The sequence below is a fragment of the Dysgonomonas sp. Marseille-Q5470 genome (assembly GCF_951230145.1).
In the GTDB taxonomy this organism is placed as follows: domain Bacteria; phylum Bacteroidota; class Bacteroidia; order Bacteroidales; family Dysgonomonadaceae; genus Dysgonomonas.
Genome location: NZ_CATNVE010000012.1, coordinates 1 through 90,431, shown reverse-complemented (window position 1 = coordinate 90,431; position 90,431 = coordinate 1). Strand labels below are relative to the sequence as shown.

The 90,431-nt window shown below is 35.7% G+C and carries 78 protein-coding genes, 1 tRNA gene and 1 pseudogene; 52 read left to right on the top strand and 28 right to left on the bottom strand.

All coding sequences use genetic code 11. From position 1 onward, the window contains the following. Positions 1-184: 184 nt before the first annotated feature. Complete coding sequence (locus tag QOX35_RS15755; RefSeq protein ID WP_283687752.1) at positions 185-1,591, bottom strand: prealbumin-like fold domain-containing protein; 1,407 nt, start codon at positions 1,589-1,591, stop codon at positions 185-187. 261 nt (positions 1,592-1,852) lie between these two features. Here QOX35_RS15755 and QOX35_RS15750 point away from each other — a divergent pair, with 261 nt between their 5' ends. After that, positions 1,853-2,611 carry a glycosyltransferase family 2 protein gene (locus tag QOX35_RS15750; protein ID WP_283687751.1) on the top strand — a complete coding sequence of 253 codons (759 nt, stop codon included), beginning with the start codon at positions 1,853-1,855 and terminating at the stop codon, positions 2,609-2,611. Between the two features lie 203 nt (positions 2,612-2,814). On the opposite strand, the gene QOX35_RS15745 is transcribed toward QOX35_RS15750, so the two are convergent. Next, a complete protein-coding gene (locus QOX35_RS15745; protein ID WP_283687750.1) occupies positions 2,815-4,230 on the bottom strand; it encodes a CotH kinase family protein in 1,416 nt (471 codons plus the stop codon). A gap of 253 nt (positions 4,231-4,483) precedes the next feature. On the opposite strand from QOX35_RS15745, the gene gyrB reads away from it, so the two are divergent. The 6 genes from gyrB to QOX35_RS15715 all read left to right on the top strand — a co-directional run bounded on the left by gyrB (position 4,484) and on the right by QOX35_RS15715 (position 11,963). Next, positions 4,484-6,439, top strand: coding sequence for a DNA topoisomerase (ATP-hydrolyzing) subunit B (gene gyrB, locus QOX35_RS15740; protein WP_283687749.1), 1,956 nt, complete (start codon positions 4,484-4,486; stop codon positions 6,437-6,439). A 374-nt stretch (positions 6,440-6,813) separates the two neighbouring features. Next, entirely contained in the window at positions 6,814-7,839 is a 1,026-nt protein-coding gene (locus tag QOX35_RS15735) for a hypothetical protein (protein WP_283687748.1), read from the top strand. 698 nt (positions 7,840-8,537) lie between these two features. Beyond that, a complete protein-coding gene (locus tag QOX35_RS15730; RefSeq protein ID WP_283687747.1) occupies positions 8,538-9,584 on the top strand; it encodes an EFR1 family ferrodoxin in 1,047 nt (348 codons plus the stop codon). A gap of 74 nt (positions 9,585-9,658) precedes the next feature. Continuing rightward, positions 9,659-10,336 (top strand): bacteriophage terminase small subunit, encoded by a 678-nt coding sequence (locus QOX35_RS15725; RefSeq protein WP_283687746.1) that lies wholly within the window; start codon positions 9,659-9,661, stop codon positions 10,334-10,336. Positions 10,337-10,507: 171 nt separating this feature from the next. Continuing rightward, positions 10,508-11,509, top strand: a complete 1,002-nt coding sequence (locus QOX35_RS15720; RefSeq protein ID WP_283687745.1) for a M28 family peptidase — start codon at positions 10,508-10,510, stop codon at positions 11,507-11,509. A 13-nt stretch (positions 11,510-11,522) separates the two neighbouring features. Next, positions 11,523-11,963: a SufE family protein gene (locus tag QOX35_RS15715; RefSeq protein WP_006844157.1), complete on the top strand. Its 441-nt coding sequence runs from the start codon at positions 11,523-11,525 to the stop codon at positions 11,961-11,963. Positions 11,964-11,975: 12 nt separating this feature from the next. On the opposite strand, the gene QOX35_RS15710 is transcribed toward QOX35_RS15715, so the two are convergent. Further along, a complete protein-coding gene (locus QOX35_RS15710; RefSeq protein ID WP_283687744.1) occupies positions 11,976-12,617 on the bottom strand; it encodes a thiamine diphosphokinase in 642 nt (213 codons plus the stop codon). A 220-nt stretch (positions 12,618-12,837) separates the two neighbouring features. Here QOX35_RS15710 and nspC point away from each other — a divergent pair, with 220 nt between their 5' ends. The 12 genes from nspC (at position 12,838) to uvrA (ending at position 26,843) form a co-directional block, all read left to right on the top strand. Beyond that, positions 12,838-13,980 (top strand): carboxynorspermidine decarboxylase, encoded by a 1,143-nt coding sequence (gene nspC, locus QOX35_RS15705; RefSeq protein ID WP_283687743.1) that lies wholly within the window; start codon positions 12,838-12,840, stop codon positions 13,978-13,980. An 83-nt stretch (positions 13,981-14,063) separates the two neighbouring features. Further along, positions 14,064-14,225 (top strand): hypothetical protein, encoded by a 162-nt coding sequence (locus QOX35_RS15700; RefSeq protein ID WP_006844154.1) that lies wholly within the window; start codon positions 14,064-14,066, stop codon positions 14,223-14,225. A gap of 135 nt (positions 14,226-14,360) precedes the next feature. Beyond that, positions 14,361-15,011 carry a ribulose-phosphate 3-epimerase gene (gene rpe / locus QOX35_RS15695; RefSeq protein WP_252639096.1) on the top strand — a complete coding sequence of 217 codons (651 nt, stop codon included), beginning with the start codon at positions 14,361-14,363 and terminating at the stop codon, positions 15,009-15,011. A gap of 33 nt (positions 15,012-15,044) precedes the next feature. Next, on the top strand, positions 15,045-17,018 hold the full coding sequence (locus QOX35_RS15690) for a ComEC/Rec2 family competence protein (RefSeq protein ID WP_283687742.1): 1,974 nt from the start codon (positions 15,045-15,047) through the stop codon (positions 17,016-17,018). Between the two features lie 45 nt (positions 17,019-17,063). Then, entirely contained in the window at positions 17,064-18,110 is a 1,047-nt protein-coding gene (locus QOX35_RS15685) for a DHH family phosphoesterase (RefSeq protein WP_252639098.1), read from the top strand. Between the two features lie 11 nt (positions 18,111-18,121). Further along, complete coding sequence (gene bamK, locus QOX35_RS15680; protein ID WP_283687741.1) at positions 18,122-18,739, top strand: BamK family beta-barrel-assembly machinery protein; 618 nt, start codon at positions 18,122-18,124, stop codon at positions 18,737-18,739. Positions 18,740-18,772: 33 nt separating this feature from the next. Beyond that, positions 18,773-20,158 carry a phosphoglucosamine mutase gene (gene glmM, locus QOX35_RS15675; RefSeq protein WP_283687740.1) on the top strand — a complete coding sequence of 462 codons (1,386 nt, stop codon included), beginning with the start codon at positions 18,773-18,775 and terminating at the stop codon, positions 20,156-20,158. 102 nt (positions 20,159-20,260) lie between these two features. Next, positions 20,261-20,947 carry a DUF2461 domain-containing protein gene (locus tag QOX35_RS15670; protein WP_283687739.1) on the top strand — a complete coding sequence of 229 codons (687 nt, stop codon included), beginning with the start codon at positions 20,261-20,263 and terminating at the stop codon, positions 20,945-20,947. A 53-nt stretch (positions 20,948-21,000) separates the two neighbouring features. Further along, positions 21,001-21,897, top strand: coding sequence for a diaminopimelate dehydrogenase (locus tag QOX35_RS15665; RefSeq protein WP_283687738.1), 897 nt, complete (start codon positions 21,001-21,003; stop codon positions 21,895-21,897). A 120-nt stretch (positions 21,898-22,017) separates the two neighbouring features. Then, positions 22,018-22,842 carry a 4-(cytidine 5'-diphospho)-2-C-methyl-D-erythritol kinase gene (gene ispE, locus QOX35_RS15660; RefSeq protein WP_283687737.1) on the top strand — a complete coding sequence of 275 codons (825 nt, stop codon included), beginning with the start codon at positions 22,018-22,020 and terminating at the stop codon, positions 22,840-22,842. Positions 22,843-22,986: 144 nt separating this feature from the next. After that, on the top strand, positions 22,987-23,964 hold the full coding sequence (locus QOX35_RS15655) for a lytic transglycosylase domain-containing protein (RefSeq protein ID WP_283687736.1): 978 nt from the start codon (positions 22,987-22,989) through the stop codon (positions 23,962-23,964). Positions 23,965-24,005: 41 nt separating this feature from the next. After that, the gene (gene uvrA, locus QOX35_RS15650) at positions 24,006-26,843 is read left to right on the top strand and encodes an excinuclease ABC subunit UvrA (protein ID WP_135107335.1); all 2,838 of its coding nucleotides are present in this window, start codon (positions 24,006-24,008) and stop codon (positions 26,841-26,843) included. Positions 26,844-27,268: 425 nt separating this feature from the next. Here uvrA and QOX35_RS15645 read toward each other — a convergent pair whose 3' ends face one another. Next, entirely contained in the window at positions 27,269-28,060 is a 792-nt protein-coding gene (locus QOX35_RS15645; RefSeq protein WP_283687735.1) for a tetratricopeptide repeat protein, read from the bottom strand. Positions 28,061-28,219: 159 nt separating this feature from the next. Between QOX35_RS15645 and QOX35_RS15640 the strand changes: the two genes are divergently transcribed. The 6 genes from QOX35_RS15640 to QOX35_RS15615 all read left to right on the top strand — a co-directional run bounded on the left by QOX35_RS15640 (position 28,220) and on the right by QOX35_RS15615 (position 38,845). Continuing rightward, a complete protein-coding gene (locus QOX35_RS15640; RefSeq protein WP_283687734.1) occupies positions 28,220-28,819 on the top strand; it encodes an RNA polymerase sigma factor in 600 nt (199 codons plus the stop codon). 60 nt (positions 28,820-28,879) lie between these two features. Continuing rightward, on the top strand, positions 28,880-29,863 hold the full coding sequence (locus QOX35_RS15635) for a FecR family protein (RefSeq protein ID WP_283687733.1): 984 nt from the start codon (positions 28,880-28,882) through the stop codon (positions 29,861-29,863). A gap of 113 nt (positions 29,864-29,976) precedes the next feature. Continuing rightward, positions 29,977-33,282 carry a TonB-dependent receptor gene (locus tag QOX35_RS15630; protein WP_283687732.1) on the top strand — a complete coding sequence of 1,102 codons (3,306 nt, stop codon included), beginning with the start codon at positions 29,977-29,979 and terminating at the stop codon, positions 33,280-33,282. Positions 33,283-33,294: 12 nt separating this feature from the next. Further along, the gene (locus QOX35_RS15625) at positions 33,295-34,938 is read left to right on the top strand and encodes a RagB/SusD family nutrient uptake outer membrane protein (RefSeq protein ID WP_283687731.1); all 1,644 of its coding nucleotides are present in this window, start codon (positions 33,295-33,297) and stop codon (positions 34,936-34,938) included. 128 nt (positions 34,939-35,066) lie between these two features. After that, complete coding sequence (locus tag QOX35_RS15620; RefSeq protein WP_283687730.1) at positions 35,067-37,694, top strand: glycosyl hydrolase 2 galactose-binding domain-containing protein; 2,628 nt, start codon at positions 35,067-35,069, stop codon at positions 37,692-37,694. Positions 37,695-37,924: 230 nt separating this feature from the next. Next, on the top strand, positions 37,925-38,845 hold the full coding sequence (locus tag QOX35_RS15615; RefSeq protein ID WP_283687729.1) for an AraC family transcriptional regulator: 921 nt from the start codon (positions 37,925-37,927) through the stop codon (positions 38,843-38,845). A gap of 129 nt (positions 38,846-38,974) precedes the next feature. Here the strand turns inward: QOX35_RS15615 and rhaD are convergent, their stop codons facing one another. The 14 genes from rhaD to prfA all read right to left on the bottom strand — a co-directional run bounded on the left by rhaD (position 38,975) and on the right by prfA (position 59,147). Then, entirely contained in the window at positions 38,975-39,775 is an 801-nt protein-coding gene (rhaD, locus tag QOX35_RS15610) for a rhamnulose-1-phosphate aldolase (RefSeq protein ID WP_135107321.1), read from the bottom strand. A gap of 10 nt (positions 39,776-39,785) precedes the next feature. Continuing rightward, positions 39,786-40,814 carry an L-rhamnose/proton symporter RhaT gene (gene rhaT, locus QOX35_RS15605; RefSeq protein WP_283687728.1) on the bottom strand — a complete coding sequence of 343 codons (1,029 nt, stop codon included), beginning with the start codon at positions 40,812-40,814 and terminating at the stop codon, positions 39,786-39,788. 33 nt (positions 40,815-40,847) lie between these two features. After that, positions 40,848-42,107, bottom strand: coding sequence for an L-rhamnose isomerase (locus QOX35_RS15600; RefSeq protein ID WP_283687727.1), 1,260 nt, complete (start codon positions 42,105-42,107; stop codon positions 40,848-40,850). A 10-nt stretch (positions 42,108-42,117) separates the two neighbouring features. After that, positions 42,118-43,596, bottom strand: a complete 1,479-nt coding sequence (locus tag QOX35_RS15595) for a rhamnulokinase (protein ID WP_283687726.1) — start codon at positions 43,594-43,596, stop codon at positions 42,118-42,120. Between the two features lie 128 nt (positions 43,597-43,724). Further along, a complete protein-coding gene (locus tag QOX35_RS15590) occupies positions 43,725-44,405 on the bottom strand; it encodes a response regulator (protein WP_283687725.1) in 681 nt (226 codons plus the stop codon). Continuing rightward, on the bottom strand, positions 44,402-47,074 hold the full coding sequence (locus QOX35_RS15585) for a DUF4118 domain-containing protein (protein ID WP_283687724.1): 2,673 nt from the start codon (positions 47,072-47,074) through the stop codon (positions 44,402-44,404). The genes QOX35_RS15590 and QOX35_RS15585 overlap by 4 nt, the downstream gene beginning before the upstream one ends. A 2-nt stretch (positions 47,075-47,076) precedes the next feature. Beyond that, on the bottom strand, positions 47,077-47,652 hold the full coding sequence (gene kdpC / locus QOX35_RS15580) for a potassium-transporting ATPase subunit KdpC (RefSeq protein ID WP_283687723.1): 576 nt from the start codon (positions 47,650-47,652) through the stop codon (positions 47,077-47,079). 6 nt (positions 47,653-47,658) lie between these two features. After that, positions 47,659-49,734 (bottom strand): potassium-transporting ATPase subunit KdpB, encoded by a 2,076-nt coding sequence (gene kdpB / locus QOX35_RS15575; protein ID WP_283687722.1) that lies wholly within the window; start codon positions 49,732-49,734, stop codon positions 47,659-47,661. Between the two features lie 13 nt (positions 49,735-49,747). Beyond that, positions 49,748-51,439 carry a potassium-transporting ATPase subunit KdpA gene (gene kdpA, locus QOX35_RS15570; RefSeq protein ID WP_283687721.1) on the bottom strand — a complete coding sequence of 564 codons (1,692 nt, stop codon included), beginning with the start codon at positions 51,437-51,439 and terminating at the stop codon, positions 49,748-49,750. Between the two features lie 11 nt (positions 51,440-51,450). Next, positions 51,451-51,540, bottom strand: a complete 90-nt coding sequence (kdpF, locus tag QOX35_RS15565) for a K(+)-transporting ATPase subunit F (protein ID WP_283687720.1) — start codon at positions 51,538-51,540, stop codon at positions 51,451-51,453. A 280-nt stretch (positions 51,541-51,820) separates the two neighbouring features. After that, positions 51,821-53,461, bottom strand: coding sequence for a RagB/SusD family nutrient uptake outer membrane protein (locus QOX35_RS15560; protein ID WP_283687719.1), 1,641 nt, complete (start codon positions 53,459-53,461; stop codon positions 51,821-51,823). A gap of 73 nt (positions 53,462-53,534) precedes the next feature. Beyond that, on the bottom strand, positions 53,535-56,678 hold the full coding sequence (locus tag QOX35_RS15555; protein ID WP_502846775.1) for a SusC/RagA family TonB-linked outer membrane protein: 3,144 nt from the start codon (positions 56,676-56,678) through the stop codon (positions 53,535-53,537). 502 nt (positions 56,679-57,180) lie between these two features. After that, positions 57,181-58,005: an orotidine-5'-phosphate decarboxylase gene (pyrF, locus tag QOX35_RS15550; RefSeq protein ID WP_135107302.1), complete on the bottom strand. Its 825-nt coding sequence runs from the start codon at positions 58,003-58,005 to the stop codon at positions 57,181-57,183. Between the two features lie 56 nt (positions 58,006-58,061). Next, positions 58,062-59,147, bottom strand: a complete 1,086-nt coding sequence (prfA, locus tag QOX35_RS15545) for a peptide chain release factor 1 (RefSeq protein ID WP_283687717.1) — start codon at positions 59,145-59,147, stop codon at positions 58,062-58,064. A 238-nt stretch (positions 59,148-59,385) separates the two neighbouring features. On the opposite strand from prfA, the gene QOX35_RS15540 reads away from it, so the two are divergent. Continuing rightward, positions 59,386-59,727 (top strand): hypothetical protein, encoded by a 342-nt coding sequence (locus QOX35_RS15540; protein ID WP_283687716.1) that lies wholly within the window; start codon positions 59,386-59,388, stop codon positions 59,725-59,727. A gap of 152 nt (positions 59,728-59,879) precedes the next feature. Here the strand turns inward: QOX35_RS15540 and QOX35_RS15535 are convergent, their stop codons facing one another. Both QOX35_RS15535 and QOX35_RS15530 read right to left on the bottom strand, forming a co-directional pair. Further along, complete coding sequence (locus QOX35_RS15535) at positions 59,880-60,380, bottom strand: hypothetical protein (protein ID WP_283687715.1); 501 nt, start codon at positions 60,378-60,380, stop codon at positions 59,880-59,882. 186 nt (positions 60,381-60,566) lie between these two features. Continuing rightward, on the bottom strand, positions 60,567-61,514 hold the full coding sequence (locus tag QOX35_RS15530; RefSeq protein ID WP_283687714.1) for a M28 family peptidase: 948 nt from the start codon (positions 61,512-61,514) through the stop codon (positions 60,567-60,569). A gap of 400 nt (positions 61,515-61,914) precedes the next feature. On the opposite strand from QOX35_RS15530, the gene pheS reads away from it, so the two are divergent. The 4 genes from pheS (at position 61,915) to QOX35_RS15510 (ending at position 64,909) form a co-directional block, all read left to right on the top strand. After that, entirely contained in the window at positions 61,915-62,934 is a 1,020-nt protein-coding gene (pheS, locus tag QOX35_RS15525) for a phenylalanine--tRNA ligase subunit alpha (protein ID WP_283687713.1), read from the top strand. 185 nt (positions 62,935-63,119) lie between these two features. Further along, positions 63,120-63,193: transfer RNA gene (locus QOX35_RS15520), tRNA-Arg, on the top strand. A 415-nt stretch (positions 63,194-63,608) separates the two neighbouring features. Next, positions 63,609-63,839 carry a hypothetical protein gene (locus QOX35_RS15515; RefSeq protein WP_283687712.1) on the top strand — a complete coding sequence of 77 codons (231 nt, stop codon included), beginning with the start codon at positions 63,609-63,611 and terminating at the stop codon, positions 63,837-63,839. Positions 63,840-64,420: 581 nt separating this feature from the next. After that, positions 64,421-64,909 (top strand): Ivy family c-type lysozyme inhibitor, encoded by a 489-nt coding sequence (locus QOX35_RS15510; RefSeq protein ID WP_283687711.1) that lies wholly within the window; start codon positions 64,421-64,423, stop codon positions 64,907-64,909. A gap of 46 nt (positions 64,910-64,955) precedes the next feature. Here QOX35_RS15510 and QOX35_RS15505 read toward each other — a convergent pair whose 3' ends face one another. The 3 genes from QOX35_RS15505 to QOX35_RS15495 form a co-directional block, all read right to left on the bottom strand. Then, positions 64,956-65,357, bottom strand: a complete 402-nt coding sequence (locus tag QOX35_RS15505) for a hypothetical protein (protein WP_283687710.1) — start codon at positions 65,355-65,357, stop codon at positions 64,956-64,958. Positions 65,358-65,693: 336 nt separating this feature from the next. After that, on the bottom strand, positions 65,694-65,867 hold the full coding sequence (locus QOX35_RS15500; protein WP_167755472.1) for a hypothetical protein: 174 nt from the start codon (positions 65,865-65,867) through the stop codon (positions 65,694-65,696). A 65-nt stretch (positions 65,868-65,932) separates the two neighbouring features. Next, entirely contained in the window at positions 65,933-66,319 is a 387-nt protein-coding gene (locus QOX35_RS15495) for a group III truncated hemoglobin (RefSeq protein ID WP_283687708.1), read from the bottom strand. Between the two features lie 902 nt (positions 66,320-67,221). On the opposite strand from QOX35_RS15495, the gene QOX35_RS15490 reads away from it, so the two are divergent. The 20 genes from QOX35_RS15490 (at position 67,222) to QOX35_RS15395 (ending at position 87,041) form a co-directional block, all read left to right on the top strand. Then, a complete protein-coding gene (locus tag QOX35_RS15490; RefSeq protein WP_283687707.1) occupies positions 67,222-70,209 on the top strand; it encodes a SusC/RagA family TonB-linked outer membrane protein in 2,988 nt (995 codons plus the stop codon). A gap of 19 nt (positions 70,210-70,228) precedes the next feature. Further along, the gene (locus QOX35_RS15485; RefSeq protein ID WP_283687706.1) at positions 70,229-71,746 is read left to right on the top strand and encodes a RagB/SusD family nutrient uptake outer membrane protein; all 1,518 of its coding nucleotides are present in this window, start codon (positions 70,229-70,231) and stop codon (positions 71,744-71,746) included. 30 nt (positions 71,747-71,776) lie between these two features. Then, the gene (locus QOX35_RS15480) at positions 71,777-73,282 is read left to right on the top strand and encodes an endo-1,6-beta-glucanase (RefSeq protein WP_283687705.1); all 1,506 of its coding nucleotides are present in this window, start codon (positions 71,777-71,779) and stop codon (positions 73,280-73,282) included. A gap of 22 nt (positions 73,283-73,304) precedes the next feature. Then, on the top strand, positions 73,305-74,627 hold the full coding sequence (locus QOX35_RS15475) for a DUF5125 domain-containing protein (RefSeq protein ID WP_283687704.1): 1,323 nt from the start codon (positions 73,305-73,307) through the stop codon (positions 74,625-74,627). 318 nt (positions 74,628-74,945) lie between these two features. Then, positions 74,946-75,473 (top strand): RHS repeat domain-containing protein, encoded by a 528-nt coding sequence (locus tag QOX35_RS15470; protein WP_283687703.1) that lies wholly within the window; start codon positions 74,946-74,948, stop codon positions 75,471-75,473. 37 nt (positions 75,474-75,510) lie between these two features. After that, entirely contained in the window at positions 75,511-76,017 is a 507-nt protein-coding gene (locus QOX35_RS15465) for a JAB-like toxin 1 domain-containing protein (protein ID WP_324373582.1), read from the top strand. Positions 76,018-76,035: 18 nt separating this feature from the next. Then, positions 76,036-76,518, top strand: a complete 483-nt coding sequence (locus QOX35_RS15460) for a hypothetical protein (RefSeq protein ID WP_283687702.1) — start codon at positions 76,036-76,038, stop codon at positions 76,516-76,518. A 322-nt stretch (positions 76,519-76,840) separates the two neighbouring features. After that, on the top strand, positions 76,841-77,242 hold the full coding sequence (locus QOX35_RS15455) for a hypothetical protein (RefSeq protein WP_283687701.1): 402 nt from the start codon (positions 76,841-76,843) through the stop codon (positions 77,240-77,242). Between the two features lie 3 nt (positions 77,243-77,245). Beyond that, the gene (locus QOX35_RS15450; RefSeq protein ID WP_283687700.1) at positions 77,246-77,572 is read left to right on the top strand and encodes a hypothetical protein; all 327 of its coding nucleotides are present in this window, start codon (positions 77,246-77,248) and stop codon (positions 77,570-77,572) included. Between the two features lie 263 nt (positions 77,573-77,835). Next, complete coding sequence (locus QOX35_RS15445; RefSeq protein ID WP_283687699.1) at positions 77,836-78,033, top strand: hypothetical protein; 198 nt, start codon at positions 77,836-77,838, stop codon at positions 78,031-78,033. A gap of 108 nt (positions 78,034-78,141) precedes the next feature. Then, a complete protein-coding gene (locus QOX35_RS15440) occupies positions 78,142-78,471 on the top strand; it encodes a hypothetical protein (protein WP_283687698.1) in 330 nt (109 codons plus the stop codon). Between the two features lie 862 nt (positions 78,472-79,333). Continuing rightward, positions 79,334-80,077 carry an MlaE family ABC transporter permease gene (locus tag QOX35_RS15435; RefSeq protein ID WP_374043291.1) on the top strand — a complete coding sequence of 248 codons (744 nt, stop codon included), beginning with the start codon at positions 79,334-79,336 and terminating at the stop codon, positions 80,075-80,077. Then, positions 80,074-80,847: an ABC transporter ATP-binding protein gene (locus QOX35_RS15430; protein ID WP_135107193.1), complete on the top strand. Its 774-nt coding sequence runs from the start codon at positions 80,074-80,076 to the stop codon at positions 80,845-80,847. The genes QOX35_RS15435 and QOX35_RS15430 overlap by 4 nt, the downstream gene beginning before the upstream one ends. Before the next feature lie 14 nt (positions 80,848-80,861). Then, complete coding sequence (locus QOX35_RS15425; RefSeq protein WP_283687697.1) at positions 80,862-81,626, top strand: exodeoxyribonuclease III; 765 nt, start codon at positions 80,862-80,864, stop codon at positions 81,624-81,626. Positions 81,627-81,867: 241 nt separating this feature from the next. Further along, positions 81,868-82,629: a Fe-S cluster assembly ATPase SufC gene (gene sufC, locus QOX35_RS15420; protein WP_135107189.1), complete on the top strand. Its 762-nt coding sequence runs from the start codon at positions 81,868-81,870 to the stop codon at positions 82,627-82,629. After that, positions 82,626-83,966, top strand: a complete 1,341-nt coding sequence (gene sufD, locus QOX35_RS15415; RefSeq protein WP_283687695.1) for a Fe-S cluster assembly protein SufD — start codon at positions 82,626-82,628, stop codon at positions 83,964-83,966. Before sufC ends, sufD begins: the two co-directional genes overlap by 4 nt. A gap of 70 nt (positions 83,967-84,036) precedes the next feature. Further along, positions 84,037-85,251: an aminotransferase class V-fold PLP-dependent enzyme gene (locus QOX35_RS15410; protein WP_283687694.1), complete on the top strand. Its 1,215-nt coding sequence runs from the start codon at positions 84,037-84,039 to the stop codon at positions 85,249-85,251. A gap of 93 nt (positions 85,252-85,344) precedes the next feature. Next, positions 85,345-86,199, top strand: coding sequence for an outer membrane protein assembly factor BamD (locus tag QOX35_RS15405; RefSeq protein WP_135107178.1), 855 nt, complete (start codon positions 85,345-85,347; stop codon positions 86,197-86,199). A 41-nt stretch (positions 86,200-86,240) separates the two neighbouring features. Continuing rightward, positions 86,241-86,573 (top strand): DNA-directed RNA polymerase subunit omega, encoded by a 333-nt coding sequence (locus tag QOX35_RS15400; RefSeq protein WP_006844092.1) that lies wholly within the window; start codon positions 86,241-86,243, stop codon positions 86,571-86,573. A gap of 6 nt (positions 86,574-86,579) precedes the next feature. Next, the gene (locus QOX35_RS15395) at positions 86,580-87,041 is read left to right on the top strand and encodes a DUF4293 domain-containing protein (protein ID WP_283687693.1); all 462 of its coding nucleotides are present in this window, start codon (positions 86,580-86,582) and stop codon (positions 87,039-87,041) included. Positions 87,042-87,209: 168 nt separating this feature from the next. Here QOX35_RS15395 and QOX35_RS15390 read toward each other — a convergent pair whose 3' ends face one another. Next, positions 87,210-87,866: a carbonic anhydrase gene (locus tag QOX35_RS15390; protein WP_135107174.1), complete on the bottom strand. Its 657-nt coding sequence runs from the start codon at positions 87,864-87,866 to the stop codon at positions 87,210-87,212. Positions 87,867-88,274: 408 nt separating this feature from the next. Between QOX35_RS15390 and QOX35_RS15385 the strand changes: the two genes are divergently transcribed. After that, positions 88,275-88,412, top strand: coding sequence for a hypothetical protein (locus tag QOX35_RS15385; protein ID WP_283687692.1), 138 nt, complete (start codon positions 88,275-88,277; stop codon positions 88,410-88,412). On the opposite strand, the gene QOX35_RS15380 is transcribed toward QOX35_RS15385, so the two are convergent. The 3 genes from QOX35_RS15380 to QOX35_RS15370 form a co-directional block, all read right to left on the bottom strand. Next, the gene (locus tag QOX35_RS15380) at positions 88,394-88,774 is read right to left on the bottom strand and encodes a DDE-type integrase/transposase/recombinase (RefSeq protein WP_283687691.1); all 381 of its coding nucleotides are present in this window, start codon (positions 88,772-88,774) and stop codon (positions 88,394-88,396) included. The genes QOX35_RS15385 and QOX35_RS15380 overlap by 19 nt on opposite strands. 110 nt (positions 88,775-88,884) lie before the next feature. After that, a complete protein-coding gene (locus QOX35_RS15375) occupies positions 88,885-89,187 on the bottom strand; it encodes a hypothetical protein (protein WP_283687690.1) in 303 nt (100 codons plus the stop codon). 79 nt (positions 89,188-89,266) lie between these two features. Further along, complete coding sequence (locus tag QOX35_RS15370; protein ID WP_283687689.1) at positions 89,267-89,710, bottom strand: GNAT family N-acetyltransferase; 444 nt, start codon at positions 89,708-89,710, stop codon at positions 89,267-89,269. A 203-nt stretch (positions 89,711-89,913) separates the two neighbouring features. On the opposite strand from QOX35_RS15370, the pseudogene QOX35_RS16490 reads away from it, so the two are divergent. Then, a pseudogene (locus tag QOX35_RS16490) lies at positions 89,914-89,991 on the top strand (NigD1/NigD2 family lipoprotein); the annotation flags it as partial. A 198-nt stretch (positions 89,992-90,189) separates the two neighbouring features. Here QOX35_RS16490 and QOX35_RS15365 read toward each other — a convergent pair. Beyond that, positions 90,190-90,431 (bottom strand): hypothetical protein (locus QOX35_RS15365; RefSeq protein ID WP_283687688.1); only part of this gene is annotated, 242 nt, incomplete at its 5' end.

Sequence of the window (90,431 nt, the reverse complement as noted above, 5' to 3'; positions counted from 1 at the left end):
TTTAAATGCAAAGTCCGTATACATCTAATTGTATACGGACTTTTGCTATTTATACAATCCCAAGCATACAAAGTATAATAGAAAGATACAAATACATCTCAGACAGCATAAGAGAAGGAGAGCCTATTATAGGCTCTCCTTTTAGGTTTACAAAAGATAATATGATGTATACAATATGTCTTTTTTACAAAATCACATTCAGATTGTTACGGTTTTCGTAAATATAATTGTCCTGAACACTTTTTGCGTAGTTGATAATATCAGATACCGTTAATTTGGTATTAGGATCGTTCAATATATATTGTACATAAAATCCACGAGTATAACCGCGAGGTAATTCTATATATCCTTCCGGAGGCGAGTCTTTAAGCCCTAATTTTTTTATGTCTGTTTTGTCCTTATTGATATACAATTTATATCCTAGCTCTATATCTGTTAATGGCCTGCACCAACGTACATTGAGATAGTGATATGATTCATACTCTTTGCTAGTTATATAATCATGTATGCCTACATACCCAAGAGTATTATTTGTGTTTTGTACAGATAAATACACAGTATAGAATAGATGATAGATATCACCTCTTAGACCATCATCATAGCAGCCGCCATTAGGCCCCAAGCCATTACACCATCTACCATTTCCATTTAGACGGGCTCCTCCGGGCATCATATTAAAACCATATATATTTGTTGATTTTTCGAACCAATAAACTTTATATGGGCTATTATTCCCTTGATAGATATTAAAGGCTAATGGATTCTCTCCATTCATGCTACTTAATGCGAAGCGTACATCTCTTTCGTTAAGATTTGTATGAGTAGCATCATGCGATGTATTAAATGGCGACATAGCAAATAATTGCCTGTAATCGGCAGGAAAAGGTAATCTCCAACCTTCAATCTTATTGCCATTCTCGTCAGCCATAAAGCAGTACTTATTCATATATTCTATACTCGGATAGCTGTAATATCTTCCATAGTATTTTTCAAAATTGGTTATATTCGATAATTGATAATATTGGGGATCGATGCGCACACGTTCAAGATATCTATTTAAGATATTTTGAGTGATAGGTACGTCATTTTCGAAGCCATTCCCTTTTTTTATTGTATGAGTAAAATTCCTATCGATCCAGTAATATTCTCCAATACGCATAGCATTATATTCCCCTAAGTTTATAAGCCCTTGATAATTTATGAATTGCAAGGTCTGCTCTTCCGGTATTTCTTTCAATTTAGAATCTATATACGAGAATGTAGCTTCGATACAAGAGTACTTTAGAATAATTTCTATTCGTTTTTGGCTGGCATCATAGTTATCTGGAGAACTTATTTCTTCTATCACATATTTCCCTATAGCTAGATTTGTGATATTCATTGTTCCGGATGTAAGTATATATGTGCCTACAACTTGATTATTAACATTTAGAATCTGATATTGTCCACCACTTATAAGTGATTTATTGTTAATGTTTTTAGCAGATATTGTAAGGCAAGTACCTGTTCCATTTTGGTTCTCATTGCATGCTTTAGATATCAGGGCAATGAAGAGTAGTATACTGGTGTATACAAATAATTTGTTTTTCATTATTCATGTTTTAGCAAGTTTGCTAATTCTATTGAAACTTAAAATATAAATAGAGCATTTATTATCCACATGATGTATACAAACATATTCTTATTGTATACTTAAAACGTCTTTGTGACACAATTGTTTTTTTTGTAATGTTAAAAGAATAGGGGCTAAAGATTTTTTAAGAATTTCAAATTCTCTTTTTATATATAGAAAAATGAATGCACTTATAAAAAATGTATCTTTGCCCGTAGATTTAAATAAAATAATTTAGATATGCCAAGAATATCTATAATAACACCAACATACAATTCTGAAAATACATTACAAGGAACAATTGAAGCCTTGTTAAGACAAACCTTCTCTGACTTTGAATATATCATCATCGATGCGGTATCTAAAGACCAAACTCTGGATAAAATAGAGAGTTATATCCCAGCCTTCGGAAAGAAAGGAGTTACTGTACGCATCGTTAGTGAACCCGACAAAGGTGTTTATGATGCGATGAATAAAGGAATATCTCTTGCTACTGGAAAGTTGATAGGGATAACCAACTCTGATGATTGGTATGAGGATAATACCCTCGAAGTTATGTGGAACAAGTTTTCTGACGGAGTGGTAGATCAGAGCAATTCTATGATATACGGTATAGAGCGCGTGTGGAAAGACGATAAGATTTTTAATGTACAACGCCGTGGAGCTTCGTTTATATCGGAGAGTGTACTGCCTCACTCTACATTTTTTGTATCTAAAGAAGTTTACAATAAATACGGAGCATTTGATCTTTCTATAAAGGTCTTGGCTGATTATGACTTTATTTGTAGATGTGTAAGTAAAGGTGTAAAGCTCGAAGAAGTGGATGTCGTGATTTCTAACTTCAGATTAGGTGGGATATCGTCTTCTTATTTCGATTTTTATTCCGATTATTATATGATACAGCATAAATATGGCTTTATATCAGATAAAAAATACAAGGAATATAAATGCATCCTTAATTTGAAGAAAATCATAAACAGGTTTATGAAAAAATGGTAGACGCTTGCTAATCAATATCCAACTAAAAAGAGAAAAGGGATTCCCTCTTCTCTTTTTTAGTTTATAATATGCCGTATTAATTACTTTAACTGTGGATCCATCCAACTTAATCTGTTTTTTATCCATGTTTTAAGATAATTGACTTCACCTTGATAACTTCCAGTCACAATAGGGTTAGGCCAGACCTGCATATTAAGTATTGGTCATTTCTGAAAATTATAATATTGAGATACATTTATTTTTCCAGCCATGTTATCAATAAACGTATTTATATTTGCGTCACTTAATTCATTTCCGCGTAATTCGTTCCATCTGTCTTTTACCATATTTTCAAATTCGGGATGAGAGAAAAATTGTTGATACCAAGGAGCTCTTGTACGTGCGTGCCATTCTGATATCATATCACAGTTGTCATAATTTACATTCCCAAAAGCAATATCATAATCCCATACCGGTCCGAAATATAGCTTATCGTCGCCTCTGTTTTTATAGACGAATGTACTTAGGCGTAGGTTGCCATCAACGTTTTTCGATAATTCGTTTAGTAATAAATAATCAATGAATGATTGCATATCCAAATACTTCGGTAATTCTTCTACAGGGTTTACATCATCTTTTCCGTATATGATGTTTTCTATATTTTGGATATAGCTTGATATATATTCTTTTTGATCAGCGGGTATGTCTTCCGGCGTGTTTACACAGAATGTCATTTTTGCTTCTAGTGTTTCAAACCATACAGGTTCTCCTTTTCGCTCATCTATTTCGAGCAGATATCCTCCTGTAATATCTGTATCTGTTGCTTTCAATTCGGGGATATTAACCCTGTTTTTGTCTACGCGTATATGTTCTCCAAGCATGTAATTTCCAATATATTCTCCATTAAGCAAAACATCCACATACTGCATGCGTGGAGTCCAAGCAAATCCCATACGACGGCTGATTTCGAACGCCAGTTCGTTTCGCATCAATGTCTTATCCGAGTAATTGGCAAGCAGCACCCAATGTTTGTTTTTAGGCATGCCCAATACTTGCGCCGATTCTTTTAGTTTCAGTTTGTAAGGTTTCTTTTCCATTCCCCACGTACTGTTCCCACGACCTTTTATTTCGGTGTCAGCTTCCATTAGCTTCTCTTTTATAACCCCTTTATTATCCCTTGATTCTATCTTTATGGTTGCGTCCATATAGTCATCCTTCGATATAATTGGTGTACCGTTTTTAGTATTGATAGTCAGTAGCGGGAAATAGTACCCTTCGAGAGGTGCCGGCGGAGCAGCTTCTTGTTGTATACTTACTTTTTGTATTTTTGTTTTGGTTTTTATAAGTAACTGTGTTGTAAGCGTAACCTCTTGTGCATTTTCTTTGGCTTCTACAGTGATCGTTACATCTCCCTTTCCCGACATGGGGCTCACAGTACACCATAAGGGAATGTTCTTGTCAATTTCCCACTTGGTATTTGATTTTATCGTAATGCTTTGTTTTTCAGTTGAAACTTTAAAAAATAATTGACTTTTTGATAGACTGAGCGTCTCTTCTACTTCATTGTCTTTATCAGAACAACTTGTTATAGAAAAGAGGATGCTTAAAATAAAAAATAGAAATGCAAATTGTTTTTTCATCGTATTCGGTTAAATTTATTTATTGGACATATCGAAGAATACAAAGAAAACAAAAGCAATCAGAATTTTATTGGCTTTTACATGTTTTTATATAAATAAAATTGTTAATTTTTTCATTCTTTTCTTTATTTATAAGCAAGCAAAACGATGGCTTCTATTCTTGCTTATGTGGATAAAAATCTGTATATTTGTTAGATTTTTCAAACGCAAAACCTCAGGCGATTATTCGCCTATTTAATAGCAAAATATAAATATGACTGAGAACCAAAAAATTGCAAGCGAATCTTATTCCGCACAAAATATTCAAGTGCTGGAAGGCCTTGAAGCTGTAAGGAAAAGACCCGCGATGTATATCGGTGATATAAGCGAAAAAGGATTACACCATCTTGTGTATGAAGTTGTAGACAACTCTATTGACGAGGCTCTGGCCGGATATTGTGATGATATCAAAGTCACTATACACGAGGATAATTCGATAACAGTACAAGACAATGGTCGTGGTATCCCGGTGGATATAATGGCTAAAGAGAAAAAATCGGCTCTAGAGGTCGTTCTTACAGTCTTGCATGCCGGAGGTAAATTCGACAAAGGAACTTACAAAGTTTCGGGAGGTCTTCACGGTGTAGGGGTGTCGTGTGTCAACGCATTGTCTACATACCTAAAAGCCGAAGTACACAAACAAGGGAATGTATATGTACAGGAATATTCTTGTGGAAAACCCTTGACTGGTGTAGAAAAAATAGGAACTACAGATCATACAGGTACAATTATAACATTCAAGCCGGATGATTCTATATTTGTAGTAACAGAGTACAAATATGATACATTGGCGTCACGCCTTCGCGAACTGGCTTTTCTTAATGCCGGAGTTCGTTTATCGTTGGTCGATCATCGTCAGGTAAAACAAGATGGAACATTCAAAACAGATACTTTCTTCTCTGAAAAAGGGCTGGAAGAATTTGTACGATATATAGATGCGTCTAAAGAAGCATTAATAGAAGATGTAATACACATTGTTACCGAAAAACAAGGAGTACCTGTAGAAGTGGCGATGACATATAATACATCTTATAATGAGAATGTATATTCGTATGTAAATAATATACACACCATAGAAGGTGGTACACATCTTACCGGATTTCGCCGTGGGTTGTCTCGTACGCTGAAGAAGTATGCTGATGACTCGAAGATGCTTGAGAAAGTGAAAGTGGAAATTAATGGTGATGACTTCCGTGAAGGACTTACTGCTGTTGTTTCTATCAAAGTTGCTGAGCCTCAGTTTGAAGGACAGACAAAGACAAAGCTTGGTAACAATGAGGTTATTGGAGCTGTTGATCAGGCTGTGGGAGAGGCTTTGGGTATTTATCTTGAAGAGCATCCGAAAGAAGCAAAAATCATTGTAGAAAAAGTTATCCTTGCGGCAACAGCACGTGCAGCGGCTCGCAAAGCCCGTGAGTTGGTACAACGTAAATCTCCGCTTACAGGTGGTGGTTTACCGGGAAAACTGGCTGACTGTTCGAGTAAAGATGCTTCGATATGTGAGATTTTCCTTGTCGAAGGAGACTCTGCGGGTGGTACAGCAAAACAAGGTCGTGACCGTGGGTTCCAAGCAATTCTTCCTCTTAGGGGTAAGATTCTGAATGTGGAGAAAGCGATGCCTCACAAAGTTCTCGAAAGTGATGAGATAAAAAATATATATACAGCACTGGGCGTAACGATAGGAACGGACGAAGACTCTAAAGAGTTGAACCTCCAAAAGCTTCGTTATCAAAAAGTGGTGATCATGACCGATGCCGATGTGGACGGAAGCCACATTGCAACGCTGATTCTTACTTTCTTCTTTCGCCATATGAAAGCACTGTTGGAGAAAGGGTATATCTATATTGCAACGCCTCCGCTTTATCTTTGCCGCAAGGGTAAAAACGAAGAGTATTGCTGGGACGATCGCCAACGCCGTGCGTTTATAGAGAAATATGCCGATGGTGACGAAAATGCTATTCACACGCAGCGATATAAAGGTCTTGGAGAAATGAATGCCGAGCAGCTTTGGGATACTACCATGAATCCTGAGCACCGTACATTGCGTCAGGTGACGATTGAAAATGCTGCTGAAGCCGATCATGTTTTCTCTATGCTGATGGGTGAAGACGTAGCTCCACGTCGTGAGTTTATCGAAGAAAATGCAACTTATGCTAAGATTGATGCATAAGTAGGATATTACAAAATAGAAAAAGCCGCAATTGATTCAAATTGCGGCTTTTTTGTGTATAATTGCTTCGTTCTTTCGGATTTGCAATCCGAAAAGACGATAGAATGCTTTTCTTCATTCTTATAATAGATTTGCTCCTCAAATAAAATCTGATTATTACGTTCTCCCTTGACTATAATAGTAGCTTTTTTATTGCTATAGTCTTATACTTCAATTGAAATTATCGTTCTGTTTATATTTCAAAAATAATGATCATAAATAATATAAATTTGTTAAAATATATCTATGGATATTAATCAATTGTTAGTAAATTTGTTATTATTGAATTTTACAATGGAGACCTGAAATATGTCACCGCCTAAAGAATAATTAACATGGGATACACATTAAAACTTGACATCTATTATTTTACTTTGAAAAAAATAAAAGAAGGAACTACACGGAGGATTCGTGGAGAAGAAAGAGTAGCATATCTTACAGAAAAAGATGAGTGTGTACTTGGTGATTTTGTAAATACTTTATCTATTGATGAAATAGATGATATAAACTATATCAAAGTTTTTTTAGAAGATTTTATAAATGGCTTTAATGCTTCATTTAAACCAAATAAGAATAATACTCAGGCAATGAGTGTTACAACAGATCAGTTCAAAGGTTATGATTCTAATGACTATACGGTATGGGGCATATTTAAAGGTGGTGCTACAGGAATAGAATATGATGTATATCAATCTAACGATGCAACTATACCTACAAGTAAAGTTGCTGGAGATAGTGTAACGTCACTATATTATTTTTATAAAATCTGGATACCAATTGATTCTAGTGTAGGAATTTTGATGGTGCAAAGTTATACAAATACAGGTTGTTGTACTTTATTTAAGGAGCAATTAAGCAACTATTTCATTTCTAATGGATACAAAGCTGAATGGAGTAAATGTATTCCTAATGAATATATAGAAAAGTTTTTGAAAGATGGATATATTAGTGAGATACAAGTAATTCATTGCAAGAGAGATAAAAATAGACCATTAAATCCTGTGTTTAGTCCATTTACACATGCAAAAAGGAGATCTATTTTCAGCAGATTCAAAATACCTTTTAAAGATTTTATATCGGTAGTGAACTATAAAAATGTATTGAAATCGCAAATAAAAGCGATTGATATAGATTACGATGAAATTCAAGATAAAGTAAAACTTTTTTATATTGATGCTGAGGGTAAAAGGGCTAATGCAACATTAGCAAATATAGATAGTATATTACCAACAATTACATTGGATGATTCGCTGAAAGAGGATAATTCTCAATTACCAAAATGGGATGATCTTCATGAGTATACCAAAGGAATGTTGGATGATATTAAAAAACAAATATCATACACACCAAAATTAATATGACATTCATTTTTAAACAGATATATAGAATAATTAAAGACGGAATAAAATCACTATTATATGATATTGACGGAAATAGAAGGTCAAAGTTTCAGGTATATTTAGGATTTATTTTTGTTCCAATTGTAATATACATAATTACGGTTTGGAAGGAAATAAATTTGGAAGATATAATAGATACACTATTGACTGTATTAAGCATATTTACTGCATTAATATTTAGTGTATTATTTACAGTTCCCGATAAATTATCACAACGGATAGAAAGATTTAGAAACAAGACTGATAGTAGCACTAAAAATTATTTGATACGCTTTAGTAATTTTACTCGATGTTTCGTACAGCAAATTACGTTTATCATCGTTATCAGCATTGCTTTGATTATTTTACTTGTCTTTCAGAAAGTCGTTACTAATAATATCATAAAACTTACTCTGACAACTATAAGTTTGGTATTATTTTATGATTTGGTAATGTATATTTTAGTAACCTTATCAAATATTTATACTCTTCTAATGGATGATATTGATATGAGTAAAAAAGATTTGCCTAAATAATACAAATACCCTATAGTTAGTAAAAATCTAACTTTAGGGTATTGTCGTAAACAATCACGCTTTTTCCATTGATTTCCATCGAAAAATGAAGCGGAAATTATTTTTGTAACTATCTTTGAATTATAATCTTATCTGGTATACTGAATGCTTGTATATAAAAAAATAAGAATTTATTATTTTTCGGGAACAGGAAATGCGAAAAGGATTTCCTATTGGATTCGAGAATTTGCTACCGAAAAGAATATAATATGCAATTTAGAGAATATCGATACAGCAAGACATAACAGTATTGACATAGACCCTGACACTTTGGTAATTATTATTTCACCAATACATGGATTCAACTATCCCCCAATAACCCTAGGCTTTATTCGCCGATTTCCAAAAGGCTCTAACGATATTATATTGATGAATACAAGAGCCGGACTAAAGATTGGAAAAACGGTAACACCGGGTTTGACCGGAATCGCATTTTTTGTATCAACAATAATGCTAAAAATGAAAGGGTATAAGATTAAAGGACAAATACCTTTCGATATGCCCTCTAATTGGATGTCGATTCATCCGGCATTAAATAAGAACGCTGTAGCATTTTTGCATGAAGCTAATTTTTATAAAGTAAAGAAATATTGTGACAGGATATTTGAAGGAAATTCTGTTTTTGTAGCATACAGGGATATTGTTCAAGATATACTGATATCCCCTATATCTTTAGGATATTATATTGCAGGGCGTTTCGCCTTTGCAAAATCATTCTATGCTTCAACTGCTTGTGATGGATGCCAGCTGTGTGTGAAACAATGTCCTGTAAAAGCAATCAAAATATTAAACAAGCGTCCTTTTTGGCTCTTGAAGTGTGAAAGTTGTATGCGATGTATGTCTCTTTGTCCTAAAAGAGCAATAGAAAGTGCTCACGGACTCTTTGTTATTATAAGTATATTCTATTCTACACTTGCAACTTATCTGTTAAACAAATTATCTTCCGATTTTTTGCATTATCCTTTTGTCGAAAAAGTCTTTTCTTTTATCGTCTTTTTTATTCTTCTCATTGTTTTCTATCGGATTCAACATCTTTTTCTTTTGAATAAATACACCGGACGGCTAATTTCATTTTTCTCTCTTACTCATTATAAATTCTGGGGAAGATACAGATCTATTGCTGATGCTATATGGAGGCAAAAGAAAAATTGAAAAGATATCCATCTAAAACATATTTATCACTTTCCTAAATAATTATCTATTATAAACAACTTATTATAATAGATATGGCAAAGTACACAGAAAAACTAGTAGAGAAGATTGTTACACTGATAGAAGCAGACACTTATTCTATCTCGGAGATATGCAGCATATTAAAAATCAGCAGAAAGTCTTTTTATGAATGGAAAGATACAAAGCCCGAATTCAGAGAAGCAATAGAAAAAGCGATAGACCGTCGTGATGATAAACTACTGATGCTGGCTCGCAAGTCACTAAAAAGGAAACTGGAAGGTTATACCCTTACAGAGACAAAGACGATATACGTTCCCGATAAAAATAACCCGGATGAGTTGGTGCTAAAATCGCAGATCGTAAAACAAAAAGAATATGCCCCTGATACCCATGCGATAAAACTTACACTTTCTCGTCAAGATAGTAAAGCCAATAAAGAAGAGGAGAACTCCCAGTCTGCTTTAACCATTATTGTTCGTGATGCGAAAACAGCGGAGAATCTAAATCTCTTGCGTGAGAATTTAAGGAAAGGAAGCACCTCAAAAAAAGACAAGGATTTACATCCGCAAAAAGACGGTATATCCTCCAAGCCACAAGATATAGCAGATTGTTCTACAGTAGAGAGTGATGAAGCAAGTAATGAAAACTCGGAAGTTGAGCTCAAACCGAAATTCGTTAAGGTTGAGAGGAGTGGTGAAGTCTTACCTCCCGGATATCTTTACAGAGGGTGACAATATATAAACAGTATGATATGTGTTACTTTTGTCACTTTTCGGAGTTAGATGCCTTGCTTGTTTTAGTGTAGTGAGGGTACTAATCGAAAAAACTCTTAAATGAAACCTCTACCTCACAACAAATCTCTATATTTGTAGATTGTATTCTGTAAAATAAACTAGTATAAGATGGCAATTAAGAACATATACATTACATGCATGTCTTTGATTTTTATAGCATGCTCTTGTGGTAAAACAACTCAAAATGCGAATACGATGGCTGACTCGTATCAGAAAGTATCGCCGGACTTCAACGCCGATAGTGCATACGCTTATGTAGACAGACAAGTTGCATTCGGATACCGTGTGCCGAACACTAAAGAGCACGTTGCTTGCGGCGATTATCTGGTAGCTGAAATGAAGCGTTTCGGAGCACAAGTTCAGGAACAGAAGATGGTTGTAACGGCATACGATGGCACAAAGCTTAATGCCCGCAATATAATAGCCTCTTATGGCTTAGATAAGAAAAACAGGGTGCTACTTTTTGCCCATTGGGACACACGTCCGTACTCAGATCAGGATCCTGATCCGGCTAATCTTAAGAAACCGTTGCTGGGTGCTAATGACGGCGCCAGTGGAGTAGGAGTATTGATGGAGGTAGCAAGAGTACTTCAGTCGAAAACTCCTGAGGTGGGAGTAGACATCATCTTTTTTGATGCAGAAGATTATGGCATTCCTGCTTTTGCAGAAAAATCTTTGATTAAAGGAGAAACATGGTGTTTGGGCTCTCAGTACTGGGCAAATAATCCGCATGTGCCAAACTATAAAGCTAAATTCGGGATATTATTGGATATGGTTGGAGCAGAAGGTGCAACCTTTTATAGAGAAGCAATATCCAAAGAATATGCAGAAGATATACTTGAAAAAGTATGGAGAACAGCCGGACTGCTTAGTTATGGCAAGTTCTTTATTGGTAAAGATGTGGGTGGAGTAACAGACGATCATGTTCCTGTAAATCAGATTCGCAAGATACCGAGTATCGATATTGTCGATTACCGTCTGGATCAGGATACGGAACTCGGGTTCTTCCATTCATGGCATACACAAAAAGATGATATGCGTAATATCAGTAAAGAAACATTGAAGGCCGTAGGACAAACAGTGCTGGAGGTTGTATATAAGGAAAAATAAACAGAGGGAATAAATGGCTACAATAAACGAAGTTCAAGACGAGATTATAGAAGAATTTTCGATGTTTGACGATTGGATGGATCGTTACGCATTATTGATAGAATTGGGAAATTCATTGGATAAATTAGACGATAAGAATAAGACAGAAGACAATCTTATTGTTGGTTGCCAAAGCCGTGTATGGTTGCAGGCAGATTACATCGACGGTAAAATAGTGCTTAAAGCGGAGAGCGATGCCGTAATCGTAAAAGGTATTATCGCTCTACTGATAAAGGTGTTGTCGAACCGTACGCCGGATGAAATTATAAATACCGATCTTTACTTTATAGAGAAGATTGGGCTGAAAGAAAACCTTTCGCCTACACGCTCTAACGGGCTTGTGTCTATGATAAAGCAAATCCGTTTTTATGCGATGGCATATAAGGCGAAGGAAATCGGTGAGGTAGGAGCTTAACGCTTGGGGATATCAAAAAGCCCTGTAAACGATCATACGTCCGTTTGTTTCTATCGTAAACTCATCGCTTGTAGACTCGTTCAGGGTAGCTTGCCACCAGTTGGTAAATATCCGTTTTTCGATAGCATACAAAAGATTGTGTGATGTTACAATGCTCTGATCTATGCAGAACAAAGAGACTTGCTGCCCTTTATAGCTTTCGAAAAGAGAGGTGGAGCCTATTCCGTTAAATACACCGTAGTTGGTAATCATTTCCACGTCGGCATCATTCATATACTCGCATAGCAGGCTTATATTGGCAATGGTATGATCTTCCCGTTTGCCTGTTGCGCCGAGTATCGTCAACTCTTTTCTTCCTTGTTTCAAGCAGAATCGTACGGCTTTTGTAAGGTCGTTGGTCTCCTGTTCGGGTATTCTATGTATAATATCTGCAAACCGTATTTGGTTCTCTTCCGAGAGCGAATCACAATCGCCAACTATTGCATCTGGCAATCTGCTTGTGTTTGTCAGATTATTGGTTGCTCCGTCGCAACATACAAGGTACTTGCAGTTGTTGAGTATCGATAAAGCTAAAGGATTGGAAGGGAAATTGCCATTTGCCAGTATGGCAGTATCTGTCCGGCGGTTTATATCGGGGAGATTGTATTTTTTCATTCTGAAATTATCATATAATAAGAGGAGGTAAAATTAGTAAATAGTTTAGTATTAAGTTTTATTGATGTGAAGAAAGTAAAATAAAAGCTTATATGTTTTATTGGGAAGATTAATCATAGTAAAGAACGAGGTTAATTTTTTATAGTAAATTATTTAAACATCGAGAATAAAATCACGACCTTTGCAACTTGTAATTTTTTTGACGAAAAAATCAATAAAAATGATAGAAATAAATAAAGTACCGTCACCTTGCTTTGTGATGGAAGAAGAATTGCTTAGAAACAATCTCAGTCTTATCAAATCGGTAAAAGATAGGGCAGGAGTGAATATTATATTAGCTTTCAAGGCGTTTGCAATGTGGAAATCGTTCCCTATTATAAGAGAATACATACCATGTTCTACAGCAAGTTCTGTGTATGAAGCGCAATTGGCGTATGAAGAAATGGGAAGCTTGGCGCATACTTTTTCTCCTGCATATACACCCGAGAATTTTCCTCTTTTCATGCGTTATAGCAGTCATATTACGTTCAACTCTTTATCGCAGTTCGATCGGTTTTATCCTGAAACGTTGAAGCATTCTCATAAAGTATCTTGCGGTTTACGTATTAATCCCGAATATTCTACAGTAGAGACTGATTTATATAATCCGGCTACTCCGGGTTCACGTCTCGGTATCTCTTTGGATCAGTTGGGTGACAAGTTACCCGAAGGTGTAGAAGGACTGCATTTTCATACATTGTGCGAATCATCGTCATACGACTTAGAGAAAACCCTGGAAGTGATTGAGCAGAAGTTTGGGCATTTATTGTCGCAGGTGAAGTGGTTTAATATGGGAGGCGGACACCTTATGACTCGAAAAGATTATGACGTGGAACATCTCATCGGCTTACTCAAATCTTTTAAATCGAAGTATCCCAATCTTGAGATTATCATGGAGCCGGGAAGTGCTTTTGCTTGGCAAACAGGAGTTCTGGTTTCTACAGTGGTAGATATTGTAGAGAATAGGGGTATTAAGACAGCAATACTTGATGTGTCTTTTGCATGCCATATGCCCGATTGTTTGGAAATGCCTTATAAACCGCATATCAGAGGCGCATATCACGAACCGGTAGAAGGACTGCCAACTTATCGTATGGGAGGAAGTAGTTGCCTGAGTGGTGATTTTGTTGGAGAATGGTCTTTTGATGAACCTCTTCTTATAGGTGATAAGATTATATTCGAAGATATGATTCATTATACAATCGTGAAGACTACTATGTTTAATGGTATATCTCATCCGGCTATTGCTCTTTGGAATAAGTCTGACCAGTTGGAGATTTACAGGGAATTTAGTTACGAGGATTATAAAACTCGTATGAGCTAGAATGTTAAATATTAGATCATAAACAATATAGGTTTAAGGATGGCGTTTCATAGATAGAACTAACTTATTTAAGGAAATTGCCTATGAAAAAAAACTATACTCATAAGCTGTGCAAAAGTGTTGATAATGAAGGGGAGGTTGTCGCACCTGCCAAAAGTACGCTGGACTTTCTGAAACAGTTTGCACGAACATATTATGCTGAGAAATCTTTGCCAAGATCACTAAATGAGTTTTGTGTGAATTGATAAATCTCTCAGAAAAGAATAAAGGGTATAGACATTTGATGTTTGTACCTTTTTTCTTTTTGTCACTTGTGCTCTTTTTCGTATTTTTGCTTTGAAGGATGATAACATCAAATTTATAACTTATAATTCAATAGTATGCACCATAAAATAGCTCCGTCATTATTGTCAGCTGATTTTCTTAATTTGCAAGCCGATATAGAAATGGTAAACAATAGTGAAGCCGATTGGTTTCATTGTGATGTAATGGACGGAACATTTGTTCCCAATATCTCGTTCGGTTTTCCGATAATTAAGCAGATCAGTAAAATGGCAAAGAAACCATTGGATGTACATCTGATGATTGTAAACCCCGATCAGTATATTCCTGTTGTAAAGGATGCGGGTGCTTATATGATGAATGTGCATTACGAGGCTTGTGTACACTTGCATCGAACTATTGCTGCAATACACGATGCGGGAATGAAAGCTGCCGTTACTTTAAATCCTCATACTCCTGTTAGTTTACTCGAAGATATACTTCAGGATTTGGATATGGTATTGCTTATGTCTGTTAATCCGGGCTTTGGTGGTCAGAAGTTTATAGAGCGCACACTCGATAAAGTGTCTTGTCTTAAAGATATGATTGTAAGACGAGGGTTACATACACTTATCGAAGTAGATGGAGGTGTAAATTTGGAAACGGGAAAACGCTTGGTTGATGCCGGAGCAGATGTTCTGGTTGCCGGTAACGCTGTGTTTGCAGATGCCAACCCGACAGAAATGATTCATAAACTAAAAAGTCTGTAATAGACTTCATGTAGTATTAACAGGTGCTGTGGAATGAGAAATCCATTGTCGAAAATACCATTCCTTTTCCTCTTGCTCTCGCTGATTGTAGGTATTCTGTTTCAGTACTATTTTAAGAACGAATATATAAGCATAGTCTTTTTCCTGTCAGGAACTATGGCTATGCTTTTGTCATATCTTGTACCAAAAGATCGTCAATTCTCTTTACGCTGGCTCTTTGGTTTGGGGGTGGTTTTAGCAACGGTCGGAATAGGCTCTTTCTCTACAGCGCATCGTCAGTACTTATCTGAATATACTTTTTCGGGGACAAGAAACCTTTATAGAGGTATTGTAACAGACTCTCCTCAGGAGAAGGCCAAGACTGTTGCATATCGGGTGTTTTTACCCGATGAAGATAAGCAGGTAGTCTGTTATTTTCAAAGAGACTCGTTGATCTCCGAACGATTGAATCCGGGGGATGAGTTCCTTTTTTATGGTGAGGTTCAGCCCTTCCGAAATATGGGAAATCCGGATGATTTTGATTATGTCAGGTATATGTACAATCAGAACTTTATAGGTTCTGTTTATGTCTCATCAGATGCTTATAGAAGGACAAGAGAAGTCTCATCTAACCTTAAGTATCAAGCTTTACGTTGCAGGCAAGCTATTCTCGATTTCTATAAGGCTTTGGATCTGAAAGAGACAGAGTATGCTGTTCTGTCGGCGTTGACTCTTGGCTATCAGAACGAATTGAGTGATGATCTGAAACAAGGATTCAGGATGACGGGAACCGTACATGTTTTATCCGTGAGCGGGTTACATGTTGGTATTATTTATGTAATGATGACTTTCCTGCTCGGCTTTGTTCATCGAAATTCAAAGTACTATTGGATAAAGCCAGTCCTTATAATTCTTTTATTATGGGGGTATGCTTTTATTACGGGTTTGCCTCCTTCGGTAGTTAGGGCAAGCGCAATGTTAAGTGTGTTTTGTGTATCGGAGATCGTTGGGCGAAAAAGCTTTTCTATTCACGCCTTGTTCATCGCTGCATTCTTTATGCTTTTAGTCAACCCTTTCTCTTTGTTTGATATTGGGCTGCAATTAAGTTTCATGTCCGTACTCTCTATCTTATATCTTCACCCAAAGATGTCGGGTCTGATGAAGATAGAGAATAAGTATATAAGATATATTTGGCAGATGTTTGCTCTTTCAGTTGTTGCACAGTTGGCTACGTTTCCTATTTGCCTTTACTATTTCGGAACGTTCCCTACATATTTCTTTATTGCCAATCTGATTATAGTTCCTGTCGTTTCTTTGATTATGTATGCTGCGGGAGGAATTTTCTTTGCAAAGATGTTGAGTTTTGTATTCTCTGATTTTAGTTATTACTTATACTATCTTCCGGTGAAACTTTTACAGGCATTAATTAGTTTTATGACCTACGCAATTCATTTATTTGAACAATTACCCTTTGCTCTTTTGCAAAATGTAAAAGTTTCCTTTGTCGACTTGTTGTTGATCTTTACGATGATAATCGGGATATTGGTTTTCCTTATATATAAGAAATCGAAGGCTTTAATTGTATGCTTAACCGCCATATTGGTATTGCTTACGAGTCATATTCACAGCAAGGTCGTTGATAATACAGAAGTGATAACTGTTTATAATAGAAGTCAGGCTTCAGAGATAAAATGGAGTAAGTCTGGGGTTCAAACAGATATCCTACCGGGTGATACCACGAGTGGCTATATATACATTGGTTATCAAACAAACAATATGCTGATTTTGTCTTCTGATAACTGGAAAGAGCAGGCTACAGAAGAAAGATTTAAGGTTAACAATTTGGTGCTTACTCACAGTAACAGTTTCTCTTTATATTCTTTAACTCAGCTCTTTTGGATAGAAAATGTAGTTTTAGATGCTTCATTATCAAGATATACTAGGCACCGACTAGCTAAAGAATGTCAAAAACTAAATATTCCTTATCATGATGTAACTCAAAGTGGTGCATTTAGTTTGATTTTTTAGTACTTTTGTTGTTTGTATTTTAATTAGAATAAGGAGTTCTTGTAAATGATATCGAAAATAATAGCTAGTCAGAAGATAACAGCGGTAGAAGAGCTACTCGATCAATATGACAAAATTGTAATAGTTACCCATGTCTCTCCTGATGGAGATGCTATTGGATCTTCTCTTGGTTTGTACCATTATTTGAATGACTTGGGTAATGATGTAAATATTATAGTTCCTAATTCATTTCCTGATTTTTTGAAATGGATACCCGGAGCGAAGGATATTTTTGATTATGAAAAATATCCTGAATATGCTCAAAAGCTTATAGCAGAGGCTGAGCTTATCTTTTGTCTCGACTTTAATGTGCCAAAGCGGTCACATCATTTGGCTCCATTTATTGAGGCTGCTAAGGGAAAGAAAGTCTTGATAGATCATCACCCTGATCCAACAGAGTTCTGTGATGTGATGATTTCATACCCTGAAATATCATCTACTAGCGAACTCGTGTTTCGTTTGATCTGCCGTATGGGCGATTTTGAAGTGATGAGTTATAATACTGCTACTGCTATTTATACCGGTATGATGACCGATACAGGAGCATTTACTTACAACTCCAATAATATTGAAATATATTATATCATAGGAGAATTACTGAAAAAAGGAATAAATAAAGATCAGATATATTCGAATGTATATCACAACTATACCGAAGATCGTTATCGTATGTTAGGATATACATTAAGTGAGAAAATGAAGGTTTATCCTGAATATAACTCAGCTCTCATTTGGCTGACGAATGAGGAACAAAGTCGATATAATGTAAAAAAAGGTGATACTGAAGGTTTTGCAAATTTGCCGTTGAATATAAAAGGAATTATTTTTTCAGTTTTTATTCGTGAAGACAATGATTTTATAAAAATTTCGTTTCGTTCACAAGGAGACTTTCCTAGCAATCAATTTGCTTCTAAATGTTTTAACGGTGGTGGTCACCTGAATGCAGCGGGAGGAGAGTTTTACGGAACAATGGATGAGGCTATTGCAATATTTGAAAAGGCCTTACCCGAATTTGGTGACTTATTGAAAAAGAATAATATACTTACTAAATAACATAAATATAGATGAAAAAAATCATTGGTGCTATATTTGCTTTTATCGGATTTGCGATCATATTTGTTGCATGTGGAAGCGAGACTTATGCCGATAAGTTAAAGAAAGAAGAGAAAACAATCAATCGCTTTATCGATACATCGGGTATAAAGGTGATTAATAAATATCCCGAAACCAGAGTTTTTAAAGATAAAGAATATTTCAAAGACCCTAATACAGGTATTTACATTCATGTGATTGATTCGGGAACAAAAGACAAGATCAAATTAGGCGACTATGTGACCATGCGATTTTATGATACAAAAATGCTGCAAACAAACCCGGATACTTTAATTACGAATGATATTCAAGGGGTTACTGAATTTGCATATATGTACATGGATTACGGAAATACCAGTTCTTACTTATTTAGTAACACCAACTATATCTATAGCTTGTCTAGTGAATATTATATGTATTATTTCCTTTCACCGGGATGCGCTTTACCTCTAAGTTATAATCTGGGAAATCAGGCACAGGTAAGTTTAATTGTTCCTTTTTCAAATGGATCTTATTATCAGCAATCAGGATCGTACGAGCCGATATATTTTGGACGTCTGAAATATACAATTGTACCTGATGCAAAATAAGTTTTAGACAGTTACTACATTAATATAATAAAAATGACCTTAATTAAATCTATTTCAGGAATTAGAGGAACCATTGGCGGTAGAGTCGGTGATGGATTGAACCCTTTAGATACTGTGAAATTTGTATCAGCCTATGCAACTTTCATTAGAGAAAGTAAGAATAATGATTCGAACAAAATCGTTGTTGGACGCGATGCCCGTATGTCTGGTAAGATGATGGAACAGATTGTTACCGGAACTCTTATGGGTATGGGTTTTGATGTCGTAAATATTGGTTTGGCCACAACACCTACTACCGAGTTGGCCGTAACAATGGAAAAAGCATGTGGTGGAATTATACTCACAGCCAGCCATAATCCAAAACAATGGAATGCATTGAAGCTTCTGAATGAAAAAGGAGAATTCTTAAATGCAAAAGAAGGAGAAGAGGTTCTTCGTATAGCTGAGGCCGAAGATTTTGATTATGCACATATAGATCATGTTGGTACGCTTACGGAAAAAGACTATACAGATAAACATATACAGGCGGTTTTAGATTTAGAGCTTGTAGACGTAGATGCTATTAAAGCAGCAGACTTTGAAGTAGCTATCGATTGTGTAAACTCTGTGGGAGGAATTGTGCTACCTAAACTATTAAAAGCTTTGGGAGTAAATAGAGTCAATGAGCTTTATTGCACACCGAATGGTGATTTCCCGCATAATCCTGAGCCTCTGCCAGAGCATCTCAAAGATATATTTACAATGGTAAAGACCACTCCTTCTGATGTGGGCTTTGTTGTAGATCCGGATGTAGACCGTTTAGCTATTGTATGCGAGAACGGAGAGTTTTTTGGAGAAGAATATACGCTCGTTGCTGTTGCAGACTATGTATTGAAACATACTCCGGGAAATACTGTATCCAATCTGAGCTCTAGCCGTGCTTTGCGCGATGTAACCCGGAAATACGGTTGTGAATATAATGCTTCTGCAGTAGGAGAGGTGAATGTAACTACGCTGATGAAGGCTACCAATGCCGTGATTGGAGGAGAAGGAAATGGTGGTGTAATCTATCCTGCAAGCCACTATGGACGTGACTCTTTGGTAGGTATTGCATTGTTCCTTTCTCATTTGGCACACGAGAAGAAAAAAGTAAGTGAAATACGTGCATCATATCCCGAATATTTTATTGCAAAACAGAAGGTACAGCTAACACCAAGTATCGATGTAGATGCTATACTGAAAGCTGTTAAAGAAAAATATGTTCAATATGATGTAACAGATATAGATGGTGTGAAAATAGATTTCCCAGACAAATGGGTGCACCTTCGCAAGTCGAATACCGAACCTATTATCCGGGTGTATTCTGAAGCTCATTCGATGAAAGAGGCAGAGGATATCGGAGCTGAGGTAATGGCTGTTATAATGCAACTTGCAAAATAAAAATAGAATAAATAAAGAATAGCAGTTTTGTAAAAAGCTGCTATTTTTTTACCTTTATATTTAGGAATAAAAAATTATCATATATAAAGGATTAATATAGATATGAAAGAATTAACATTCAAAGGCTTTACTCCAAATACTTTTCAGTTTCTCAAAGACCTGAAAGAGAACAACTATAAAGAATGGTTTGATGAGAATAAACATGTATATGAGCAAGAGCTGTTGAATCCATTAAAGGCATTGGTTACGGCTTTGTCTCCCGCAATGCATAATATCGACCAGTCTTTTGAATTGCGCCCCCACCGATGCTTATCGAGGATATATAGAGATACACGTTTTTCGAAGAATAAAGATCCCTATAAAGATTTTATGTGGATGGCTTTTCAGATCCCCGTAACAAACGATATATGGAAAGACTATCCGGGATACTTTATGGAGATATCGGCTACCGGATATACGCTTGGCTTAGGGCTGTTTCAGCCAAAGAAAAAAGTAATGGATGCTTTCCGAGACGAGGTTACTTATGATGCTGAGGAGTTTCAGCGAGTAACTCAAGCTTCTGTATTAGATCGGGGATATGTAATAAATGGCGAGGAATATAAGCGACCTATACCTAATGATCTACCCGAGTATTTCCAACCATGGATACAACGCAAAGGGATATGGGTAAGTAAGACACGACCTGTAGGAGAGGAATTGTTTTCTCCTGATTTTGCCAATTTGATAAAAGACGATTTTCTTGCGATGGAATGGTTATACAACTTTATGAAGGAAGCCACTCAGATATAGTCTGATTAATAAGAATTTATAGTTATAAATCTAACAAATATAAATCAATATCAATGAATAAAATTAGAGCAGCTATTGTAGGTTACGGAAATATTGGACAGTATGTATTGGATGCAATTATTGCTTCACCCGATTTTGAGGTGGCCGGTATTGTCCGTCGTGATCCGTCGAATGTGCCTGATGAACTAAAAAAGTATCAGGTCGTAAAATCAATAAAAGAACTAAAAGACGTGAATGTGGCTGTGCTTTGCACTCCCACTCGCAGCGTTGAAGAATATGCTAAAGAGTGCCTGGCGTTGGGTATCAATACGGTAGATAGTTATGATATACACGGTGGTATTGTAAATTTACGCCGTGAGCTGGATGCTGTGGCCAAAGCGAATAATACGGTATCTATCATATCTGCAGGATGGGATCCGGGTACAGACTCTATGATCCGTTCCATGTTTGAGTTTATGGCACCCAAAGGCGTAACATATACTAATTTCGGTCCGGGTATGAGTATGGGACATACTGTTGCCGTAAAAGCTATTAAGGGAGTAAAGGCAGCATTGTCGATGACTATTCCACTGGGTACTAGTATTCATCGTCGTATGGTATATATTGAGGTCGAAGAAGGCTATAACTTTTCTGATGTAGCGGCAGCAATAAAAAGTGATGATTATTTCGCACATGATGAAACACATGTGATGCAGGTTGAAAATGTGGACAACTTGAAAGATATGGGGCATGGTGTGAATATGGTTCGTAAAGGAGTGTCGGGTGCAACTCAGAATCAGCTCTTAGACTTTAATATGAAGATCAACAATCCTGCTTTAACAGCTCAGGTACTAGTTGCTTCGGCTAGGGCTACAATGAAACAAGCACCGGGAGCTTATACAATGATAGAAGTTCCTGTTATCGACTATATATATGGAGATAAAGAGGCTTTAATAAAAAAACTGGTGTAATAATTATATCAAAAAAATCTGCCTCAAAAGTAAGGACTTCGTTTATTTTTATTATAAACAGAAGTTTTGCTTCTGAGGCAGACTATCAAAAATCATTAGACTTATACTCAAAACTGAAATATGATAACCTTTCCCAATGCCAAAATAAATTTAGGGTTGAATATAGTATCAAAGAGACCAGATGGATATCACAACCTTGAAACAGTTTTTTATCCTTTAGCGATAAAAGATGCTCTTGAAATCATTGTAAAAGATGGGCAAGGGAAGGATACTTTTTTCGAATCAGGAATTAAGGTTGATGCATCACCCGAAACAAATTTAGTAATGAGGGCATTGTCCTTAATGCGAAAACATTATGATTTTCCATTTGTGGAAGTTCATTTATTAAAGAAAATACCTTTTGGTGCAGGCTTAGGGGGAGGGTCTGCTGATGCATCGTTTATGCTTAAGCTGTTGAATCAAACTTTTCAGTTGAATGCGTCTGATGAGGAACTAATTAGATTGGCTGTCCAGCTTGGAGCCGACTGTCCCTTTTTTATATATAATCATCCCGTATTTGCCACAGGAATAGGTGAGGTTTTCGAAAAGATTGAATTGTCTCTTAAAAACTATTATTTTGTACTGATAAAGCCTGAGATACATGTTCCTACAAAAGATGCTTTCGCTTTGATTTCACCAAAACAACCAAAACAGTCTCTGAAGGAAATCGTAAAATTACCTGTTGCAGAATGGCGAGGTTTGATGGAGAATGATTTTGAGGAAAGTGTGTTTGCTAAATATCCGGCTATAGGCGATATAAAGAATAGTTTGTACCGACAGGGTGCGCTGTATGCTTCGATGTCGGGGTCAGGTTCATCCGTTTATGCTATTTTCACTGAACAAGTTGAGAACTTGGAATCTGTTTATAAGGACTGTTTTTGTCAACAAGGAAAATTCGAATACTAAAAACAGGAAGGGCTCTGATGCTCAAAAAATGCTGCTTTAAGATAAATTATAGATAAGCAATGTTTGTCGGACTTTTACTTCCAGAAATAAAATTGTACCTTTGATAGCTATTTTTTTAATGAAATATTACAAAACTAGCGATAAATGAAGAGAGTATTATTGTTCACTATTCCAGTTGTTTGTGTCTGTGTTTTAGCCTTTGTGTTATTGTCAAATAATAGCCATAGCGAAACAGAGTCTAAAGCTCCTTATGTCTTATCTATGACGAAATCTATAGACATTCCCGAGACGGTTGATTTTGCGGGGGAGGAGATAAAGCTTGACCGATACGATCTTCATGAGAGGTTCGATAGAGAGATAAACGGATTTACATATTTACATTCGACGACGTTATTACTTATAAAAAGAGCTAATCGATATTTTCCTATTATTGAGCCGATCTTAAAAGAAAATGGAATTCCTGAAGATTTTAAATATCTGGCGGTAATAGAAAGTAGTTTAGACCATAGAGCAGTATCTTCTGCCGGTGCTGCCGGACTATGGCAGTTTATGCCAAAAACCGCACCCGGATATGGATTGGAGGTTTCTTCTGAAGTGGATGAAAGATATTCGATAGAAAAATCAACTAAGGCTGCATGTAAATATCTGAAGGAAGCTTACAACAAATATGGCAGTTGGACAAGTGTGGCAATGTCATACAATGCCGGACAGGGACGTATCAGCGGAGAGCTGGATAAACAACAGGTTGACGAAAGTCTTGATCTGTGGCTCGTTTCTGAGACTTCACGCTACTATTTCCGGATGTTGGCTATAAAGTTGCTATTTGAAAATCCTTCTAAATATGGATTTATCCTCACAGAAAAAGATCTGTACAAACCGATTGAATTTACAAAAGTTGAAGTAACAGAATCGATTCCCGATCTCGCATCTTTTGCAAAAGAAAAAGGGTTGACATATGCACAATTGAAAGACTTTAATAGCTGGCTGAGAGATCGTAAATTAACAATTTCGGCTAAAAGCCAAAGTTCATATACAATTCTTATTCCTACACAGGAATCATTATACTACAAGAAAGGTAGTAAGGTAAGAGTCCATGATAAAGCATGGATTTCGCATGACTAATTAAAATATGCATAATTAGACAAGGAGCGTTTGGAAATTTGATGGAGACAACTATACCCGAAGAAAAAGACGTCATAAATGTATATGGCGCACGTGTTCATAATCTTAAAAATATTGATGTAGAAATTCCACGAGATTCACTTGTTGTGATTACAGGACTCAGTGGAAGTGGCAAATCATCATTAGCATTCGATACTATTTTTGCAGAAGGCCAAAGGCGTTATATAGAAACGTTTTCGGCTTATGCGCGTAACTTCTTGGGGGGTATGGAGAGACCTGATGTAGATAAAATTACAGGTCTGAGTCCGGTAATATCTATAGAACAGAAAACAACAAATCGTAACCCACGATCGACAGTAGGAACAACTACCGAAATATACGACTTTCTTCGCCTATTATATGCTCGTGCGGGAGAAGCCTATTCTTATCTTACCGGAGAGAAAATGGTTAAATATACCGAAGACCAAATCTTAGAGCTTATCCTTGAACGTTATATTGGGAAGAAAGTATATTTGCTTGCCCCTGTTGTTCGTAACAGAAAAGGTCACTACAAGGAGTTGTTTGAGCAAATAAACAAAAAAGGTTATCTGACAGTACGTGTGGATGGTGCAATTCGTGAAATTATACCTGGTATGCGTCTTGATAGATACAAGATGCATAGTGTAGAAATCCTGATTGATAAGTTGGTTGTTTCCAATAAATTTGCTGATAATCTCAAAACAAGCTTGCGCACAGCAATGAAGCAAGGCGATGGACTGATCATGATACAAGATGTGGATACAGGAGAGGTAAGGCATTTTAGCCGCCAATTGATGTGTCCGTCTACAGGGTTATCTTATAGTGATCCAGCTCCGCATTCATTCTCATTTAACTCACCACATGGCGCTTGTCCTCGTTGCAAGGGGTTGGGAGTAGTGAATAAAATAGATATGGAAAAGATTGTGCCGAAGCCACAATTGAGTATCTATGCCGGAGGTATAGCCCCATTAGGAAAATATAAAAACTCATTATTCTTCTGGCAGATAGAGGCTATCTGTGAGAAGCATGGTGTTACTATTAAGACACCAATAAAAGATGTTCCTGAGGAAGCAATAGATGAGATCATGTTTGGAACAGAAGAGCGTTTGCAAATTAAGAACGAGTCTTTAGGAAGTTCTAATTATGTAGTCGCTTTTGAGGGTGTTGCCAAATATATTGAAATGCAGCAGGATAGTGATTCTTCTGCTTCGGCACAAAAGTGGGCAGAACAGTTTATCAAAACAGATGTTTGTCCCGACTGTAATGGGCAACGATTGAGTAAAGAAGCTCTTCACTACAAAATAAATGATAAGAATATAGCCGATCTTGCCGAGATGGATATTCAGCATCTCTTTGAATGGATACAAGATATGGATGTGCATATTTCAGAAAGGCAAAAGCTGATTGCAGGGGAAATAAAGAAGGAGATTGTTTCCCGGTTGTCTTTTTTGTTAGATGTCGGTCTTAATTATTTATCTCTAAATCGCCCATCCGTATCCCTTTCGGGAGGTGAAAGTCAACGTATACGCTTGGCTACACAGATTGGTTCTCAGCTTGTAAATGTGCTTTATATACTTGACGAGCCTAGTATAGGGCTTCACCAGAGAGATAATACAAGGCTGATAGATTCGTTAAAAAAGTTACGTGATACAGGCAATTCTGTTATTGTAGTAGAACACGATAAAGACATAATGCTGGAAGCTGACTATATTGTAGATATGGGGCCTTATGCCGGTAGGCGAGGAGGGAAGGTTGTTTTTGCAGGTACTCCCGACGATATGCTCAAAACCAATACAATGACAGCTAATTATCTGAATGGTAAGCTTGAAATTGAGATACCTAAGAATAGACGCAAAGGCAATGGAAAAAAGATTACATTGAAAGGTGCAACCGGACATAACCTTAAGGGAGTGGATGTTTCATTCCCCTTAAATACATTTATTTGTGTTACGGGTGTTTCGGGGAGTGGAAAATCGAGTCTTGTAAATGGAACATTGCTCCCTATTCTGAGTCAACACTTGTATCGTTCTTTGGCTGATCCATTACCTTATAAAACGCTTGAGGGAATAGATCTTGTAGATAAGGTGATAAGTGTAGATCAATCGCCGATAGGACGTACACCACGTTCGAATCCTGCAACCTATACGGGCGTTTTTTCAGATATAAGAAATTTATTCGTCAATCTTCCTGAATCTAAAATAAGAGGCTATAAAGCCGGACGTTTCTCTTTTAATGTAAAAGGTGGTCGTTGTGAGGTTTGTGGTGGTAATGGTTATAAAACGATTGCAATGAATTTCTTGCCGGATGTATATGTACAATGTGAAGAATGTCATGGTAAACGTTACAATAGAGAAACGCTAGAGGTGCGATTCAAGGGGAAATCAATAGCTGATGTTTTGGATATGACCATCAATATGGCTGTAGAGTTCTTTGAGAATGTTCCTAATATACTACATAAGATTAAAGTATTGCAAGAAGTGGGACTTGGGTATCTAAAACTTGGACAACCTTCAACCACATTGTCCGGTGGGGAATCTCAACGTGTGAAACTTGCAACCGAACTAGCACGTACAGATACAGGGAATACCATCTATATATTGGATGAACCTACTACCGGCCTGCATTTTGAGGATATACGAGTTTTACTCGGAGTCCTTAATAAGCTTGTTGACAGAGGAAATACAATAATCGTTATAGAACATAATCAAGATATAATAAAAAGTGCAGATTACATCATCGATATGGGACCTGATGGTGGAATTGGAGGTGGAACTGTGGTTGGTTATGGGAAACCCGAAGATATTGTAAAAAAGGGTAATAGCTTTACTTCTGAATACTTGAGAAAGGAAATAAGCAAGTAAAATCTCAAAATAGGATTAATTTTGAAAAAAAATAGATATTATCTATTGTTAATGTGTAAAATTTACTATCTTTGCTGAGCAAATAGAGATAATATTCGTTTTTGAGATAAATACAATCGAGTCAGGTGAAATTACCGCTTCAATAATGAAGGATCGCTTTGTTATTTACAATCAAAAATACAATATAAAGAAACACAGAGTTGGTTCCTGAAATACATTTGAACCAAGTAGTCAGGCTGCAATCAACTCTATTGTGTAGTTTTGTAAAGTTTGTGTTAAGGTTGGGAAGTCTGCGAAGGTGATTTCGCGGACTTTCTTTTGCGCAGAACGAATCTACAGCATAATCCTAGTTCTTATAGAAAAGATTATATCTATATTTATTTATCTGAATTGTGAAGGTAAGTTGGTTGTTGGCCAATACTTATTTATTGGTCTATTTTGCTTTTTACAATCTTAATGCTTGTTTCTACCTCTTTTCTTAGATCTGAATCATTGTTATCATTTAACATTTCTATTACAGTTTGGTAATCTTGTAGAGCCTTATTGTATTCTTCCATTTCATAGTAAGTATTTCCTCTATTATAATAAGCTATTGCTGAATTTTCCAGCTTTAAGGCTTTGTTATAGTCAAGTATGGCTTTGTCGTAATATTCAAGTTTTTCGTATACTAACCCGCGATTGTTGTACGCACTGGCATAATCGGGCTGTAAGTCGATCGTTTTATCCAGATCTTGTAAGGCTTTATCGTATAGTCCCATATTGCTGTATATTGAGCCTCGGTTGTAGTATGACATCGCATTTTTGGGATCGAGGTCTATAATATCGGAGCATACATTCAATGTTCGCATTTCATCTCCCATCTGATAATATGCTGTAGCAAGGTGTACATATGTTTTCAGTAATACCTTGTTTCGCCATTCGGTATCTTTTTTATATTTCTCATCATTATTTATTCGTTCGATGAGGGTACTTAGCATGTCTACCTTCTGTTGAGGAGTGTCTAACTTTTTTAATGCAAAATATAGGTCATTATTAAATTTAACTAAGCTCTTTTCTCCTTTCTTTTTTCGGCGTGCTATCAAGAAAAACATTAACGCAAATGATAATAACATAATCCCGAACATTGCCATAATGCCAATTATGCCTATATTTACAAACCAAGACGAGTTACACGAGGTAAACAATAAAGACAACGATGATATATATATAATCCTCATTTTAAATAAATAAAGTGTTGATACAGTTTTAAGCGGCTTCTTTTGCAAATTTAGATAAAAAGATCAATTATAGAAACTTTCAGCCAAAAGCTATTGAGCTTTTTGGTCTTGAATATATAAAATTAGTAGATTTGTATCGTTAACCTTTCTTAATTCAGTATGTCTCTAAAACTACATGCGCGTATAGATCAACAGATGGACGATTCTGACTTATTCTTTTTGATACAGAAAAGCAATAAGGAGGCTTTTACTATCGTATATAATAGATATCATAAACAATTGTATCTATTAGCTTATACATATCTGAAAGATAGAGATATGTCGGAGGATGCCATTCAGCATGTTTTTTCTAAATTATGGGAATTTCGTAAGGATATTAAGATTAAAGTCAGCCTAAAGAATTTTCTTTATACCATAACGAAGAACTATATACTAAACCAGATCAGAGATAATAATACTGCTATAAAAAAGAATTATGAGTTAGCTTTATCTGTAGAATCTTACGAGGATAATCTATTCGATATTATTGAGCAAAAAGAATTAATGATGCTTTTCAGAAAAGCATTGGAGATGTTGCCTCTACAGAAAAGACAAGTTTGTTTATTAAAAATGGAAGGCGATTTATCGAATCAAGAAATTGCTGATAAAATGCAAATTTCTATCCATACAGTAAAGACTCACTATGCGCAGTCAATTAAACTTTTAAGAGCCCACTTAGGAAAAATGTTAATAAGTATTTTATTTATCATTCTTTCATAGGCTATGTGTGTCAATAATATATGAAAATACTAACATACTATATTATAATTCGTATTAAAAATGGAAAGACCATCTGAAGAAACGATCAGAAAAGTTGTTGATGGTATTGCAACACTCGAGGAAACTGCAACGGTAGTAGAATGGTTTGCTACCGAGGAAGGACAAATGTATCTGTCTCATGAGATGGATATGCGTTCTTTTAATGCAAAAGAAGGCTATGAAGAGCTTTTTGTTGATCATGAAATTCCATCAGATAAAATGTTTAATGAAATACTTGCCAGGGAAAGGCGACGAAAACTGCGTCGTACAATGTACCGAGTAGCTGCTATTGTCATACCATTTATTTTGTTGCTCGGATTGGGGTGGCAGGTTAATAAAAAAGTAGATCTTTTTGGTAAAACAGAGTATGTTGATGTATATGTACCTAAAGGTGAGCGATTACAGGTTATGTTTCAGGATGGAACAAAAGCGTATTTGAATTCGGATACTCATTTGCGTTACCCTAAAAAGTTTAGTTTGTTTGACAGAAAAGTTTTTTTGAACGGAGAAGCCTATTTTACAGTAGATAAAAATCCCGACAGACCTTTTATTGTACAAATAGATGATGATATGGTAAAGGTTTATGGTACAGAGTTCAATGTTAAGGCATATTCTACCAGTAACCTAATATATTTAGCTTTGGATAATGGGAATATAAGCCTTATCCCTTTTACAAAAGGACAATATTATATAAAGCCGGGAGAAAAACTTGCTTATGATCGAAAAACTGGCGAATGTAGAATTACGAAAAATGAGGATACAGGCTTTGTTTCGTTATGGAAAAAAGATATTCTCGCATTTAAAGATACACCTCTAAAAGATGTTATTGCAGATCTCGAACGTTGGTATAATGTTTCTTTTACAGTAGAAGATAGGCGAGCTTATATTTACTCATATACCATTGTTTCGGAGAATGTATCATTAGAAAAAATTTTAAAAGACTTAGAAAAGATCTCTCCTGTAAAATTTACTCTTGATGGGAATACGGTGATTGTCAGTATGTAATAGCCCTACTAAAATAAAATCATAAAAAAAATACACTTCCTAGTCATACTTTTTTTATCCTTGTGGGTCTATTATGTAAAGGACCTATTTTTTAACCTTAAAAAATGTAAACTATGAAACGTGTAATTTTAGCTTTTCTGGTTATGTTTCTGTGTACGACGATAACAGTGTCTGCACAAAAGGTAACTATGAATCTTCAGCAGGCGAAGCTGGAAAAAGTTTTATCAACAATTGCCGAACAGACAGGTTATACTTTTGCATATAGCCAGCCTGTAGTCAATACCGATAGAATTGTAAGCATTGAGGTAACAAACACAGACTTGCCTCAAGTGTTGCAGAAAGTTTTTTCTGGAACAAACATCTCTTACGAAATAAGAGATAAGAAAATCCTCCTTTCTGAAAAGAAAGACGTTAATCAGGATCCCAAGACAACACAACAAACTCAAAAAATTACAGTAAAAGGAATTGCCCTAGATGAGGTCGGAGAACCTTTGATTGGTGCCAGTGTGTCAGAAAAAGGCACAACAAATGGAACGATGACAGGGGTAGATGGCGATTATAGCTTGACAGTTCCGGCAAATGCTACTCTTGTAATCACTTATGTTGGTTACCATCCACAAGAAGTCGTATTGAAAGGACAAACAATAATGAACTTTACATTAAAGGAAGATTCTCAAGTGCTTGATGAAGTAGTTGTAACAGCATTAGGTATTAAAAAGAAAGAAAAATCTCTAACTTATTCTACTCAAGTTGTCGGAGGTGATGAGCTGACAAGGACTAAGGATCCTAATATGATTACAGCTCTTGCCGGTAAAACTGCAGGAGTTCAAATTAATAGGAGTGCCTCAGGATTAGGAGGTTCAGCCAAAGTTGTTATTAGGGGTAATCGTTCCGCATCAGGAAATAACCAGCCTCTTTATGTAATTGATGGTGTTCCGATGAATAATGCAATTACAGATCAAACTTCTACTTCCATTGGTGGTACTAATGATGCCGGAAATCGTGATGGAGGTGATGGTATATCTAATCTAAATCCAGATGATATTGAATCAATGAATATACTGAAAGGGCCATCAGCCGCAGCTCTCTACGGAAGTCAGGCTGCTAACGGTGTTATCGTTATTACAACAAAGAAAGGAAAAGTGGGACGTACATCGATTAGCTTTAACTCTAATACAACATTTGATAATGCAGCTTATGGTATTCCTGATTTTCAGAATACTTATACCGGAGCAGAAAAGAGTTGGGGAGATAAGATTACAAAAGGTTCAAAGTCCGACTACACGGGGGAATTCTTTAATACTGGAATAACAACCATAAACTCAATTGCTTTAAGTTCTGGGTCGGAAAAAATGCAGACATATTTCTCTTATGCGAATACTTATGGTAAAGGAGTTATTGAGAATAATACTCTGAATAAACACAACTTTAACTTTCGTGAAACAGCAAACTTTTTCGATGATAAACTGACGCTTGACGCTAATATCAATTTATTATATCAAAGGTTAAATAATGGGTCTACACCAGGAGGATATTATATGAATCCATTGGTCGGTCTATACCATTTCCCAAGAGGTGGCGTTCAGGGAGGCGAGTCGTTCGATTATTATAAAAATAATTATCAACGTTTTAACGAAAGTCGCAACCTATATGTACAGAATTGGTATGGTGGATTTTCAGATATGGATCAGAATCCTTATTGGTTAGTGAATAAAACCCCAAGTGAAGATGTTCGATTACGTACTATTGCAAATCTATCTGTAAATTACAAGATAACTAAAGATTTAAATATTCAGGCAAGAGGTACAGCTGATTATATATCAGATAAATATAATCAGAAGATGTATGTAGGGACTCATAACAATCTGGCTGGAGAAAATGGTAGGTATATAACTTACGAAGCAACAATGTTAAGTACTTATGCGGATTTATTAATGACTTATCAGAAAAAATTAAATGATAAATTTTCAGTATCTGCATCCTTAGGTACAAGTGTTACAGATCAACGAAATAAGTCGCTTCGATTAGACTCTCGTCCGAGTACCTTGTTCTTCCCCAATGTATTTACAGTTGCAAACATCGACCTGAATGGAGGTTATATTACAGAAGAGGATTTACATACTCAATCGCAATCTATCTTTTTTGCAGGACAAGTAGGTTTTGCAGATTGTTTATTTCTTGATGTTACAGCTAGAAATGATTGGACTTCCACATTAGCATATACCAAAAGTGTAGATAATGGTTTCTTTTATCCTTCAGTAGGTTTGACATGGGTTATAAATGAAGCTGTTAAGCTACCAGAATTTATTAGTTTTGGAAAAGTCAGAGGTTCTTGGGCTAAAGTAGGAAATGGTTTACCTCCATATATTAGTCATCCAATCAATTCGATAGGAGCTGGTGGGTCTCTAATTCAAAATGGTTATGCCCCATTTACTGAATTGAAACCCGAGATGACAAAATCCTGGGAGTTTGGTACAGAATGGAAATTCTTGAATAACCGAATTGATTTTGATTTTACATTCTACAAAACTAATACAACAAATCAGTTGTTTACGATGCCCGCACCTTCAGGATCAGGTTATTCCTACTATTACATTAATGCAGGAGACATCGAAAATAAAGGTATAGAAATAGTATTAGGAGGTAGTCCGATAATGACGAATGATTTTCTTTGGAAAACTTCAGTAAATTTCGCAAAGAATAGTAATAAGGTTAAAGAACTTGCTGAAGATCTAGATTTCTTTAAGTTTGGAGATCAAAATTCAAATAACTATCAGATGCGTTTATATAAAGGGGGAGCTTTTGGTGATATATATGGTAGAACATTTGCTAGAGACGATAAAGGGAATATCTTGTATAACGATAAAGATCTTCCTTATGCATCAACAGGCGATTTTGAAAAAATAGCAAATAGTGCCCCTAAATTCAATTTAGGTTGGAGTAATACATTCAAATATAAAGACTTCACATTGTATTTCCTTATAGATGGACGTTTTGGAGGCGATGTATTATCAATTACTCAAGCTGATCTTGATCTGTATGGTGTGACTAAAAGGACAGGAGATGACAGAAATATAGGTTATGTAAATTTTGATGGTAAAAAAATTGAAGATGTGAAAGGATTTTATGATGCTGTTGGCGGACGTAGTGGTATTACTGAATATTATGTGGAAAGTGCTACGAATATAAGATTGAGAGAGTTATCTTTTGGCTATAAATTTCCTGCAAAATTATTTGGTAATAAATTTATACGAGGCTGTGAACTTTCATTTGTTGGAAAAAATTTATTCTTTTTTAAAAATAGTGCATCGTATGATCCCGATGCATCTTTATCTACCGGAAATAACTTGCAAGGTATAGATGTTTTTGGCATGCCATCGCTAAGATCATTTGGATTTAATTTAAAATTAGACTTCTAAAATCTAGAAAATATGAAAAAGATATTAAAACATACAATTGTCGGACTTTTATTATTGGGACTAATCCCGTCCTGTACTGATAATTTTGATGACCTCAATAAAAATAAAATAGGAATAGATGAGGAGCAACTTTCCTATGATTTTAATCAAATAGGAGCTTATTTCCCGGGAATGCAACAAATGATATATTGCAATTTTAACTGGGGTTGGGGAACCGATTGGACTTTTCAGGTGATGCAGAATCTAAACGCGGATATATTTTCTGGCTATCTATGCCCGGCAACAGCCTTTGGTGGTGTTACAAGTGATAACAGAACATATTCCTATAAGCCGGGATGGAGTGATCCTGCTTGGGATTATACATATGCTTATATGATGCCCAGTACCCTTATTGTTAAAAAAGAGTCGGAGAAAGATTATGACTTTTATGGACATTTTGATGCTATCAATAAAATACTAAAGGTAACAGCATTGGCTCGTTTATCTGATATATATGGACCTGTTATCTACTCTACTTATGGAGATTCAAAAACAGGAGGTACATATGATTCTGTTGAAGAACTGTATAAAAATTTCTTTAAAGATCTAGATACAGCTGTTCAAGTACTTAATGCATATGTAAATGCAGAAGAGACTCGTACTGCAAAACCTTTTGCTAAATTTGATATGGCATACGGAGGAGATTATGTTAAATGGATACAATATGCAAATACATTACATCTTCGTTTAGCTATGCGTATTGTTAAAGCTGATCCTAATTTAGCTAAAACAGAAGCAGAGAAAGCTGTAAAAGCGGCATATGGTTTGATAGAAGATAATAGTGGTAATTTTACTATTAGTGGAAAAGGATATTTTCATCCACTTACAGCAATTGCTAAATGGGGAGATACCTCTATAAGTGCTAATGTCGAATCAATTTTATCCGGATATCAAGACCCTCGTTTACAAGCCTATGCTTTACCGGTAAATGCAGGAGAACATATTGGTCAAATAAAAGGAATGCGTCAGGGAATTCATAATTTGGCCGAGAACAAGTATGTACCTGGTGGAGATCCATTGCTTTATAAGATTTCTCCTCCTATTCATATGAATGATAACTCTATGCCTGCAATATTACTGGTTGCCGCAGAAGCAGATTTTCTTCGTGCAGAGGGTGTCTTGAGAGGATGGAATATGGGAGGTGGTACAGCCAAGTCTTATTATGAATCAGGAATAACAAAATCTTTCAGTCAATGGAAAGTTTCTCTTAGCGATTACCTTAATAGTGATAAGCTTCCGGTGGCATTTACGGATCAATTACAACCTGCTACAGAAAGTAGCCCGGCAGTATCTAAAGTTTCTCCAAAATGGGATGATGCTGCAAGTAATGAGATTAAACTAGAAAAAATTATTACTCAAAAATGGATTGCCGGATTTCCTGAGGGATATAATGCTTGGGCTGAATATCGCCGCACAGGCTATCCTAAATTATTCCCTATTACTAATAACACGAGCGGAGGTGCTGTTCCAACAGAAACGGGATTCCGTAGAGTTGAATTCTCTGAATCAGAAGTAAGTGGTAATGCAGAGGGAGTTGCTGATGCAATTAAAAAATTAGGAGGTCCAGATTTACCTATAACTCGTATTTGGTGGGATGTGAACAAAGCCAATTTCTAATCAATTTTAATGTTTTTGGGGATAGAAGAATGCAAGATATAATCTTGCATTCTCTTTCTCAATATTTACAATTTTCTGTATATTTTCATCTACTAAGAAAAACAGATAAATTACTCAAGTCAAATGCCATGATTTACAAAAAACTATTATCAGTATTTATATTACTATGTCTTCTTTTTTCGGCAAACTCTTGCCGTGAACAAGAGGAGAATATACATCAAAAAATTAATCTAGCTACTAACTGGTATATTCAATCGTCTGATAGCATAGAAGGTAAAGGAGACTTTGTATCTAGTTCTCAACAGTCGATAGAGAATTGGTATAGAGCAACAGTTCCATCTACGGTGATGGGTGTTCTTACTGCAAATGGAGTTTTTCCTGATATTTTTGTAGGAGCAAATATTAAAGATATAGATAAAACCCAGTTTGATAAAGCGTTCTGGTATCGTAATGAATTTGCATTGCCTGAGTTGAATAATAATCAGCATGTATCTCTTTGTTTCGATGGAATATCATATTATGCAAATATTTGGCTGAATGGAGAATTAATAGCCTCAAAAGATTCTATATATGGAACATACCGTCATTTCTCTTTTGATGTAACTCCACATGTAAAATCAGATAATAATGTTTTAGCTGTAGAAGTTTTTAGAGCCCGCCCCGGAGATCCTAATACAGGATTTGCCGATTGGAATCCTCGCCCGGCTGACGAAAGTATGGGAATATATAGGGATGTATATCTATCTATAACAGGCAATGTAAGATTGAATAATACATATGTGAAACCTGAGGTAAATACTGAAACGTTAGAGGAAGCGTGGCTTACAATAGAAACTGAAGTTGAAAATCTTACAGATAAGGAAATTTCAGGAGATTTGGTTGGAGAAATAGATTCGAAAGAATTTTCTTATTCGGTTACTTTGGCTCCTTACGAAAAGAAAAAAGTAAAGATAACATCGGTTGAGGCGGCAATGTTACACATCAAAAATCCTCGGCTTTGGTGGTGCAATAATATGGGTAGCCCCGAACTTTACAATCTGGACTTAAAATTTAAAACAGATAATACTGTATCAGACAGAGAAGATATAACCTTTGGTATACGTCAAATAGAATCTTATCTGACAAAAGAAGGATATAGAGGTTTTAAACTAAACGGAAAGAACGTTTTACTAAAGGCAGCCGGATGGACAGATGATATATTCCTGCGCGATACTCCTGAGAGCAACGAAATACAGGTGCAGTATGTCAAAGATATGAATATGAACATGATTCGCTTCGAAAGTTTTTGGGGTACAAGCTCTAATATATATGACTTGTGTGATAAATACGGAATAATGGCTATTTTAGGTTGGAGTTGCCAATGGGAGTGGGAGGCATATTATGGAAAACCATGTGATGAAATGTATGGTTGCATACTCACTGATAAAGAAATCGACCTTATAGCAGAATCCTTCGCCACACAAGTACTATGGTTGCGCAATCATCCGAGTATTATATCTTGGATGCCGGGAAGCGATATGCTTCCGATACCAAAATTGGAAGAGAAATATTTGGCATTCTTGAAAGAATCAGATAACAGAATCTATGTAGGTGCAGCAAAAGAAAGAACAAGCGAACTGTCGGGTAAAACAGGAACTAAAATGGCAGGACCTTATGAGTATGTGGGACCAAACTATTGGTATATTGATACTCTTTATGGTGGTGCATTTGGCTACAATACCGAAACAGGAATAGGAGCACAACTTCCGGTTTTAGAATCGATTAAAAAATTTATACCCGAAGATAAATTGTGGCCGCTAAATGATACTTGGAATTTCCATTGTACGACCTCTACAGCTGCAATGAACTCGTTGAAAGAACTCACAACTGTCATAAATAATAAATACGGACAGGCTAAAAATTTGGAAGATTATCTGATGAAGGCTGATCTTGTCAATTACGATGGCACTCGAGCTATGTTTGAAGCATTTAGAGTAAATATAGGCAAAACCACAGGCATTGTTCAATGGATGCTAAACTCAGCATGGCCTTCTTTGTATTGGCAAATGTACGATTATTACAAAGTGCCTACGGCTGCTTATTATTCTGTGAAGAAAGCTAATCTACCGCTTCAGCTAATCTATAATTATGGAAATAATAGTATATATGCCGTTAATGAACAGCTAAAAGATATAAGCGGTTACAAGGCTATTGTACAGGTGTTTGATATAAACTCTACCGTTAAAGAGAAAAAAGAAATACCATTAGATATCAGAACAAATACATCTGTCAATATTTTACAACTAGCACCTCTAAAAGAAAATATATTTCTTGCTTTAGAAATTTTGAATCAGCAAGGTGAGGTGGTCGCTGATAATTTCTATTGTTTATCTTCTAAGCCAGATGAATATTTGTGGGATAAAACCGACTGGGTGCATACTCCTGCTAAAAGTTATGCGGATTTCAAGAGTCTATCTACTTTAAAAACAGTTGAGTTAGATATTCAGACAAACAAGTCAGAAGAGCAGGATAATATAATTTATACTGTAGAGATAAAGAATCCATCAGGTAAAATAGCATTTATGGTAAATCTGAAATTAAAGGATAACAGAGGAGAGATGATTACCCCTGCTTTCTGGTCCGACAATTATATAAGTATATTACCCGGACAAAAGAAAATCCTGGAATGTAAGGTAAATAAAGGTTCTATTAGTAACAATAATATAAAATTGGATATTAAAGGATGGAACAGCCCGTTGTTGGAGGTTAATATTTAAGGCGCAATTGAATGTAAATTGAAAAACCACTATTATTTGAGAGAACCCTAAAAGCTATCAACTTTTAGGGTTTATTTATATACATGGGGCTCTGATACATTAGACAAATTGATATATAGATTGTAAGAAATGATATTTTTACCATTATTCATACTTAAATGTGCCTCAATCTAAATGTTTTGCTTTTAATTTGTACTCATAATCTTTGCCTTATTCTTTTTTTATATTGCATGAAAAATTCAATTCATCTGAAATATTTAATAGTGAATGAAAGCGACCAGCTTTGGGGCCTGACAATTAATTCTGTGGGGTATCAGTCTATTACGCCTCAGACGGTATATCCTCCAAGAAATCATCCTACACGCTACTTGTTTTCAACAGAAAGGGGGCGTATACTGGATGAATATCAGTTATTATATATAACAAAAGGGAATGGAAAATTTATTTCTAATAGCATCGAAACAAAAAAATTCCAATCAGTAAAGGACGGAACTATATTTTTACTGTTTCCCGGAGAGTGGCATAATTATATGCCGGACAAGAACATCGGTTGGGACGAATATTGGATTGGTTTTAACGGAATAAATATTGATAACAAGGTTGCCAATGGATTTTTCAATCAAAAGAAACCAATTTTTCAGGTAGGGTTAAACGATCAGATAGTAGCTTTATACAAACAGGCAATTGAAATGGCAGCAGAACAAAAATCAGGGTTTCAACAAATGTTGGCCGGAATAGTCAACCACTTGTTAGGGTTGGCATATTCTTTAGATAAGAATTATTCCTATGAAGGTTCCGAAGTTATAAATCATGTAAACAAAGCAAAAATACTGATCCTTGAAAATTTCAGAGATATAAAACCGAAAGATATTGCAAACGAATTGAATATGAGCTATTCCAGTTTTCGTAAGGTTTTTAAAGAATACACTGGATTTGCACCTTTGCAATATATTCAGGAACTAAAAATACAAAAGTCGAAAGAGCTATTGACCAATACCGCTATTCCTGTGAAAGAAATTGCTTATCTGATGGGATTTGAAAATCAAGAGTATTTTTTTACTGCATTCAAAAAGAAAACAAATATTACTCCCTTAGAGCATAGAAGATTTACTCAGGGAGTGTGGGAAGATAAAACGAATAATGGGTTTTAGCCTTCGACCTGTCATAATAATCCTTGTATCATTTCTTTATCCCTTAAAATAGAATCCATCCAGATTTTTCTTTTTCATATTGTTATGTAAGAAAGTCCGGATGGATTCATTATTAGTCTTATAGCTGTATCAAATCTGTATATTAAAAGGTTCTATCAGACCTTTTATTTGTTCTTTGGTTAATCCCTCAGGTGTGTATCCGCAAGTTTTGGCAAATGCATATATCTGTGCCGATTTCGAAAGTGTGTCGATCAAATCGAACGTATCTGTTAGATTCTCACCTACGGCGAATACTCCATGCTTTTCCCAAATTACAATATCATGTTTGTCGAGTACAGGAAGTGTTAGTTGTGCTATAGCTGTAGTTCCGGGCACTTCGTAAGGCACAAGACCTATCCCTCGAGGTACAACGATAAACGTTTCAGGGTGCATTCCCCACAATAGATCGTTCAAAGCCTCGCTGCTTTTCAGCTCAGGAATATGGGACAATGCAATAAGATCTGTTGGATGAGTATGTAATACCAGCCTGTTCTTTGACCCTTTTTTCTTGAATGAAGATAAAATAGAAAAATGTGACGCTAACTCAGATGTTGGCTTTACGTTTTCTACTGCGATAACATCATAAGAGTTGCCATCTTTTGAAACTCTCACGATAGAGCCATTTTTTAATGGGTCTTTTGCCACATCTCGCATTCGTTTTCCTGTTCCTGTTACGTAGAAAAAGTCACCGGACAATTCTATCATATTCTTAGGAAGCTGAAAACTAGACAAAGGCGGTATGTCTTTGTTTTCATCCCCGACAATATCGGTTATATTTATTGAAATATTTCCGGCATTGCGTTCTGCCCATCCTTTTTGCCACAGATAACCCGCAATTTCGGCTACTTCATCAAGCTGTTCTTTCAGCTTATCGTTAATATTAAAAATCATTTTCTATTATTTAAAGTTGTGGATAAATTATCGAAAATATCAAAATCGCTAATCCTGTTACAAGTATTACAATCGTCTTTTTCTTTACACCTTGCCATTCTTTGAGTATGATACCCCAAATATTACTAAACAAGACATTGAGCGACATCAGGATGCTCCACGAAAATGCCATCATAACACTTCCCGGCTCGAAGAAGCTTTGTCCTACTCCTAATCCGAAAAATTGAGAATACCATAATAGCCCTGCCAATGCGCAGAATAGAAGATTATTAATCCAGTTGGATGCTGTGATCGTCGTATAATCCTTGAAACTCTTATTCTTATAGTTTTGAAACAAGCAGTAACATGCATTTGTAACAAATCCTCCAATAGTGACAAGTAATATAATGGGGTTCAAAGTCAACAAGCTTTCTGAGCCCAATGAGAGGATATGAGCCTTAATAGGTGCCCCGGCTTCGAGTCCTAGATTGAAGCAGGCACTCATTACTCCGGCTAATATCGCAATGAGTAAACCTTTCTTTAAGGCAAAATCTTTTACAGCCTTTTTCTTTTCAACCTCACTCATGTTGCTCGACTTCAATGCTCCTGCATACCCGATAACGGCTATCCCTGCAATGGCAATACTCACTCCGATAAGTAGAACCAATCCTTCGCCACTAAACAGATCTTGCCCTTTAAGCAAAGCCGGAATTAATGTTCCGAATGCCGAACATGTACCCAAAGCGAGAGACTGCCCTAAAGCGATTCCCAGATAACGCATGCTCAGGCCAAATGTTAAACCTCCAATTCCCCAAAGAATTCCATAGCCGACAGATTTATAAACAGCGACGCTTTCCTGTAAATAAACATCGAAAAGGGACAGTCCGTCCGGCATCGCCAGGAGTGCTCCGACAAAAGGAAAAACCAACCAAGCAAAAATACCTTGTATCAGCCAAAAACACTCCCATGACCAATTTTTCACTTTATTGATCGGAACATAAGAACTGGACTGCCCCAAGCTCCCTATTGCAATTATAACCAAACCTATTATTGTATTCATACTAAGAATGCTTTTTTCGCTTTACAGATATTTTTATATCCTTTTAGCTGTTACATCTTTTTCATACTGTTGTACTTCCCTAATATAGTTTTCTCCTACAGCAATGTTATTCTTAAGACAGAAATAGTCCCAAACAGCATTCCAAGGCAGAGCTTTGGCTTCTTCAAGAAGAGCAAGACGTTCAAAATATTGTCCGTTGGCTTCATAGTCCCGTAATGTTGCTATTGGCTCAAGAAAAGCTTGTAATAAAGCTTTCTGTGTAGCTCGTATGCCGATCACGTATGCACCTATACGGTTGATAGATGCATCGAAGAAATCGAGACCTATATGTACACGATTCAATGCATCTGCCCGGATAATTTCTTTTGCCAGTTCGATAACATCATCATTCAGTATAACTACATGATCCGAATCCCAGCGAATAGGACGACTTACGTGTAGCATTATCTCGGGAGTATATAACAGTAAAGATGAGATTTTGTCTGCCACATTTTCGGAAAGATGGAAGTGGCCTGTATCCAATGTTACTATTTTTTGTTTCTTTGCTCCATAACCCAGGTAGAAATCATGAGACCCTACTGTATAACTCTCGAGTGCAATACCAAAAAGTTTAGACTCTAGACAATCTTTCATATTGAGATATTCTGTCGCAAATATATCATCTAATGATTGTTCCAATATCTGACGATATTTGTAGCGGTTTACTGTCAGGTCTTTCATACCATCATGTATCCACAAGTTCATGATACACGGATCGTTTTGGAACTTACCCATTTCCTCAGCCACAGCACGACAACGCTTTGTGTGTTCAATCCAAAAGTCGCGAATAGCTTTGTCTGGATTCGCAAGTGTTAAATCTCCGCTTTTAGGATGGCCGAATGAGGTAGAGTTGAAATCCAGTTTTAAAGAATTTTCTGTAGCCCATTGCATCCAACCCGTAAAATGAGAAGGTTCTACTTGATCTCTGTCTACTGCTTTATTGCCAAATTCGCCATATATCTCATGTAGGTTTAAACGATGGTTTCCTCCTACTAGGGTTAATACTTTTTCAATATCGGAACGCAACTCGTCAATATTACGAGCTTTACCCGGATAATTTCCCGTAGCCTGAATACCGCCGCCTCCTACATTTGTCAAATTCTCAAACCCCGTTACATCGTCAGCCTGCCAACAGTGAATAGAAATTGCAACATCTTGTAATGTCTTAAGTGCAGCTTCTACATCAACGCCTATTTCCGAATAGTGTTCTTTTGCTATTTCAAAAGACTTTAATACTAATTCATTTTTTTTCATGGTCACTTCTTTATTTTTCTATTAATTTCAAAAATTTTTCGTAAGCGTTATTCCACAATTCAGTGTCTTGTGGTTCATAAGATTCAAGGGTAAATGACTCGTTGATTATAGTTCTTATTTCTTTAAGAGACTTTACCAAGCCCAATCCTTTCGCTTGCATCATGATATTTCCTATGGCTGTAGCTTCGTACGGACCAGCTACAACGGAAAGACCTGTTGCATTGGCTGTAAACTGGTTTAATAATTTATTTTGTGAGCCGCCACCTATAATATGCAAAACTTCGATAGCGTGAGGAGATAATTCGCAAAGGCAACTTAATACATATTTATATTTTAAAGCAAGACTTTCAAAAATACAACGTATAAATTCAGCATCTTCTTTTGGTGCACTTTGTCCGGTGTCGGTACAGAATTTTATAATAGATTCTATCATACTCTCCGGATTGGCAAAGACGGCATCGTCCGGATCAACAAAGCATTGAAAGCCTTTTGCTGTTTTTGCCATTTTTATAATCTCATCGTAAGTGTAGGTACGTCCTAACTGTTCCCATTCTTTACGGCATTGCTCCAGCAACCACATGCCTGTGATGTTTTTTAGAAAACGAATTGTACCTTCAACCCCACTTTCGTTTGTGAAGTTCATTTTATATGATTGCTCATTTATAATGGGCTCATCTACCTCTATGCCCATCAACGACCATGTGCCGGAACTTATATATGCAAATTTTTTATTCTTTGCAGGTATTGAAACAATGGCAGACGCAGTGTCATGACCTGCTACTGCAATTATCGGAATTGTATTTAATCCACACTCTTTAGCTATTGAGTCTCGAAGCAATCCGACGACTTTCCCCGGTTTTATTAGCGGAGGAATGACAGAGGGATGTACTTCTATCGCTTCTAGTAGTTTATTTTCTATCTTTTTTGTTAACGGATTCAGAAGCTGAGAAGTAGAAGCTATAGTATATTCGCAGGCTTTGTTTCCACTCAAAAGATAAGACATTGCATCGGGAAGAAACAATATCTCTTTTGCAGATTGTAATGCCGCCGATTTTTCCATCTTGGCAGCATATAGTTGGAATAGACTGTTAAAGTTCATGATTTGTATTCCGGTAAGCTTATATACTTCTTCTTTGGGGATGAGTTTGAAGTATTTTTCAGGACTTCTTTCTGTATATGGATCTCGGTAAGAACGAGGAAGACTCAATATTGTTCCGTCTTCGGCCACATAGACAAAATCGACACCCCATGTGTCTATACCTATTGCATTAATTGCTATATCCAAAGACGATGCTGCTCGCATGCCTTCCTTTATGGAGTTGTATATAGAATATATATTCCAGTAGTACTTTCCTTGTATCTGTAATATATCATTGCCAAACCGGGTCAACTCTCGCAATTCCAATTTTCCATTATCAAACGTTCCGAGTATAGAACGTCCGCTAGTTGCTCCCAAGTCAAAAGCTAAAAAGTTGAAAGTGTTATTCATGTTTTAAAATTTCTATTTATCACAAAAGTAGATTATAGAAATTTTAAAAAATTACACAATATGATTTTGATATTTTACAATATGATTTAAATAACGAATAGTGGTAGTTGTAAAGGCGGGGCTTATATTTATAACCCGAACCGATATCCTATACCTGATTCGGTAACTAATAGAGTAGGTTTAGTGGGATTGTCTTCTATCTTTTTTCTCAATTGGGCAACAAACACACGCAGATATTGGGTTTGCTCTACATAACCATATCCCCATACTTCTTTGAGTATATACTGATGGGTGAGGACGCATCCTTGGTTTTTAACAAATAAACTTAGTAATGAGAATTCTGTTGGCGTTAGGTCTAATAATTCATCTTTTTTCTTCGCAATGTGGTTTGCTACATCAACAGAGAGGTCTCCGATCTGAAATATAGGAGTGTCGTTTGCTGTTTGTCCCTGTCTTAGTGATGCTCGTATGCGGGCAAGCAGTTCTCCTGTTCTAAAAGGTTTTGTGAGGTAATCATTTGCTCCCTTATCGAGAGCATGTACAATATCTTCTTCCGAATTGCGTACAGATAAAATAATTATAGGCTTATAGAACCACTCTCTCAGATTTTTCAACACATCTATTCCGTCGATATCAGGCAAGCCCAAATCGAGGATAATAAGTGAGGGTTGGTATGAAGCCGCCATCTGAAGACCCTCTTTACCCGTGCTTGCTTCTATCGTTTTGTATCCACTTGCCGAAAGAGTTATTTCCAACAGGCGGCGTATTTGAGTTTCGTCGTCTACAATCAGAATTGTATCTGTATTCATCCTGCTTGTTCGTTTATGTAAGATATTTTTGTCGGTATTTTTATTGTGAAACGTGCCCCTCCATTCTGCCTGTTTTCTACACTTATTGTTCCTTTATGGGCTTCCACAAATCCTTTCGCAATAGATAGCCCCAAACCTAATCCCCCTGTTGTCTTATGTTCTGTTTTGAAGAACTTATTGAAGACAAAAGGTAGTGTGTCAGGGAGAAAACCGGGTCCCCGATCCATTTCCTGAATAATCAGATATTCATTATCATAGAAAGATTTTAATCGGATTGATGTTCCAGGGGTTGAGTATTTACACGAATTGTAAACCAAATTATGCAATACCTGTTCCATCAACCCGAAATCGAGTTTGACTAAAGGCATTGTTTGCGGCACAACAATATCCAAGCGGTAAGGTTTCAGTTCGTCTCGTAGATTATCTGTTACTTTGTTAAACAGATCATTCATGTCGCACCAATCGGTATGCAATGTTATCTTCCCTGTTTCGAGGCGCGATATGTTTAATAGATTTTCTACCAGACGGTTCAGCCGTCCCGATGCTGTTAGTATTTCGTTATACAGCTCTTTCCGTACTTTTTCGGGATGTGAGTCGGCTAGGAGAGTGTCAGATGCTCCCATAATCGTAGCAATCGGAATCCTTAGCTCATGCGATATAGAGTTGAACAATGTTTTGTACAACTTATCTGATTCGTCAAGCAGATTTGCTTTTTTTGCTTGTTGAGCAAGATCATGATGCTCCAACGTATTCGATATCTGTGTAAGGAATGTATCCCAAAATAGCTCAGTCTCTCCGTTAAATTTCTTTTTAGGTTTTATCGCAACAACTCCCGCTTTGGTTTTCATTCCTTTCAGAGGATAGAAAGTATATTCACTTAAAGAAAGAGTGTCAGTGTATTTTCCTGCCTTTTTCGAATGTTTGAAAACCCATTGTGCAATGCTATATTCCGATTCCGTAAAGTCTCCCGGCTTCGCATTTTGTTGTTTTTTCTTTAATCTGCCTTCTCCATCTTGAAGAAGAAAATATGCATCTACGCCAAAATAGTTGTTTATATCTTCTTTAGAAACCTCTAAAATTTTTTTCGTATTTTCTGCATTTGCAAGTTGTTTCGTCAGGTGAAACAAAGCATTTGTTTTCTCGGCTCTTTTCCGTGTCAATCGTTCTTGTTTACGTACTTTAGCTGTTAGCGTTCCCGTCACTAATGCTACCGCAAAGAACATACAGAATGCGAGTAAATCCTCGGGTTGAGTTATCTTTAATGTATATTGGGGTGTTATGAAAAAGAAATCCCATGCTACTGCACTTACAGCCGAAGCCATCATGATAGGACCTAGGCGGAAAAACATGGATAGGATGAGGATTACAAATAGCAGAATAAAAGATATTGACTGATAGCCGGTCTCCCTAACAATAGGCAAGCAAAGCAAAACAGTAGTCAATACAGCTATAAAAGCTATGATGTAATGTTTGTATGACGATGAAAAATCCGGATAAGAAACTAACTTTCTTTTATATTGTTTTGCTTCAAACCCCGGTTCTATAACGTAAATGTCTATTTCTCCACTTTCTTTCAGTAACCGATTTACAAAGTTGTCACGAGAAAATAGTGATGAAAAGAAACTCTGTTTGCCCGATTTACCAATAATAATATGCGTAATGTTTTCTTTATGTGCAATGTCGAGTGTTGTGGAAACAAGATCGCTTCCTGAGGTTATTATTACTTCTGCTCCAAACTCTCGGGCAAGATCAATATTTTTAGATAATTGTTCTTGTTGCTCTTCATTCAATACCTGTGTGTTTTCCACATGCAAAGCGACGAGGTCTGCACCCATCGTATATGATAAATTTTTTGCCCATCGTATCAGCTTGGCAGAAGATTTACTTGGCCCTACAAGAACCAGCAGATGCAACCCCGACTTCCACGGACCAGCTATTTGTTTCTGCTGCATGTAAGATTTAAGCTGTTTATCTACCCTGTCGGCAACAAGGCGAAGCGACATCTCACGCAATGCTGTTATATTCCCTTTCCTGAAAAAGTTTTTTGCGGCTTCTCTCGATTCCGGTAATCCGTATATCTTGCCTTCTGCCAAACGGTCGAGAAGAACATTTGGGGTAATGTCTATCAACTCCACATCATCCGCCATTTCAAACAATTCGTCCGGAATGGTCTCTTTAACGGTTACCCCTGTTATCTGGGCTACGGTATCGTTTCTACTCTCCAGATGTTGGATATTGACAGTAGTATATACATTTATACCATTGTCGAGTAATTCTTGTATATCCTGATAACGTTTTGCATGGCGACTTCCTTCTGCATTGGTATGTGCAAGCTCATCTACCAAAACCAGATAAGGATGTCTCAAAATAATGGCATCCAAATCCATCTCCTCAAGAGATGTTCCTTTATATTCTATTTTTGTACGGGGGATAATTTCGAGACCTTCTAATAGAGCGCTTGTCTCCGGTCGGTTGTGAGACTCTATATATCCTACCACCACATCAACTCCTTTAGACAAGTCTATATGTGCCGTTTGTAGCATCGAATAGGTTTTGCCTACACCGGGTGACATTCCGAAAAATATCTTCAACTTCCCACGTTTCTTGGTTTCCTCTTCCTGATTTATCGAAGTTAAAAGCTTATCAGGATCAGGACGATTTTCTTCCATTTTCATTTCAACTTATCCAGTTCCAAATTTAGCATAAAAACATTTACTCTCTTGCATCCGAATATACCAAATTGAGGTGACTCTGTCAGTTTATCTACCAACATATTTAGTTTTTGTTTTTGTCCTTCCGAAAACCCTCGGGCTTCAGATATACGTTGTATTTGTATCTTTGCTGCCTCGGGCGAGATATGCGGATCTAATCCACTAGCTGAAGCGAATAACAAATCTGCCGGGACGATGGTTTCATTAGATAATTTATTCTTTGTTGTGATGTCTGTTTTTCGCAATTGCACAAGTTCGTATAGCTTCTTACTTGTCAGGCTGAGGTTCGAACCTCCCGATGCCAGCGTATTATAATCTGTCGCTGATGGTCGGGGATTGAAATAGATCACTGTATCTGTTTTTTGACCAATTAGTTCACTACCTCGCAATATACCGTTGACTTCAATTAATGATCCATTTGCCTTTGACGGAAAAGTTAATTGAGCAATTCCGGTTATGAACAAAGGATAAATAACGCCTAAAAGTAGAGTCATTATTCCCAATATTTTTAATGATATAATTAATTGACTTTTCATTTTTGTTCAGAATATTTGTAATAACATATCTATTAGTTTGATTCCAATAAATGGTGTTGCAATACCACCAAGCCCATAAATACAAAGATTACGTAGCAAAGACTTGGATGGTGATTCAGCTCTGTATTTTACTCCTTTCAGAGCCAGAGGTATCAGAAATATAATTATAAGAGCATTGAATATAATTGCACTTAAAATTGCATTTTCGGGAGAAGACAAACTCATAATATTCAATACAGATAAAGCTCCTCTACCTGATATTCCGGCATATAATGTAACACCTATTGCCGGAATGATTGCAAAATATTTTGCTACATCATTGGCTATACTGAATGTGGTTAACGCTCCGCGGGTCATAAGCAATTGTTTACCTACTTCGACTACCTCTATCAGCTTAGTCGGGTTGCTATCCAGATCGACCATATTTCCGGCTTCCCGTGCAGCCTGTGTGCCGCTACTCATAGCTATGCCAACATCCGATTGGGCAAGAGCAGGAGCATCATTTGTGCCATCACCGATCATTCCCACCAGATGACCGTTGGATTGCTCTTCTCTTATCTTTCTAAGTTTATCTTCCGGCTTTGCTTCAGCCAAAAAATCATCTACTCCGGCTTCTGCTGCAATGGCGGCAGCGGTTAACGGGTTATCTCCGGTAATCATCACTGTTTTTATTCCCATTTTTCGTAATTGGGTAAAGCGTTCTTTAATCCCCCCTTTCACAATGTCCTTCAGGTGTATAATACCTAACACCTTGTTATCCCTTGCTACTATCAGAGGAGTGGCTCCCTGTTGTGACAACTCATCTGACTCCTGTTTTATATCTTCAGGGAAGAAGCCGTTATTATTAAAAACGAAAGAACGTATCGCATCTACAGAGCCTTTTCTTATTTTTTGTATCTTGCCATCAACAGTTATATCTACACCACTCATTCGGGTTTGTGCGGTGAAAGGGATAAATTCCGCTTCTATTCCCGCAAGGTCACGCCCCCGAATATTAAACTTCTCTTTAGCCAAAATGACAATCGAACGACCTTCGGGTGTTTCATCACTCAGAGAAGATAGTTGTGCCACATTGGCTATTTCATTTAGGCTTACACCTTCGGCGGGAATAAAATTGGTCGCCATACGATTTCCCAAAGTGATTGTTCCTGTTTTATCCAGCAACAACACATCCACATCACCTGCGGCTTCTATTGCACGTCCGCTAGTCGCTATTACATTATGCTTCATAAGTCTGTCCATACCACTTATACCAATTGCGCTCAGCAATCCTCCGATAGTGGTAGGAATGAGACAGACCAAAAGGGCAATTAGTACGGGCAAGCTCAAATTGTTTGATTGCGGTAGCCCTGATTCATGTAGACTATAACCGAAAAAAGAAGGTAGTGTGGCCACTGCAAGAAGAAAAACAATAGAAAGTCCCGAAAGTAAAATAGTCAAGGCAATCTCGTTTGGTGTTTTCTGCCGTTTCGCTCCTTCCACTAATGCGATCATCCTGTCGATAAATGTATTTCCGGCATCGGAAGTTATTCTAATAATAATCTTATCGCTTAATACCTTTGTTCCTCCCGTTACTGCATTTCGGTCACCTCCGCTTTCTCTGATTACAGGAGCTGATTCTCCTGTTATTGCCGACTCATCTACGGTTGCTATTCCTTCTATCACTTCGCCATCGGATGGAATAATATCTCCGGTTTCGCAGATTACAACATCATTTTTTTTCAAATTTTCGGCAGCTACAATTTCTTCCCTTCCATCTTTCAGAAGGCGGGCTTTAGTTCGGGAACGATTGGCTTTCAGACTCTCAGCCTGAGCTTTGCCTCTCCCTTCGGCAATAGCTTCCGAGAAATTAGCGAATAAAACGGTTATCCATAACCATATTGCTATTTGTAAGTTGAAAGTAGAGAATACTCCGTCTATCGTTCCTTTCAAAACAATGATGGTTGTAAGTAAAGCTCCGATAGCAACAATAAAGATAACCGGATTTTTGATTAATAAATTCGGATTTAATTTGATAAAGGACATTTTGATAGCCTCTATCAATATCTTTTTATCTAAGAAACTATTATTTTGACTTTTCATTATTCTGTTGTTTTTAAAATAGAACTCCGTTTTGCATTAGGATATGGTCTACAATTGGCCCTAACGATAAAGCAGGGAAGAATGTCAGACCTCCAACGATGATAATAATTGATATGAGTAATCCAACAAACAATAGATTATCAGTTCGGAACGTCCCTTGAGACACCGGGATGATTTTCTTTTCAGCAAGACTTCCTGCTATCGCAAGCACAGGAATGATAATACCGAACCGTCCGATAAGCATCCCCAAAGCTATCAGGAGATTATAGAAAACTGTAGATGCATTGAGTCCGGCAAAGGCACTACCATTATTGCCTGCGGCAGAAGTAAAGGCATACAGTATTTCTGATAATCCGTGCGAACCGCCATTATTCAGGCTCGACAGTCCTTGCGGAATAGAGCATGCAATAGCTGAAAATAATAGAATAACAATAGAAGGGCTAAGTATTGCTATGAGAGCCATTTTCACTTCAAAAGCTTCTATTTTTTTACCCAAATACTCAGGAGTACGGCCAACCATAAGGCCTGCGATAAATACAGTGAGTATAATAAATATGACAATACCATATAAGCCTGCACCAGCTCCGCCATAAATGACCTCGCCTAACATCATATTTATCATGGCTACCATTCCCGAAAGAGGAGTGAGGCTGTCATGCATAGCATTAACCGATCCATTGGATGCAGCAGTTGTGACTGTTGACCACAGCACACTATTTGTTATTCCAAAACGGGTTTCTTTCCCTTCCATATAAGCCATATTGTGCCAAACGTCCGATTGGTGAAATTCGGAATATAAAGAGACAAAAAGGCCTGCTCCCAATAAAATAAACATAGCTGCAAATATCGCCCAGCCTTGTTTTTGTGATTTCACCATTTTTCCGTAAGTGTATGTCAAAGCCGCAGGGATAAGCAAAATGGATAAAAGTTGCAGAAAGTTGGAAAAAGGTGTTGGGTTTTCAAACGGATGAGCACTATTTGTCCCGAAGAAGCCTCCTCCATTAGTTCCCAACTGTTTGATAGCAATCTGAGATGCTGCGGGACCTTGTGGTATAACTTGTGTATTTCCTTGTAGGGTTGTGACATGGGTGTAACTATCAAAATTCTGGATTACTCCTTGTCCGGTCAATAAGACTGCAAGTAGGATGGATAAAGGCAGTAAGATATAGAGTGTAGAACGGGTAATGTCTACCCAGAAATTACCGAGTATATCTGTTGTCTTCCCTTTTATTCCACGTATTAGTGCAGTCAAAACAGCAATGCCTGTTGCTGCGCTTAAGAAGTTTTGCACTGTAAGTCCTATCATTTGGCTGAAATAGCTCAGTCCTGTTTCGCCTGAGTATGATTGCCAATTCGTATTGGTTATAAAGCTCACAGAAGTGTTAAATGCAGTATGCCAATTCATATTCCCTATCTGCTGAGGATTTAATGGTAGCCATTGCTGAGTAACTAATACTAAGAATAAGAAGAGAAATCCTATCAGGTTAAATAGTAACAATGCCATGGTGTATTTCTTCCAATTCATTGATAGGTTTGTATCTATTGCGCATATTTTGTATATTAACTTCTCCGGTTTGCTAAATATCGGAGTTAATATATTTTTCTCTCCATTTAATACTTTGGCCATAAATGAACCCAATATAGGTGTCAACGCTATAAGTAAAAATAGAAAAAGGAAGATTTGTATATAATCATTGATTTCCATATCAATTATCATTAAAATTTTTCGGGTTTTATTAATACATAAATGAGATATCCTAGAATGAGGATAGCTATAATTGCTCCGATGATATAAATTATTTCCATATTTTATATTCATTTTAAGTACGATACAAAGCTATAGTGAAAGTTGTAAGGATTTTGTAAAGAAAATAGATGTGGTATAAAGATTTTATAAAGATTTTTCGGAGTCTTGTGGAGTTCCTATAAGGTAATTGGGTAGGGTAGAGTAGAGGTGTTTCCGAATTGAGTTTCGGATTTAAAATAAAGCAAGACAATAGTCGAAAATATTATTTTCTCGTATTGCCTTGCTTGTTAAATTATTGAAGAGCTTGTCAATCGATAATATTGCTCTTGTTCAAAAAGATCATTGATATCCTTTATTTTGTGTCAGCTTACCATTCGATTTGGTAACTTGAACTGCCGGATAAGGAAATACCATCATATAATCCTGATATGGATTCTTTATCTTATAATCTTGATAATCTGCGATTTCAAATATTGATTCAGGGTTCGCGCGATTAGCATATTTACGTACACGTGGATGAGAATTCAACTCTTTGTTAGCTAAAGCCTTAATAGTGGCATTCGAAGAGCGATTCCAACGTTTCAAATCGAATAGGTGGTCTGTGAATTCAAAGGCCAGCTCACAACGACGCTCATGATACAAATCAGCCATTGTTGGTGTATGATCGAGAAGGGCAAGATTTGATCTTTGACGTACCGCATCAATATCCTTTTTGGCTTTATCCGCCTGATTGGTCATCAGATAAGCCTCGGCACGGAATAGAAGCATTTCGGCAAAGCGGATAAGTGGGAAATTGATACGGGCAGTAGGCCAGTCTCCACTTGTATTCACATAACCGGCTTCAGATGCATTTGCATATTTGAACGGGTCCATATATTTATTAATCATAAACCCAGCTTCTATATCTGATGTTGAGTAGAATTTGCGAGTTGTACCCCAGAACTCGAACTCCTGATTGTATTCAAGGATAGAACGTTTCAGACGATCGTTTCCTACTCCATCTTTCAACATTTCTTCATAAATATCGTATGATGGTTTGTTCTGTCCCCAACCATTAAAGATACCCCAACCTTTGTTTTCGAGAACAACTCCGGGAAACTCACTACCACCACCGTTTGCTCCACCATCCGAAGGAATAGACCAGATATATTCACTATTCCAGAATTTAGAGAAATCGGAAGAAAATACTTCGGCGAATGTAGGAGCTAGTGCACGTCCGTAATTTGTTTCCAACGAATTTACCATATCTATTACATTCTTCCATTGAGTTTCGTCCCATGTTGCCCAATAAGCATAAACCTTAGCTTTGTAAGCCACTGCAGCAGCCTGATGTGCACGACCTTTGTCTTCGTCGGCGTATGCCTCAAATTTTGGAAGATAAGTGATTGCTTTGTCCATATCCTCAATAATGTACTTGTAGTTGTCTACAACAGATGCTTGTTGCGGAGGGATAGAGTTATCATAACCGCTCGGAAAATCTTCGTAGCGAACAAATGGTGCTCCCTGTTCGTTGGTTCCATATCTGTATGCCATAACGAAGTGAGACATCCCACGCATAAAATATGCTTCTCCCAGGCTTCGGGTTTCGATGCTGCTTAGAGTTGTACTCTTTTGCTTTTTCAATAGCTCCTGAATTACCCAGTTGGAATAAGCAATATTTTCATAAAATAGAGTGAAGTTATTGTTCAAAGGACTTTCGTCTCCCGTATAAGCAAAAGTAGCCAGTGTAGGAAAACCACGTGTACGTCCCCAAACGATATCGCATGCAGCGCCTTGTTCCCAAAATAGGTCACGACCATATGATGTTTCTCTGTGAAGAGGTTTATATAAAGCTGTTATTGCATCTATAGCCTGCTGGTCGTTCTTAAAGTAAGAAGTGGTAGTAGGATTCCCTTCCGATTGAACATCCAAAAAGTCGGAACAGGAACTAAAAGCCAGAACAAATAAGACTAATGCAATTATAATTTTTTTGCTATCCATATACGTTGATTATTAATGCAAATCTGTAATTAGAATGATCTGCCGGTTTATTTAATTAGTATTGAATATTATTTTAATATGTAAGTTTTACTCCTAAAGATAGAACTCTGGATACCGGGTATTTAATTGCATCCCATCCTCCTGTTTCAGGGTCCATTCCTGAGTAGTTGGTGAATGTATACAAATTCTCTCCACTCACATAAACAGACATATTGCTGTTGCGTTGGGCAAGGTGAGATGATTTGCGTAGTATGCTGCTCAAGTCATAAGAAATAGTCAAGTTCTTGAAGCGCACATACGAAGCATCTTCCAAATACCAATCTGACGCAGTGGCGAAGTTGCCGTTAGGGTCCGATTTTGATAGACGTGGTATATTTGATGATGTATTTGTCGGACTCCATGCATTCAATATTTCGTTTGAGCGGTTAAAGTTGCCTTCAACATCACTCAAAGTCATGTATTTACCTACATATAACGATTGTGCACCACCTACACCCTGAAACATAGCACTCAATGATACTTTCTTGTAAGTGAAGCCCAGAGTAAAAGCAAATGTTGTTTTAGGTATTGCACTGCCACAATATTGACGGTCGGCAGTGTTGATTACTCCATCATTATTATAGTCTACAAACTTCAAGTCTCCCGCTACAGCATTTGGTTGAATACGTTTTCCGTCTTTGTCTACATATGCTGCGGCTTCTGCATCGCTTTGGAAAATTCCGTCCGTCTTTATTAAGAAATAAGAATTCAAAGGCTGTCCTTGCGCAGTTTGATACAAATAAGGAAGATTTCGGAATGTAGTATTATCTGTCCATACCCCTGGTGTTCCGTCTGCATTTTTCACACCTATATCAGATACCCAGTTTCTCAAAGTAGAGAAGTTGCCTGACACGAAGTAAGATATGTCTTTGTTGATATGGTCAGCCCAGTTGGCCTGTATTTCAAATCCTCTATTACGCACTTCTCCCTGATTGACTTTCATCGCTTGTAACCCCATTGTTGTAGGCCAATCTAGAGTTTGATCCTGTATCAGATTATAAGTTTTTTTGTCAAAATAATCGAGCGATAGAGCTAAGCGATCTCTAAACATACTTAGGTCTAAACCAAAGTCCATTTGCTCTGAGGTTTCCCATGTCAGATCCGGATTAATAGCTGTATTTTTATATACACTTGTACCCCATTTGCCACCTGTCGGAACACCATATTGACCGGAATTATTACCTGTGTTTTCTTCTTTGTTGAGGATCAGTGATTTATAATTCCTATTTAATGAAGAGATATTACCTACACGTCCCCATGATGCGCGTATCTTGAGTAGGCTTAGAAGATCTGTTTTCTTAAAGAACTTTTCGCTCGAAATTTTCCAGGCCAGTGTTGTTGCAGGAAAATCACCGTAATTGTTTTCTTTTGGTAAACGTCCGGCATAGTCGCGGCGCCACGATCCGGTGATGAAGTATCTATCGTCGTAAGAATAAGCCAAACGTGCTATCAGTGAGACATTGGCATCGGGGCCGTTTAGATAATCTTGAGCTGTTGTAGATCCAGCAAAAGCCAGATATTGTAAGAAATCTGATTCATCAGCAAATCCTGATCCTGATACCTTAAGTTCACGTTGTTCATAATGGTCTGCTGTGGTAGAAAGAAGTCCGCTTACCGAATGTTTGCCAAATATTCCGTCATAGGTCAGTGTATTTTCTGTTTTCCACTGATCCGAGCGATAAGTGGATTCGTTCAAAGTGTTTGACATATCGGGTTTACCTATCTCATCACGGATGGGTGTAAAGTTTTTATAATAATTACTTTCTAAATTATATGAAAAGCGGCTGGTAAACTTTAGTCCATCTATTATGTTCGCAATTTCAAGAGTTGTATTTGTCCATGTATTGCTTGTTTTGTTGTAATTATTATCAGCAAGTAGTAAGCGAACAGGGTTAATGGCGTCTCCGTGAATATCAGCAAAGTTTGAACCATATTTTGCAATATAAGCAGGGTCTTCAGTCGTAACTCCACCATAAGATCCGTCTAAAGGATTATAGACTGTAGCACTACGAGGCATATATAGTGCAGAAAGTATAGCTCCCGAATAAGCGCTTCCTGTATCAATTCCTCGACTTTGTGTATTTTTCCAAACAAAATCTTCAGAAATTGTTACCCACTTATTCAGCTTCATACTTGCATTGTAGCGGAGGTTGATTGACTTATTGAAAGTATTGATCAATGTTCCCTGATCATTGTCAGAAGAAAATGATATACGGTTTTTAAAACTTTCTGTTCCTACATTCAATGTTACATTATGACGTTGATATGCGGCTGTTCTAAAAATTTCATCCATCCAATCAGTTCGTGTGGTTCCTACATATGGGTTGCGGCTAGTATCCCAACCAATAGGTAATGTGAGACCTGCATTACTGAAAGAGGTTTTACGCATTTCGATTTGCTGTTCTGCAGTTAAAGATTGAAGGAGATTAGTAGCCTCACGTGTACCGAATATACCCTCATACGAAAGAGACGGCTCGCCTTTCTTTGCTTTTTTTGTGGTTACTAAGACTACACCTCCAGCTCCAGCCTGAGCTCCGTAAATAGCTGCCGATGCAGCATCCTTAAGCACTACAATCGATTCAATGTCATTCATCGAAGCAATAGCCATTCCCGGAACGCCATCTACTACCCAAAGTACGTTATCTCCTAGTTGAGAACCTTGTCCACGAATTACGATATTAGGAGTAGAAGTAGGGTCTCCACCATTTGAGCTAATGGTTACGCCGGCCAACTGACCTTGAAGCATATTTTCGGTAGAGCTTACGGGACGAACGGTTAATTCATCAGCATTGCTTATAACACCTACCGCAGCAGACAAATCTTGTTTGCGGGCATTGCTTCCATAACCTAGTACTACAACCTGATCTAGCGACTGGGCATTTTCAGTAAGGGTTACATCAATAATTCCTGCATTGGCAACACGCTCCACTGTTTCATATCCAATGAATGAATAGCGTATAATAGACTGTTTGTTAGGAACGTCTAATGTATACTTCCCATCCAAGTCTGTAATTGTACCTATGGTTGTCCCTTTTACAGACACACTCACACCCACTAAGGGTAATCCTTCTGAGGATACAGTTCCTTTTACTTGTGTACTTTGTGCCCATACGCTCTGCGAGGAAATGGACATAAAAGTAAGAAACATGAAAATTTTAAATAAATACTTCTTTAACATAAATTTTGCTTTATATTTAAATTATCTCAAATTGCAGAGGCAAAAATAGATGTTAAGCCAAAAGAGATAGACAATATTATATTAAGTATTTATTAATTATTTCTTACAGAATATAAAGGTAAATTTTATTGTTATCTACCCCTTTAAAGGCGATTTCATCTATCTGCCTGTTTAGGTTAACGTGCTGAAAATATTAAAATGAATATTATATGAGTTAGTCTTCAATTATTCTGAATTTCATTATTGAAATTTGCTACAAAGGAATGGAAAAGTTGTATCTTTTTTATAAAAAAATATAATTTTTTTTAGTTTCAGTTTGTTAATTTTTTAGTCGGCTTATTTTTCTGTTCAATAGCCTCTTAAGTATCTAAATAGAAAAACTCCGAAGCCGTTCCTGTAAACAACTTCGGAGTTCTATTATTTGTATGTCTATATATTACTATATTTATTTCTTTGAGATAAAGATTAGAGACGCTTTGATATATAGACGTAAATAAAATGATCAAATTAATTTTGCTAAATATGTCGCCATTTCTTCTTGTACTTTTTTTGCTTCAGCCGTCGCTGCAAAAGCAAAGTCTACAGAATTATCTGCATAAATTATAGCACGAGAAGAATTTACAAGTAATCCACATTGTGAATTCATACCATACTTTACGACATCGGCAAGGCTTCCTCCTTGTGCGCCTACACCCGGAACAAGTAAGAAATGATTAGGTGCATACTTCCGAATATCAGCGAACATTTCTCCTTGTGTAGCTCCCACTACATACATCAATTGCTCGTCAGTTGCCCATTCCTGAGATTTTTTGAGTACCTTTTCGAAAAGACGCTCGCCGTTCTTGTCTTCTGTCAACTGGAAATCATAAGAACCCTTGTTAGACGTAAGGGCTAATAGAATAACCCATTTGTTGGCATATTTAATAAATGGCTTCACGCTATCTTCTCCCATGTAAGGAGCTACGGTGATAGCACTGGCTTTCAGGTCTTCGAATGCAGACATGGCGTACATCTCTGATGTATTGCCTATATCTCCTCGTTTAGCGTCTAGTATAATAAACTGATCAGGATATCTCAGGCGAATATATTCTATCGTTTTGTGTAAAGCCACGATCCCTTTTACACCTTGGCTTTCATAGAATGCAGCATTCGGTTTGTAAGCAACACAATATTTTGCAGTCGCATCTATTATTGCTGTATTGAAAGCATAGATAGGATCTTCTTCATCTAATAAAAAAGAAGGAATTTTATTTATATCGGTATCTAACCCCACGCAGAGGAAAGATTTTTTTCTTTTAATATTCTCAAATAATTCTTGCTTTGTCATATTTGTATCTTCAAAATTAGAGTCGCTTTTGTCTTATTTCTAATACTTTTTATTTTTTACATTTCGCTTTCTTTAAGCCTTTCGGTATTTTCCGCAATTATCAATTGATCTATAATTGGCTGGATTTCTCCATCCATTACTGCCGATAAATTATATAAGGTTAGATTGATTCTGTGATCAGTCATTCTTCCTTGCGGATAATTGTATGTTCTAATCTTAGCCGAGCGGTCACCTGTCGATACCATTGTCTTACGTTTCGAAGCGATTGCATCCATATATTTAGATAGCTCTATATCATAAAGCTTTGTTCTCAACATTTGCATAGCAAGCTCTCTATTGGCTAATTGAGATCTTGATTGCTGGCATACAACGACCAGACCTGACGGCTTGTGCGTTAGCTGTACTTTGGTTTCAACCTTATTTACATTCTGTCCTCCCGCACCACTCGAACGGGCAGTCTGCATTTCAACATCAGCAGGGTTTATCTCCACGTCAACCTCCTCGGCTTCGGGTAATACGGCAACAGTAGCAGCAGAGGTATGTACACGTCCTTGAGTTTCGGTTGCAGGGACACGTTGAACGCGATGCACTCCCGATTCGTATTTTAGAATGCCGTATACGCCTTCGCCAGTTACAGTAAATATAATTTCCTTGAATCCCCCGGAAGTTCCCTCGGTAACGCTTGTAATCTCTGTTTTCCAGCCTTTTACTTCACAGTATTTCTGATACATACGATAAAGGTCTCCCGCAAAAATAGCCGCTTCGTCACCTCCTGTTCCTCCGCGTATTTCCATGATTGCATTTTTGCTGTCTTGAGGATCGGCCGGAACCAAAAGAAACTTTATTTCTTCTTCCAACTTAGGCATACGTTCATTTGCAGCATCCATTTCCTCTTTTGCAATTTCTCTTAATTCAGAGTCATTTTCGTTTTCAAGGATATCTTTTGCTTCGTCTATGATGGCTAGTAGTTGTTTATATTCTCTACGTGCTATATCTATTTTTTCTAAATCGCGATATTCTTTATTCAGTTTGACGTATCTTTTCATATCGGCAATTACGGCAGGGTCTGTAATAAGTTTGCCTATTTCTTCAAAGCGGATATTCAGTGCATCAAGTCTTTCTAATAATGACGAGTGGGCCATATCTTAATCTATCTTATATTTAATTTGGGGCAAAGGTACTGAAAAAGGTGTCTAGATTATTACTAAGAGATGGAAAATTTGATTAAGAAATAGCAATTGAGTATCTCTGAATGGAGGCTTTGTTAGTCAATTTTTTAAGGTTTGTATAGTTGTAAGTATATAAAAAAGCAAAGAGACCGAATCCGGTCTCTTTAAAGTTTGACGCATCACTGCATTAAGTGCAGCTAAAAGAACAAATGTGGCAGACCGCATTCCGATGCGCGTGTATGCTTCAACAGAGCTTATAATGGATCTCTTTAACCGTTTTGTTTATAATGTGCCAACATCGGAGCTGGCTGAGGTAATGACCTTTGTTGATCCTGTTTATATTAAGTGGGCCATTGAGCAAATTGTAGGTTGGATGCCCGAAAATAAATGTAAACATCTCTATCATATACACGGAACCGAAGATCAGATTTTTTCTTATGAACATATACGAAATGCATTTCCCGTAGAGGGCGGGGATCACCTGATGGTGGTAAAAAAAGCTGATGCGATAAGTACTATTCTTAGTGGTATTCTTTTGATTAAAGAAAATTAGACTTTCAGAAATCGTGCTAGAGTATATTTATGGCAACTGCAATCTTAATTCTTTCTATTGGGATAGTTAATACAATTAATAACAACATCGGCATGACTAGTTTGTAAGGATTTTAATCATTGGATTGCAAATTCGAAGGGATGATGGGTTATTTAATTATTATTCAAAATCAATCTGAGTATCAAGCTCCCAAATCCCCAAAACCATAAAAAGATAACTGTTAGAAGACTTATAAATCCCCATATCCGTTTCTTTTTAGTTGTAAACTTCTCAAAATATTTAAAATAATCTAAGTATCTATCTTTGTAGTCTATCAGAAAATAAGCAAAAATATATGAAGGAACACCTAACAACAAGAGTAAATGTTTATTGTTTATATTTATTGCAATATTAACTTCTTGCAAACAAATTAAAACAGAATTTATGGAACCCAATATAAATAGATATACTAGAGCATAAAAATGCATGCCAGCAAGAGTTATCTTTATTCCATTCTTTTTATTTTCTGAGACCTCTTTTACTGCTTTAATGACTTCTTCTCCTTTTTTATTGTTTTTAAATAATAAATGAAATATCGGATAGACCGATATTTCATTTATTAATAACCCTAGTTTATAAAGATTGAAATATATCAAATTACAAAATTTTATCATATCAGATTGTTTTTTTTTACTGGTACTTCCCTTTTAGAGATCATTAAGAGTCCGCAGAACGACTTATAATCGATGTCTCTAGATATCTTTATATTCTTCTCCTATGTATGCACTGGTAAATTTTCCACTATTTTTATTCCTAATTGAATTTGAAGATTATCCATATTATAGTCATGGTATCAATCACTATTTTTTCTTTTTCACAGATGTAGGTTTGTCGATGTTGATAATCGCATAGTAAATGGCGTCAATAACTCCTGTCATTCGTTTAAAATCCAAACGATCCATTTTGTCTCCCGATTTATGATAATTGTGATTGCGATAAAATGCACTATTGGTAATCATCATAGCATCAAAACCGAGTGCCCAATAATTTCGATGATCTGAAAAATCTACCCCTTTTATCATTCCGGGACTTGTCAGACTTTTAGTTTTAATTGTTTTTGCATTGTAAAATTGCTTGGAGAAATCTTTTACAAATTGCCCATATCCCATTTTCTTTGTTAAGAGTATAAAGTCACCTTTATCACCATAGAAAAGCTTCATTGGGGCAAAAGGATAACTTTGTGAACCTTCAGCATCGTTGAAGAATCCGATCATTTCTACGGCCACCATCCCATAAACGGGAGTATTGGATTTTTTCAGTTCACTGGCATGGATATAGCTACCCATAGATTGAGTACCAAAGAAGGGTGGTTCTTCGAGGGTATATGCAACTAGTTCTATGGGGCGTGTTAAGTTTGATCGACTAAATAACCGAGCCAGTTCCAGTATGGCAGTTACGCCTGATGCATTATCGTCAGCACCTTCTTGTTCTCCGCAAACATCGTAGTGAGCACCGATTACTACCAACGCTTTTTGTTGTTTTGTGCCAAACCGACAAATAACATTCTTATAATTAACATTGTCTACAGCATACGTTTGATAATATGTTGTATCTGCATATTGGCTAAATTCTGTGAATATATAGTCTGCCACTTTGTTGAGTGTTACAGTATGCTCAAAGTTGCGAAATCCTTCTGTTTTGGTGATAGCAGTCAGATGTTTTTGTATGCGCTCTATATCAGACTGGGCATGCAGATTATGTGTGACAAATAAAAGAGTGGATATTATAAAAGTGTATATAAGCTTCATTTTTGTGATCTGTAGTTTAATTATGACAAATATAGTTTAATATTCAAGATTTCCTATTTGTTTTATTTCTTATAGGCTAAATTATCTAGTATTAAGATATTTGTTATTGTTTATAAATAAATTAAAGTGATAATTTTAATATTACGGATAGCTGTTACTTTTGTTGCTTTTTTGATGTTTATGTATTTGATATAGTGCTGTTTGTGTTTTGTCTGATTTTGCGAGAAATTGTAACCTTTTTGGATTTAACGGATACGTGAGATTGTGAAACTCTAGTTTTGTAAAGATGATGAAAAGTTGGGGTGGCTTCTGTGTTAAAATGATTGATAATAAAAAGAAAAGTGTATTTTTGTATTCCAAAGTGAAAAACTTATAAAAGTATAATTCATAATTGAAGTTTATGATTGATAGAATAAATAAGCTGTTGGCAGAGATTGAGGGACTGAAAGCTTCTAAAGCAGATGAGATAGAGGTTTTGCGTATTAAGTATCTTAGTAAGAAAGGTGAAGTATCGGCTTTGATGAACGATTTTCGCACTGTAGCTGCAGAACAGAAACGGGAGGTAGGCATAAAACTAAATGAACTAAAAGAAAAGGCTCAGGAGCGAATAAATCAGTTGAAAGAATCTTTAGAAAATTCTCAGACTGTGGATGAGGCAATCGACCTTACTCGTACTGCTACGCCTCTCGAGCTTGGTACTCGCCATCCGCTATCAATTGTAAGAAAAGAAATTTGTGATATTTTCCGTCGTTTAGGCTTTTCTATAGCCGAAGGTCCAGAGATAGAGGATGACTGGCATGTTTTCTCTTCTCTTAACTTTGCGGAAGATCATCCGGCTCGTGATATGCAGGATACGTTCTTTATTGCACGAAGCCCTGAAATTGTATTGCGTACACACACCTCTTCTGTTCAGACCCGAGTGATGGAGCAGCAACAACCACCGATACGCATTATTTGTCCCGGTCGGGTGTATCGTAACGAAGCTATTTCGTATCGTGCACACTGTTTCTTTCATCAGGTTGAGGCATTGTATATAGACAAGAATGTGTCTTTTGCTGATCTAAAACAAGCTTTGTTATTCGTTGCGAAGGAGTTGTTTGGTGCAGATACCAAGATACGTTTGCGTCCTTCATATTTCCCTTTCACAGAGCCTAGCGCAGAGATGGATATTTCATGTAATATCTGTGGTGGAAAAGGCTGCCCATTCTGTAAACACACCGGTTGGGTAGAGATATTAGGCTGTGGTATGGTAGACCCGAATGTGTTGGAAAACTGTGGTATAGATAGTAAAATATATACGGGATATGCTCTCGGAATGGGAGTGGAGCGTATTACAAATCTTAAATATAGAGTTAAGGATCTTCGTATGTTCTCCGAGAATGATCAACGTTTTCTTGATCAGTTTGAGAGTGCATATTAAGATGTACTTATCGTAAATGCTGAGCGAAGCATTTTATGTATTTTATTTTGTATTTATAAGCATCTTTAAAACAATATTATAGCTTGATTTTGGCTTCAATAATCACTTTTGAGGAGAAAATACTTTAGAATATATTTGCATAATAAACAAAACTATTTTACCTTTGCATCGCATTTAAGGAAAACGGCTACGTAGCTCAACTGAATAGAGCATCTGACTACGGATCAGAAGGTTGCAGGTTTGAATCCTGCCGTGGTCACAAGAGGAGCACTTACAATTAATTTTGTAGGTGCTTCTTTGTTTATACAACATAACTAATAATTTTTAGCTATTTTAGAGTAATGTTTAGAAATAGTTTAGACTAAAGAAATATTTATATAGCAATGTTTAAAGGTTTTATGTAAAGAAAAGAGAGCTCTGGTTTATATTAGGAAATACATCTATGAGTTAGAATTTAAAATAAGTAATATAAAAGAAACTATCATGGATAATAAAAGGTTAAGCAAAGATGATAAATATAAGAGTATCGGATGTTTAATATTTCTTATTCTTTTTATTCTTATTTTTTCTTACTAAAAGGTTGTTTTTCGGAAGATAATAGAAATAACTGAACAAAGAATGATATATCCAATAAAGCTTTTTATCATAGACAAGATAAAATTGATACAATAATAATGAGCGCACTTAAATTCATTAATAGGAATGACTCTAATACTATAAAAAGATATGTTCACGCATCTATTGAATCAGCTAGATTTATGACATTGGTTGCTACAGATAAAGATTATGATGATGCTATAATATTATATCCTTATGATTATTTAGAGCAAGAGAGTTATTATATGGAAAAGAAAAATGATAAACCAATATATGCTAAGTTTGATGAATTAAAAAAACGGCATTAGTACATATTACGACAATATGCAATCCGAGGCTGATGATAGAATTAGAGTCTTTCTAAAATCGGTTATTGTTTATAACCTGTTTAGATGTTTTTTATAAAGCTGCATAAATAAAGGATTATCCTTAGGCTACGGATCGATCATAAGGTTTCATATTTGAATCCTGACGATGTCACAGAAGAAGCACTTATAATTTTTGTAGGTGTTTTTTTGTTTGTGGGAGGTCTGGTTTTAGGTCGTTTGCGCAAGCAAAGTTAAACAGAGAGTTAAACCTGTTTAATCAATGAATACAAAACAGTAAATGTGATGTTCTATAAATCAAAAACTTTATCAAGTGAGAAGTCTCATATTAAAATGGACTTGAAATGCTCATGATGATACACCAGATATTATGACAATACTAGCTGAATTCTTTGAATCGATAGCTGAAAATATTAAAAGCGATTTGAAATGTATCCGGAATATTTAGTTGGGAATAATGAAGTAGTTTATAAATTGTTAAGGAGTTGTAATTTTTGTTTTTTTATTTCACTTGGATTTTGTCTGTTTATATTTTTAGCTTTAAATCTTTAATTTATATAATTATGAAACCAATATTATTTATGGCAATATCCTTAATATTGTCTTTAGGAGCCACCTCCTGCAAGAAGCAACAGTCATCCAATCAAATCTCAGAAAATAAGGACTCAATTACTTCCGCTATTTCTGATAATGCAGTTCAAGAAATTAAGATTTTAGACCCGAATAATATCATCGTAAAAAATGAAGGAAAATATCCTTTAGAGGTGAAAATTTTTGAAGACAAATTATTTAATGATAGGCTAAAGACTATAACCGGCTCTGAATATGATGCTATTATTAAGAATTTTAATGTTGAAACTCCAATAGTGTCAGAGAGTGGTATTTATAAATTTTCTGGATGCAAACAACATGATTGCCCTAGTTTTCAGACTATAATTTATTACGATGCTAAAACGGATAACATAAATGTAATTATCAACAAAAATGATAAAGTTTCATCTTTTAGTGAAAAAGGAAAAATTGATATTTTAGAAACACTCAGTAAAAAATAAGATATCAAACAATATTAAAAAATCCGAACAGAATTGCTCGGATTTTTTATTTCGGTTTAATAAAAATAGCATCTCCGTTTGATCTTAGTTCGTAGACATAATACTTTCTTTTATAATACCCCTCCCTAATAAATCTTATTTCGATAGCATCTTTTTTTACTTGAATACCGTCAATATTTTCATACTTAAAAATGTCGAGACATATTCCACCCAATAAATATTTACCTTCAATAATATCTAAAGGGATATTATTTTCTAATATATCAATTAAGGTTTGAGAATCTGGAAACTCTTCCTCATTTGAAGCAGCTATTGAATATATCTGTTTAGAGGTATCTATTCCTATTGCAAAAGGATAAAACTCTCCTGCTTCTTTCAGGAAAATAGCTGCTAATTTCTTTATCTCTTCGCAGATTAATTCTTCGTACTCGTCGTTCTGTGATTCCATAGTTAGACTTTTTTACAAAGAAAATAAAAAATAATTTTATTTATATTACAATAAATCAGGTTTTTAAACTTAAAATAAAGCCAATCTAAATACTTTTATTTCTTTCAAGGACAAACAGCTAGTGTCTTGTAACGAATAAGAAAGGCAACCGTTAAGGTTACCTTTTGTTTTATTACTCCGGAAGTTTTCCTTTCCTGATTAATGATACTCTATAACGAAGAATACTTATTGTAGGGAATATTAATTCTGATTGTATAAATAGATGTTCTTCTGTAAAATTTGAAAAATTAAATTACATCTATCAGAAAAGTAACACCATGTCCCCAAAAGCATGACTTAAAACATTATAATTAGTTTCCAGTTTATATGTCTGTTCTCATGCATAGGCATTCTATTTCCTCGAGATATAGACATTGTAACAGATTCTGCTATTCCCATAGCTCTCCATACACCACTTTTAGGACATTTATCACCTGTTCGGGCACTCATACCCAGACGTGGTTTCATCATAATTATTTTCTATTTAATTTATAAAGTACAAATATAGAGATTAATTTTTATACAATATTTGCATGTTATTTATTTGCCTTGTCACGTATATACGCTAATTTATCCTGGAATATATCAGCTATCTTATATGCACGGTTTTTAGCCTCATTAGCAATTGGCCCAACGAAAAGACTGTCCACTGTCTCTGTGAAAAGGTCTAGCCATCGGTCAAAATGTTCTTTGTCTATAGGCAATTGTGCGTGTGGAGGGAATGGAAATCCCGCATAAGTCTTTTCCCCTAACAGTATTCCTTGCCAGAAAGAGTATAATTTAGCAAGATGTTCCGGCCAATGGTTTTGTATTTTATCATTGAAGATAGGGCCAATTAAATTATCTCTTCTGACCTTACCATAAAAAATATCAACCATTTTCTTTATGTCTTTAATATCTTCTATATCTTTAGTTGGTGTCATATCTATTTCTCTTTAATAAAAACAAAATGTTTTCATCAAAGATAGGTATTTATTCCAAATTCTATTTTATAAATGTTTTGACGTCCTCTTTGAGGAGTTCGGTAACTTATTTATTAATCTTCAGATTTGAATAAGAAGTATTAATCGGAAGGGGTTTGTATTCATTCAAAATAGTCAATCCAGTCAATATTATCATTGGCAGGATTATTTATCTATATATGACTTAAGGGTAGAAAAAAGGTGACAGAGAAATATATACAAAAAGCTGTTACTTTTGTATCTTTTTTAGTTCAGTCAGCCTTAGCTATAAAAATAGACGGCCTAAGTCTGATTTCAGAATACTCTTTGTTTTCAGCTTTATTTTTAAAAGAGTGATACAGTACGACTAAAGCTTGTGGCCTACTCAGTCAGATATTATTAGAATTCGGCTGTTTTTTGTACGAGGAGGTGTAAATGTTCAAAACTGATATTGTTTAAATCTAATTATAGTAATGTATAACAGCTAAATTTTGTCAATTGTAAATACTCTACCTCGTGGGAAATACTTATAACTATCGAGTGAAATTTAAAAATAGAGTTGATATTTTAAAAAGCAAGGTTGAATATAGCTTCAATAAAATAGAATAATAATAATGATGTAGTACATATTTTTACTACTTTTTTTATATCTTTTTTTGTTTTAATAATTTGTTTGTCAGTGCATTGTGTTTTTGTTTAACTACTTTTATACTCACCAGAATTTATGCCATATATCTGATTGGATACCTTTGAATCAATTGATTTTCTATTCACATATAGTTTATTCTTAATAGATATATTATAAGATAAAGAGTAAACTAACAGTGAAACGAAATTTCTAATACTAAAACACTAAAATTTTAATAACCATGATTAAGAGTCTCATGTCTAAGAAAAGATGTAGTAGTAAAAAGCAACCATTCTACTGGTTTTTCTTCTTTTTAGTTTGCTTAAGTCCACTTCTTGGTGTTGCTCAAAACAAAGAGCTGACAATAACAGGAACAGTAGTAGATGAATTTAATGTACCCCTACAAGCTGTCAGCGTTGTAATTAAAGGGACAACCCGAGGTGTGCTAACCGATCTTGATGGTATGTATACATTAAATGCTAATCAAAAAGACATTTTAGTATTTTCTCAACTTGGAATGACTACAGAAGAAGTCTCTGTTGGAGAACAGACTACTATTAATGTAAAATTATCAGAAAAAGTTAATAATCTCGAAGAACTAGTTGTAATTGGTTATGGAACCGCAAAGCGTAAAGATGTTACTACATCCATATCAACCGTATCTACTAAAGATTTAGATCAACGACCAATTACATCTGCAGGACAAGCTATACAAGGAAAGGTAGCAGGAGTATCTGTTATAGAGCCTAGTGGAGCTCCTGGTGGTGAATTATCTATTCGTGTACGTGGAACAACTTCATTTAATGGAAGTAACGATCCTCTTTATGTTGTAGATGGGGTGCCTGTCGATAAGATCGATTTTCTTGCGCCAAATGATATCACGAGTATGCAGATAATGAAAGATGCTTCGGCTGCAGCTATATATGGTTCACGAGCAGCTAATGGAGTTGTATTAATTACTACTAAAAGTGGTCAAAAAGGAGAACCTAAAATAACATTCAATGCGCAATATGGTTTTGATAAAGTAATCAATAATATAAAGGTTCTGAATACAGAACAATATGTTGAGTTGCAAAGAGAGTTAGGAAATGTATTGCCAGATGGGCTTAAAGACCAAACTGATTGGTTTAAGGAAGCGTATCAAACAGGTAGTACACAAAGTTATCAAGTGTCGGTCTCTGATGGAACTGACAGATTGAAATATTTTTTATCAGCGGGCTACCTTGATCAAAAAGGAACATTAAATGCTGCATTTTATAAACGTTACAATATTAGAGCAAATATCGAAAATGATGTTCGTAAATGGCTGAAGGTTACAGCAAATATTTCTTATTCAGATCGGTCTAAAAATGACCTAATTACAGGACAAGGATCTAATCGTGGAGGGGTTGTCCTCTCTGTAATAAACACACCAACTTATGCTCCTGTTTGGGATCCTAATAACCCTAAACAGTACTATGACGACTTTAATGGTGCAAATATAACTCATCCATTAGAGAATATGGAGAGAAGCAAAAATGATAAACAACGAGAAGATCGTCTAATTCTATCAGGAAGTGCGTTGATTACTTTAATGCCTGAGCTAAATTTTAAGTCAACTATTAGTCTTGATAGAAGAAATGGTTTAAATACAGCATTTCTAGACCCGATAACTACAAGTTGGGGACGTCAACAAAATGGTACAGGTAAAGATGAAAGAAATAGAAATTCTATAATAACCTTTGATAACATACTTACTTATAGTAAGCGTTTTAACAAACATAGCCTAGAGACAATGTTAGGGACTTCGTATACTGAATCCGAGTATCTTAATAGTTGGATCAATGGATCCCATTATAGGTCTTCTGACATCCAGACGTTAAATGTAGCTAATAAAATCGCATGGGATAATACTGGAAGTGCAGGATCAGAATGGGGTATGATGTCGTATTTTGGCCGTGTCGCTTATAACTATAATAGTAAATATTTATTAACTGTAAATGTTCGTAGAGATGCTTCTTCTAGATTACATCCAGATAGTCGATGGGGTACATTTCCGTCTACTTCTGCAGCATGGAGGATCTCTTCTGAAGAATTTATGAAAAACTTTGAATGGTTAGATGATCTCAAAATTCGAGCAGGATGGGGTAAGACTGGTAATCAGTCTGGTATTCATGATTATGCTTATTTACAGCGATATAGAGTACAACGTTTACCGTGGTTTGAAGATAAATATATAAATGCTGTACCAATCTTAATTCAAGATAACTTAAGAGCTAAAGATCTTAAATGGGAAACTACAACACAAAGCAATGTTGGCATTGATTTTACAGGTTTCGGAAGTCGCTTGAATGTAACTCTTGATTATTATCACAAGAAAACTACAGATATGTTGATGAATGTAACTATGCCAAGTACAGGAGCAAGTTCCATTGATAAAATACAACGTAATGAGGGCGAAATGAAAAATAGTGGCTTTGAAGTTGCTGTTAATTCTAGAAATATACAAGGGCAATTCTCTTGGGATACAGACTTTAATATTTCATTTAATAAAAATAAATTGACTAAACTCCAAACTAAGCCTTTGTACGATGATGGCAAAACTAGTGATCATGTAAATGCTAGTGTTGTTTACAACAGACCGGGGAAAGCCTTAGGTAGTTTTTGGGGATATATAAGTGATGGTGTAAATCCTGAAACCGGAGAGCTTATGTATAGAGACTTAGACGGAAATGGAAAAGTTAGCCCGGGAGACCAAACATATATCGGAGATCCTAATCCAGATTTTACATTTGGTTTGACAAATAATTTTTCTTACAAAAATTTCTCTTTAAGCATTTTTATTCAGGGATCTTACGGAAATGATATTTACAATGCGTCTCGTATGGAAACAGAAGGAATGTATGATGATAAAAATCAGACTACCGTTGTTTTAAACAGATGGAGAATCCCTGGACAAATAACGGATGTTCCTAAAGCTCGATTTGATATGAAAAATTCTACGTATTTCATTGAGGACGGTAGTTATTTGCGTGTGAAGAGTGTTTCTCTATCATATAATATAAAAAATAATGTTTTGACGAAACTAGGTATCAGTCGTTTACAGCCCTATTTTACAGCAAATAACTTACTGACTTGGACTAATTATTCTGGAATGGACCCTGAAGTTAATCAATGGGGAAATAGCGGAGCCGTTCAAGGTATAGATTGGGGTACTTATCCTCATAGCAAATCATATGTATTTGGTGTTAATCTAGAATTCTAACAAATAAATCGAAGTAATTATGATACTCAAAAATATATTAAAATTTATCGTAGGTGGAATTATCGTTCTTGCACCCACATCATGCTCGCTCGATCATGATCCAATATCAGATTATTCTGATGTGACAGAAGGTTTCAATCAGGGCGGAAAAGAAGTCGTATTCAAAGATAAAGCAGCTGTTGAAACTCAATTAAGGGCTCTCTATAACGAATTGAAGGATCAGGAATGGTATATCGATAAAATATTGCTTACAGATAGCCACTCCGATAATGCTTATGCTGGAGCTTTTAATGCCGAAGTATTGCCATTTGAAGACAACTCTATAGATGGTACAAATACAGTATTGACTAGAGACTGGAATCGCTACTTGAAGCAAGTAGGGATGGCAAACAAGTTGATAATATACGCAGATAGTGTTGGGGATAAATCTTTGACCGATACAGAAATTAAAGAATATCAAGCACAAGGAATGATATTTCGATCATTAATATTGTTTGACATGGTACGTATGTGGGGAAATATACCATTGGTTACAGTTATAGCACCGGATATCACCTCTGAAAATTTTGAAGAAGTGTACCCATTATATTTTCCTCCTCAGACTCCAGAAATAGATGTATATAAGAAATTAGAATCAGATCTATTATTTGCGACTCAACATGCACCCAACAATAACAATGCAGACAAAACTTTGATGACTAAAACTGTCGCTAGATCTTTATTAGCAAAGGTATATGCAGAAAAACCAATAAGAGATTATGACAAGGTAGTTCAGTATTGCGATGAGGTTGCTACAGATGGAATAGACTTAGTTGATGATTATACTCTTTTGTTTGGGATGAATAATGAGGTTACAGACATTAAGGCTCGTAATACAAAAGAGTCTATATTGGAGGCTCATTTTGTTGCAGGAGGAGGCAATTGGTGTTACATGATGTTTGGACGAGATTTGCTCAATTGGGATGCAAATTTTACATGGAATAAATGGGTAACACCTTCAAGAGATCTAATAAAACTTTATGAAATACAGAATGATGTTAAACGCTATAAGGAATCTATCGTATATTACGAATGTGGATGGTCTCTTTATTATCCTAAAGATAATTATCCTTTCATGTACAAATGTCGTTCATCTCAAAGTAGTATCATTCATTTGCGCTATGCAGATATATTACTACTCAAAGCAGAAGCTTTGTTATTAAAATCTTCACCGGATCTAAATGGTGCCGCCAATATTATTAATACTATCAGAAAAAGAGCTCAATTGCCAAATTTATCTAATGACGATAAATCAAGTAAAGATAAACTATTTGAAGCACTGATGAAAGAACGTAGAATGGAGTTGGCATTTGAGGGCCAACGTTGGTTTGATTTGATTCGCTTAGACTTAGTTGAAAGCGTTATGAATAATGTTTTTGTAAAGGATAGTGGGCGAACTCCTATAAAATGGAGTTTTACAAAAAACTCTCAAAGGTTGCCGATTCCATTATCTGTGATTGATAATAACCCCAATATAGTCCAAAATGAGGGGTATTAAAAGTTATATCATACAAATAGAAAAACAAAAATGAATATACTGAAATATACTTTTACTCTATTCTTATCCATTATAGTCCTTTTTTCTTGTAGTGGGAGTAGAATAAGTAATAAGGATGAGATAGATGATATAACTGTAAATGATAAAGTGGTGACTGTATATGTCACCACTAATACACGATCTTTAGAATTTGTAAAACAAGAGATTCCGTTTAGCGAAAAGGCAGATAATATGTCTCCTCTAACAATTAACTTGATAGCGAATCAAACATATCAGATAATGGATGGTTTTGGCGCTGCCATAACTGGATCTACGGCCTATAATTTGCTGCAAATGCAAAAGCTTGATCGTGATAAATTTCTGAATGAAACATTTTCAGAGAAAGGTGGCGCTGGGTATAGCTATGTCAGAATAGCTATCGGCTGTTCTGATTTTTCACTCAGTGAATATACTTGTTGTGATAAAGAGGGGCTCGAAAACTTTGCTTTGCAGAGTGAGGAATTAGAATATGTAATACCTATACTCAAGGAAATATTAACAATCAACCCAAATATAAAAGTTATGGGTTCTCCTTGGACTGCACCTCTTTGGATGAAAGTTAATAATTTGAAGGACTTGAGAGCTTATAACTCATGGACAAGTGGTCAACTAAATCCAAAATATTATCAGGATTATGCTGTCTATTTTGTGAAGTGGATAAAAGCAATGCAAGATCATGGTATTAAAATATACTCAATAACCCCTCAAAATGAGCCTTTAAACAGAGGTAATTCCGCTTCTATGTTTATGGGCTGGAAAGAACAGAATGAGTTTGTAAAAACAGCTTTAGGCCCTCAATTTAAAAAAGCGGGAGTAACAACAAAGATATATTTGTATGATCATAATTATGACTATGATAGGGGTAAAGATGATACTAAAGATCAAACTCAGTTTCCTTTAAAGATTTATAAAGATGTTGAAACTTCTCAATATGTTGCAGGTGCAGCATATCATAATTATGGAGGAAGTAAAGATGAGCTTCTAGATATCCATCATGCAAATCCGGAGAAAGAACTTATATTTACAGAGACTTCAATTGGGACATGGAATGATGGTCACAATTTTCAGAAACGTTTGATAGATGATATGGAGGAAATAGCATTAGGCACTATAAATAATTGGTGTAAAGCTGTGATTGTATGGAATCTGATGCTGGATACAGAGCGAGGTCCATTTAGACCTGGTGGGTGTGACGTATGTTATGGGGCGGTTGATCTCAATAAAGTAGATTATAAAACAATTACTCGTAATTCTCATTATTTCATAATATCTCACCTTTCTTCTGTAGTTAAACCCGAAGCTCTACGCATAGGTACCTCTGGATATAAAGATATGGAGCTAATTCATTCAGCATTTAAGAATACTGATGGCAGTTATGCCCTTGTTATACTAAATAAATCTAGTAAGTTGAAAAAAATAAATGTCTATGATGGAACAAAGAGCTTTACACATGAAGTTCCAGCTCAATCGGTTGTTTCTTATCGTTGGTTTAATTAATAATTATAATATCTTAAAAATTATGAAAATATTTATATATATATCTTTACTCTCTGTAGCATTATTTTTATCGTGCTCGGACGATGATAGCGACAAAAAAACTGGAAATCCCACTATGAATATTCAAACAGAGTTTTCTAATGCAATGTTTGGAGATAGTCTACCTTTTAAAGTAAATGTATCAGATGATGTACCTCTTTCTACACTTAAGGTTAAGCTTTATTATGGAGAAAAGATCGTATCAGATGTAGTCATTAGAACTAAAACAGAGGGAGAGTACTCGGGTAAGATATTTGTACCATTTTTGAAAGAAATTCCTGATGGTATAGCTAAGCTTGAGTTTGTTTTACAGAATATAAATTTTACAACTACTGATAAAACATACGAACTTCCTCTTATCAGACCTCAATACCCTTACTTAACTTTTGTGACCAAAGACAAGGAATACCGAATGGAACGCATCGGTGAAAATCGTTATGCATTGACTACGAATCTTCCCCAAAAGATTAAAGGTTTTATTAAGAGTCCGACTGTTACTTCTATAGGTAATTCTATAAATTTTGGATGGGAGGATAATGGGATATCTCAAGGATCAACTAATGATATTACATTCTCTAATCTTACATCTGGCGAGTATACAATCTTATTCAACACTTTCGATTATACGGCAGCCCCATTTATTGTCGCTTATGCTATAAATGGTACTGAAATGGAAAAAATTGACGATGATAACTTTAAGATAGATTTACAGTTAACCAAAGGACAGGAAGTTAAGGTTGATGGTATCGATGGCTTTGACGAATGGTGGGTAGATCAAGACTTTTTCTCTAAAAATGATGACAAACTTATATTCAATGCTATCGATGGTAGATACCGTGTAAGTGCAGACTTTTCCTTAAAATACTTGAAGGTAGAAGTGATGGATGGTGAAAATCTGGCAAGTTTAAAAGCTGATGGGACTGGCACAATATGGCTTATTGGTGATAGTCAAGGAAAACCTTCATTGAAAAATACAGGATGGGATCCCCAAAAAGGTGTATGTATGGTTCCTATGGGAAATGGTATATTTCAAATAACTTTTGTTGCAGGAGAGACTATAATCGCAGACAGAGTTAATTTTGTATTTTTCCATACAAAAGATTGGGCTCCATCATTCGGCCCAGAGACACTTACAGTGAATAGTGAAGTCTTTATTATAGGACAAGGACAATCAGTAAATGGGGTAGATAAAGGTAATATTGCATTAGCTCCGGGTAAAACGCTAACTAAAGGTAAAGCATATAAATTTGTTATAGATGTTTCGCAGGGAATCGATAAAGCCACACTCATGGTTACAGAGAAGTGATATTACCCATTAAAGGTTAATTATATATAAAAGCAGATTGCAACTTTTTTTAAGTTGTAATCTGCTTTTATATATAATTAGCTTTAGAATATACAAAGAGTTTATTGCCTGCCTAATATTATTAAGAGTGTTAAAGATTAAGTAATGTATATACAATAATTATAAATGTGAAATAAAATTTCTAATACATGATAATTCAACCTTTCTGTGAGTTTCATTATTCTTAGGATTATTTATCTATAATGATCTTAAGGGAATAAACAAGGTGACAGAAAAATATATACAAATAGCTGTTACTTTTACATACGCTTCGCTCCTGTGATCGTTGGTTGTCACTTTTTCGTTAAGTTTGTTCTTAGCTATAGAGATAGCATACTGGTTGACGGAGGATATATAGAAGGAGGAGTTTATCATTACTATATGACAGACCATTTGGGTAACAACCGTGTGGTGGTGAATGCAAGCGGTACGGTAACCCAAAGAAATCATTACTATCCGTTCGGAACAGCTTTTGCAGAGAATACTGTAGATGAACACAAGAAACAGCCGTACAAATACAATGGCAAGGAGCTGGATCAGATGCACGGATTGAACCTGTATGATTATTCGGCAAGGTATTATGAAAGTGCAGTGGGAAGGTTTACAACAGTTGATCCGTTAGCAGAGAAATATTATTCAATATCTCCATATGTCTATGTAGCAAATAATCCACTGAAATATATAGATCCAGATGGTATGGATATTTATTTAATAGGAGAAGATGGTAAGATTACTCTTGCTTTGAAAACGGAAGATAAACATGATCAGTTAGTTGCAACAAAAAAGATCAATATGGGTATACTATGATTACCAACAGGTCGCTAAATGTAGATGATAAAGAAATATTACCTGCATTTGTTGGAAAAATGATTTTTCTTTTGTAACAACGTCTAATGTAAACGATGCATTTAATGTATTTAAGTTTGCCTCAGATAATTCAGATGTAGAATGGGGATTAGACGGCTATCAATCCACAAAAGGAGGAAACCGTTACGTGCTTAGAACAAGTTTTTCGGACGAAGCTGTTGGTTATAGGCATGGCTTATATGGAGATGAAGATATGATTTTTAATATGCATACGCATCCTGGTGGAGATGATACAAAAATGGCATCAGGGCAAATTTCACCGTTCGGATATGAAGGAGGGGATATGTCTAACTTAGCAAAAAGATATAATAATGCCAAGAGTGTAAATAAAAAATATCCTACTGCATACCCTAAACATTTTATTTATCATAAAAATAGCCAAAGTCTAATTTATTTTAATGATAAAACAACGAGTAAATTGCTAGGGCCGATTAAAAGTACGACTCAACTTAGAAAAACTGTATTAGGATATAAAAATTGGTAAGATAATTAATAGTAAGTAATGAAAAAGAAAATAATATTCTTAGTGTTAATACTTTTAATCTTTATTTCTTGTATAGAAAAGAATAATAGAAAAAAAGACTTGACTAATATAATGAATAAATCTCTTACTGACAAGATAGAAGAAGTTATTGAGGAACAGAAGATTAAGTATAAATATCCTATGAAAGGAAAAAGAATAGTAACTATATCATTTGATAACTTCTCAAATTGTTTGATAAAAATCAGTACTGATTTTTATTATGATGCAGACAGAATTGATGGTTATACCTTTTTTGACGGTTATTTAATAGTCTTTTACAATGCACATAGTATCTGCAGTAAAGATATGCTTAATATTAACGCTTTAACAATATTTAAAGATTCTATTGCTGGATATAAAGATTATTCTCAATTAAATATGGACTATGAGATTATAACAAAAACATATAAAATAATAAATAAAGATAGTTTAATTCCCATACACAGAATTCAGTGCCGATAGGCAGTACTTCCTCGTCCCTTCGGATTTGCTCGAAGATTAATAGTAATCAGTATATTTATTTGATATAAACTAATCCTGCCAATATTATCATTGGCTGGATTAGTTATCTATATATGACTTAAGGGAATAAAAAGGTGACAGAGAAATATATGCAAAAAGCTGTTACTTTTACATACGCTTCGCTCCTGTGATCGTTGGTTGTCACTTTTTCATTAAGTTTGTTATTAGCTATAGAGATAGCCAGTGATTGACGGAGGATCTATAGAAGGAGGAGTTTATCATTACTATATGACTGACCATTTGGGTAACAACCTCCTTTCTTTTGGGATATAGTGCTCAATTAAATCTTGGATATATACCAAGTGATGGTGTATTTATAAATTTAACGGGAGGCTTTGTTTTTGGAATTGATTTCTCTCATGGTATCAGTGGAGTTGTTGGAAATTACGTTGGAGATGCAGTTCCAACAGCTGAAACTTTAAAAGGGCCAGCATGGGCACTAGATGGAGGTGCAGGCGGCTTAACTATAGGAACGAGTAAAGATGTAGTTCAATCAAATCCTGTTGAAATAGGTCAGACTGGTAGTTATAAATATGACGAAAAAGCAGGAACAAATTGGAATATGAGAAGTATAGGATATTCTGTTGGATCAAAAACTCTTTTTTCTGGGAGCGTAAAAAGAACATATACAACATCTCCTTTGTATTTACATAAAACAAAATAAATAATGAAGATTAAAAAATATTGTTTTGTTGTTATAATATTTTTTTCATGTATAGCAGGTAGTAATAAGGAATATAGACAAGCATGTATTAACGAGGACTACACAGGACTTATTACAAAGATTTACAAAGATTCTTGGAACCATGATGTGTATACATTTGAAATAACAACAAAAGATAAGGGTACAATTCAAGTTATTGCAGAGTTCTATTCGAAGTCTTGGGCTTTTGCATCTCCTTATGACTCTATTATTAAACATAAAGGTGATAGTTATATAACTATTAAGAAAAAAACAGGGGTATCAAGGCAATTTGAAACTAGATTTAAATAAACGGAGAGGAGTATATATAAGTTTCTTATATGTTAGATTATTATTATTATTATTATTATTATTATTATTATTATTATTATTATTATTATTATTATTATTATTATTATTATTATTATTATTATTATTATTCGCCACTTTCGTCCCTTCGGATTTGAAATCCGAAGACTTATAATTAAGGATTTCCAATCCACTATAATTCAATCCTGTCAATGTCATCATTGGCAGGATTATTTATCTATATATGACTTAAGGGTAGAAAAAAGGTGACAGAGAAATATATACAAAAAGCTGTTACTTTTGTCACCTTTTTCATTAAGTTTGTTCTTGGCTATAGAGATGCTCAGCCCGAGTGTAAAAGATCAGATCAAGTGATGTCTTCATCATATTGGTATATCATTGTTGGTATAAATTATGCCAAAGATATGTGTTATTTTAATGGGAAAATCCATGTTGGTTCGTAGTAGAATATATTCTATTGAGTTGATTCATGATCTATTTTCTTTTTTCTCCTGGAAATTCTTTAGAATCAAAAACTAAATTCATATTTACTTAAAACATTAAATACATATATGAAATTTATATCTTATTTATTTATGATGTGTTTATTTTTGTCTTGTAATATTAGTAGTAGAAAAGAATATACTATAGATGTTATAAATTCAAGTTATGAAGGACAAATAATAAAAAAACATATTGATAACTGGAATCATGCGGCTAAGATGATCCAAGTCCATACAATTAATAATGATACTTTAAATATAACAGTAGATTTTTATCCTGATTCATGGAATTTTGTAAGTGTGGGTGACTCTATTATAAAAAAATACGGTAAAGGGAGTATCGAAATTAAGAGGAAAACAGGAGGACGAAGAGAATTTTTTTTATATATTCCAAATTAAGAAATATCTTTATTCTCATTTTCCCTCGTTCCTTCGGATTTGTAATCCGAATATGAATCGTGCAAGTATCTATAATCCATTTTAAACTATCCTGGATACTCCTAGTAAAGACTCATATGATGCTTATCCTGAAAAAATAGAGCAAGAGAAGAAAAAAAGAAGAAGATATAATTTCTATTTTTATGAAAAATATAACCAAGCTAAGAGAGAAATTTCTTATATCAATGTGTATCTTAACAACGATGTATTGTCTGTTTTTTTATGAATTGATTGAATCTTCTTGTCTTCCTACCGTAATGTATACTTTAACTGGATTATGGATATTACTAATTGTTATTTCTGTTTTTGAATTAATTGGATTTCTAGTTTCTAAAAAGAGAACGGGGAAAAAGCTATATTATCAGTCTGATGGATTTGTGAGCTTTATATGTATATATTCTCAAATAATTGTAAGCTATTGTTTTTATATATACTTCTTTATATATTTTATATTTGATTTATACAAAGATGATATAATCTTCAATTATATATTACTTATAATATTGGGGGTGTTTATTGGATATAAGATAGCTTTTAAATCTTTCATATACTTAGAGAAAAGAAAATAGATGTATTATTTTCGAAGAGTTTTCTTCGTCCCTTCGGATTTACAATCCGAAGAATTATAACTAAGGATTTATAATTCATATTAATATTGTCGGTATCATCATTCGCACGATTGATTTCCTATAACTCATAAGATAAGTGAAAATTTTTCAAAAAATGTTCTCTTAATGCATTCCATTCGATTGAAATCTGAGAATTATACAAAAAAATGTATCTTTGTTCATGTTTATAAATCTCTGAAAAAACAAATATGTTTATAATTTCTCTTTTAGATAAACTTGGACACTACGCGCTCCTCATGCAAAAGGTTTTCACCAGACCTCAGAAATGGAGTGTTTTTCTTCGTCAGTATCTAGCCGAAATAAGCAAATTAGGAGTAAACTCAATTTGGATTGTGATAATAATCTCCTTTTTCATCGGTGCTGTTATTGTGGTTCAGATAAAGTTGAATATTGATTCTCCGTTCATGCCACGTTATACGGTTGGTTATGTATCCAGAGAGATACTAATCTTGGAATTCTCATCGACGATAATGTGTCTGATTCTAGCAGGAAAAGTCGGATCTAATATAGCGTCCGAAATAGGAACGATGCAAGTTACAGAACAAATAGATGCATTGGAAATAATGGGTGTGAATTCTGCCAATTATATCATTTTGCCTAAAGTAATCGCTTTGATGACTTTCATCCCAGTACTTGTAGTTCTTAGTATGTTTTTTGGTGTAATAGGCGGATATGCAGTCTGTATAATAGGGCAAGTGATGCCTGCTGATACCTTTCAGTATGGACTTCAATTCTATTTCAAAGAATTTTATGTATGGTATGCTATTGTTAAAACTATAATATTCGCTTTCATTATGTCAACTGTGGCCTCTTATTATGGCTACTCAGCACGGGGCGGATCGTTGGATGTGGGCAAAGCTAGTACCGATTCGGTAGTTATGGGTAGTATTCTTATTCTTGTTTCAGACTTGCTGATCACTCAATTGATGATGTCATGATAGAAGTAAAGAACTTATATAAATCATTTGATGAACGAGACGTTCTGAAGGATATAAATATTCTTTTCGAAGCAGGGAAAACCAACCTTATTATTGGACGAAGCGGTTCGGGAAAAACGGTTCTTCTTAAAAATCTCGTAGGCTTGATGCGCCCTTCAAGCGGGCAAATATTATACGATGGACGTGATCTTACAAAAATGAGCCTCGGTGAGATGAAAGATTTGCGTCAAGAGATGGGGATGATTTTTCAAGGATCGGCCTTATTTGACTCCATGACTGTTTTCGAAAATGTCAATTTCCCCTTAATGATGTTCTCCTCAATGACCAAAATAGAGCAGGAGAAACGAACTAAATTCTGTCTGGAAAGGGTAAATCTTGGAGATGCAGGTCACCTATATCCATCAGAGATTAGTGGAGGTATGATGAAGCGTTCTGCCATAGCTCGTGCCATAGCCCTCAATCCAAAATATTTGTTTTGCGACGAGCCAAACTCCGGACTTGACCCTCAAACATCTCTCGTTATAGATGATTTGATACATGATATCACAAAAGAGTATGATATTACAACCGTTATCAATACTCACGATATGAACTCGGTAATGGGTATTGGTGAACGAATCAATTTTATTAAGGAAGGCGAACTCGAGTGGCAAGGTTCAAGCAAGGACGTCATATCTTCTACAAATGAAGATTTTAATGATTTTGTCTTTGCCTCCGACTTATTTAAGAAAGTTAAAGCTGCCGAAAATGAAGGTATCAAGTTGACTTAACACATTTTGATTAAATGAAAGTAATATCATATAATGTAAACGGCATACGTGCCGCTGTAAATAAAGGTCTTTACCAATGGCTTGAACAAGAGTCTCCTGATATTTTATGCTTGCAGGAAATAAAGGCTACGGAAGATCAGATCGATGTATTGACTATTCAATCATTGGGGTATAATTACTATTTTCATCCTGCCGAAAAAAAAGGATATAGCGGAGTTGGTATCTTGACCAAACTTATGCCTGATTTGGTGAAAATAGGAATGGGGATTCCTGACTATGATAGAGAAGGGCGTGTATTACGTGCCGACTATGGAGATGTCACTGTGATTTGTGTTTATATACCCTCCGGTACAATGGGGGATATTCGTCAGGATATAAAAATGAAATTTCTGGCCGATTTTACACATTTTATAAACGATTTACGTAAAGAAAGACCCGAACTCATTATCTGCGGAGATTACAATATCTGTCATAAACCTATCGATATTAATCACCCTGAACGACATACCAAAAGCTCGGGATTCTTACCTGAAGAGCGTCAGTGGTTTGATGAGTTTATAGATACAGGACTTATTGATACTTTTCGTGTGTATGATCAAAGTCCCGAAAAGTATAGTTGGTGGAGTTATAGGGCAGGAGCCAGAGGTAAAAATTTAGGGTGGCGTATAGACTATCATGTTATTACGGAAGAAGCTCGTCCACGACTTAATAATGCAGCAATTCTGAGCGAAATAAACTTTTCTGACCATTGTCCTGTTGTAGTAGAAATGAGTTTCTAGGAATAAAAACCCTACTCATTTGAAATATGGGAACTATTAGTTTGTTAAATAGTTTAATTTATTAGAAAAGAAACATTATAGATTTAATAAATAACTAATAGCCTGTTAAAAACGGGCTATTTTTGTGTTTTATTTACTATTTTTGCATTCGAAAGCCATGGTGGCTTGAACATATATCAGATCTTAGTGTTAAATGGATAGCTGTAACTAAGATTTTTATTTTAAACAACATATAATAATAATGGCAAATTTATTAAACATAAAGAACTTACATGCCAATGTTGAAGGCAAAGAAATATTAAGGGGATTAGATCTTGTTGTAAATGAGGGAGAAATTCATGCAATAATGGGGCCTAATGGTGCCGGAAAAAGTACCCTTGCTTCGGTTTTGGTAGGTAATCCCAATTTTGAGGTAACAGAAGGCGAAGTAACTTTCAGAGAACATGATCTTTTGGAAATGGATCCCGAAGATAGAGCTCGTGAAGGGTTGTTCCTCAGTTTTCAATACCCTGTAGAAATACCGGGGGTAAGTATGACGAACTTTATGCGTGCTTCTTTAAACGAAATTCGTAAGCATAAAGGTGAGGAGCCTATCTCAGCTTCAGACTTTTTGAAAATGATGCGTGAAAAGCGTCAATTAGTTGAACTAGACAAAGACCTTGCAGGACGTTCGGTCAACGAAGGTTTCTCGGGAGGAGAGAAAAAGCGTAATGAGATTTTCCAAATGGCTATGTTAGAGCCGAAGTTAGCAATACTTGATGAGACAGATTCAGGGCTTGATATCGATGCCTTGCGTATTGTTGCAGCCGGTGTAAACAAGTTGAGGAGCAAGGATAATGCTACAGTGGTTATTACCCACTATCAACGTTTACTAGACTATATTAAGCCTGACTATGTTCACGTATTATACAAAGGACGTATAGTAAAAAGCGCAGGAGCTGAATTGGCTCTGGAATTGGAAGAAAGAGGATACGATTGGATTATTAAAGATTTTGAAGAATGATAGAAAATCAATATATAGACATATTTACCCAGTATAGAGATAAGATTGATGCAAAATCTTTATCCGGGATGGATAGTCTTCGAGATAAAGCTCTAAATATTTTTAAAGAACAGGGATTCCCCACCAAGAAGATGGAGGATTATCTCTATCTGGACGTCGCAGCGGAGTTCTTGCCTGACTTTGCTCTCAATATTAACAGGTTGCCATTCACAGGGAACCCATATGTTGCTTTTAGGTGTGAAATTCCTAATTTGACTACAAATCTTTACTTTGTTCTCAATGATATATTTCATGAAGAACATAAGCCAAAGGTAAATTATCCGAGCGGAGTATTTGTTGGTAGTTTCAAGCATTTTGCAGAAGAAAAGCCCGAGGTGTTTTCTAAATATTATGGGCAGATAGCAGAGATGGATAAAAACGGAATTGTCGCATTCAATACAATGTTTGCTCAAGATGGTTTTGTTATTTATGTACCTAAGGGTGTTGTCGTAGAAGAGCCTATTCAGCTGATCAATATATTGAAGAGTGAATTTAATAGTCTTGTCAATCGCCGTATTCTGATTATAGCCGAGGATGATGCTCAGGTGAAATTACTTATTTGTGATCATACTGTAGATGAATCTCAGTTTTTAGCAACGCAGGTTACCGAAATCTTCGCCGGACGTAATGCTCTTGTCGATTATTACGACTTGGAAGAAAACTCAGATAAAGTTACCCGTTTGACAAATACGTTTGTTCATCAGCTCGAAGCATCAAATGTATTGATCAATAATATGACTTTCAATACGGGCGTTAGCCGTAATAACTATAATGTAAAACTATCTGGACAGCATGCCGAAGCTTATGTCTGTGGTATGGTTATAGCGGATAAGCATCAGTATGTAGACAATTTTGCTTTTCTCGATCATCTTGTGCCACACTGTACGAGTACGCAGTTATTCAAGTATGTGTTACAAGACGAAGCTACAGGTGCTTTTTGTGGACGTATACGAGTTGAAAAAGATGCACAGAAAACATTGGCATATCAGTCGAATAATAACTTATGTATTTCTCCAAATGCTCATATGTATTCTAAGCCACAATTGGAGATTTATGCCGATGATGTAAAATGTTCGCACGGATTAACTACAGGACAGTTAGATGAAGAGGCTTTGTTTTATCTTCGCTCACGTGGTCTCTCTAAGGAATCTGCACGTTTGATGCTAATGCAAGCTTTTGCAGCGGGAGTACTAGAACATGTTCGTATCGACCGCCTGAAAGAAAGACTACTGGATTTGGTCGAAAAACGTTTCAAAGGAGAATCTGCTCGTTGCGGAAATTGTGCAGTATGTAAATGATAAATGAAACATAGTTCTCGGTTGCAGAATATCATTATGCTGCCAACTGATAACTATTGACAGTGAAAAAATGAATATAGAAGAAATAAGATCAGATTTTCCTATTCTATCTACTACGGTTTATGGTAAACCTCTTATTTATCTGGATAATGGGGCTACTACCGAAAAACCAAAATGTGTGGTAGAGGAAATGACTAAAATATATTACACCACGAACGCAAATGTGCATCGTGGTGTACATTATTTAAGCCAGCAAGCTACAGATCTTGCTGAAGAATCGAGAGTGGTGGTGCAACAATTCATCAACGCTAAACATAGCCACGAGATCATTTTTACAAGGGGCACTACAGAGTCGATAAATCTTGTTGCTCATAGTTTTTGCCGCCAATTTTGCAATGAAGGTGACGAAATTATTATTTCGGCAATGGAACATCATGCTAATATTGTATCGTGGCAATTGCAAGAGCCAATACGAGGAATCAAGCTTAAAGTAATTCCTATCAACGATAAGGGGGAATTGATGTTGGACGAAATGGAGAAACTTATTTCGCCAAAAACACGTTTGATATCAGTTACGCATGTTTCTAATGTATTGGGTACTGTAAATCCTGTTGATCAAATAACAGAAATTGCTCACAAACATAATATTCCTGTGCTGATAGATGCAGCTCAGTCGGTTCAGCATATGACGCTGGATGTACAAAAGCTGGACTGTGATTTTCTTGTTTTCTCAGGACATAAGGTTTATGGGCCGAATGGAGTAGGTGTCTTGTATGGTAAAGAAAAATGGCTGAATCAGATGCCGCCTTATCAGGGTGGGGGTGAAATGATAAAAACGGTTTCCTTTAAAGAGACTACATTCAACGAGTTACCATTCAAGTTTGAGGCCGGAACCCCTGACTATCCGGGAGTGATAGCGTTGGCCACAGCATTGAAATACATAAAAAATATTGGGCTTGACTCAATAAAAGCATACGAAGATGAGTTATTAAGATATTGTACTGATGAATTACTGAAAATAGAAGGTTTACGAATATATGGAACTTCGGATAAGAAAAGTAGCGTAATCTCGTTTTTGGTAGATAATATTCATCATTACGATATGGGAATGCTTTTAGATAAAATGGGAATAGCCGTTCGTACAGGTCATCACTGCGCTCAACCTCTTATGGATGAGTTGGGTGTGGATGGTACAGTGAGAGCTTCATTGGCATTCTACAATACAAAAGAAGAGATTGATCAGTTGGTAATGGGAGTGAAAAAGGTTGCTTCGATGTTTCGCTAAACTGATCGTGAATCTCAAAAAAATATAATTGTAAAAGTTTATTTTTAAATTATAAAAGCTTTGTGTAAATTTGCAAACTAATTTTTGAGTAGAATGAAGATACGAATCCTGTGTACCTTATTATTAGCAATGCTGCTTGCATCATGCGGCGAATATAATAAAATATTGAAAAGCCGTGATGCCGAGTTAAAGTATGAATATGCTAAGAAATACTTCGATCAAAAGAAATATGGAAGAACAATCACCTTGTTAGATGAGATTTTATCTGCATATACAGGGTCTTCCAAAGAGCAGGAAATATTGTATCTGTTGGCTCAAGCCTATTTCTATGATAAAGATTATACAACAGCTACCCAGTACTATACCCGATATTATAATAAGTTTCCGAAGGGAGAATTTACCGAGTTGGCACGATTCAATTCTGCTTACGGGTTGTATCTCGACTCTCCGGATGCGAGGTTAGATCAAACAAGCACTTTTAAAGGGATTCAGGAATTTCAGAACTTTTTGGAATATTTTCCTCAAAGTGAAAAGGCTCCCGAAGCTCAGGATTTGATGTTTAAACTTCAAGAGAAGTTAGCATACAAAGAATTTCTGGCCGCACGCTTATATTACAACTTGGGGCTTTATAATAGAGAGAACTATTACGAATCTTGCGTAGTAACTGCACGTGAGGCTCTAAAATCTTATCCCTTTTCTGAATTTACCGAGGAATTCCAGATTTTGATTGTTAGAGCTAGATTTGAACAAGCCGTTTATAGCGTTGAAGAAAAGAAGCCTGTACGTTACAGAGATTTGATGGACGAACACTTCAATTATAAGAATATGTTCCCTAACGGTAAGTACACCAAAGAAAGTGAACGTTACTATCGTGCAGCCTTAAAAGCATTAGGTCAGGAAGTAGATGATGCAACAAACGAAGCTGTTCAACAAGAGTTGAAGAAATAAATAATCGAAAAAAAACAATATAATTATATTTTAAAATCATTATGGATTATAGAAAAACAAATGCAGCAAGCAATACTATTACCAGAGATATGATGTCTTTGTCAGAAGACACCGGTAATGTATACGAAACTGTTAGAATTATCGCTAAGCGCTCTAACCAGATTTCTGTTGAAATGAAACAGGATTTGGATAAGAAACTACAGGAATTTGCTTCATATAACGATAATCTGGAAGAAGTTTTCGAAAATAGAGAACAAATAGAAATCTCTCGTTACTACGAAAAACTTCCTAAGCCAACGCTTATCGCTGCTCAAGAGTATACAGAAGGAAAACTTTATTACAGAAATCCTAGTAAGGATAAAGATAATTTCTAATATAGAATGATACAGCGTATACAGTCGATTTTTCTCCTTCTTACAACGATATTGATGGGGGCTACTTTTGTGATTCCATCGCTTGAAATAACGAGTGAAGGTCTTAAATTTTCAAGTATATTGTTTAATTCTTTGGGAATATTTGACAACTCAATGTCTTATCATGCTTGGGGAGCTGCTATCTTTTGTGCTCTATCTGCGATCGTAGCTTTTCTAAATATATTTCTATATAAAAAAAGAAAGTTACAAATAAAATTGGGATTATTTACGGCTTTGTTGATAGCTATATATTATGTGACTGCCGCGTTTTATGTAAATGCATTCTTAGATAAGATTACTCCAGGATATTCCTTAAATATTCAACTTGGAATTATTTTCCCTGTATTAGCTCTGATCTTTGATTTACTTGCTGTTTCACGTATAAAGAAAGACGAAAAGCTTGTAAAATCTTTAGACCGCATACGATAAGCTGCGACATTTATTTGAAGTAAGCATACATATTCGTTTTTTGATATCAATTACGGATATAAGTAATATAAGAGTTTTACATTTACACCCTTTTTCCTAAAGCCCCTTAAGCGGGGTATCTAAATAGGAAAAAGGGTGTAATGATATTATATAATGCAGTGGAATTCTTCAATCTTCAGTATTGCCTGTAATATCATAAATCTCTTTAATCTTATCAAGTTCGCCGTCCATATCGAAGAAAAGATCATGAAGTTGAGCATCCTTGATATCAAATACCCATCCCGCAACTTTAGGATATCCTTTTTCGTAATAAGACTTTTGTACTTCTCCCATTTTAATTATGTTACGGCATTGTTCATATGTGTTAAGTTCTACAAGGCGCCTATGTCTGGCTCCGATATCATCAATAGCAGCCAGTTCCTCTTTATGTAGATGGTAAACATCTCGTATACTTCGCAGCCAAGGGTTAAGTATCCCATAGTCTGACTTTTTCATCGCCGCTTCTATTCCTCCACATCCATAGTGACCACAAACAATAATAAATTTAACTTTTAGGTATTCAACTCCGTAGTTGATAACGGAAAGAGCACTTAGGTCAGTGGCTATAACCATGTTTGCAATATTACGATGGATAAAAACCTCTCCTGGCTTTAATCCCATAACCTGATTGGGATGCACTCTGCTATCCGAACATCCGATATATAGAAAATCTGGATGTTGGTCTGCTGCTAATAACTTAAATAGTCCGGGGTTGTCTATCTTATTTTTCTCTATCCATTTATTATTAGCCTCAAATATTCGATTATATTTTTCTTGATCAGACATGTATTCGTTTTTAGTTTGTATCCAAAGATAATATTTATTATTTTTTATTCTTATTTTTGAGGTAGCTGACCTTAAGATTATTCAAAGATATTCGAAGAACTACAGAGTAGGGAATGTTTATAATAGCCTTTAATTGTAGTTTTGTATGATTAGAGAAGGGACAGCACTCATAACTCAGAGATATCAAGAAAGATATCGGAAAAAGAAATCTTTAAAATTAAATCTAGTTAGGGTATAAATTTCAAGACAATCTTATATTAGGTGTTATTGTAAAGTCGCAGAGAATAACAGATAAGTTGCTATTTGTTAGATAATACTGCAATCCAACCAATTGAAAATTTTTATATGAAAACATTAAGTAAGCTAAAATTGGACAACCTGAATAAGGTTGAATTAGACTAACTGGAAGTGGACATACTGAGGGGTGGCGATCATCTTGGGCTTCTGGAAGCGGAGGCTCTTCAACCAGTGATCACAATTCAGCAAATACAGCAGGAGGTTTGTCTTCTACTTATGGTTTTAGTGGTTCAGGTAGCGGGAATATAATTTTCAGTCATGCTTGGTGTTATCTTTTTCTTTTTTAATGTTACTTGATAATCATTACTACAATACAGCAAACCCCGATCTGGGTGATGGATCAGCTTATTTCTATATCGCCTTAGCTTTATAGCCATATTCAATGCTATTAAAGAACCCTCCGTTGCCAGGCTGTAAGAGGCATCATATACCATTATCTTCTTGGAGTATGCATCGGTAACCAACGCCAAATAACAGTTTCTGCCTCTGCCGCCAATATAGATTATAGACACTACTTGTTCTGCTGTACCCTGCTGCTTCATAGATCGGAAGGAACGGTAATAAACCTGTCTACTTACCCCGAGCAATCCACAGGTGGAGGTTTTACTCACTTGGTATTCTCTTGAGAATCGGTCGATTGTTAGGGTAAGGAGTTTTTCGGATAGGGATATTAAATTCCTTTTCCGCCATATCGATCATCATATCAAAGAAGATCGCTTTCTTATCTGAGGTTTCTGCTTGCTTCTCCAATAATTTTTTGCTTTTCCAATAGCTTGATTTTTTGCTCAAGCTCGAGTCTCTTTTGATCTTTACTCTTTTGCATATTACTGGACGTTTGATTTACCCAGTCAAAGGTACTATATTTTCTCAGCCAATTAGTAATTGTCCGATCTCCTTGAACTCCATACTTCTTTTTGGCGGAAGTTACTGAGATATCTTCTCGCTCAATCTCCGAGACCACTGATAACTTAAAAGATATGCTATAATCTTTTTGTATGCGCTTGACATAATTAATCTCTTCCATAACATTACATCTTTTGTGTAACCCTATTTAGGACGAGACATACGAGAGCAGGAAAAAGCGATGGGATATTTTCCTATCATTAATTCCACCAATTATAATAATTGTGTTCACTGTCTAACTCAAAATCACATTTAGGATATAAATTATTACCGATCTTATTTGTTTTTTGAGTTTCAAGCAATAGTCCGCAAGCACCGGTTTCATTACAATATTGTTTACAGCGGTCTATAAGATCTATTGCAAAGCCAAACCCACGATAAGCAGGGTCAACAAACAAGTCGCTCAACAACCATTGGCGTTTTAGTGATTTATAATGATACAGAGGATACAACTGTGCAAAGCCTACATATTTATCATCTTTCTTGATAAGAAATGTAACGGTTTCATTGTTCGTTATACGTTCTTTCAGAAAAGATTTACCTTTTTCCAAATCAGATGGTTGTTCATAAAATACACGATAATTGTCGAACAATACTGCAAGTTCATTTAGGTGTTCTAATGTTGCTACTTCAATTTGTTTCATAAGTTAAATAATTTAGTACGTTAAACTGCGAAACAAAATTAGAGCAACCAGCGATGACTTTGGCATACCAAAAATAAAATATACAGATAGTCCAGAGTGACCTCTACCTCATTTCGATTCATTCTAAAATCATTAAGCTGTTCGCCTTCAAAGAGTAAAATATAGCAACACCTCCACGCGGTAACTGGACAGAAAAAGGAAAGAAAGGAAAGACAGTAAAGCTAAAACTTAAATCGAAATCATTCAGTGGCGATAAATCTGCCGAATTCGATTATACTACAGGAAGGAAACACCAACAAAGGCTGTGGTACGACATCGTTCAGAGGGATAAATGTGCAGTAATATCTTATTCAGATATGCCGCTAAAATATTAAATTATGTTAATGCTTTAATTTTGAATTATATTGCATGCAAGGTTTAAGAAAAATGGGATTTATATAATTGAAAGTTCAAAAAACACATGAATTTAAAAACAAAGTTTAATTTAATTCAAAAACAATGAAAAATTTAAAAACAATTTCGAGCCTGTTTTTTCTTAGTTTGGTTGCCTTGTCTATTACATTTACATCGTGTGATAAAGACGACGACAATGACTGTAAATAATACTTGAAAAGTATACCACCAGAATAATTCAAAAGTATACCACCTATGGGAGTAAAATAGGATGATTTAACATTCATTTGGTTGTTAAGATTCTTTATTTTATTAACAAATACTAACA

What these genes read in the sequence shown, in the direction of transcription:
- QOX35_RS15745 (WP_283687750.1), bottom strand. Translation starts at nt 4,230, where the DNA reads ATGAAAAAACAATTTGCATTTCTATTTTTTATTTTAAGCATCCTCTTT.
- QOX35_RS15655 (WP_283687736.1), top strand. Translation starts at nt 22,987, where the DNA reads ATGAAGAGAGTATTATTGTTCACTATTCCAGTTGTTTGTGTCTGTGTT.
- QOX35_RS15490 (WP_283687707.1), top strand. Translation starts at nt 67,222, where the DNA reads ATGTCTAAGAAAAGATGTAGTAGTAAAAAGCAACCATTCTACTGGTTT.
- QOX35_RS15625 (WP_283687731.1), top strand. Translation starts at nt 33,295, where the DNA reads ATGAAAAAGATATTAAAACATACAATTGTCGGACTTTTATTATTGGGA.
- QOX35_RS15530 (WP_283687714.1), bottom strand. Translation starts at nt 61,514, where the DNA reads ATGAAGCTTATATACACTTTTATAATATCCACTCTTTTATTTGTCACA.
- QOX35_RS15615 (WP_283687729.1), top strand. Translation starts at nt 37,925, where the DNA reads ATGAAAAATTCAATTCATCTGAAATATTTAATAGTGAATGAAAGCGAC.
- rpe (WP_252639096.1), top strand. Translation starts at nt 14,361, where the DNA reads ATGCACCATAAAATAGCTCCGTCATTATTGTCAGCTGATTTTCTTAAT.
- QOX35_RS15635 (WP_283687733.1), top strand. Translation starts at nt 28,880, where the DNA reads ATGGAAAGACCATCTGAAGAAACGATCAGAAAAGTTGTTGATGGTATT.
- QOX35_RS15405 (WP_135107178.1), top strand. Translation starts at nt 85,345, where the DNA reads ATGAAGATACGAATCCTGTGTACCTTATTATTAGCAATGCTGCTTGCA.
- QOX35_RS15700 (WP_006844154.1), top strand. Translation starts at nt 14,064, where the DNA reads ATGAAAAAAAACTATACTCATAAGCTGTGCAAAAGTGTTGATAATGAA.
- QOX35_RS15485 (WP_283687706.1), top strand. Translation starts at nt 70,229, where the DNA reads ATGATACTCAAAAATATATTAAAATTTATCGTAGGTGGAATTATCGTT.
- ispE (WP_283687737.1), top strand. Translation starts at nt 22,018, where the DNA reads ATGATAACCTTTCCCAATGCCAAAATAAATTTAGGGTTGAATATAGTA.
- QOX35_RS15500 (WP_167755472.1), bottom strand. Translation starts at nt 65,867, where the DNA reads ATGATGAAACCACGTCTGGGTATGAGTGCCCGAACAGGTGATAAATGT.
- sufD (WP_283687695.1), top strand. Translation starts at nt 82,626, where the DNA reads ATGATAGAAAATCAATATATAGACATATTTACCCAGTATAGAGATAAG.
- gyrB (WP_283687749.1), top strand. Translation starts at nt 4,484, where the DNA reads ATGACTGAGAACCAAAAAATTGCAAGCGAATCTTATTCCGCACAAAAT.
- bamK (WP_283687741.1), top strand. Translation starts at nt 18,122, where the DNA reads ATGAAAAAAATCATTGGTGCTATATTTGCTTTTATCGGATTTGCGATC.
- QOX35_RS15630 (WP_283687732.1), top strand. Translation starts at nt 29,977, where the DNA reads ATGAAACGTGTAATTTTAGCTTTTCTGGTTATGTTTCTGTGTACGACG.
- QOX35_RS15390 (WP_135107174.1), bottom strand. Translation starts at nt 87,866, where the DNA reads ATGTCTGATCAAGAAAAATATAATCGAATATTTGAGGCTAATAATAAA.
- QOX35_RS15735 (WP_283687748.1), top strand. Translation starts at nt 6,814, where the DNA reads ATGGGATACACATTAAAACTTGACATCTATTATTTTACTTTGAAAAAA.
- kdpA (WP_283687721.1), bottom strand. Translation starts at nt 51,439, where the DNA reads ATGGAAATCAATGATTATATACAAATCTTCCTTTTTCTATTTTTACTT.
- QOX35_RS15495 (WP_283687708.1), bottom strand. Translation starts at nt 66,319, where the DNA reads ATGACACCAACTAAAGATATAGAAGATATTAAAGACATAAAGAAAATG.
- QOX35_RS15395 (WP_283687693.1), top strand. Translation starts at nt 86,580, where the DNA reads ATGATACAGCGTATACAGTCGATTTTTCTCCTTCTTACAACGATATTG.
- QOX35_RS15460 (WP_283687702.1), top strand. Translation starts at nt 76,036, where the DNA reads ATGAAAAAGAAAATAATATTCTTAGTGTTAATACTTTTAATCTTTATT.
- pyrF (WP_135107302.1), bottom strand. Translation starts at nt 58,005, where the DNA reads ATGACAAAGCAAGAATTATTTGAGAATATTAAAAGAAAAAAATCTTTC.
- QOX35_RS15535 (WP_283687715.1), bottom strand. Translation starts at nt 60,380, where the DNA reads ATGATAAAATTTTGTAATTTGATATATTTCAATCTTTATAAACTAGGG.
- QOX35_RS15595 (WP_283687726.1), bottom strand. Translation starts at nt 43,596, where the DNA reads ATGAATAACACTTTCAACTTTTTAGCTTTTGACTTGGGAGCAACTAGC.
- QOX35_RS15750 (WP_283687751.1), top strand. Translation starts at nt 1,853, where the DNA reads ATGCCAAGAATATCTATAATAACACCAACATACAATTCTGAAAATACA.
- QOX35_RS15715 (WP_006844157.1), top strand. Translation starts at nt 11,523, where the DNA reads ATGGCTACAATAAACGAAGTTCAAGACGAGATTATAGAAGAATTTTCG.
- QOX35_RS15375 (WP_283687690.1), bottom strand. Translation starts at nt 89,187, where the DNA reads ATGGAAGAGATTAATTATGTCAAGCGCATACAAAAAGATTATAGCATA.
- QOX35_RS15440 (WP_283687698.1), top strand. Translation starts at nt 78,142, where the DNA reads ATGAAATTTATATCTTATTTATTTATGATGTGTTTATTTTTGTCTTGT.
- QOX35_RS15555 (WP_502846775.1), bottom strand. Translation starts at nt 56,678, where the DNA reads ATGTTAAAGAAGTATTTATTTAAAATTTTCATGTTTCTTACTTTTATG.
- QOX35_RS15515 (WP_283687712.1), top strand. Translation starts at nt 63,609, where the DNA reads ATGAGCGCACTTAAATTCATTAATAGGAATGACTCTAATACTATAAAA.
- QOX35_RS15410 (WP_283687694.1), top strand. Translation starts at nt 84,037, where the DNA reads ATGAATATAGAAGAAATAAGATCAGATTTTCCTATTCTATCTACTACG.
- QOX35_RS15430 (WP_135107193.1), top strand. Translation starts at nt 80,074, where the DNA reads ATGATAGAAGTAAAGAACTTATATAAATCATTTGATGAACGAGACGTT.
- QOX35_RS15670 (WP_283687739.1), top strand. Translation starts at nt 20,261, where the DNA reads ATGAAAGAATTAACATTCAAAGGCTTTACTCCAAATACTTTTCAGTTT.
- QOX35_RS15685 (WP_252639098.1), top strand. Translation starts at nt 17,064, where the DNA reads ATGATATCGAAAATAATAGCTAGTCAGAAGATAACAGCGGTAGAAGAG.
- uvrA (WP_135107335.1), top strand. Translation starts at nt 24,006, where the DNA reads ATGGAGACAACTATACCCGAAGAAAAAGACGTCATAAATGTATATGGC.
- QOX35_RS15475 (WP_283687704.1), top strand. Translation starts at nt 73,305, where the DNA reads ATGAAAATATTTATATATATATCTTTACTCTCTGTAGCATTATTTTTA.
- QOX35_RS15425 (WP_283687697.1), top strand. Translation starts at nt 80,862, where the DNA reads ATGAAAGTAATATCATATAATGTAAACGGCATACGTGCCGCTGTAAAT.
- kdpB (WP_283687722.1), bottom strand. Translation starts at nt 49,734, where the DNA reads ATGAAAAGTCAAAATAATAGTTTCTTAGATAAAAAGATATTGATAGAG.
- QOX35_RS15600 (WP_283687727.1), bottom strand. Translation starts at nt 42,107, where the DNA reads ATGAAAAAAAATGAATTAGTATTAAAGTCTTTTGAAATAGCAAAAGAA.
- QOX35_RS15665 (WP_283687738.1), top strand. Translation starts at nt 21,001, where the DNA reads ATGAATAAAATTAGAGCAGCTATTGTAGGTTACGGAAATATTGGACAG.
- QOX35_RS15620 (WP_283687730.1), top strand. Translation starts at nt 35,067, where the DNA reads ATGATTTACAAAAAACTATTATCAGTATTTATATTACTATGTCTTCTT.
- prfA (WP_283687717.1), bottom strand. Translation starts at nt 59,147, where the DNA reads ATGGCCCACTCGTCATTATTAGAAAGACTTGATGCACTGAATATCCGC.
- QOX35_RS15480 (WP_283687705.1), top strand. Translation starts at nt 71,777, where the DNA reads ATGAATATACTGAAATATACTTTTACTCTATTCTTATCCATTATAGTC.
- QOX35_RS15560 (WP_283687719.1), bottom strand. Translation starts at nt 53,461, where the DNA reads ATGGATAGCAAAAAAATTATAATTGCATTAGTCTTATTTGTTCTGGCT.
- glmM (WP_283687740.1), top strand. Translation starts at nt 18,773, where the DNA reads ATGACCTTAATTAAATCTATTTCAGGAATTAGAGGAACCATTGGCGGT.
- nspC (WP_283687743.1), top strand. Translation starts at nt 12,838, where the DNA reads ATGATAGAAATAAATAAAGTACCGTCACCTTGCTTTGTGATGGAAGAA.
- sufC (WP_135107189.1), top strand. Translation starts at nt 81,868, where the DNA reads ATGGCAAATTTATTAAACATAAAGAACTTACATGCCAATGTTGAAGGC.
- kdpF (WP_283687720.1), bottom strand. Translation starts at nt 51,540, where the DNA reads ATGGAAATAATTTATATCATCGGAGCAATTATAGCTATCCTCATTCTA.
- rhaD (WP_135107321.1), bottom strand. Translation starts at nt 39,775, where the DNA reads ATGATTTTTAATATTAACGATAAGCTGAAAGAACAGCTTGATGAAGTA.
- pheS (WP_283687713.1), top strand. Translation starts at nt 61,915, where the DNA reads ATGATTGATAGAATAAATAAGCTGTTGGCAGAGATTGAGGGACTGAAA.
- QOX35_RS15725 (WP_283687746.1), top strand. Translation starts at nt 9,659, where the DNA reads ATGGCAAAGTACACAGAAAAACTAGTAGAGAAGATTGTTACACTGATA.
- QOX35_RS15370 (WP_283687689.1), bottom strand. Translation starts at nt 89,710, where the DNA reads ATGAAACAAATTGAAGTAGCAACATTAGAACACCTAAATGAACTTGCA.
- QOX35_RS15505 (WP_283687710.1), bottom strand. Translation starts at nt 65,357, where the DNA reads ATGGAATCACAGAACGACGAGTACGAAGAATTAATCTGCGAAGAGATA.
- QOX35_RS15450 (WP_283687700.1), top strand. Translation starts at nt 77,246, where the DNA reads ATGAAGATTAAAAAATATTGTTTTGTTGTTATAATATTTTTTTCATGT.
- QOX35_RS15730 (WP_283687747.1), top strand. Translation starts at nt 8,538, where the DNA reads ATGCTTGTATATAAAAAAATAAGAATTTATTATTTTTCGGGAACAGGA.
- rhaT (WP_283687728.1), bottom strand. Translation starts at nt 40,814, where the DNA reads ATGAATACAATAATAGGTTTGGTTATAATTGCAATAGGGAGCTTGGGG.
- QOX35_RS15400 (WP_006844092.1), top strand. Translation starts at nt 86,241, where the DNA reads ATGGATTATAGAAAAACAAATGCAGCAAGCAATACTATTACCAGAGAT.
- QOX35_RS15510 (WP_283687711.1), top strand. Translation starts at nt 64,421, where the DNA reads ATGAAACCAATATTATTTATGGCAATATCCTTAATATTGTCTTTAGGA.
- QOX35_RS15590 (WP_283687725.1), bottom strand. Translation starts at nt 44,405, where the DNA reads ATGAATACAGATACAATTCTGATTGTAGACGACGAAACTCAAATACGC.
- QOX35_RS15710 (WP_283687744.1), bottom strand. Translation starts at nt 12,617, where the DNA reads ATGAAAAAATACAATCTCCCCGATATAAACCGCCGGACAGATACTGCC.
- kdpC (WP_283687723.1), bottom strand. Translation starts at nt 47,652, where the DNA reads ATGAAAAGTCAATTAATTATATCATTAAAAATATTGGGAATAATGACT.
- QOX35_RS15755 (WP_283687752.1), bottom strand. Translation starts at nt 1,591, where the DNA reads ATGAAAAACAAATTATTTGTATACACCAGTATACTACTCTTCATTGCC.
- QOX35_RS15640 (WP_283687734.1), top strand. Translation starts at nt 28,220, where the DNA reads ATGTCTCTAAAACTACATGCGCGTATAGATCAACAGATGGACGATTCT.
- QOX35_RS15690 (WP_283687742.1), top strand. Translation starts at nt 15,045, where the DNA reads ATGAGAAATCCATTGTCGAAAATACCATTCCTTTTCCTCTTGCTCTCG.
- QOX35_RS15720 (WP_283687745.1), top strand. Translation starts at nt 10,508, where the DNA reads ATGGCAATTAAGAACATATACATTACATGCATGTCTTTGATTTTTATA.
- QOX35_RS15585 (WP_283687724.1), bottom strand. Translation starts at nt 47,074, where the DNA reads ATGGAAGAAAATCGTCCTGATCCTGATAAGCTTTTAACTTCGATAAAT.
- QOX35_RS15645 (WP_283687735.1), bottom strand. Translation starts at nt 28,060, where the DNA reads ATGAGGATTATATATATATCATCGTTGTCTTTATTGTTTACCTCGTGT.